General features: G+C 65.1%; 108 protein-coding genes, 4 tRNA genes and 1 pseudogene (2 of these 113 running past the window's edge). 34 read left to right on the forward strand and 79 right to left on the reverse strand.

Annotated elements, in window-relative coordinates:
- From rpsE to rpsL, 23 genes are all read right to left on the reverse strand, one after another.
- A protein-coding gene (gene rpsE / locus ACQR07_RS19100; RefSeq protein WP_006611855.1) for a 30S ribosomal protein S5 crosses the window boundary here: on the reverse strand, positions 1–334 show its 5' portion. Its footprint begins 239 nt before the window's first position; 334 of the gene's 573 nt are visible here — the first part of the coding sequence; it begins with the start codon at positions 332–334; the stop codon falls past the left edge of the window.
- 48 nt (positions 335–382) lie between these two features.
- A complete protein-coding gene (rplR, locus tag ACQR07_RS19105; protein WP_006611854.1) occupies positions 383–745 on the reverse strand; it encodes a 50S ribosomal protein L18 in 363 nt (120 codons plus the stop codon).
- 11 nt (positions 746–756) lie between these two features.
- The gene (rplF, locus tag ACQR07_RS19110) at positions 757–1,290 is read right to left on the reverse strand and encodes a 50S ribosomal protein L6 (protein WP_434864617.1); all 534 of its coding nucleotides are present in this window, start codon (positions 1,288–1,290) and stop codon (positions 757–759) included.
- Positions 1,291–1,303: 13 nt separating this feature from the next.
- Positions 1,304–1,702, reverse strand: coding sequence for a 30S ribosomal protein S8 (gene rpsH / locus ACQR07_RS19115; protein ID WP_015667608.1), 399 nt, complete (start codon positions 1,700–1,702; stop codon positions 1,304–1,306).
- Between the two features lie 12 nt (positions 1,703–1,714).
- Positions 1,715–2,020, reverse strand: coding sequence for a 30S ribosomal protein S14 (rpsN, locus tag ACQR07_RS19120; RefSeq protein ID WP_257166565.1), 306 nt, complete (start codon positions 2,018–2,020; stop codon positions 1,715–1,717).
- Between the two features lie 46 nt (positions 2,021–2,066).
- On the reverse strand, positions 2,067–2,624 hold the full coding sequence (gene rplE, locus ACQR07_RS19125; protein WP_434864618.1) for a 50S ribosomal protein L5: 558 nt from the start codon (positions 2,622–2,624) through the stop codon (positions 2,067–2,069).
- Positions 2,617–2,931 carry a 50S ribosomal protein L24 gene (gene rplX / locus ACQR07_RS19130; RefSeq protein WP_434903764.1) on the reverse strand — a complete coding sequence of 105 codons (315 nt, stop codon included), beginning with the start codon at positions 2,929–2,931 and terminating at the stop codon, positions 2,617–2,619. The genes rplE and rplX overlap by 8 nt, the downstream gene beginning before the upstream one ends.
- Positions 2,931–3,299 (reverse strand): 50S ribosomal protein L14, encoded by a 369-nt coding sequence (rplN, locus tag ACQR07_RS19135; RefSeq protein ID WP_006611848.1) that lies wholly within the window; start codon positions 3,297–3,299, stop codon positions 2,931–2,933. The genes rplX and rplN overlap by 1 nt, the downstream gene beginning before the upstream one ends.
- 100 nt (positions 3,300–3,399) lie before the next feature.
- Entirely contained in the window at positions 3,400–3,648 is a 249-nt protein-coding gene (rpsQ, locus tag ACQR07_RS19140) for a 30S ribosomal protein S17 (protein ID WP_008963469.1), read from the reverse strand.
- A 10-nt stretch (positions 3,649–3,658) separates the two neighbouring features.
- On the reverse strand, positions 3,659–3,865 hold the full coding sequence (gene rpmC, locus ACQR07_RS19145) for a 50S ribosomal protein L29 (protein WP_006611846.1): 207 nt from the start codon (positions 3,863–3,865) through the stop codon (positions 3,659–3,661).
- Between the two features lie 5 nt (positions 3,866–3,870).
- Entirely contained in the window at positions 3,871–4,284 is a 414-nt protein-coding gene (rplP, locus tag ACQR07_RS19150) for a 50S ribosomal protein L16 (RefSeq protein WP_434864619.1), read from the reverse strand.
- A gap of 40 nt (positions 4,285–4,324) precedes the next feature.
- Positions 4,325–5,035: a 30S ribosomal protein S3 gene (rpsC, locus tag ACQR07_RS19155; RefSeq protein ID WP_012045041.1), complete on the reverse strand. Its 711-nt coding sequence runs from the start codon at positions 5,033–5,035 to the stop codon at positions 4,325–4,327.
- A 21-nt stretch (positions 5,036–5,056) separates the two neighbouring features.
- Positions 5,057–5,437: a 50S ribosomal protein L22 gene (gene rplV / locus ACQR07_RS19160; protein WP_006611843.1), complete on the reverse strand. Its 381-nt coding sequence runs from the start codon at positions 5,435–5,437 to the stop codon at positions 5,057–5,059.
- Between the two features lie 10 nt (positions 5,438–5,447).
- Positions 5,448–5,726: a 30S ribosomal protein S19 gene (gene rpsS, locus ACQR07_RS19165; protein ID WP_006611842.1), complete on the reverse strand. Its 279-nt coding sequence runs from the start codon at positions 5,724–5,726 to the stop codon at positions 5,448–5,450.
- Between the two features lie 12 nt (positions 5,727–5,738).
- The gene (rplB, locus tag ACQR07_RS19170) at positions 5,739–6,572 is read right to left on the reverse strand and encodes a 50S ribosomal protein L2 (RefSeq protein WP_434864620.1); all 834 of its coding nucleotides are present in this window, start codon (positions 6,570–6,572) and stop codon (positions 5,739–5,741) included.
- Between the two features lie 12 nt (positions 6,573–6,584).
- Positions 6,585–6,884 carry a 50S ribosomal protein L23 gene (locus tag ACQR07_RS19175; RefSeq protein ID WP_006611840.1) on the reverse strand — a complete coding sequence of 100 codons (300 nt, stop codon included), beginning with the start codon at positions 6,882–6,884 and terminating at the stop codon, positions 6,585–6,587.
- Positions 6,881–7,501: a 50S ribosomal protein L4 gene (rplD, locus tag ACQR07_RS19180; protein WP_006611839.1), complete on the reverse strand. Its 621-nt coding sequence runs from the start codon at positions 7,499–7,501 to the stop codon at positions 6,881–6,883. Before rplD ends, ACQR07_RS19175 begins: the two co-directional genes overlap by 4 nt.
- The gene (gene rplC, locus ACQR07_RS19185; protein WP_434864621.1) at positions 7,502–8,221 is read right to left on the reverse strand and encodes a 50S ribosomal protein L3; all 720 of its coding nucleotides are present in this window, start codon (positions 8,219–8,221) and stop codon (positions 7,502–7,504) included.
- A 57-nt stretch (positions 8,222–8,278) separates the two neighbouring features.
- Entirely contained in the window at positions 8,279–8,587 is a 309-nt protein-coding gene (gene rpsJ / locus ACQR07_RS19190; RefSeq protein WP_002712302.1) for a 30S ribosomal protein S10, read from the reverse strand.
- 87 nt (positions 8,588–8,674) lie between these two features.
- The gene (gene tuf, locus ACQR07_RS19195; RefSeq protein WP_006611837.1) at positions 8,675–9,865 is read right to left on the reverse strand and encodes an elongation factor Tu; all 1,191 of its coding nucleotides are present in this window, start codon (positions 9,863–9,865) and stop codon (positions 8,675–8,677) included.
- Positions 9,866–9,904: 39 nt separating this feature from the next.
- On the reverse strand, positions 9,905–11,977 hold the full coding sequence (fusA, locus tag ACQR07_RS19200) for an elongation factor G (RefSeq protein ID WP_434864622.1): 2,073 nt from the start codon (positions 11,975–11,977) through the stop codon (positions 9,905–9,907).
- Positions 11,978–12,010: 33 nt separating this feature from the next.
- The gene (gene rpsG / locus ACQR07_RS19205; protein WP_434864623.1) at positions 12,011–12,481 is read right to left on the reverse strand and encodes a 30S ribosomal protein S7; all 471 of its coding nucleotides are present in this window, start codon (positions 12,479–12,481) and stop codon (positions 12,011–12,013) included.
- A gap of 29 nt (positions 12,482–12,510) precedes the next feature.
- Positions 12,511–12,882 carry a 30S ribosomal protein S12 gene (gene rpsL, locus ACQR07_RS19210; RefSeq protein ID WP_006611834.1) on the reverse strand — a complete coding sequence of 124 codons (372 nt, stop codon included), beginning with the start codon at positions 12,880–12,882 and terminating at the stop codon, positions 12,511–12,513.
- 831 nt (positions 12,883–13,713) lie between these two features.
- Between rpsL and ACQR07_RS19215 the strand changes: the two genes are divergently transcribed.
- The gene (locus ACQR07_RS19215) at positions 13,714–14,925 is read left to right on the forward strand and encodes an FAD-dependent oxidoreductase (protein WP_434903765.1); all 1,212 of its coding nucleotides are present in this window, start codon (positions 13,714–13,716) and stop codon (positions 14,923–14,925) included.
- A gap of 173 nt (positions 14,926–15,098) precedes the next feature.
- On the opposite strand, the gene ACQR07_RS19220 is transcribed toward ACQR07_RS19215, so the two are convergent.
- The 6 genes from ACQR07_RS19220 to rplJ form a co-directional block, all read right to left on the reverse strand.
- The gene (locus ACQR07_RS19220; protein ID WP_434903766.1) at positions 15,099–17,456 is read right to left on the reverse strand and encodes an ABC transporter transmembrane domain-containing protein; all 2,358 of its coding nucleotides are present in this window, start codon (positions 17,454–17,456) and stop codon (positions 15,099–15,101) included.
- A gap of 86 nt (positions 17,457–17,542) precedes the next feature.
- Positions 17,543–19,603: an FAD-dependent oxidoreductase gene (locus ACQR07_RS19225; RefSeq protein WP_434903767.1), complete on the reverse strand. Its 2,061-nt coding sequence runs from the start codon at positions 19,601–19,603 to the stop codon at positions 17,543–17,545.
- A gap of 338 nt (positions 19,604–19,941) precedes the next feature.
- Positions 19,942–24,141 (reverse strand): DNA-directed RNA polymerase subunit beta', encoded by a 4,200-nt coding sequence (rpoC, locus tag ACQR07_RS19230; protein ID WP_434864627.1) that lies wholly within the window; start codon positions 24,139–24,141, stop codon positions 19,942–19,944.
- A 132-nt stretch (positions 24,142–24,273) separates the two neighbouring features.
- A complete protein-coding gene (gene rpoB / locus ACQR07_RS19235) occupies positions 24,274–28,392 on the reverse strand; it encodes a DNA-directed RNA polymerase subunit beta (protein WP_434903768.1) in 4,119 nt (1,372 codons plus the stop codon).
- 542 nt (positions 28,393–28,934) lie between these two features.
- A complete protein-coding gene (gene rplL, locus ACQR07_RS19240) occupies positions 28,935–29,306 on the reverse strand; it encodes a 50S ribosomal protein L7/L12 (protein ID WP_434864629.1) in 372 nt (123 codons plus the stop codon).
- A gap of 60 nt (positions 29,307–29,366) precedes the next feature.
- On the reverse strand, positions 29,367–29,885 hold the full coding sequence (rplJ, locus tag ACQR07_RS19245) for a 50S ribosomal protein L10 (protein WP_434903769.1): 519 nt from the start codon (positions 29,883–29,885) through the stop codon (positions 29,367–29,369).
- Positions 29,886–30,754: 869 nt separating this feature from the next.
- Here rplJ and ACQR07_RS19250 point away from each other — a divergent pair.
- A complete protein-coding gene (locus ACQR07_RS19250) occupies positions 30,755–32,419 on the forward strand; it encodes a hypothetical protein (protein WP_434903770.1) in 1,665 nt (554 codons plus the stop codon).
- An 18-nt stretch (positions 32,420–32,437) separates the two neighbouring features.
- Here the strand turns inward: ACQR07_RS19250 and ACQR07_RS19255 are convergent, their stop codons facing one another.
- From ACQR07_RS19255 to secE, 5 genes are all read right to left on the reverse strand, one after another.
- Positions 32,438–33,388: a 2-hydroxyacid dehydrogenase gene (locus tag ACQR07_RS19255; RefSeq protein ID WP_434903771.1), complete on the reverse strand. Its 951-nt coding sequence runs from the start codon at positions 33,386–33,388 to the stop codon at positions 32,438–32,440.
- A gap of 78 nt (positions 33,389–33,466) precedes the next feature.
- A complete protein-coding gene (rplA, locus tag ACQR07_RS19260; RefSeq protein WP_434903772.1) occupies positions 33,467–34,159 on the reverse strand; it encodes a 50S ribosomal protein L1 in 693 nt (230 codons plus the stop codon).
- A 6-nt stretch (positions 34,160–34,165) separates the two neighbouring features.
- A complete protein-coding gene (gene rplK, locus ACQR07_RS19265; protein ID WP_007602986.1) occupies positions 34,166–34,594 on the reverse strand; it encodes a 50S ribosomal protein L11 in 429 nt (142 codons plus the stop codon).
- 393 nt (positions 34,595–34,987) lie between these two features.
- Positions 34,988–35,545, reverse strand: a complete 558-nt coding sequence (nusG, locus tag ACQR07_RS19270; RefSeq protein ID WP_434864632.1) for a transcription termination/antitermination protein NusG — start codon at positions 35,543–35,545, stop codon at positions 34,988–34,990.
- Positions 35,545–35,736 carry a preprotein translocase subunit SecE gene (gene secE / locus ACQR07_RS19275; RefSeq protein ID WP_434903773.1) on the reverse strand — a complete coding sequence of 64 codons (192 nt, stop codon included), beginning with the start codon at positions 35,734–35,736 and terminating at the stop codon, positions 35,545–35,547. Before secE ends, nusG begins: the two co-directional genes overlap by 1 nt.
- A gap of 423 nt (positions 35,737–36,159) precedes the next feature.
- Here secE and ACQR07_RS19280 point away from each other — a divergent pair, with 423 nt between their 5' ends.
- On the forward strand, positions 36,160–37,404 hold the full coding sequence (locus tag ACQR07_RS19280) for an ABC transporter substrate-binding protein (RefSeq protein WP_434903774.1): 1,245 nt from the start codon (positions 36,160–36,162) through the stop codon (positions 37,402–37,404).
- Positions 37,405–37,493: 89 nt separating this feature from the next.
- On the opposite strand, the gene ACQR07_RS19285 is transcribed toward ACQR07_RS19280, so the two are convergent.
- Positions 37,494–37,569: transfer RNA gene (locus tag ACQR07_RS19285), tRNA-Trp, on the reverse strand.
- Positions 37,570–37,719: 150 nt separating this feature from the next.
- On the opposite strand from ACQR07_RS19285, the gene ACQR07_RS19290 reads away from it, so the two are divergent.
- On the forward strand, positions 37,720–38,955 hold the full coding sequence (locus tag ACQR07_RS19290; protein WP_434903775.1) for a serine hydrolase domain-containing protein: 1,236 nt from the start codon (positions 37,720–37,722) through the stop codon (positions 38,953–38,955).
- A 197-nt stretch (positions 38,956–39,152) separates the two neighbouring features.
- Here ACQR07_RS19290 and ACQR07_RS19295 read toward each other — a convergent pair whose 3' ends face one another.
- Together ACQR07_RS19295 and ACQR07_RS19300 are read right to left on the reverse strand one after the other, a co-directional pair.
- The gene (locus ACQR07_RS19295; RefSeq protein ID WP_434864635.1) at positions 39,153–39,920 is read right to left on the reverse strand and encodes an SDR family NAD(P)-dependent oxidoreductase; all 768 of its coding nucleotides are present in this window, start codon (positions 39,918–39,920) and stop codon (positions 39,153–39,155) included.
- A 323-nt stretch (positions 39,921–40,243) separates the two neighbouring features.
- Positions 40,244–40,951 (reverse strand): histidine phosphatase family protein, encoded by a 708-nt coding sequence (locus ACQR07_RS19300; RefSeq protein WP_434903776.1) that lies wholly within the window; start codon positions 40,949–40,951, stop codon positions 40,244–40,246.
- A 145-nt stretch (positions 40,952–41,096) separates the two neighbouring features.
- Between ACQR07_RS19300 and ACQR07_RS19305 the strand changes: the two genes are divergently transcribed.
- From ACQR07_RS19305 to ACQR07_RS19315, 3 genes are all read left to right on the forward strand, one after another.
- The gene (locus ACQR07_RS19305) at positions 41,097–41,882 is read left to right on the forward strand and encodes an SDR family NAD(P)-dependent oxidoreductase (protein ID WP_434903777.1); all 786 of its coding nucleotides are present in this window, start codon (positions 41,097–41,099) and stop codon (positions 41,880–41,882) included.
- A 1,098-nt stretch (positions 41,883–42,980) separates the two neighbouring features.
- A complete protein-coding gene (locus tag ACQR07_RS19310) occupies positions 42,981–43,817 on the forward strand; it encodes a hypothetical protein (protein ID WP_434903778.1) in 837 nt (278 codons plus the stop codon).
- A 156-nt stretch (positions 43,818–43,973) separates the two neighbouring features.
- Positions 43,974–44,258 (forward strand): hypothetical protein, encoded by a 285-nt coding sequence (locus ACQR07_RS19315; RefSeq protein WP_434903779.1) that lies wholly within the window; start codon positions 43,974–43,976, stop codon positions 44,256–44,258.
- 134 nt (positions 44,259–44,392) lie between these two features.
- Here the strand turns inward: ACQR07_RS19315 and ACQR07_RS19320 are convergent, their stop codons facing one another.
- Both ACQR07_RS19320 and ACQR07_RS19325 read right to left on the reverse strand, forming a co-directional pair.
- Positions 44,393–45,451 carry a phosphotransferase family protein gene (locus ACQR07_RS19320; protein WP_434903780.1) on the reverse strand — a complete coding sequence of 353 codons (1,059 nt, stop codon included), beginning with the start codon at positions 45,449–45,451 and terminating at the stop codon, positions 44,393–44,395.
- A gap of 149 nt (positions 45,452–45,600) precedes the next feature.
- The gene (locus ACQR07_RS19325) at positions 45,601–46,836 is read right to left on the reverse strand and encodes an acyl-CoA dehydrogenase family protein (protein WP_434864641.1); all 1,236 of its coding nucleotides are present in this window, start codon (positions 46,834–46,836) and stop codon (positions 45,601–45,603) included.
- Between the two features lie 216 nt (positions 46,837–47,052).
- Between ACQR07_RS19325 and ACQR07_RS19330 the strand changes: the two genes are divergently transcribed.
- The gene (locus tag ACQR07_RS19330) at positions 47,053–47,724 is read left to right on the forward strand and encodes a TetR/AcrR family transcriptional regulator (RefSeq protein ID WP_434903781.1); all 672 of its coding nucleotides are present in this window, start codon (positions 47,053–47,055) and stop codon (positions 47,722–47,724) included.
- A 27-nt stretch (positions 47,725–47,751) separates the two neighbouring features.
- A complete protein-coding gene (locus ACQR07_RS19335; protein WP_434903782.1) occupies positions 47,752–47,982 on the forward strand; it encodes a hypothetical protein in 231 nt (76 codons plus the stop codon).
- A 163-nt stretch (positions 47,983–48,145) separates the two neighbouring features.
- Here the strand turns inward: ACQR07_RS19335 and ACQR07_RS19340 are convergent, their stop codons facing one another.
- Positions 48,146–49,372 (reverse strand): CaiB/BaiF CoA transferase family protein, encoded by a 1,227-nt coding sequence (locus tag ACQR07_RS19340; RefSeq protein WP_434903783.1) that lies wholly within the window; start codon positions 49,370–49,372, stop codon positions 48,146–48,148.
- Between the two features lie 449 nt (positions 49,373–49,821).
- Here ACQR07_RS19340 and ACQR07_RS19345 point away from each other — a divergent pair.
- A pseudogene (locus ACQR07_RS19345) lies at positions 49,822–50,397 on the forward strand (hypothetical protein).
- A 91-nt stretch (positions 50,398–50,488) separates the two neighbouring features.
- Here the strand turns inward: ACQR07_RS19345 and ACQR07_RS19350 are convergent.
- Complete coding sequence (locus tag ACQR07_RS19350) at positions 50,489–51,241, reverse strand: NUDIX hydrolase (RefSeq protein WP_434903784.1); 753 nt, start codon at positions 51,239–51,241, stop codon at positions 50,489–50,491.
- Positions 51,242–51,350: 109 nt separating this feature from the next.
- Between ACQR07_RS19350 and ACQR07_RS19355 the strand changes: the two genes are divergently transcribed.
- The gene (locus tag ACQR07_RS19355; protein WP_434903785.1) at positions 51,351–52,388 is read left to right on the forward strand and encodes an SPFH domain-containing protein; all 1,038 of its coding nucleotides are present in this window, start codon (positions 51,351–51,353) and stop codon (positions 52,386–52,388) included.
- Positions 52,375–53,304 carry a sugar kinase gene (locus tag ACQR07_RS19360; protein WP_434903786.1) on the forward strand — a complete coding sequence of 310 codons (930 nt, stop codon included), beginning with the start codon at positions 52,375–52,377 and terminating at the stop codon, positions 53,302–53,304. Before ACQR07_RS19355 ends, ACQR07_RS19360 begins: the two co-directional genes overlap by 14 nt.
- Before the next feature lie 712 nt (positions 53,305–54,016).
- Here the strand turns inward: ACQR07_RS19360 and ACQR07_RS19365 are convergent.
- The 10 genes from ACQR07_RS19365 to ACQR07_RS19410 all read right to left on the reverse strand — a co-directional run bounded on the left by ACQR07_RS19365 (position 54,017) and on the right by ACQR07_RS19410 (position 66,310).
- Positions 54,017–55,972: an alpha amylase C-terminal domain-containing protein gene (locus tag ACQR07_RS19365; RefSeq protein WP_434903969.1), complete on the reverse strand. Its 1,956-nt coding sequence runs from the start codon at positions 55,970–55,972 to the stop codon at positions 54,017–54,019.
- Positions 55,973–55,993: 21 nt separating this feature from the next.
- Positions 55,994–56,365 carry a tRNA-binding protein gene (locus tag ACQR07_RS19370; protein ID WP_434903787.1) on the reverse strand — a complete coding sequence of 124 codons (372 nt, stop codon included), beginning with the start codon at positions 56,363–56,365 and terminating at the stop codon, positions 55,994–55,996.
- 435 nt (positions 56,366–56,800) lie between these two features.
- Positions 56,801–57,778 carry an ABC transporter ATP-binding protein gene (locus tag ACQR07_RS19375; RefSeq protein ID WP_434903788.1) on the reverse strand — a complete coding sequence of 326 codons (978 nt, stop codon included), beginning with the start codon at positions 57,776–57,778 and terminating at the stop codon, positions 56,801–56,803.
- A complete protein-coding gene (locus ACQR07_RS19380; protein WP_434903789.1) occupies positions 57,775–58,764 on the reverse strand; it encodes an ABC transporter ATP-binding protein in 990 nt (329 codons plus the stop codon). The genes ACQR07_RS19375 and ACQR07_RS19380 overlap by 4 nt, the downstream gene beginning before the upstream one ends.
- Positions 58,765–59,083: 319 nt before the next feature.
- Positions 59,084–60,001, reverse strand: a complete 918-nt coding sequence (locus ACQR07_RS19385; RefSeq protein ID WP_434903790.1) for an ABC transporter permease — start codon at positions 59,999–60,001, stop codon at positions 59,084–59,086.
- Positions 59,998–60,939 carry an ABC transporter permease gene (locus ACQR07_RS19390; protein WP_434903791.1) on the reverse strand — a complete coding sequence of 314 codons (942 nt, stop codon included), beginning with the start codon at positions 60,937–60,939 and terminating at the stop codon, positions 59,998–60,000. The genes ACQR07_RS19385 and ACQR07_RS19390 overlap by 4 nt, the downstream gene beginning before the upstream one ends.
- 14 nt (positions 60,940–60,953) lie before the next feature.
- Positions 60,954–62,555 (reverse strand): ABC transporter substrate-binding protein, encoded by a 1,602-nt coding sequence (locus ACQR07_RS19395; protein WP_434903792.1) that lies wholly within the window; start codon positions 62,553–62,555, stop codon positions 60,954–60,956.
- A gap of 303 nt (positions 62,556–62,858) precedes the next feature.
- Positions 62,859–63,815 (reverse strand): N-carbamoyl-D-amino-acid hydrolase, encoded by a 957-nt coding sequence (locus ACQR07_RS19400; protein WP_434903793.1) that lies wholly within the window; start codon positions 63,813–63,815, stop codon positions 62,859–62,861.
- A gap of 73 nt (positions 63,816–63,888) precedes the next feature.
- Positions 63,889–65,418, reverse strand: coding sequence for an aldehyde dehydrogenase family protein (locus tag ACQR07_RS19405; RefSeq protein ID WP_434903794.1), 1,530 nt, complete (start codon positions 65,416–65,418; stop codon positions 63,889–63,891).
- Positions 65,419–65,428: 10 nt separating this feature from the next.
- Positions 65,429–66,310, reverse strand: a complete 882-nt coding sequence (locus ACQR07_RS19410) for an NAD(P)-dependent oxidoreductase (RefSeq protein ID WP_434903795.1) — start codon at positions 66,308–66,310, stop codon at positions 65,429–65,431.
- A 113-nt stretch (positions 66,311–66,423) separates the two neighbouring features.
- Between ACQR07_RS19410 and ACQR07_RS19415 the strand changes: the two genes are divergently transcribed.
- The 3 genes from ACQR07_RS19415 (at position 66,424) to ACQR07_RS19425 (ending at position 68,704) form a co-directional block, all read left to right on the forward strand.
- Positions 66,424–67,380 (forward strand): LysR family transcriptional regulator, encoded by a 957-nt coding sequence (locus ACQR07_RS19415; RefSeq protein ID WP_434903796.1) that lies wholly within the window; start codon positions 66,424–66,426, stop codon positions 67,378–67,380.
- A gap of 164 nt (positions 67,381–67,544) precedes the next feature.
- Positions 67,545–67,841, forward strand: a complete 297-nt coding sequence (locus ACQR07_RS19420; protein WP_434903797.1) for a hypothetical protein — start codon at positions 67,545–67,547, stop codon at positions 67,839–67,841.
- Between the two features lie 35 nt (positions 67,842–67,876).
- Positions 67,877–68,704 carry a hypothetical protein gene (locus tag ACQR07_RS19425; RefSeq protein WP_434903798.1) on the forward strand — a complete coding sequence of 276 codons (828 nt, stop codon included), beginning with the start codon at positions 67,877–67,879 and terminating at the stop codon, positions 68,702–68,704.
- A gap of 156 nt (positions 68,705–68,860) precedes the next feature.
- Here ACQR07_RS19425 and ACQR07_RS19430 read toward each other — a convergent pair.
- From ACQR07_RS19430 to ACQR07_RS19440, 3 genes are all read right to left on the reverse strand, one after another.
- Positions 68,861–68,934, reverse strand: a tRNA-Gly gene (locus ACQR07_RS19430).
- A 422-nt stretch (positions 68,935–69,356) separates the two neighbouring features.
- Entirely contained in the window at positions 69,357–69,959 is a 603-nt protein-coding gene (locus tag ACQR07_RS19435) for a TMEM175 family protein (protein WP_434903799.1), read from the reverse strand.
- A gap of 143 nt (positions 69,960–70,102) precedes the next feature.
- Complete coding sequence (locus ACQR07_RS19440; protein ID WP_434903800.1) at positions 70,103–70,984, reverse strand: hypothetical protein; 882 nt, start codon at positions 70,982–70,984, stop codon at positions 70,103–70,105.
- Between the two features lie 244 nt (positions 70,985–71,228).
- Between ACQR07_RS19440 and ACQR07_RS19445 the strand changes: the two genes are divergently transcribed.
- Positions 71,229–73,112, forward strand: a complete 1,884-nt coding sequence (locus ACQR07_RS19445; RefSeq protein ID WP_434903801.1) for an acyltransferase family protein — start codon at positions 71,229–71,231, stop codon at positions 73,110–73,112.
- A gap of 249 nt (positions 73,113–73,361) precedes the next feature.
- Here the strand turns inward: ACQR07_RS19445 and ACQR07_RS19450 are convergent, their stop codons facing one another.
- The 5 genes from ACQR07_RS19450 to ACQR07_RS19470 all read right to left on the reverse strand — a co-directional run bounded on the left by ACQR07_RS19450 (position 73,362) and on the right by ACQR07_RS19470 (position 78,261).
- Positions 73,362–75,257: an acyltransferase family protein gene (locus ACQR07_RS19450; protein WP_434903802.1), complete on the reverse strand. Its 1,896-nt coding sequence runs from the start codon at positions 75,255–75,257 to the stop codon at positions 73,362–73,364.
- A gap of 199 nt (positions 75,258–75,456) precedes the next feature.
- Positions 75,457–76,581 (reverse strand): NADH:flavin oxidoreductase/NADH oxidase, encoded by a 1,125-nt coding sequence (locus tag ACQR07_RS19455; protein WP_434903803.1) that lies wholly within the window; start codon positions 76,579–76,581, stop codon positions 75,457–75,459.
- 94 nt (positions 76,582–76,675) lie between these two features.
- A complete protein-coding gene (locus tag ACQR07_RS19460; RefSeq protein ID WP_434903804.1) occupies positions 76,676–76,945 on the reverse strand; it encodes a hypothetical protein in 270 nt (89 codons plus the stop codon).
- Positions 76,946–77,029: 84 nt separating this feature from the next.
- Positions 77,030–77,890 carry a class II aldolase/adducin family protein gene (locus tag ACQR07_RS19465; RefSeq protein WP_434903805.1) on the reverse strand — a complete coding sequence of 287 codons (861 nt, stop codon included), beginning with the start codon at positions 77,888–77,890 and terminating at the stop codon, positions 77,030–77,032.
- A 285-nt stretch (positions 77,891–78,175) separates the two neighbouring features.
- A tRNA-Tyr gene (locus ACQR07_RS19470) sits at positions 78,176–78,261 on the reverse strand.
- Positions 78,262–78,479: 218 nt separating this feature from the next.
- Here ACQR07_RS19470 and ACQR07_RS19475 point away from each other — a divergent pair.
- Positions 78,480–79,310 (forward strand): TrmH family RNA methyltransferase, encoded by an 831-nt coding sequence (locus ACQR07_RS19475; RefSeq protein WP_434903806.1) that lies wholly within the window; start codon positions 78,480–78,482, stop codon positions 79,308–79,310.
- Positions 79,311–79,368: 58 nt separating this feature from the next.
- Here the strand turns inward: ACQR07_RS19475 and ACQR07_RS19480 are convergent, their stop codons facing one another.
- Both ACQR07_RS19480 and ACQR07_RS19485 read right to left on the reverse strand, forming a co-directional pair.
- Positions 79,369–79,830: a hypothetical protein gene (locus tag ACQR07_RS19480; RefSeq protein WP_434903807.1), complete on the reverse strand. Its 462-nt coding sequence runs from the start codon at positions 79,828–79,830 to the stop codon at positions 79,369–79,371.
- Positions 79,831–79,883: 53 nt separating this feature from the next.
- Entirely contained in the window at positions 79,884–80,342 is a 459-nt protein-coding gene (locus tag ACQR07_RS19485; protein WP_434903808.1) for a hypothetical protein, read from the reverse strand.
- Between the two features lie 308 nt (positions 80,343–80,650).
- Between ACQR07_RS19485 and ACQR07_RS19490 the strand changes: the two genes are divergently transcribed.
- The 3 genes from ACQR07_RS19490 to ACQR07_RS19500 all read left to right on the forward strand — a co-directional run bounded on the left by ACQR07_RS19490 (position 80,651) and on the right by ACQR07_RS19500 (position 82,130).
- On the forward strand, positions 80,651–81,109 hold the full coding sequence (locus ACQR07_RS19490) for a hypothetical protein (protein ID WP_434903809.1): 459 nt from the start codon (positions 80,651–80,653) through the stop codon (positions 81,107–81,109).
- 194 nt (positions 81,110–81,303) lie between these two features.
- Positions 81,304–81,378, forward strand: a tRNA-Thr gene (locus tag ACQR07_RS19495).
- Between the two features lie 188 nt (positions 81,379–81,566).
- Positions 81,567–82,130, forward strand: coding sequence for a hypothetical protein (locus tag ACQR07_RS19500; RefSeq protein WP_434903810.1), 564 nt, complete (start codon positions 81,567–81,569; stop codon positions 82,128–82,130).
- Between the two features lie 93 nt (positions 82,131–82,223).
- On the opposite strand, the gene ACQR07_RS19505 is transcribed toward ACQR07_RS19500, so the two are convergent.
- Positions 82,224–82,331 carry a glucose transporter gene (locus ACQR07_RS19505; RefSeq protein ID WP_434864674.1) on the reverse strand — a complete coding sequence of 36 codons (108 nt, stop codon included), beginning with the start codon at positions 82,329–82,331 and terminating at the stop codon, positions 82,224–82,226.
- Positions 82,332–82,511: 180 nt separating this feature from the next.
- Between ACQR07_RS19505 and ACQR07_RS19510 the strand changes: the two genes are divergently transcribed.
- Positions 82,512–82,760, forward strand: coding sequence for a hypothetical protein (locus ACQR07_RS19510; RefSeq protein ID WP_434903811.1), 249 nt, complete (start codon positions 82,512–82,514; stop codon positions 82,758–82,760).
- A gap of 149 nt (positions 82,761–82,909) precedes the next feature.
- On the opposite strand, the gene ACQR07_RS19515 is transcribed toward ACQR07_RS19510, so the two are convergent.
- From ACQR07_RS19515 to ACQR07_RS19530, 4 genes are all read right to left on the reverse strand, one after another.
- On the reverse strand, positions 82,910–83,149 hold the full coding sequence (locus tag ACQR07_RS19515; protein WP_434864676.1) for a hypothetical protein: 240 nt from the start codon (positions 83,147–83,149) through the stop codon (positions 82,910–82,912).
- 197 nt (positions 83,150–83,346) lie between these two features.
- Complete coding sequence (locus ACQR07_RS19520) at positions 83,347–84,060, reverse strand: outer membrane protein (RefSeq protein ID WP_434903812.1); 714 nt, start codon at positions 84,058–84,060, stop codon at positions 83,347–83,349.
- A 280-nt stretch (positions 84,061–84,340) separates the two neighbouring features.
- Positions 84,341–84,772: a hypothetical protein gene (locus tag ACQR07_RS19525; protein ID WP_434903813.1), complete on the reverse strand. Its 432-nt coding sequence runs from the start codon at positions 84,770–84,772 to the stop codon at positions 84,341–84,343.
- A 172-nt stretch (positions 84,773–84,944) separates the two neighbouring features.
- Entirely contained in the window at positions 84,945–85,388 is a 444-nt protein-coding gene (locus tag ACQR07_RS19530; RefSeq protein WP_434903814.1) for a hypothetical protein, read from the reverse strand.
- Between the two features lie 294 nt (positions 85,389–85,682).
- On the opposite strand from ACQR07_RS19530, the gene ACQR07_RS19535 reads away from it, so the two are divergent.
- Both ACQR07_RS19535 and ACQR07_RS19540 read left to right on the forward strand, forming a co-directional pair.
- On the forward strand, positions 85,683–86,228 hold the full coding sequence (locus ACQR07_RS19535) for a tetratricopeptide repeat protein (RefSeq protein ID WP_434903815.1): 546 nt from the start codon (positions 85,683–85,685) through the stop codon (positions 86,226–86,228).
- 146 nt (positions 86,229–86,374) lie between these two features.
- Positions 86,375–87,763 carry a serine hydrolase domain-containing protein gene (locus ACQR07_RS19540; protein WP_434903816.1) on the forward strand — a complete coding sequence of 463 codons (1,389 nt, stop codon included), beginning with the start codon at positions 86,375–86,377 and terminating at the stop codon, positions 87,761–87,763.
- A 7-nt stretch (positions 87,764–87,770) separates the two neighbouring features.
- Here ACQR07_RS19540 and ACQR07_RS19545 read toward each other — a convergent pair whose 3' ends face one another.
- Positions 87,771–89,342, reverse strand: coding sequence for a S10 family peptidase (locus ACQR07_RS19545; RefSeq protein WP_434903817.1), 1,572 nt, complete (start codon positions 89,340–89,342; stop codon positions 87,771–87,773).
- Positions 89,343–89,575: 233 nt separating this feature from the next.
- Between ACQR07_RS19545 and ACQR07_RS19550 the strand changes: the two genes are divergently transcribed.
- The 5 genes from ACQR07_RS19550 (at position 89,576) to ACQR07_RS19570 (ending at position 94,859) form a co-directional block, all read left to right on the forward strand.
- Positions 89,576–90,259, forward strand: a complete 684-nt coding sequence (locus ACQR07_RS19550) for a hypothetical protein (protein ID WP_434864682.1) — start codon at positions 89,576–89,578, stop codon at positions 90,257–90,259.
- Between the two features lie 18 nt (positions 90,260–90,277).
- Positions 90,278–92,425, forward strand: a complete 2,148-nt coding sequence (locus ACQR07_RS19555) for a CHASE2 domain-containing protein (RefSeq protein WP_434903818.1) — start codon at positions 90,278–90,280, stop codon at positions 92,423–92,425.
- A 205-nt stretch (positions 92,426–92,630) separates the two neighbouring features.
- A complete protein-coding gene (locus ACQR07_RS19560; protein ID WP_434903819.1) occupies positions 92,631–93,410 on the forward strand; it encodes an NAD kinase in 780 nt (259 codons plus the stop codon).
- A 195-nt stretch (positions 93,411–93,605) separates the two neighbouring features.
- Positions 93,606–94,151, forward strand: coding sequence for a response regulator (locus tag ACQR07_RS19565; protein WP_172107934.1), 546 nt, complete (start codon positions 93,606–93,608; stop codon positions 94,149–94,151).
- Between the two features lie 123 nt (positions 94,152–94,274).
- Positions 94,275–94,859, forward strand: a complete 585-nt coding sequence (locus tag ACQR07_RS19570; protein WP_434903820.1) for an Hpt domain-containing protein — start codon at positions 94,275–94,277, stop codon at positions 94,857–94,859.
- A 283-nt stretch (positions 94,860–95,142) separates the two neighbouring features.
- Here the strand turns inward: ACQR07_RS19570 and ACQR07_RS19575 are convergent, their stop codons facing one another.
- Complete coding sequence (locus tag ACQR07_RS19575; RefSeq protein ID WP_434903821.1) at positions 95,143–96,318, reverse strand: DUF2336 domain-containing protein; 1,176 nt, start codon at positions 96,316–96,318, stop codon at positions 95,143–95,145.
- A 362-nt stretch (positions 96,319–96,680) separates the two neighbouring features.
- On the opposite strand from ACQR07_RS19575, the gene ACQR07_RS19580 reads away from it, so the two are divergent.
- On the forward strand, positions 96,681–97,367 hold the full coding sequence (locus ACQR07_RS19580) for a hypothetical protein (protein WP_434903822.1): 687 nt from the start codon (positions 96,681–96,683) through the stop codon (positions 97,365–97,367).
- A gap of 44 nt (positions 97,368–97,411) precedes the next feature.
- Here ACQR07_RS19580 and ACQR07_RS19585 read toward each other — a convergent pair whose 3' ends face one another.
- The 3 genes from ACQR07_RS19585 to folE form a co-directional block, all read right to left on the reverse strand.
- The gene (locus ACQR07_RS19585; protein WP_434903823.1) at positions 97,412–98,443 is read right to left on the reverse strand and encodes a lytic transglycosylase domain-containing protein; all 1,032 of its coding nucleotides are present in this window, start codon (positions 98,441–98,443) and stop codon (positions 97,412–97,414) included.
- A 150-nt stretch (positions 98,444–98,593) separates the two neighbouring features.
- Positions 98,594–99,019, reverse strand: a complete 426-nt coding sequence (hisI, locus tag ACQR07_RS19590; protein WP_434903824.1) for a phosphoribosyl-AMP cyclohydrolase — start codon at positions 99,017–99,019, stop codon at positions 98,594–98,596.
- Positions 99,020–99,039: 20 nt separating this feature from the next.
- Positions 99,040–99,747, reverse strand: a complete 708-nt coding sequence (gene folE / locus ACQR07_RS19595) for a GTP cyclohydrolase I FolE (RefSeq protein ID WP_434903825.1) — start codon at positions 99,745–99,747, stop codon at positions 99,040–99,042.
- Between the two features lie 229 nt (positions 99,748–99,976).
- On the opposite strand from folE, the gene ACQR07_RS19600 reads away from it, so the two are divergent.
- A complete protein-coding gene (locus ACQR07_RS19600; protein ID WP_434903826.1) occupies positions 99,977–100,465 on the forward strand; it encodes an iron-sulfur cluster assembly scaffold protein in 489 nt (162 codons plus the stop codon).
- Between the two features lie 68 nt (positions 100,466–100,533).
- Here ACQR07_RS19600 and ACQR07_RS19605 read toward each other — a convergent pair whose 3' ends face one another.
- Complete coding sequence (locus ACQR07_RS19605; protein WP_434903827.1) at positions 100,534–101,439, reverse strand: hypothetical protein; 906 nt, start codon at positions 101,437–101,439, stop codon at positions 100,534–100,536.
- Between the two features lie 263 nt (positions 101,440–101,702).
- Here ACQR07_RS19605 and yidD point away from each other — a divergent pair, with 263 nt between their 5' ends.
- Positions 101,703–102,053 carry a membrane protein insertion efficiency factor YidD gene (gene yidD, locus ACQR07_RS19610; RefSeq protein ID WP_434903828.1) on the forward strand — a complete coding sequence of 117 codons (351 nt, stop codon included), beginning with the start codon at positions 101,703–101,705 and terminating at the stop codon, positions 102,051–102,053.
- A gap of 158 nt (positions 102,054–102,211) precedes the next feature.
- Positions 102,212–102,421 carry a hypothetical protein gene (locus tag ACQR07_RS19615; RefSeq protein ID WP_434903829.1) on the forward strand — a complete coding sequence of 70 codons (210 nt, stop codon included), beginning with the start codon at positions 102,212–102,214 and terminating at the stop codon, positions 102,419–102,421.
- 13 nt (positions 102,422–102,434) lie between these two features.
- Here the strand turns inward: ACQR07_RS19615 and ACQR07_RS19620 are convergent, their stop codons facing one another.
- Together ACQR07_RS19620 and ACQR07_RS19625 are read right to left on the reverse strand one after the other, a co-directional pair.
- Positions 102,435–103,670 carry a hypothetical protein gene (locus ACQR07_RS19620; protein WP_434903830.1) on the reverse strand — a complete coding sequence of 412 codons (1,236 nt, stop codon included), beginning with the start codon at positions 103,668–103,670 and terminating at the stop codon, positions 102,435–102,437.
- A gap of 2 nt (positions 103,671–103,672) precedes the next feature.
- A complete protein-coding gene (locus ACQR07_RS19625; protein ID WP_434903970.1) occupies positions 103,673–105,043 on the reverse strand; it encodes an APC family permease in 1,371 nt (456 codons plus the stop codon).
- Positions 105,044–105,351: 308 nt separating this feature from the next.
- On the opposite strand from ACQR07_RS19625, the gene ACQR07_RS19630 reads away from it, so the two are divergent.
- Positions 105,352–106,620, forward strand: coding sequence for an alpha/beta hydrolase (locus ACQR07_RS19630; RefSeq protein ID WP_434903831.1), 1,269 nt, complete (start codon positions 105,352–105,354; stop codon positions 106,618–106,620).
- A gap of 12 nt (positions 106,621–106,632) precedes the next feature.
- On the opposite strand, the gene ACQR07_RS19635 is transcribed toward ACQR07_RS19630, so the two are convergent.
- From ACQR07_RS19635 to ACQR07_RS19645, 3 genes are all read right to left on the reverse strand, one after another.
- Positions 106,633–107,001, reverse strand: coding sequence for a hypothetical protein (locus ACQR07_RS19635; protein ID WP_434864697.1), 369 nt, complete (start codon positions 106,999–107,001; stop codon positions 106,633–106,635).
- A 158-nt stretch (positions 107,002–107,159) separates the two neighbouring features.
- Positions 107,160–108,335 carry an MFS transporter gene (locus tag ACQR07_RS19640; protein ID WP_434903832.1) on the reverse strand — a complete coding sequence of 392 codons (1,176 nt, stop codon included), beginning with the start codon at positions 108,333–108,335 and terminating at the stop codon, positions 107,160–107,162.
- A gap of 93 nt (positions 108,336–108,428) precedes the next feature.
- Positions 108,429–109,706 (reverse strand): hypothetical protein, encoded by a 1,278-nt coding sequence (locus tag ACQR07_RS19645; RefSeq protein ID WP_434903971.1) that lies wholly within the window; start codon positions 109,704–109,706, stop codon positions 108,429–108,431.
- A 382-nt stretch (positions 109,707–110,088) separates the two neighbouring features.
- Here ACQR07_RS19645 and thrS point away from each other — a divergent pair, with 382 nt between their 5' ends.
- Positions 110,089–112,161: a threonine--tRNA ligase gene (gene thrS / locus ACQR07_RS19650; RefSeq protein ID WP_434903833.1), complete on the forward strand. Its 2,073-nt coding sequence runs from the start codon at positions 110,089–110,091 to the stop codon at positions 112,159–112,161.
- A 68-nt stretch (positions 112,162–112,229) separates the two neighbouring features.
- Here the strand turns inward: thrS and ACQR07_RS19655 are convergent, their stop codons facing one another.
- Positions 112,230–112,631: an outer membrane protein assembly factor BamD gene (locus ACQR07_RS19655; RefSeq protein WP_434903834.1), complete on the reverse strand. Its 402-nt coding sequence runs from the start codon at positions 112,629–112,631 to the stop codon at positions 112,230–112,232.
- Between the two features lie 37 nt (positions 112,632–112,668).
- Positions 112,669–112,987: the end of a hypothetical protein gene (locus ACQR07_RS19660; protein ID WP_434903972.1), read on the reverse strand. It continues 593 nt past the right edge of the window; the window shows 319 of its 912 coding nt (coding positions 594–912); its start codon lies beyond the right edge, outside the window — the gene reads right to left on this strand; it ends in the stop codon at positions 112,669–112,671.

Below are 112,987 nucleotides of genomic sequence, written 5' to 3' on the forward strand. Positions count from 1 at the left end.
GAGCCGCACGCAGATAGACGCGGCCCGCACCGTGACGACCGAAGATGTCGTGGTGCAGAGTGCGGCCCTCGCGCAGCGCGACGCGGGTCAGATTGCGCTTGGCGGAATCGGTCGCCTTGCGGATCGCCTCCGGCACTTCGCGCGCCTTGCCGTGGCCGAAACCGACCCGGCCCTTCTGATCGCCGATCACGACGAGCGCCGCAAAGCCGAAGCGCTTACCGCCCTTCACGACCTTCGCGACTCGGTTGATGTGGACGAGCTTGTCGACGAACTCGCTGTCGCGCTCCTCGCGCTCCTTGCGATCGCGACCGCCTCGTTCCCGTTCACCTGCCATGGTGCTATCCAATCTTCTGAGGGGCTCTCGCGCCCATATCCATTGATGTTAGAAGCTCAGCCCGCTCTCGCGCGCCGCGTCGGCCAGCGCCTTGACGCGCCCGTGATAGAGATAGCCGCCGCGATCGAACACGACTTCCTTGATCCCGGCCTTCACCGCGCGCTCGGCGAGCAGCTTGCCCACCGCCTTGGCCGCGTCGATGTCGGCGCCGGTGTTGCCGGCCGAACGCATCTCCTTCTCCATCGACGACGCAGAGGCGAGCGTCTCGCCCTTCTGATCGTCGATGACCTGAGCGTAGATGTGCTTCGACGAACGGAACACCGACAGACGCGGCCGGCCGCCGGCGGAGCGGCGCAGCGACAGCCTCACGCGCTGCTTGCGCCGGGCATTCGTAACCTTTGCTCTCGACATGTCCGGCTCCGTTACTTCTTCTTGCCTTCCTTGCGGAAGATGAATTCACCCGCGTACTTCACACCCTTGCCCTTGTAGGGCTCCGGCGGCCGGTAGGCGCGGATTTCGGCGGCCACCTGGCCGACGCGCTGCGGGTCGATGCCCGTGACCGTGATCTCGGTCGGCTTCGGCACCGCGATCGTGATGCCTTCCGGGATCTGGTAGACGACGTCGTGGCTGTAGCCGAGCGCGAGCTGCAGGTTCTTGCCCTGCATCGCGGCGCGGTAGCCGACGCCGGTGATCTCGAGCTTCTTCTCGAAGCCCTTGGTGACGCCTTCGACCAGATTGGCGATCTGGGCGCGAGCGGTGCCGTAGAGCGAGCGGGCGCGCTTGGTCTCGCTGCGCGGGGCAACCTTGACCTGGCCGTTCTCGAACTTCACCTCGACGTCGTCATGGACGAGGAACTGAAGCTGGCCCTTCGGGCCCTTCATCTTGACGGTCTGACCGTCGACGGTGGCGGTCACACCGGACGGCACCGTCACAGGCTTCTTGCCAATACGTGACATGGCTCAATCCTTCTTAGAACACCGTGAAGAGAACTTCACCGCCGACATTCGCGTCACGCGCGCTATGGTCGGCCATGATTCCCTTCGGCGTCGACAAAACAGAAATTCCGAGCCCGTTGTTCACGCGCGGCAGGTTCTTCACCGAGGTGTAGACGCGCCGGCCGGGCTTGGAGACGCGCTCGATCTCGCGGATCACGGGCTCGCCGTCGAAATACTTCAGCTCGATCTCGAGCTCGCTGCGGCCGGAGGGATGCTCCACCGTGGCATAGCCGCGGATGTAGCCCTCGGACTTCAGCACCTCGAGCACGCTGGCGCGCATCTTCGAGCCGGGGGTCGAGACCTTCGACTTCGAGCGCATCTGCGCGTTGCGGATGCGGGTGATCAGATCGCTGATGGGATCGTGTGTTGACATGTTCGACCCTCCTTACCAGCTCGACTTCACCAGGCCCGGAACCAGGCCCTTGGACCCGAGCTCGCGCAGCGCGATGCGGCTCAGCTTGTTCTTGCGGTAGTTCGACCGCGGACGGCCCGTCAGCTCGCACCGGTTGCGGATGCGGGTGGTCGACGAGTTGCGCGGCATTTCGGCCAGCTTCAGGGTCGCGGCGAAGCGCTCCTCCATCGGCTTTTCCTTGTCGGCGATGATCGCCTTCAACCGGGCGCGCTTCGGGGCGGCGTTCTTCGCCATCCGCTTGCGCCGGTTGTTCTTCTCGACTGAACTCTTCTTTGCCATGCTTGGCTCCTGGGTATCCGCGTTTGAGAAGCTTGAACTCAGCTGCTCACTGCCGGAACGGGAAATTGAATGCGGTCAAAAGCGCACGGGCCTCATCGTCGGTCGTCGCGGTGGTGCACACCGTGATGTCCATGCCCCAGCTCTCCCCGGCCTTGTCGAAATCGATCTCCGGGAAAATGATGTGCTCCTTGATGCCGAGCGAGTAGTTGCCGCGGCCGTCAAAGCTCTTCGGGTTCAGGCCGCGGAAGTCGCGGACGCGCGGCAGCGCGACGTTGATCAGGCGGTCGATGAACTCGTACATCTTCGTCTTGCGCAGCGTGACCTTGCAGCCGATCGGCTGGTTTTCGCGCAGCTTGAAGGTCGCGATGGCGACGCGCGAGTACGTCACGACGGCCTTCTGACCGGCGATCAGCGACAGGTCGGCCGCAGCCGTCTCCGCCTTCTTGCGGTCGTTGACCGCCTCGCCGATGCCCATGTTCAGCACGACCTTGTCGAGCCGCGGCACCTGCATGACGTTGGCGTAGCCGAACTTCTCGGTCAGCGCGCTCTTGATCTTGCTGTCGTATTCCGTGCGGAGGCGCGGGGTGTAAGCGGTCTCAGCCATCGATCTCAACTCCCGAGCTCTTGGCAACGCGGACCTTCTTGCCGTCCGCCTGAATCTTGAATCCGATGCGCGTCGGCTTGCCGTCCTTGCCGACGTAAGCGACGTTCGACAGGTTGATGGGGGCTTCCTTGGAGATGATGCCGCCCTCCTGGTTCTGCGTCTGCTTCTGGTGACGCTTCACCAGGTTGATGCCGCGCACCAGCGCCGTGCCGGCGTCCGGACGCACCTCGAACACCTCGCCGGTGCGACCCTTGTCGCGACCGGTCAGGACGATCACCTTGTCGCCCTTGCGGATCTTGGCAGCCATCACAGCACCTCCGGCGCGAGCGAAATGATCTTCATGTGGTTCTTGGCGCGCAGCTCGCGCGGCACCGGCCCGAAGATACGGGTGCCGACCGGCTCCGACTGGTTGTTGATCAGGACGGCGGCGTTGCGGTCGAAGCGGATCACCGAACCGTCGGCGCGGCGGATGTCCTTGCGGACGCGCACAACGACGGCCTTCATGACGTCGCCCTTCTTCACCTTGCCACGCGGAATGGCTTCCTTGATCGACACCACGATGATGTCGCCGACGGTGGCATAGCGGCGCTTCGAGCCGCCCAGCACCTTGATACACATAACACGGCGTGCGCCGGAATTATCGGCCACGTCGAGGTTGGTCTGCATCTGAATCATTGATGCACCTCGTCCTCTTCATCTGCTGCGCAGGAAAGCTGCGCCTTGTTTGATCCCGAAAGCGAAACCGGCCCCTGGAGGGAGGGCCGCGTCACGCGCCTCAGGCGGTTTTCTTGTGCTCGCCCCGGACCACGGTCCAGCGCTTCAGCTTCGAGATCGGCTTGCTCTCCTCGATCCACACCATGTCGCCCGGCTTGAACTCGTTGTTCTCGTCGTGGGCGTGGTAGTTCTTCGAGCGGCGGATCGTCTTCTTGTAGATCGGGTGGGTGAAGCGCCGGTCGACGCGCACGACCACCGTCTTGGCCTGCTTGTCGCTGACGACAACGCCCTGGAGGGTCCGTTTCGGCATGTCGAGCCTCTTACTTCGTCTTGGCGCGCTGCTGCGCGGCGATGGTCTTGATACGGGCGATGTCGCGGCGCGCCTCACGCAGGCGGGCGGTGTTCTCCAGCTGCCCGGTGGCACGCTGGAAGCGCAGGTTGAAGCGCTCCTTCTTCAGATTGACGATCGCATCGTCCATCTGATCGGGGCTCATCGCGCGAATGTCGGCAATCTTCATCTCGGCCATGACCATTACTCCGCAATGCGTTCGACGAAGCGCGTCTTGATCGGCAGCTTGGCGGCCGCCAGCAGCAGCGCCTCGCGCGCGATCTGGTTGCTCACGCCGTCGATCTCGAACATCACCCGGCCCGGCTTGACGCGGGCCACCCACAATTCCGGCGAGCCCTTGCCGGAGCCCATGCGGACTTCGGCCGGCTTCTTCGACACCGGCAGGTCCGGGAACACGCGGATCCAGACGCGGCCGGCGCGCTTCATGTGACGGGTCAGCGCACGACGGGCGGCCTCGATCTGGCGTGCCGTGATACGATCCGGCTCCATCGCCTTCAGCCCGAACTGGCCGAAGGCCAGCGTCGCGCCCGAGGACGCAACGCCGTGGATACGGCCCTTATGCGCCTTTCGGAACTTGGTCTTCTTTGGTTGCATCATGGCTTTGAGCCCTCAAACCTGTCTTGTCGCGGCTGATCGATCAGGCCGCGTCGCGGCGCGAGCGCGGCTGCGAGCTCTCGCCGCCGCCTTCGTTCATCCGCTTGTCCTGTGCCATCGGATCGTGCTCGAGGATCTCGCCCTTGAAGATCCAGACCTTCACGCCGCAGGTGCCGAAGGTGGTGAACGCGGTGGCCACACCGTAGTCGATGTCGGCGCGCAGCGTGTGCAGCGGCACCCGGCCCTCACGATACCACTCCATGCGGGCGATTTCCGCACCGCCCAGGCGACCCGAGCAGTTGATGCGGATGCCCTCGGCGCCGAGACGCATCGCCGACTGAACGGCGCGCTTCATGGCGCGGCGGAAAGCAACGCGGCGCTCGAGCTGCTGCGCGATCGATTCGGCGACCAGCGTGGCATCGAGCTCCGGCTTGCGGATCTCGACGATGTTGATCACGACGTCCGACGAGGTGATGTCGGCGACGCGCTTGCGCAGCTTGTCGATGTCGGCGCCCTTCTTGCCGATCACGACGCCCGGACGGGCCGAGTGGATCGTGACACGGCACTTCTTGTGCGGACGCTCGATCACGATGCGGGCGACGGCCGCCTGCTTGAGCTCCTTGTGCAGGATCTCGCGGATCTTGACGTCTTCATGCAGCAGCTTGCCGTACTCGGCCTTGCCGGCGAACCAGCGCGAATCCCAGGTCCGGTTGATGCCGAGACGCAGACCGATCGGATTGATCTTTTGACCCATCGTATTCTCCCAGCGCCTGCTTTAAGCGCTCGCCTCGACCTGACGAACAATGATCGTCAGCTGCGAAAACGGTTTGAAAACTCGGCCCGAACGGCCACGGCCGCGCGGAGAGAAACGCTTCATCACGATTCCCTTGCCGACGAAAGCCTGCGAGACGACGAGATCGTCGACTTCGAGCTCGTGATTGTTCTCGGCATTGGCGATCGCCGATTCCAGGCACTTCTTGACGTCGACCGCAATCCGCTTGCGCGAGAACTGCAGGTCGGCGAGGGCTGCCGACGCCTTGCGGCCGCGGATCATCTGCGCCACCAGGTTCAGCTTCTGCGGGCTCACCCGAAGCATCCGGGCCACAGCCTTGGCCTCGTTGTCGGGGAGGCTCCGTTCGCGCTTTGGTTTGCTCATCGCTTAATCCTCAAGCCTTCTTGGCTTTCTTATCGCCCGAATGGCCGTGGAAGGTGCGGGTCGGCGAGAACTCGCCGAACTTGTGGCCGACCATCTCTTCGTTGATGGCCACCGGCACGTGCTTCTGGCCGTTGTAGACGCCGAACGTCAGGCCGACGAACTGCGGCAGGATGGTCGAGCGGCGGCTCCAGATCTTGATGACGTCGTGACGGCCGGACGCGCGCGCCGCATCTGCCTTCTTGAGCAGCGACGCCTCGACGAACGGGCCTTTCCAGACTGAACGAACCATGTCCGTCGTTCCTTACTTCTTCCGCTTGTGGCGGCTCAAGAGAATGAATTTGTCGGTCGACTTGTTGGTGCGGGTCTTCTTGCCCTTGGTGGGCTTGCCCCATGGAGTGACCGGGTGACGACCGCCCGAGGTACGGCCTTCGCCGCCGCCGTGCGGATGGTCGATCGGGTTCATCGCGACACCGCGGTTGTGCGGGCGGCGGCCCATCCAACGCTTGCGGCCGGCCTTGCCGATCGAGGTGTTCATGTGGTCCGGGTTCGACACCGCACCGATGGTGCCGCGGCAACGGCCGTGCACCAGGCGCTGCTCGCCCGAGTTCAGGCGGACGATCACGTAGTCCTGGTCGCGGCCGACGATCTGGGCGTAGGTGCCGGCCGAACGCGCGAGCTGGCCGCCCTTCCCGATCTTGACCTCGATGTTGTGCACGATCGTGCCGACCGGCATGTTGCCGAGCGGCATGACGTTGCCCGGCTTCACGTCGACATAGTTGCCGGCGACGATGGTGTCGCCAACCGCCAGGCGCTGCGGCGCCAGGATGTAGGCGAGCTCGCCGTCCTGATACTTGATCAGGGCGATGAAGGCCGTGCGGTTCGGATCGTACTCCAGGCGCTCGACGGTCGCGGGAACGTCGACCTTGTCACGCTTGAAGTCGACCGTGCGGTACGACTGCTTGTGGCCACCGCCGAGGAAGCGAACCGTGATGCGGCCGGTGTTGTTGCGGCCGCCGCTCGACTGCTTGCCCTCGGTCAGAGCCTTGACCGGCTTGCCCTTGTACAGGGCCGAACGATCGACCATCACCAGCTGGCGCTGGCCCGGCGTCGTGGGATTGAATGTCTTCAGTGCCATGGCAGCTCAGCCTTACAGTCCGGTGGTCACGTCGATGCGGTGGCCCTCTTCGAGGGTCACGATCGCGCGCTTGCTGTCCGATTGCGAACCGAAATTGCCGCGGAACACCTTGGTCTTGCCCTTGCGGACGAGCGTGTTCACGCTCTTGACCTTGACGTCGAACAGCTTCTCGATCGCTTCCTTGATCTGCGGCTTGGTCGCCTTGGCGGCCACCTTGAACAGAACCTTGTTCTGCTCGGAGGCAAACGTCGCCTTCTCGGTCACGACCGGCGCGATGATGATGTCGTAGTGGCGCGGATCGATGGTCTTCATTTGAAGCGCGCCTCCAGCGCATCGATCGCCGCCTTGGTCAGCACGAGCTTCTGACGGCGCAGGATGTCGTAGACGTTGATGCCCTGGATCGGCAGCACGTCCAGGTTCGGGATATTGCGGGCCGCAGCGGCGAAGCCGTTGTGCAGCTCGGCGCCGTCGATGATCAGCGCGTTGGTCAGGCCGAGACCCGAGAAGTGGCCGATCAGCGCCTTGGTCTTCGCTGCCTCGAGGGTGGCGTTCTCCAAGACGACCAGATCACCGTCCTTGGCCTTGGCCGACAGCGCATGCTTCAGCGCGAGCGCACGGACCTTCTTCGGCAGATCGGTCGCATGCGAGCGCACGACCGGACCGAAGGCGCGGCCACCGCCACGGAACTGCGGCACGCGGGCCGAGCCGTGACGAGCACCGCCGGTGCCCTTCTGCTTGTACATCTTCTTGCCGGTGCGCCAGATCTCGGCGCGGCCCTTGGCCTTGTGGGTGCCGGCCTGGCGCTTGTTCAGCTGCCACTGGACGCAGCGCTGAATGATGTCGGCGCGCGGCTCCAGGCCGAAGATGGCGTCGGACAGCTGGACGGAGCCGGCTTCCTTGCCCTCGAGCGTGGTGACTTTCAGTTCCATTTATGCGCCCTCCTGCACGGCCGGCGCTTCGGCAGCCTGCTCACCCGCGACCTTGAACTTGCCGGGCTTCGGCGCTTCCTTCGGCAGCGGCTTCTTGACGGCGTCGCGCACCGAGATCCAGCCACCCTTGGAGCCGGGCACCGCGCCTTCCACCAGGATCAGGCCGCGCTCAACATCCGTCTGCACCACACGCAGGTTCAGCGTGGTGATGCGATCGACACCCATGTGACCGGGCATCTTCTTGTTCTTCCAGGTCTTGCCGGGGTCCTGACGGCCACCGGTCGAACCGATCGAACGGTGCGACACCGACACACCGTGCGTGGCGCGCAGACCGCCGAAGTTCCAGCGCTTCATGCCGCCCGCGAAGCCCTTACCGACCGAGGTGCCGGTGACGTCGACGAACTGGCCGACGACGAAATGGTCGGCCTGGATCTCGGCGCCGACCGGGATCAGCGAGTCCTCGCTGACACGGAATTCGGCGAGCTTGCGCTTCGGCTCGACCTTGGCGACCGCGAACTGGCCGCGCTCCGCCTTCGGCATGTAGACCGTCTTGCGGCTGCCGCTGCCGAGCTGCAGCGCGACGTAGCCGTTCTTCTCGGTGGTGCGGTGACCGACCACCTGGCAATTGCCGAGCTTCAGCACGGTCACGGGGATATGTTCGCCGGTCTCCGTGAAGACCCGCGTCATCCCGACCTTTTGTGCGATCACTCCGGAGCGCATCGGCGTGCTTCCTGTTCTTCTCTATGTCCGCGATGGGGCGAACGTGAATCCAAAAACTTAGAGCTTGATCTCGACGTCGACGCCGGCAGCCAGGTCGAGCTTCATGAGAGCATCGACGGTCTGGGGGGTCGGATCGACGATGTCGAGGAGGCGCTTGTGGGTGCGCATCTCGAACTGCTCGCGGCTCTTCTTGTCGACGTGCGGCGAACGGTTGACGGTGAACTTCTCGATGCGGGTCGGCAGCGGAATGGGTCCGCGAACCTGCGCGCCGGTCCGTTTCGCCGTGTTGACGATCTCGCGCGTCGACGTATCGAGGATACGATGGTCAAACGCCTTGAGACGGATGCGGATATTTTGGCCGTTCATTGCCGTATCTTTCTTTGAGTAGTGAGTGGCGAGTAGCGAACGGCGAATGGATCTCCATTCGCCACCCGCCATTCCCTATTCGTGTTGTTACTCGATGATCGAGGCGACGACGCCGGCGCCGACGGTGCGGCCGCCTTCACGGATGGCGAAGCGCAGCTTCTCTTCCATCGCGATCGGCACGATCAGGTGCACTTCCATCGCGATGTTGTCGCCCGGCATCACCATCTCGGTGCCTTCCGGCAGGTGAACGACGCCGGTCACGTCGGTCGTGCGGAAGTAGAACTGCGGACGATAGTTGGTGAAGAACGGAGTGTGACGGCCGCCCTCTTCCTTGGTGAGGATGTACGCCTCAGCCTTGAACTTGGTGTGCGGCTTGACCGAACCCGGCTTGCAGAGAACCTGGCCGCGCTCGACGTCCTCACGCTTGGTGCCGCGGAGCAGCGCACCGATGTTGTCGCCGGCCTGGCCCTGATCGAGCAGCTTGCGGAACATTTCGACGCCGGTGACGGTGGTCTTCTGGGTCGGACGGATGCCGACGATCTCGATTTCCTCACCGACCTTGATGATGCCGCGCTCGACACGGCCGGTCACGACGGTGCCGCGGCCCGAGATCGAGAACACGTCTTCGACCGGCATCAGGAAGGGCTGGTCGATCGGACGCTCCGGCTGCGGAATGTACTCGTCGACATTGCGCATCAGCTCGAGGATGGCGTCGTGGCCGAGCTTCTTGTCCGAATCTTCGAGAGCGGCCAGCGCCGAGCCCTTGATGATCGGGATCTTGTCGCCCGGGAATTCGTACTTCGAGAGCAGCTCACGAACCTCGAGTTCGACCAGTTCGAGCAGCTCCGGATCGTCGACCATGTCGCACTTGTTGAGGAACACGACCAGCGCGGGAACGCCGACCTGGCGGGCGAGCAGGATGTGCTCGCGGGTCTGCGGCATCGGGCCGTCAGCAGCCGACACGACCAGGATCGCACCGTCCATCTGGGCGGCGCCGGTGATCATGTTCTTCACGTAGTCGGCGTGGCCGGGGCAGTCGACGTGCGCGTAGTGGCGGTTCTTGGTCTCGTACTCGACGTGCGCGGTCGAGATGGTGATGCCGCGGGCCTTCTCTTCCGGCGCCTTGTCGATCTGGTCGTAGGCAGTGAACGTCGCACCGCCCGTCTCGGCCAGGATCTTGGTGATTGCAGCGGTCAGCGAGGTCTTGCCGTGGTCGACGTGACCGATGGTGCCGATGTTGCAGTGGGGCTTGTTACGTTCAAACTTAGCTTTGGCCATTTGACTCTCCGTTCAGTCGCTAACTTGAGCTAACGACAATCAGGCAAACTTCTTCTGGACTTCAGCCGACACGTTGGCCGGCGCTTCAGCGTAGTGCGAGAACTGCATCGTGAAGGTCGCGCGCCCCTGGCTCATCGAGCGCAGGTTATTCACGTAACCGAACATGTTCATGAGCGGCACCATCGCGTTGATGACGTTGGCGTTGCCGCGCATGTCCTGGCCCTGGATCTGGCCACGACGGGAGTTCAGGTCGCCGATGACCGAACCGGTGTAGTCTTCCGGGGTCACGACCTCGACCTTCATGATCGGCTCGAGCAGAACGGACTTGCCCTTCTGCAGCGCCTCACGGAAGGCCGCGCGCGACGCGATTTCGAAGGCCAGGGCCGACGAGTCGACGTCGTGATACTTGCCGTCGACCAGCGACACCTTGACGTCGACCACCGGGAAGCCGGCGACCACGCCCGCGCCGAGCACACTCTCGATGCCCTTTTCGACGCCGGGGATGTATTCCTTCGGAACCGCACCACCGACGATCTTGGACTCGAACACGTAGCCGCCGCCCGGCTCGTTCGGCTCGACCACGATGCTCACGGCCGCGAACTGGCCGGTACCACCGGTCTGCTTCTTGTGGGTGTAGTCCACATTGGCCGGCTTGGTGATGCGCTCACGGAACGCCACCTGCGGCGCGCCAATATTCGCATCGACCTTGTAGGTACGCTTCAGGATGTCGACCTTGATGTCGAGATGGAGCTCGCCCATGCCCTTGAGGATGGTCTGGCCCGACTCGTGATCGGTCGACACGCGGAAGGACGGATCCTCGGCAGCGAGCTTCGCGAGCGCGATGCCCAGCTTCTCCTGGTCGGCCTTCGACTTCGGCTCGATCGCGATCTCGATGACCGGCTCCGGGAATTCCATCTTTTCCAGGATCACCTGGTTGTTCGAATCGCACAGCGTGTCACCGGTGCGCGCTTCCTTGAGGCCGGCGAGAGCGACGATGTCGCCCGCATAGGCTTCCTTGATGTCCTCGCGGTTGTTGGCGTGCATCAGCAGCATGCGGCCGATGCGCTCCTTCTTCTCGCGGGTCGAGTTCACGACGCCGGTGCCCGAGGTCAGGATGCCCGAATAGATGCGGCAGAACGTGATCGTGCCGACGAACGGGTCGTCCATGATCTTGAACGCCAGCAGCGACAGCGGCTCCTTGTCGTCCGCCTTGCGCAGAACCTCGTTGCCCTTGTCGTCGGTGCCCTTGATCGCGGGCACGTCGAGCGGCGATGGCAGATAGTCGACGACGGCGTCGAGCAAGGGCTGCACGCCCTTGTTCTTGAAGGCCGAGCCGCACAGCACCGGATAGAATGCACCGGTCAGCACCGCCTTGCGGATCAGGCGCTTCAGGGTCGCCTCGTCCGGCTCCTTGCCGTCCAGGAAGGCTGCGAGGGCGTCATCGTCGAGCTCGACGGCGGCTTCGACCAGCTTCTCACGATATTCGGCAGCCTGGTCGGCGAGATCGTCCGGGATCTCGACGTAGTCGAACTTCGCGCCGAGCGATTCATCGTTCCAGACGATCGCCTTCATGGTCACGAGGTCGATACAGCCCTTGAAGTTGTTCTCAGAGCCGATCGGCAGCTGAATCGCAACCGGCTTCGCGCCCAGGCGATCGACGATGTCGGCCAGGCACTTGAAGAAGTCGGCGCCGGTCTTGTCCATCTTGTTGGCGAAGACGATCCGCGGCACCTTGTACTTGTCGCCCTGGCGCCAGACGGTCTCGGTCTGCGGCTCGACGCCCTGGTTGGAGTCGAGAACGCACACGGCGCCGTCGAGCACGCGCAAGCTGCGCTCGACTTCGATGGTGAAGTCGACGTGGCCAGGAGTGTCGATGATGTTCAGGCGCTTGCCGTTCCAGAACGCGGTGGTGGCAGCCGAGGTGATCGTGATGCCACGCTCCTGCTCCTGCTCCATCCAGTCCATCGTCGCGGCACCTTCGTGCACTTCGCCGATCTTGTGGCTCTTGCCCGTGTAGTACAGGATGCGCTCGGTGGTCGTGGTCTTACCGGCGTCGATGTGCGCCATGATACCGAAGTTACGATAGTCTTCGATGGCGTGTTGGCGGGGCATGGGTGTGTTCCCTGATTTCCGTTCGGGTCGCCGTTACCAGCGATAGTGCGAGAAGGCGCGGTTGGCTTCCGCCATCCGGTGCACGTCTTCACGCTTCTTCACGGCGTTCCCCCGGTTGTTCGAGGCGTCGAGCAGCTCCGCCGAAAGCCGCTCGGTCATGGTCTTCTCGTTGCGGTCACGCGCAGCCGAGATCAGCCAGCGAATGCCCAGCGCCTGACGGCGGGTGGAGCGCACCTCGACCGGCACCTGGTACGTCGCACCACCGACGCGGCGCGAGCGCACTTCGATCGTCGGCATGACGTTCTCGAGCGCCTGCTCGAACACCGTCAGCGGGCTCTGCTTGGTCTTGGATTCGATGAGGCCGAACGCCCCATAGACGATCCCTTCGGCAACCGACTTCTTGCCGGCGTACATCACCGAATTCATGAACTTGGTGACGATGATGTTCCCGAACTTCGGATCCGGAAGCACTTCACGCTTTTCGGCTGAATGGCGACGCGACATCTGATCTGTTCCCGCTTTTCTCGAACGTCTTACTTCGGACGCTTCGCGCCGTACTTCGAACGGCGCTGCTTACGGTTCTTGACGCCCTGGGTATCCAGCACGCCGCGGAGGATGTGGTAGCGCACGCCCGGCAAGTCCTTGACGCGGCCGCCGCGGATCATGACCACCGAGTGCTCCTGCAGGTTATGGCCCTCACCCGGGATGTAGCCGATCACCTCGAAGCCGTTGGTCAGGCGCACCTTGGCGACCTTACGAAGCGCCGAGTTCGGCTTCTTCGGGGTCGTGGTGTAGACGCGCGTGCAAACGCCACGCTTCTGCGGCGACTGCTGCAGCGCCGGCACCTTCTTGCGCGACTTCTGCACTTCGCGCGGATTTGCGATCAGCTGGTTGATCGTCGGCATCTTGGCCTTCACCCTTCTCAACGTTCGCACGGAAACCACGATGGGTTTCCGCAAATTCTGTTTGAGGTTCCCCGCCTCACCCGGCCGCTTCGCGCGACGAAATCCGCGCAAAACGAAATCGCGCCAACCGTTCATCGCTGAACGGAAAGCGCTTGACGCCACAGAGGACCGCGATAACCACCTACCCGCTTGCGCTGGCGGCGGCCTACCGAGGTCATGCATCCGAAATTGGTCTCAAGAGAACGAGCTCGAGAGATCTAAAATCGTTCTGGCATTGCCTAGCTATGATCGACAGCGTTTGAGCGGCATTCGTCGAGGTTGGTGCCCATCGTGCCCTGTTAGGGGCGGTCCGGGTGATCCGTACCGACGCTGGCGAAGCTCACCGCCTGTCGTTGAGTGCCGGCCTTTTATAAGCGGTAAATACCCAAGTCAAGCAAAACGACGCCGCAGGATGCGCAAAGCAGTCGTTTCCATGTCGATGCTTGGCGCGCTGGGCCAGCGCCCGGCAACAGATACCGGCACAGCTTACCTATTCATTCAAGCAGGGCCGTCAAGTCCGTGATGCCGCTACGAAATTGGGTGCCGTAGGGTGGGCAAAGCGGCCGCCCGAAAGGGCGGCAGCGTGCCCACCGTCTCACCCCGGAGTACGCCGTCCGACGGTGGGCACGGCGCTACCGCCAGCTCACGCGCGGATGCACCGGGGCCGCGCCTTTGCCCACCCTACAGATCACCGACAGCGATTCCCTTCACCCTCCGCAACAATCTGAAACATCGCGGCTAAGGCTTTGTTCGGCTTTGGCGGGCAAGGATGGCGCTTCGACGAGGCGCCCGGTGACCCACTATACCGACATCGCGATCATTGGCGGCGGCCTGGCCGGCTCGACCGCGGCTGCCATGCTCGGACGCGCCGGCGTTGCGGCGATTCTGGTCGACCCCCACGCGGTCTACCCGCCGGACTTCCGAATCGAGAAGATTTCCGGCGCGGAGCAGATCGGGCGTTTCCGACGCACGGGGGTCGCGGACCTGGCGCTGCGCCGGGCGACCCTGGCCTCCGAGAACTGGATCGCCCGATTCGGTTACGTCCTCGATCACGCGCCGGTGCATCAATACGGCATCCTGTACGACGCGCTGGTGGCGGCGGTGCGGGAAGAGATTCCCGGCTCCGTGCCGCGGATCCTGGCCAAGGCGGTTGCGATCACCCCCAGCGAGGATCGCCAGTCCGTCGTGCTCTCCAATGGCGACACGATCTCGGCGCGGCTGGTCGTGCTCGCCAATGGGCTGAACGTCGGCTTGCGGCACATGCTGGGAATCACCCGGACGATCACCAGCCCTGCGCATTCGATCTCGGTCGGCTTCGATCTGGTGCCTGGCGGCGGTCCCAGCTTTCCGTTCCCGGCCATGACCTATTTCCAGGAGCGCGCCAGCAGCCGGGTTCCCTACATCACGCTGTTTCCGATCGGCGACCGCATGCGCGCCAACCTGTTCGCCTATCGCGCGGTCGACGATCCCTGGCTGCGGTCGGTCCGGCACCATCCGGCCGAGACCCTGGAGGCAGCCCTGCCCGGCCTCAAGCGGATCACCGGCGACTACACGGTCAGCGGCGAGGTCAAGGTCCGGCCGGCCGACCTCATCGTCAACAGCGGCACCCGCATACCCGGTGTCGTCCTGGTCGGCGACGCCTTCTGCACCACCTGCCCGGTCACCGGCACCGGCTCCGACAAGGTGTTCACCGACGTCGAGCGTCTCTGCAACGTCCACATCCCGCGCTGGCTTTCGACCGAGGGCATGAGCGACACCAAGATCGCGGCGTTCTACGACGATCCGGTCAAGAGAGCCTGCGATGCCTGGTCGCTGCAGAAGGCCTGGGAGTTCCGCGAAGTCTCGATCGGCCGCGGCCCCTATTGGCTCGCCCAGCGCTGGGCCCGATTCGCCGTCTCGCTCGGCCGCGGCGTACGGCACCGGCTGGCTGGCCCCCTGCTCGCGACGCGATCGCTCAGTCCGGATGAGCGCCGCGATATCCGGGGTCTGACCGAAAGCTCGTGAGCCCCCACGAGTCGCATTGCCATTCGGGCCCCGCCTCTCTCTGCGTCATTGCGAGCGCAGCGAATCAATCCAGAGTCGCATGCGCAGCCCTGGATTGCTTCGCTGCGCTCGCAATGACGGAGGAGAGATCCGTCGTACGTTCCGCATCTCACTGCGCTGAGGCGTGATGCGGACTAGTCCTCGTCGTCCTCGTCCTCATCATCCTCGAGGTCGTCGTCTTCATCCTCATCATCATCGTCGTCATCCGCCTGAGCGACCCGGCTCGGCTGATGGCCTTGGTCGTCCCAGAGCTTGCGATAGGTGCCGTTCTTGGCGAGCAGCTCGGCATGGCTGCCGCGCTCGATGGCGCGGCCGCCGGAGATGACGATGATCTCGTCCATCTCGACCACTGACGTGAGGCGGTGGGTCGACCAGATCATGGTGCGGCCCTTGGAAACCTTGAGCAGGGTGCGGTTGATCGCGGCCTCGGTGGTCTGGTCGAGCGCCGAGGTCGCCTCGTCGAGCAGCAGCACGGAGGGATTGCGGATGATGGCGCGGGCGATCGCGATGCGCTGGCGTTGGCCGCCGGACAGCGTGTCGCCGCGCTCGCCAACCAGGGTGTCGTACTTCTGCGGCAGGCTCATGATGTAGCGGTGGATCTCGGCCTTCTTGGCCGCCTCCTCCACCTCTTCGTCGGTCGCGCCCTCCTTGCCGAGGCGGATGTTCTCCCGCAGCGACATGTTGAACAGCATGTTCTCCTGGAACACCACCGCCATGCTGCCGCGCAGCGAGTCGCGCGTCACCTTGCGGATGTCGACGCCGTCGATGGTGACCCGGCCTTCATCGGGCACATAGAGCCGCAGGATGAGGTTGAGCAGCGTGCTCTTGCCGGAGCCGGACGGACCGACGATGGCGATGCGCTTGCCGACGTCGAGCTTCAGGCTGAGATTGTCCAGCACCGGCGTCTGGCTGCCCTCATACTGGAAGCCGACACGCTCGAAGGTGATGTCATGGCTGATGCGCGGCAGGTCCGGTGCGCCCGGCCGGTCGGCGCCGCGCGTGGGCTCGTCCAGCAGCTCCTGCATGTGGCGGATCGCGGCCGCCGAGGAGATCGACACCGGGATGAAGTGCATGACATGGGCGATGTTGTAGGACACCTCCCAGAACGCGCTCTCGAAGGTGACGAAGGTGCCGATCGTGATCTGGCCCTTGGTGGCGAGATAGGCGCCGATGGCGAGCACGAACAGGTGCAGCAGCAGCACCGCGATGGTCACCGTGCGCTCTACCATCGTCGACAGGAACATCGCGTCCGCGATCTTCCGCCGTGCGGCGTCGTTGCGGAAGGAAAACCAGCCGAACACCTTGCGATGCAGGCTGAAGGCCTTGATCACCGCCTGCGCCGCGATGTTTTCCTGAATGACGCCGAGCAGCGACGCCTCGTTGAGCTTCTGCTCGTAGTTGGCCTGCACCGCCTTGGGCGTCAGGATGCGCGGGCCGATCAGCGTGATCGGGAACACCAGGAGCGCGATCGCGGCGAGCTGCCAGTTGAGGAACAGCATCAGGACGATGCCGGCGATGAGCTCGAGCAGCGGCAGCGCGGCGCTGTTGACGAAGGTCTTGACCACCCCCTCGAACGCCGACATGTCGACCGAGAAACGCGACAGGATCTCGCCGCGTTTGGTACGCTGGAAATAGGCCGCCGGCAGGTTCTGCACGTGGTCGAACAGCCGGGTGCGGACATCGGAAATGATGCCTGCCGCGAGGCGCGCGTCCCAGCGCTCGTAGAGCACGGCCACGATCGAGGTGAAGATTCCGGCGGCGGCGAGCACGCCGAGGATCCGGTACAGCGCCTCGAAATCCTCTTCGCCGAGCGCGTCGTCGATCAGGAACTTCAGGCTGAGCGGCATGATGACGTTGAACAACGTCTCGACCAGGACGCCGATCGTGACGAAAGCCAGGATCTTCTTGTAATTTGCGAGCAGCGGCCTGACGAAGCCGTAGATCGTCGCGAGCGCGCCGGCGGCCTCGCGCGCGCTATAGACGACGAGATCCTCGTCATCATCATCGTCGTCGAGATCGTCGTCCTCGTCCTCGCTGTCCTCGTCGTCATCCCCGTCGGAGGGCGGCGGCGCAGGCTTGCTGGCCTGTGGCGGCTTTGCGGGCTGCCCTGGCTTCGTGGTGGGCTGCACCGGCTTGGGCTGGGCGGGCTTTGCAGCCTCCGGCGGCTTTGCTGCCTCCGGCGGTTTGGGGGCCGGTAACGGCTCGGGGGGCGGCGGCGCTTCGGTCGTCGTCGGCGAGGTGGCGGCTACAGGTGCTTGAGTTACCGGCGGCGATTCGGGTGTCGTTGGCGCTCCCGGCGCGGCGGCTCCAGAAAGCCGATTTGCGATCTCGGCAGCGGCACCGGCGGCCGCCGCAATTCTTTCCCCGGCGATCCGATCGTCTGCGGTCTGACCGGGCGCAGCCGCGGCCGAACCGGATTTCGAACCTCGCTTCGAGCCTGATTTGGAGGCCGGCTTCGACCCTGACGTGGACTCTGGTTTCTTGGGCGCCATGCAACCAACCGAAGCAGCGTGGCCGACGACGCGCCAGCCCTGCGCGTCAGGCCTTTAACATCTGCACGGCGCCGCGGCCAGCGTCGTCAATCTTCGTCCTCGACCTTGTCGAAGAACGAGTAGCGCAGGCTGTCCGCGTCCGCATACCACTGGCCCGGGCCCTTGTTGGCCGCCAGGGTCGCGGCCCAAACCTCGTCGGTGCAATCGCGGCGGTGCATGGCGAGATCGAAGCCATTGCCGAAGAACAGCTCCGACCACTCCCACCAAGTGCCGAGCTTCTTGACGCCGCGCAGCAGGTCGTAGCGGTCGACCAGCGCCGGCGCCATGTCCGAGGTGATCGAGCCGAACACGAGGCCGGTCTTGACGACGCGGTTGAGCTCCCGAATCGCGCGCGCGACCTGCTTGTCGCCGAGATGGCAGAGGCTGGTTTCGAACACGAAGTCGAACTCGCCGGACTTGAACGGCATGTCCGCGATCGAGCCGAGCTTGTTGTACTTCTTCAGCGCCTTCGGCGTCTTGCCGTGGATGTAGCGGTTGTTCTCGATGCCCCAGGCATCGATGCCGCGATCACGCAGCGCGCCGACAAGCTCGCCGCTGGCCGAGCCTGCAACCAGCAGCTTGTAGCCCTTGCCCTTGCTCTTGTTCCAGACGATCTTGATCAGGCTGAGCAGATAGTCCGGATCGGTGAAGTGCGACCAGGCTTCGCCATACGGCCCCTGCCCGCGGTAATTGTCGAAATAGTCGCGGTCGATCTTGTCCGACAGCGGCGTTTCCGCCTGCGACCTGGCGCGGCGCAGCCGCATCATCTCGGTCAGGATGATGTCGGTCGCCGCATCGGAGGAATCGAGCAGGCCGTTGAGGGTCGAATCGAACAGGTAGTCGCCGACCACCACGATCCCCGGATGCTCCTTCGGCTCGGGCCGGTGATTCGTCATCACGTCGCGCACCGGCAGGCCGCCGGGCAGCGCGTTCACCGACGACAGCCAGCGATGGATCTTGCCTTCCATGAAATGCGCCCTGGAATCGCCGAGCGCAGCCGGCAGCGACTTCAGCGCGGCGTCGATCAGCTCCTGGTCGGAGAGATTGGCAAAGGCCAGCGCATCGGAGCCGGCGATCAGCCAGTTGAGCACGCCATGCTTGCCGACGTCGTGGCGCGAGCCCTCATTGTAGATGCAGCAGCCGCCGAACGCCTCCGACATGAACCAGGAGCCCGGAATCCTGTCGCCCCAGAACGGCTCGTCGAACAGGATCGAGACGCGCAGATAATGCGCGGGGCGGTCGAAATAGGCGACGTGCTTGACCATCGACCGGCGCAGCTTCTCGCCCTCCCAGCCGACCGTCGACAGCCAGGAATGCGGCAGGCACACCAGCACGAGATCGAACTCGCGGCTCTCCGGCCCCTTGCCGTTCATCATGTTGAGGCGGTAGCGGCCCTGCTCGGTCTTGCCGATGCGCAGCACACGATGGTTGAGCTGGATGTCGGCATCGACCTCCGAGCGCAGGCACTCGATCAGCTGCTCATTGCCGTTCTGGATCGAGTACAGGCCGATGTAGTCGTCGATATCCATCACGAAGTTCTTTAGCGCGTTGAGGCCGTTGGTGTTGTGGGCCTCGGTCGCGAGGTCGGAGCGCGCCATCACCTTGAAGAAGCGCTTGGCGGTGGCGTCTTCGACCTCCTCGTCGAGCAGCTGCTCGCAGGTCTTGTAGGCCCAGGGGTGCTCGTTGTCGTGCGCGCCGACGCCTTCGTAGTACTCGACCGGCGAAATCACGTCGGAACAACGCTTGCGAAACGCCTCCACGGCGGCGGCGGTCTTCGGACCGTATTTGCGGCGCAGGCCAGGCACGTCGTCGAGCAGCTCACCGTCGAGCTGCACCTGCATCGCGTCCATCGGTATCGTCTGCAGGCCGAAATGCTGAATCAGCTCGCGCAGCGGGTCGGGGCCGGTCATCGAGTAATCGTAGATCTCGGCGACGCCCGCCTCGTACATCGCAGGCGCCGTGTCGAACTTGCGCGTGACGATCTTGCCGCCGAGCCGGTCGGACGCCTCGAAGATCGTCACCTTGCAGAGATCGCCGAGCTTACGCCTCAAGTACCAGGCGCTCATCAAGCCACCCGGACCGCCACCCACAATCGCAAGATCAAGCATCGAAGTTCCGCCATCTCCGGCTGTCGGTGACGTCGCCGGTCGTCCAGATCACCACGGGTCCTGCCACCCTCGGGGCCCGATCAGCCATAGCGTAACCGGTCCGCACAGGATTTGCGCCCGAGCAAATCGGCGCATCGCCATCGCGGTCGACGGAAATCACGTCAGCGGATCAGATACTCTCAGAAGCGCCTCTACGCCTGAAGGGAAGATGAACAACCCGCCCGCAGGATGGCAACCGGAGAAGATCATGTTAAAAAAAGGCCGGCAAACGCCGGCCTTTTCTACGGTTGATGAACGACGGAAGACCCTGACACCGCCAGGGCTTTCCAAGCCGTTCGTTACTCGGCCGGCGGCAGCGCCAGCGGCTGCGGCTCGGGCTGCGACGGCACGATCGCCGCCTGCTTTTCGCGCTCGTCGAGAATCAGCTTGTCGCGCTTCAGAGCGACTTCGCGGATGCGGGCCATGGAGGCGCCGGTGCCGGCCGGAATCAGGCGGCCGACGATGACGTTCTCCTTGAGACCCTCGAGCGGATCGATCTTGCCGTTGACCGCCGCCTCGGTGAGGACGCGGGTGGTCTCCTGGAACGAGGCCGCCGAGAAGAACGACCGGGTCTGCAGGCTCGCCTTGGTGATGCCGAGCAGAACCGGATTGCCGGTGGCGGGCTTCTTGCCCTCCTCCGCCGCCTTCGCGTTGAGCAGGTCGAACTCGATCTTGTCGACCTGTTCGCCCGAGATCATGTCGGTATCGCCCTGGTCGGTGACCTCGATCTTCTGCAGCATCTGACGGACAATCACCTCGATGTGCTTGTCGTTGATGAGCACGCCCTGCAGCCGGTAGACCTCCTGGATCTCGTTGACCAGATAGGCCGCGAGTTCCTCGATGCCCTTGATTGCCAGGATGTCGTGCGGCGCCGGGTTGCCTTCGACGATGAAGTCACCCTTCTCGACGATGTCGCCATCCTGCAGATGGATGTGCTTGCCCTTCGGGATCAGGTACTCGCGAGCTTCCTCGGTCTTGTCGACAGGCTCGATCGAGATGCGACGCTTGTTCTTGTAGTCGCGGCCGAACCGGATGGTGCCGGCGATCTCGGCAATGATCGCGGCATCCTTCGGCTTGCGCGCTTCGAACAGCTCCGCCACCCGCGGCAGACCGCCGGTGATGTCGCGCGTCTTGGCGCTCTCGGTCGAGATACGCGCCAGGATGTCGCCCGGCTTGACCGTCGCCCCGACGTCGACCGACAGAATGGCGTCGACCGACAGCATGTAGCGGGCATCACCGCCACGAGCGAGCTTGAGGACCTTGCCGTCCTTGCCCTTGATCACGATGGCCGGACGCAGATCCGCGCCACCGCGCGTTCCGCGCCAGTCGATGACCACGCGCTTGGCGATGCCGGTGGACTCGTCGAGCGTTTCCGAGATCGAGAGGCCTTCGGTGAGGTCCTCGAACCCGATCGTGCCCTCGGCTTCGGTGAGGATCGGGCGGGTGTAGGGATCCCACTCGGCGATGCGCTGGCCGCGCTTGATCGTATCGCCTTCGTCGATGTGCATGCGCGCACCGTACTGGATACGATGGGTCGCACGTTCCGAGCCGTCGGCATCGACGATCGCAACGACCATGTTGCGGACCATTGCGACCAGGTGACCCTCGCTGTTGCGGGCGATCGCCTTGTTGCGGATCACGACCTTGCCTTCGAAGTTCGATTCGACGAAGGACTGCTCGTTGAGCTGCGCGGCGCCGCCGATGTGGAACGTGCGCATCGTCAGCTGAGTGCCCGGCTCACCGATCGACTGCGCGGCGATGACGCCGACAGCTTCACCGTGGTTGACCGGCGTACCGCGCGCGAGGTCGCGGCCGTAGCACATCTTGCAGATGCCGTTGACGAGCTCGCAGGTGAGCGCCGAACGGATCTTCACCTCCTGCACGCCGGCCTGCTGGATGGCGTCGATATGGCTCTCCTCCATCAGCGTGCCGGCCTTGATCAGCACGTTGCCGGTGGCCGGATCACGCACGTCATCGCAGGGCACGCGGCCCAGGATGCGCGAGCCGAGCGAGGCCACGACCGTGCCGGCGTCGACGATGGCGCGCATCTTGATGCCGAGATGGGTGCCGCAATCGTCCTGCGTGATGATGCAGTCCTGCGCGACGTCGACCAGACGACGGGTCAGGTAACCCGAGTTCGCGGTCTTCAACGCGGTGTCCGCGAGACCCTTGCGGGCGCCGTGGGTCGAGTTGAAGTACTCGAGAACCGAGAGGCCTTCCTTGAAGTTCGAGATGATCGGCGTCTCGATGATCTCACCCGACGGCTTGGCCATCAGGCCGCGCATGCCGGCGAGCTGACGCATCTGGGCCGGCGAACCACGTGCACCGGAGTGCGACATCATGTAGATCGAGTTGATGTCGGCATCCGCGCCCGTCGCCGTCTTCTTGGTGACGGAGATCTCCTTCATCATCTCCTTGGCGATCTCTTCCGAGGCCTTCGACCAAGCGTCGACGACCTTGTTGTACTTCTCGCCATGGGTGATCAGGCCGTCATTGTACTGCTGCTCGAAATCCTTCGCCAGCGTACGCGTGGTGTCGACGATCTTCCACTTGCCCGCCGGCACGACCATGTCGTCCTTGCCGAACGAGATGCCCGCCTTGAAGGCGTTGTAGAAGCCGAGCGCCATGATGCGGTCGCAGAAGATCACCGTCTCCTTCTGGCCGCAGTGACGGTAGACCTGATCGATGACGCCCGAGATCTCGCGCTTGGTCATCAGCTTGTTGATGACCTCGAAGGTGACGCGCGGATGCTTCGGCAGCAGATTGCCGAGCATGACGCGGCCCGCGGTGGTCTCGATCCAGCGCTTCGAGATCTTGCCGTCCTCGTTCATCCCCTCCCAGCGATACTTGATCTTGGTATGGAGATGGATGGCCTTGGCGTGCAGTGCATGCTCGAGCTCGGCCATGTTGCCGAACGTCATGCCCTGGCCGTTCATGCCCTCGCGCATGATCGAGACGTAGTAGAGGCCGAGCACGATGTCCTGCGACGGCACGATGATCGGCTGACCATTGGCCGGATGCAGGATGTTGTTGGTCGACATCATCAGGACGCGCGCTTCCAGCTGCGCTTCGAGCGACAGCGGAACGTGCACGGCCATCTGGTCGCCGTCGAAGTCGGCGTTGAACGCCGAGCAGACCAGCGGATGCAGCTGGATCGCCTTGCCCTCGATCAGCACCGGCTCGAACGCCTGAATGCCGAGGCGATGCAGGGTCGGCGCGCGGTTCAGCAGCACCGGATGCTCGCGGATGACCTCGTCCAGGATGTCCCAGACCTCCGGACGCTCCTTCTCGACCAGCTTCTTGGCCTGCTTGACGGTCGTCGACAGGCCCTTGGCGTCGAGCCGCGAGTAGATGAACGGCTTGAACAGCTCGAGCGCCATCTTCTTCGGCAGGCCGCACTGATGCAGGCGCAGCTCCGGACCGACGACGATGACCGAACGGCCGGAGTAGTCGACACGCTTGCCGAGCAGGTTCTGACGGAAGCGGCCCTGCTTGCCCTTCAGCATGTCGGCGAGCGACTTCAGCGGACGCTTGTTGGCACCGGTGATGACGCGGCCGCGGCGGCCGTTGTCGAACAGCGCATCCACCGCTTCCTGAAGCATGCGCTTCTCGTTGCGGATGATGATGTCGGGCGCGCGCAGCTCCATCAGCCGCTTCAGGCGGTTGTTGCGGTTGATGACGCGGCGGTAGAGGTCGTTGAGGTCGGAGGTCGCGAAGCGGCCGCCGTCGAGCGGCACCAGCGGCCGCAGATCCGGCGGAATCACCGGCACCACGGTCATGATCATCCATTCCGGCTTGTTGCCGGAATGGCGGAACGCCTCGACGATCTTCAGGCGCTTGGCGAGCTTCTTGTGCTTGATGTCGGAGTCGGTCTCCTGCATCTCGGCACGCAGCGTCTGCTCGAGCTTCTCAAGCTCGAGGCCGCGCAAGAGCTCACGAATCGCCTCGGCGCCGATCATGGCGGTGAAGCTGTCCTGGCCGTACTCGTCCTGCGCCTTGAGGTACTCGTCCTCGGACAGCAGCTGACGGTCCTTGAGCGCGGTCAGACCCGGCTCGAGGACGACGTAGTATTCGAAATACAGGATCCGCTCGAGATCCTTCAGCGTCATGTCCAGCAGCAGGCCGATGCGCGACGGCAGCGACTTCAGGAACCAGATGTGCGCGACCGGAGCGGCGAGCTCGATGTGGCCCATGCGCTCGCGCCGGACGCGCGACAAGGTCACCTCGACCGAGCACTTTTCGCAGATGATGCCCTTGTACTTCATCCGCTTGTACTTGCCGCACAAGCACTCGTAGTCCTTGATCGGTCCGAAGATGCGGGCGCAGAACAGGCCGTCGCGCTCCGGCTTGAAGGTGCGGTAGTTGATCGTTTCCGGCTTCTTGATCTCGCCGTAGGACCAGGACAGAATCTTCTCTGGCGACGCAATCGAGATCCGGATCTGGTCGAAGACCTGAGCCGGCGTCGTCGGATTGAAGAGATTCATAATTTCTTGGTTCATCGTATTCTCCTCGCGGACCGATCGGGGGTCAGCCGCAAATTCGAAAATCTCTTGGCAGACGGCGCCCTGCCCCGACCCGCGGGAGGAAGGCGCCGGCACCCGGCCGCGAGCGGCCGGGCCGGATCTCTTGAACTACTCGGCCGCTTCCGACGTCGGCGCCGGTCCGAGCTTGGAGTTGTGCAGGTCGACGTTGAGGCCGAGCGAGCGCATTTCCTTGACCAGCACGTTGAACGATTCCGGAATACCGGCCTCGAACGTGTCGTCGCCGCGCACGATCGCCTCGTAGACCTTGGTGCGGCCGGCGACGTCGTCCGACTTCACCGTCAGCATCTCCTGCAGCGTGTAGGCCGCGCCATAGGCTTCGAGCGCCCACACCTCCATTTCGCCGAAGCGCTGGCCGCCGAACTGGGCCTTGCCGCCCAGCGGCTGCTGGGTGACCAGCGAGTACGGGCCGATGGAACGCGCATGGATCTTGTCGTCGACGAGATGGTGCAGCTTCAGCATGTAGATGTAGCCCACCGTCACCTTGCGATCGAACGGATCGCCGGTGCGGCCGTCATAGACGGTCGATTGGCCCGAAGCGTCCATGCCGGCGAGCTTCAGCATCTCCTCGATGTCGGTCTCCTTGGCACCGTCGAACACCGGAGTGGCGATCGGCACGCCGCGGCTCAGATTGTGACCAAGCTCCAGCAGCTCATTGTCGTTGAGCGACTTGATGGTCTCGTCCTCGCCGTAGATCCGCTTCAAGGTCTCCTTCAGCGGCTTGACGTCCTGCTTCGACAGATAGGCATCGACCGTCTGGGCGATGCGCCTGCCGAGGCCGGCGCAAGCCCAGCCGAGATGCGTCTCGAGGATCTGACCGACGTTCATGCGCGAGGGCACGCCCAGCGGGTTCAGCACGATGTCCGCATGCGTGCCGTCCTCGAGGAACGGCATGTCCTCGATCGGAACGATCTTGGAGACGACGCCCTTGTTGCCGTGACGGCCGGCCATCTTGTCGCCCGGCTGGATCTTGCGCTTCACCGCGACGAAGACCTTGACCATCTTCATCACGCCCGGCGGCAGTTCGTCGCCACGCTGCAGCTTCTCGACCTTGTCGAGGAAGCGCTGTTCCAGCCCCTTCTTCGACTCGTCGTACTGCTTCCGCATGGCCTCGATCTCGGCCATCAGCTTGTCGTTGGCCGAAGCGAACAGCCACCACTGCGACTTCGGGTACTCGTCGAGCACCGCGCGGCTGATCTTGGTGTCCTTCTTGAAGCCCTTCGGACCGGAGATGCCCTGACGGCCATCCAGCATGTCGGCGAGACGGCTGTAGACGTTGCGGTCCAGGATCGCCTGCTCGTCGTCGCGGTCCTTGGCCAGACGCTCGATCTCTTCCCGCTCGATCGCCAGCGCACGCTCGTCCTTGTCGACGCCGTGACGGTTGAACACGCGGACCTCGACGATCGTGCCCTGCACGCCCGGCGGCACCCGCAGCGAGGTGTCGCGCACGTCCGAGGCCTTCTCGCCGAAGATGGCGCGGAGCAGCTTCTCTTCCGGCGTCATCGGGCTCTCGCCCTTCGGCGTGATCTTGCCGACCAGAATGTCGCCGGCACGCACTTCCGCGCCGATGTAGACGATACCGGCTTCGTCGAGGTTCTTCAGCGCCTCTTCCGACACGTTCGGAATGTCGCGCGTGATTTCCTCCGGACCCAGCTTGGTATCGCGGGCCATCACCTCGAATTCCTCGATGTGGATCGAGGTGAAGACGTCCTCCTTCACGATCCGCTCGGAGAGCAGGATCGAGTCTTCGAAGTTGTAGCCGTTCCACGGCATGAACGCGACCAGCACGTTGCGGCCGAGCGCGAGCTCACCGAGATCGGTCGACGGACCGTCAGCGATGATGTCGCCCTTCTTGACGATGTCGCCGACCTTCACCAGCGGACGCTGGTTGATGCAGGTCGACTGGTTGGAGCGCTGGAACTTCATCAGCCGGTAGATGTCGACGCCCGACTTGGTCGGATCGAGATCTTCCGTGGCGCGGATGACGACGCGGGTGGCGTCGATCTGGTCGATCACGCCCGAGCGGCGCGCCGCGATCGCAGCGCCCGAGTCACGGGCCACCACGCCTTCCATGCCGGTGCCGACGAACGGCGCCTCGGCGCGAACCAGCGGCACCGCCTGGCGCTGCATGTTCGAGCCCATCAGCGCGCGGTTGGCGTCGTCGTTCTCGAGGAACGGGATCAGGGCTGCTGCGACCGAAACCAGCTGCTTCGGCGACACGTCCATGTAGTCGACCTTGTCCGGCGTCATCGGCACGACTTCGCCGGCATGACGGCAGACCACCAGGTCCTCGGTGAAGCGGCCCTTGGCATCGAGCGGCACGTTGGCCTGCGCGACGCGGTAGCGCCCTTCCTCCATGGCGGACAGATACACCACCTCGTCGGTGACACGGCCGTCCTTGACCTTGCGGTACGGCGTCTCGACGAAGCCATACTTGTTGACGCGCGCGAACGTCGCCAGCGAGTTGATCAGGCCGATGTTCGGACCTTCCGGCGTCTCGATCGGGCAGATGCGGCCATAGTGCGTCGGATGCACGTCGCGCACCTCGAAGCCGGCGCGCTCACGGGTCAGACCGCCCGGTCCAAGCGCCGACAAGCGGCGCTTGTGGGTGATCTCCGACAGCGGGTTGGTCTGGTCCATGAACTGCGACAGCTGCGACGAGCCGAAGAATTCACGCACGGCAGCCGCGGCAGGCTTGGCGTTGATCAGGTCCTGCGGCATCACGGTGTCGATGTCGACGCTCGACATGCGCTCCTTGATGGCGCGCTCCATGCGGAGCAGACCGATGCGATACTGGTTCTCCATCAACTCACCGACCGAGCGGACGCGGCGGTTGCCGAGATGGTCGATGTCGTCGATCTCGCCCTTGCCGTCGCGCAGGTCGACCAGGGTCTTGATGACCGCCAGGATGTCTTCCTTGCGCAAGGTGCGCTGGGTGTCCGGCGCATCGAGCTCGAGGCGCATGTTCATCTTGACGCGGCCGACCGCGGAGAGGTCGTAGCGCTCGGCATCGAAGAACAGCGACTGGAACATCGCCTGCGCGGAATCGAGCGTCGGCGGCTCACCCGGACGCATTACGCGGTAGATGTCGAACAGCGCGTCCTCACGCGTCATGTTCTTGTCGGCCGACAGCGTGTTGCGGATGTAGGGGCCGACATTGACGTGGTCGATGTCGAGCAGCGGCAGGTCCTTGTAGCCCTGCTCGTTCAGCACCTTGAACAGCTTGTCGGTGATCTCCTCGCCGGCCTCGGCGTAGATCTCGCCAGTCTTCGGGTTGACGAGATCCTCGGCGATGTAGTTGCCGAGCAGCTCCTCGTCCGACATGCGCAGCGCCTTCAGCCCCTTCTCCTGGAGCTGGCGGGCGGCACGGACGGTGAGCTTCTTGCCGGCCTCGAGCACGACCTTGCCGGTGTCGGCGTCGATCAGGTCGTTGACGGTCGAATAGCCTCGGAAGCGGTTGGCGTCGAACGGAACGCGCCAGCCTTCCTTGATGCGCTTGTAGATCAGCTTCTTGTAGAAGGTCGACAGGATGGTCTCGCCGTCGAGGCCGAGCGCGAACATCAGCGACGTCACCGGCAACTTGCGGCGGCGGTCGATGCGCGCGAACACGATGTCCTTGGCGTCGAACTCGATGTCGAGCCAGGAGCCGCGATACGGGATGACGCGAGCAGCGAACAACAGCTTGCCCGACGAATGGGTCTTGCCCTTGTCGTGATCGAAGAACACGCCCGGCGAGCGGTGCATCTGCGAGACGATGACGCGCTCGGTGCCGTTGACGATGAAGGTGCCGTTCATGGTCATGAGCGGAATGTCGCCCATGTACACGTCCTGCTCCTTGATGTCCTTGACCGACTTGGCGCCGGTTTCCTCGTCGATATCGAACACGATGAGGCGCAGCGTCACCTTGAGCGGCGCAGCGAAGGTCATGCCGCGCTGGCGGCACTCGTCGACGTCATACTTCGGCGGCTCGAACTCGTAGCGGACGAACTCGAGCATCGAGGTGCCCGAGAAGTCGGAGATCGGGAACACCGAGCGGAATACCGCCTGCAGGCCCTCGTCCGGCCGGCCGCCCGTGGGCTCGTCGACCATCAAAAACTGGTCGTAGGACGCCTTCTGAACCTCGATGAGGTTCGGCATCTCCGCGACTTCCTTGATGTGTCCAAAGAACTTGCGAACGCGTTTGCGACCGGTGAATGTCTGCTGCGCCATCGTGGCCTCTCATGTCGTCGCCGGAGGGGCGAACCTTCCGAAACAGCGGCTGCCACCGCCGTTCCGGGTTGAATTTCGATCCATTTCGAAGGTCTGAGGCACAGAACGCGGAACGGAAACGTCCCAGATCTGTTCTTCAGAACACCAAAACGCAAAACGACGCGCGAGGCGCGAGGGCGCACCCGCTCGTCAGAACCATCTCGTCACGGACTGCAAAAGCCCGAAATTGCCTGTCTCCCAACGGTCCACGACGGAGATGGTGCTCCACCGATAACCGGCTTTTCGTGCTACCGGCCCAATATGGGCCGACGATAACCGAGATTCGAGGGGCAAGCCCCACAATCTCCACACTTTTCCGTGTCCGGCCCGAAACAGGCGATCCTGTTGCACGCCTTTTGCAGCATTCGCGAGCCCGCCCGCTACCCCTGCAAAACTCCTTGTCGGCATGATGACCGGGCGATGTTACCGCCCGGTCACCGATATCTCTCGAAGCCCCCAGCCGGCCTGGTGGCCGACGGAAGCTCCGCGCGTAATCGAAACGATTACTTGAGGTCGATCTTGGCGCCAGCCTTCTCGAGCTGAGCCTTGATCTTCTCGGCCTCGTCCTTGTTGACGCCTTCCTTGACCGGCTTCGGAGCGCCCTCGACCAGGTCCTTGGCTTCCTTCAGGCCCAGGCCGGTGATGGCGCGGACTTCCTTGATGACCTCGATCTTCTTGTCGCCGGCCGAGGCCAGGACAACGGTGAACTCGGTCTTCTCTTCCGCCGGAGCGGCAGCGGCAGCGGCAGGGCCAGCAACCGCGACGGCGGCAGCGGCGGACACGCCCCACTTCTCTTCCAGGAGCTTGGCGAGCTCAGCGGCCTCGAGAACGGTGAGGGCCGAGAGGTCGTCGACGATCTTCTGCAGGTCAGCCATTGATGTAGTCCTTTAGTGTGGTTCGGTTCGAAACCAGTTTGTGAGTGTTTGCGAAGGGCGTCAGGCCGCTTCGCCCTTTGAGGCATGAGCCTGAATGACGCGCGCGACCTTGGCCGCGGGTGCGTTGGCGAGCTGGGCCAGCTTGGTCGCCGGAGCCTGGATCAGGCCGACGAGCTTGCCGCGCAGTTCGTCCAGCGACGGCAGCGAGGCGAGTGCCTTTACGCTGTCGACATTCAGGACGGTTTTACCCATGGAGCCGCCGAGGATGACGAACTTTTCGTTCGCCTTGGCGAATTCCATGGCAACCTTGGGCGCCGCGACAGGATCGTTCGAAGTTGCGATCACGGTCGGCCCCTTCAACAGGGGACCGATGCCGACGACGTCCGTGCCTTCAAGAGCAATTTTGGCGAGACGGTTCTTCGAGACCTTCACCGTTGCGCCAGCCTGCTTCATCTGCATGCGCAGCTTCTGCATCTGGGCCACGGTAAGGCCGGAATAGTGAGCGACGACCGCGACGCCCGTGGTCTTGAAGACCTCGTGCAGTTCCTCGACCGCCTCTTTTTTTGCCGCTCGTTCCACAGCAAGCTCTCTCCGGTTGGCGGCCTTCGCCCGAAAGCGGGACCGCCGGGTTAAACCCGCCGCCCCGCCAAACCCGACCTCTGGACGCTAGAACCCATGAGGACACGTCAGGCAGCACGACGATGAATAGCCTGCCCTTCCCAAGGCCTCTCGGCCCGGGGAGTGTCGAGGTTCGAACCAAACCTGCATGCCAGCGCGACCAGCGCGGTGGACATGCCGAAATCCGGTTTTCACCCGTCTATGCAGGCCATACGATTAAGCCATTGAGGAAATTGAGCTTCCGCGCCGGCGCCTGCAGTCTCGGACAGGATTCGAGGGATCGGCGGACCGACCTCCCCTGCGGCATTTTCGAGAGCAGAAGATCCTTGTTCCTTCCGAGAGATCCAAATGGATATCCTCAGAAAGAATGCTGGCTCCCTAGGCTTTCGGAATGCGCGCACGGACGCGCCAGCAACAGCCAGCCCGCCCGGAAGCCGGTTCTTTAAAGGGTCGATGACGACTTGCCAAGACCCCCGAGAGCAATTTTCGCACCAATTAGGTGGCCCGCCGGCCTCCGGACGAGCGCCGACGTGAAATCGGGCGCTCGGCCTCTCCGCCCGTCATTACGAGCCCCGCGAAACACTCGACCGTCGAGCCATCTCACCTGAAATGGCAGCATCAAGCCGCAAGGAAGGCCGTGGTGCCGCGCGGTGAGTTCATCCGGCACATGAGGTTCGGTCGCGAGCGAACGATTTGCCCGTGCCGGGGATCAAAACTCTTTGCCATGTTCCCAATGCGCAGGCACGCGCGCCGCTCCGATTCACCGAAAATGATCATGGCCCGTGCTAAGCCGCGGGGAGCACTGCGCAATCACCCGGGAACGCAAACGCGTGACGTCTCCTTCCCGCAAGACCTCCATCGTCCGGCACGCAATCACGCTGCTGATCGGCCTGATTTTTCTCGCCCTGGTATACGGGGCGCTGGCGATCGCGCCCTTCCGCGCGGCCTGGTTCATGTATCTCGCCCATCTGCTGTTCTTCGGCCTGAATGCGGTCTGGATCACCTCCTGCGTCGGGATGCTGATGCTCGGCATGGCGCGCATGTCGCCGGGCCTGATGGCGGCGCCCCCGGCGTTCTTTGCGTGCTGGTGCGCGGCCTCCGTCATCGATCGAGCTATGGTTGAATCGAGCGCTGATCCAGCCTTGTTTCGCCGCGAGGTCCCAGCGGGGCTTCGCGAGTTCCGTTCACTCACTGTGGTTGGAAACGGATCCAGCCGGGGGTATGCGCGCCTTCTCGTAGACGGCACCATCGACCAGTACGTCCAGGCGACCGACTCCGGGAAAGGACGCCCGGGGTTGATCCGCCTGACGCGGCTTGCCGCGATTCAGGAGTGCAGTGTGGACGACATGCAGGCTTCGCAATCTCTGCAGGCCGCAGGCCGGATCGACCATTGCCTGAGAACCACGACCATCGATGCGATTCCCGACGGGCTCGTCGTACGCATGATCTTGCAAGAGCCCTATGGGTGCTGCGCCGAGGGCACGATCAGCATCCGTCGAAACGGCGAGGAGGCGGTAGCCGCAACATGGCGCTCCGAAAGACGAAGGGTCCTTAGCTTCCTGCCGCTGTTCGGGCCGGTCGGCGACGGACCCTACCCCACCACGTCGCTGTGGAAAGGCGGCGCTGGAGGGCCATGGCAGATTGTATGGGTCGGAAAGCCAGGCTTTTCCGAGATCGACCTGGCGGCGGCCATCTATGGCATCGATTGGAATGCGCCCCTCGATATCGTCAAGGTCGACAACGCAGAGCTGGCCAGGCGCGCGGCCGAGATCTCCAAAGGCCCGAACCGCGGCGCCGCGCTCGATCTCGTCCTCGAGTTGCAGCGCAGGAACTATACTGCCGATGACATGCTCGGGGTCGTCGCCTCGATGATCCAGTGGGCCTTCCGGGGGTCGAACGTCGAGCGCAAGGCATCGGAATTCTTCCGTCATCTTCAATCGCCGGATAAGGCCAGATTTGTTGATCTCATCCTCGACAAGATCCAGGATCCATCGATCGGGGCTGACTTTCTGCGCGCCGAGTTCGGCTTCGACACTTCGTTCGAAACGGATCAATCCGAACGCGCCTTGCGCATCTTCGAGCAGCGCGACGATCTCAAGGTCTGGCAATACGAGCAGGCTTTGCGCATCGCGCGGGACGGCCGCATCCGCTATGCGTCGGACGAGTTTGAAGCCGAGCAGGAGCGCCGCTTCGCCTTTCTTCGGCAGGATCCGAGCCCTGCCTTCGTCCAACGGACCCTGGCGTTCGGGCGGGTCTACTTCTCTGGAAGCGATCCCCAGCGAGACTACTTCAGCCGCCAGTTGGATCGCGTGCCGGATGCCATGCTCGATGAGTTTTTGATGACGATCGGATGGCATCGCAAGCACGGCGAACTGAGGATCACCGAAGCGATCCGCCTGCTGCGCGACCGCGCCGCGATCCGCATCGCGGCCGTCGATGATGAAAAGCTCCGACGAAGCTTGCAGGAGCGTTTTCGGCTCGACCTCGATCGCTGAGAACGGTGCGAGGTCTAGCTAGCGGACCTGATAGGGCAACGGCTTGCCGGCGAAGAAGGCCGTGAGATTGGCCACCACGCAGGCCTGCATCGCGACATGCGATTCCCGCGTGTTACCCCCGATATGGGGCGTCACCACCACATTGGGTAGCGCGGTCAGTTCATCCGGAACATGAGGTTCGGTCTCGAACACGTCGAGCCCGGCGCCTGCGATGACGCCTTCCTTCAGCGCAGCCAGCAGCGCCTGTTCGTCGATCACGGAGCCGCGCGAGATGTTGACGACATGGCCGTCGGGACCGAGCTTCCTGAGCAGATCGGCATTGACGACGTGGGTGGTCTCGGCGCTGGCGCGGACGGCGATCATCAGCACGGTGCACCATTCGGCGAGCGCATCGAGGCTTGGGAAGTATTGATAAGGCAGTTCGTCGTAGCGGGTGCGGTTGAAATAGCCGACCTCGGTCTCGAACGCGGCGACGCGCGCGGCGATCTTGCGGCCGATCTCGCCCATGCCGTAGACGCCGACCTTGCAGCCGGCGAGGCTCGGCGGCGGTTTCATCAGCGGTGACGGCTTGGCCCCGGCCCAGCCGCCATCGCGGACGTAAGCGTCGGCCACCATCAGCCGCCGCGTGCTCGCCAGCATCAGCATGACGGCGACATCGGCGACCGCAGCCGCGTTCGCTCCCGGGCTGTTGCCGACCGCAATGTTGCGCGCCGCTGCCGCCTTCAGGTCGACGCCATCGTAGCCGGTGCCATAGCAGACGATCGCCCCCAGCGCCGGCAATCGATCCATCTCCGCCGCGCCGAGCGGCGTGCCGCCGGCCGTGATCAGCGCCCTCACCTGCGCCACCTCGTCCACCGGAAACACCTCGTGCGCGGGCTTGCCGGCGGTGTCGAGCAGGTCGAAGCGGTCGGCAAAACGCTGGGTCAGGGATTTTGGCAGGCGGGAGTAGATCAGGACCTTGTCGGGCATGTCGGCGGGGACTCCAAATGCGAAGGGCGGGATCGTTGAACGATCCCGCCCTTCCTAATCTAGCTCATGCCTGGCCGCTTAGGCGAGCACGGTGCCCGGCTCGACCTTGACGCCCGGGCCCATCGTCGACGACACGGCGACGCGCTGGACATAGGTGCCCTTGGCGCCTGCCGGCTTGGCCTTCACGACCGCATCCGCCAGCGCCTTGATGTTCTCGACCAGCTTGTCCTCGCCGAACGAGGCCTTGCCGACGCCGGCCTGGATGATGCCGGCCTTCTCGACGCGGAACTCGACCGAGCCGCCCTTGGCACCCTTGACGGCGCCAGCGACGTCCATGGTCACGGTGCCGATCTTCGGGTTCGGCATCATGCCGCGCGGACCGAGCACCTTACCGAGACGGCCGACCAGCGGCATCATGTCGGGGGTGGCGATACAACGGTCGAAGTCGATGTTGCCGTTCTGCACCTTCTCGACCAGATCCTCCGCGCCGACCACGTCAGCACCGGCGGCCCTGGCCTCGTCGGCCTTGGCACCGCGGGCGAACACGCCGACGCGCAGCGTACGGCCGGTGCCGTTCGGCAGCATGACGACGCCACGAACCATCTGGTCGGCGTGACGCGGATCGACGCCGAGGTTGATCGCGACCTCGATGGTCTCGTCGAACTTCGAGGTGGCACGTTCCTTGACCATCTTGATCGCATCAGCAAGCGGGTAGAGCTTGGTGCGGTCGACGCCCTCGCGGGCCTTCTTCAAACGCTTTCCGATAGCCATGGCCGCTTACCCCGCAACTTCCAGACCCATCGAGCGGGCGGAGCCCTCGACCATCTTCATGGCCGACTCGATCGAGTCGCAATTCAGGTCCTTCATCTTCTTCTCGGCGATCTCGCGCACCTGCGCCTTGGTCACCGCGCCGGCCTTGTCACGACCCGGGGCTTTGGAGCCCGACTGGATCTTGGCAGCCTGCTTGAGGAAGAAGGACATCGGCGGGGTCTTCATCTCGAAGGTGAAGGAGCGGTCCGCGTAAATGGTGATGACCACCGGGATCGGGGTGTTCTTCTCTTCCTTCTGGGTCTGCGCGTTGAACGCCTTACAGAACTCCATGATGTTGAGACCGCGCTGACCGAGCGCGGGGCCGATCGGCGGCGACGGGTTGGCCGCGCCGGCCGGGACCTGAAGCTTCAGGTAACCGGTTACTTTCTTTGCCATTCTGATTCTCCAACGCGTTCGCGCTTTTGCCTGATGCGAACGCACCGCCCTCGGGGCGACAAAACCCGTCGGGCGAGGTTTGGGACCGTGGTCCGGCGCGCTGGATCCGGCTGGCAAAGCCGGTCGCGCCTCCCACGAACGAAATCGCCCCCCGATTGGGGAGCGAAGGGCGCCCGATACACGAGATCGGACGAAAAGGAAAGAGTTGAGAGCCGAGCTCCCTCCTCCCCGTCATTCCGGGGCGCCCGCAAGGGCGAGCCCGGAATCCATAGCCACAGGGTGCCGTGTGGGGCACGCTGGAGCTGGCAGTTCGCCGTCCCATTCCCGCATGGGGTTATGGATTCCGGGCTCAGCCCTGCGGGCTGCCCCGGAATGACGGCGGAGAGAGCTGCCTCAGCCCACGACCTTCTCGACCTGGTTGAACTCCAGCTCGACCGGGGTGGCGCGGCCAAAGATCGAGACCGCGACCTTGAGGCGTGAGCGGCCCTCGTCGATTTCCTCGACCACGCCGGAGAACGAGGCGAACGGGCCGTCGGCGACGCGGACGTTCTCGCCGATCTCGAACGACACCGAGGATTTCGGCCGCTCCACGCCTTCCTGCATCTGGTTCAGGATGCGCATCGCCTCGCCTTCGGAGATCGGCATCGGCTTGTTCTCGGCGCCGAGAAAACCGGTCACCTTGGGCGTGTTCTTGATCAGGTGAAACGCCTCGTCGGTCAGCTTCATCTTCACCAGCACGTAGCCGGGGAAGAACTTGCGCTCGGCGTCGATCTTGCGGCCGCGGCGCACCTCGGTGACCTTCTCGATCGGCACCAGCACCTGCTCGAACAGGTCCTCGAGATTGCGCTGCTTGGCCTGCTCGCGGATCGACTCGGCGACCTTCTTCTCGAAGTTCGAGTAGGCGTGGACGATGTACCAGCGCTTGTCGGAGCTTTGCGTTGCGGTTGCCATCAGTGGATGCCCAGCACGAGGGTGATGAGATAACGGATGATCTGATCGGCGGCGAAGAAGAAGATCGAGGCCAGCGCCACCATCACGAACACCATGATCGTGGTGATAGTGACCTCGCGACGGGTCGGCCAGGTGACCTTCGCGGTCTCCGAGCGCACTTCCTGCAGGAATTTGAACGGGCTTGAGGCCATCGTCAGGGGTCCGCGTCCGTCATCAGACGGTTGAAGAGTTTACAGGGAAAACCGAACAGCCGGCCTTGGCCCACCCTCTTGTCGGAGAGATGAGCCGAATCCACGGGCTCGCTTGTTCGGGGAGTGAAAAGCCGCGCCGGATATCCGCTGTTTCAGCGGGCCGGCTGCAGGTGGCCGATATCTACTGTCCGAACGGCCAAAGGTCAAGATATGGGCAGACCGGGGTGTCCCGGTCATTCCCTCGGCAAGGCGCCGCCTGCCCTGCCCCAAGCCGGATTTTCGTGCCGCGGCAGGCCATTTCCGCACTACGGCAGGTTGAGCACGTGCCGCGACGAAATGCCCGTGACGGTGGAGTTCCTGCTCTTGCCGGGCCTGCGGCGGCCGCTCATTCTCGGCTTCACAAGAACAATCAGGAGGAAACCCATGACCTTTGCCCTGGGCAAGGGACTGACGCGCGCTGCCGCGGTCAGCCTTGCTGCTCTCAGCCTTGCTGCTCTCAGTCTTGCCGCCCTCACCGCCGCCCCTGCCCGCGCCCAGGCGCCGCTCAAGATCGGCGTGCTCAGCGACTTCTCGTCGGTCTATTCGGACATCGGCGGCCAGGGCAATCTCGAGGCGACCAAGCTGGCCATCGAGGAGTTCGGCGGCAGCATGTTCGGCAAGCCGATCGAGGTCATCAGCGCCGATCCGCAGAACAAGGCCGACATCGCCGCCTCGATCGTGCGCAAATGGTACGAGAACGAAGCCGTCGACATGGTCATCGACATGCCGACCTCGGCGACCGCGCTGGCCGGCATGGAGATGTCGAAGCAGTTCGAGAAGCTGATGATCGTGACGGATGCCGCGAGCTCCGACATCACCGGCAAGTCGTGCTCGCCCTACACCGTGCACTGGACCTACGACACCTACGGCAATGCGCACACCGTCGGCCAGGCGATCGTCAAGAACGGCGGCGACAGCTGGTTCTTCATCACCGCGGACTATTTGTTCGGCCATTCGATCGAACGCGACACCGGCGACGTCGTGCGCGCGGCCGGCGGCAAGGTGATCGGCAGCGCCAGGCATCCGCTCAACAACCAGGACTTCTCGTCCTTCCTGCTGCAGGCCCAGGCCAGCAAGGCCAAGATCATCGGCATGGCCAATGGCGGCGGCGACACCATCACCACCATCAAGCAGGCCGCCGAGTTCGGCATCGTCGCCGGCGGCCAGAACCTCGCCGGCATCGTGATGTTCATCTCCGACATCCACAGCCTCGGCCTCAAGCTCGCGCAGGGCCTCATCATCACCGAGGCCTACTACTGGGACCTCAACGACCGCACCCGCGCCTTCGGCAAGCGCTTCTTTGACAAGATGAAGCGAATGCCGACCATGAACCAGGCCGCGACCTACAGCGCCACCCTGCACTATCTCAACGCGGTGAAAGCCGCCGGCACCCGCGACACCAAGCCGGTGCTCGCCAAGATGCGCGAGACCCCGGTGCGCGACGCCTTCACCGACAACGGCGTGCTGCGCGAGGACGGCCGCATGGTGCACTCGATGTTCCTGTTCGAGGTCAAGAAGCCGGAGGAATCGAAGGCGGCGTGGGACTATTACAAGGTGCTGGCGGAGGTGCCCGGCGACCAGGTGTTCCGGCCGCTGAAGGATGGCGGGTGTCCGCTCGTGAAGCAGTAAGGGTCCGTCAAAACGCGTTCGGGGCTCGCATGTCGCGGGCCCCGGCTGAACAGTCTTCGTCGATGTGTGGCTTAAGTGCTTGATCTCGCTGGCAGGAGTGGAGAGGCTCGAACTCCCAACCCCCGGTTTTGGAGACCGGTGCTCTACCAATTGAGCTACACTCCTAGCGAGCCGGGACTGCGTCGCCGGTTCGGGCGCTTTCAAGCATAGACCTCCCCTCCATTGCAAGGGTGCAATGGGGCAAATCGACTGGTCAGGGCACAACTTCCGCGCCAGACTTGATGCAAACCGACAACAGGACTTCAGGGAGAGCCCATGACCCCGCCGACCGCCGCCTCCAGCATGCCCCTTTCCGCGCTCCGCTCCCTGAGCCCGCCGTTGCCGGACGACCGGCCGGAAGCGCTCGGCCTTTCCGCGTCGCGGCTGCAGCGGGCGTCGGATGCCTTCAAGCGCGAGGCCGACAAGGGAACGATCCCGGGCGCGACCCTGCTGGTTGGCCGGCGCGGCCGGATCGGCTGGTTCGACGCCATCGGCCGCCAGGCGCCCGATGCCGACACGCCGATGCGGCCCGATTCGATCTTCCGCATCTTCTCGATGACCAAGCCGATCGTCTCGCTGGGAATCATGATGCTGGTCGAGGACGGCGATCTGCTGCTGTCCGATCCGGTCGCCAAGTTCATCCCGGAATTCGCCGACCAGAAGGTCGGCGTCGACATCAGCGGCAAGCTCGAGCTCGTCCCGGTCGTCCAGCCGATGACGGTGCAGGACCTGCTGCGCCACACCTCGGGCCTTGCGTATGAGCACACCGGCACCGGGCCGGTGCACCAGTTGTACCAGCAGTCGCGGGTGCGCAGCCGCAAGATCACGAACGCAGAGCACGCGGCCATCGTGGCCGGCCTGCCGTTGATCTGCCAGCCCGGCGCCGAGTTCAACTACAGCCGCTCGACCGACATCCTCGGGCGAATCATCGAGGTCGTCGCGGGCCAGGCGCTCGGCGCCTTCCTCGCCGAGCGCATTCTGTCGCCGCTCGGCATGAACGAGACCGCCTTCTTCACCAGCGAGGCCAATGCCGGTCGGCTCGCCGAGCCGTTCGCCAGGGATCCCTGGACCGGCGAGGCGGTCAACCTGTTCAAGATGACCGAGCAGCCGGTGATGGAATCCGGCGGCGGCGGGCTGGTGGCGACCACCATGGATTACGCCCGGTTCTGCGCCATGCTGCTCAACAAGGGCAGCCTCGACGGCACCAGGCTGGTCGGCCGCAAGACGCTCGAGCTGATGGCCTCCGACCATCTCGGCCCTCACGTCAAAACGCAGGGCACGCTGCTGTCGCCCGGTCACGGCTTCGGCCTCGGCTTCGCCGTGCGCCGCGACGCCGGCATCGCCCCCTTCCCCGGCTCGCCCGGCACCTTCTTCTGGAGCGGCATCGCCGGCACCTTCTTCTGGATCGATCCCAAGGAGGAGCTGTTCTGCGTCTTCATGGCCCAGGCCCCGGGGCAACGCGACTATCTGCGCACGCTGGTCCGCGATGTGGTGTACGCGGCGGTGGAGTGAGGGCACTGTCGTAGCCCCGATGCTGCGACGCCCACCGCCGTCGTCCCGGCGAACGCCGGGACCCATACCGCGTGATCTGTCGAGGGAGGTCACTGCCAGTTGCCTGCCTCATGCCGGCCGGTGGTAATGGGTCCCGGCGTTCGCCGGGACGACGCTGTTGGTTGAGGCCACACCGCAGGCCACACGACGAGCGCGCCTCAACTGATCGTCGCGCCGCCGTCGATCACCATGGTCTGGCCGGTCATGAAGTTGCCGGCGGCGGACCCCAGGAACACCGCCGCACCCGCGATCTCGTCGGGGATGCCGATGCGCAGCAGCGGCGAGCGCGCGGTCGAGGCCTTCAGGTTGTCCGGATTGTCCCACAGCGCCTTGGCAAAGTCGGTCTTGATCAGGCCGGGCGCGATGCAGTTCACGCGGACATTGTGCGGGCCGTATTCGCAGGCGAGGTTGCGCGCCAGCTGCATGTCGGCGGCCTTGGAAATCGCGTAGGCGCCGAGGATGGTCGAACCCTTGAGGCCACCGATCGACGAGACGATGATCACAGAGCCGTCCTTGCGCGCGATCATCTGCGGCACGACCATGCTGATCAGCCAGTTGTTGGCAACGATGTTGTTGTCGAGGATCTTGCGGAACTGATCATCGGAGATGCCGGCCAGCGGCCCGTAATACGGGTTCGAGGCGGCGTTGCAGACGAGAACGTCGATCTGGCCGTAGATGCGGTTGGCCTCGTCGACGAGGTTCTGCAGGTTCTCCTTGCTGGAGATGTTGGCGGCAACAGCGGCCGCCGTGCCCTTGCCGAACCGCTCGTTGATCTCCTTGGCCACGGCCTCGCAGACATCGGCCTTGCGCGACGAGATCACCACCTTGGCGCCGTGCTCGGCCATGCGCTCGGCAATGGCCAGCCCGATGCCGCGGGTCGATCCGGTGATGACGGCCACCTTGCCGGTCATGTCGAACAGGGTCATGGGGAGTTCCTCCTAGCTATCAGTTGTTGTTAGTTAAAAACCTACCGCAACGTCGATGCACTTTTCCGCGGTGCCGGTGACTGCGCCCTCTCCCCTTGCGGGAGAGGGCATGTAGGACAGCGCCGCAAGCTCGGTTGGGTGAGGGGTATGTCTCTACGAGTCGAGCTCGCGGAGAGATACCCCTCACCCGGCATGATCGCGCGAAGCGCGATCATGCCACCCTCTCCCGCAAGGGGAGAGGGTGCACTGCCCGTGTGGCGACGCAAGTTGATGCACCAAGCATGAACGAGCGCGAATGATGCATGGAGAAAACCTAACATCCCTCACGCCAGCTTGCTCGTCGTGACCTCCGGCCCAGCCGGCTGATGCATCGCCTGGTGGGCGGCGTCGGCGATCCAGGGCTGCTGATTGACCATCGGCAGGCGCCATGAGCTGACATCGCCGCTCACGATGTGATCGAGCCGGGTCACCGAGCAGTTGTCGATGTCGAAGGCCAGGCCCTTCTCGACAAGGCCGCCGAGCGCCAGTCCGACCGCCGCCTTGATGGTGCCGCCATGGCCGACCGCGATCACGTCGCGGCCGGCTTCCGCCACATTGATGCGCGCGATCGCCGCGGTGACGCGGGTGTACAGATCCATGTAGCTCTCGCCGCCCGGCGCCGGCACGTCGATGTCCGCGAACCAGTTGCTGCCGGCGGGACGGCTCGCCAGGAACGCGGCGCGGTTCATGCCCTGCCATTGTCCGAGATGCTGCTCGGCAAAGGCGGCCTCCTTGATCATCCCGGGGGGCTGCGGGAAACCGGCCGCCCAGATCGCCTCCGCGGTCTGGTGCGTGCGCATCAGGCTGCTCGCATACCACACCGCGCTGCGCGGCAGGATCTTCGCCACCGCCTCGAACACCTCGCGATCCCCGGTGTCGCAGGCAATGTCGGACTGGCCGTAAATGTTGCCGCCGTCGCTGCGGACCGGCGCATGGCGTACCCACCACCAGCGCGTGGTGACGACCGGAGGCTTCGTTGCATCAGCTGACATCGCGTAACCCTTCCCTCCGCAGCTGTCTCGCTGTACGTGAGGAGCCAGCCCGTCTCAAGCCGCTCCGCACGTTCAGCACGTTTGAAACGACGTTTGAATTCCGTTCCGCGGCACGCAGCTGATCACAAATCGAACAGGAGGAAACATGGGCCGCCTCGAAGGCAAATCCGTCATCATCACCGGCGCCGGCAGCGGCATCGGCCGCGCCGCTTCCTTGATGTTCACGAAAGAAGGCGCGCGACTGATTGCAGTCGATCGCAGCGACGCCGTCAAGGAGACGGTCGAGCTCGTGAAGCAGCAGGGCGGCATTGCCGAAGCGGTCATCGCCGATGCCGGGTCCGAGGCCGACGTCTCCAGCTTCATCGATCGCGCGGTCGCCACCTACGGCAAGCTCGACGTGATCTGGGCCAATGCCGGCATCTCCGGCGGGCTGAAGCCGATCGCCGAGCAGACTGTCGAGCACTGGCAGGAGATCCTGCGCATCAATCTGATCGGCCCGTTCCTCGCGGTGAAGCACGCGATGCCGCACATGGTGCGGCAGCAGCGCGGCGCCATCGTCTGCACGGCGTCGGTCGCCGGCCTGAAGTCCGGCGCCTCGGGCCATCCCTACGCGGCCAGCAAGGCCGGCGTGATCAGCCTGGTGCAGACGACGGCCTACTCGCTGTCCGGCACCGGCGTGCGCATCAACGCCGTCTGTCCCGGCCTGATCGAGACCGGCATGACCAAGCCGATCTTCGACGGCGCCAAGGAGCGCGGCACCGAAGGCAAGATCGGCCAGCTCAACCCGCTCAAGCGCGCCGGCCAGCCGCACGAAATCGCCGCCATGGCCCTGTTCCTCGCCAGCGACGAAGCCTCCTACGTCAACGGCCAGGCCTTCCCGGTCGACGGCGGCCTCACGGCGTCGATGCCGTATGCGGGGAAGCCGATTTAGGCGGACCGCCGCACCAAACACCGGTGTCGTCCCGGCGAACGCCGGGACCCATACCCCCAGGGAGCGGTTTGAGGCAGGCTGACAATTGGCTTTTTGCCCAACACATCTGCTGCGGCGTATGGATACCGGCTCTGCGCACCGCCAGCGCGTTCGCGCTGTCGATGCTTGGCCGGGATGACAGTGTTTGTTGTGACCGTCATCGCGAGCACAGCGGCGCGATCCAGAGTCGTCGCCTTCGTCCTGGATTGCCTCCACCGTCGCCCTTCGGGCCATGGTGGACAAGCTGCATCGCTCGAAATGACGGAGTCCAAACATGCACATTCACTCCCGCGGCGCCTTCGCGCCCGAGTGCTGCTGAATTCACCGCCCTCTTTCATCAGAGAGCGCAGGGAAGGCCAGGCGTCGGCTGACGCCTGCGGCCCGCCTGCGAAAAAAATGCAGGCGGCAGGAACCACAGGTGCAGCCGGAAACGCCCGGCCTTCCCTGCGCGATGGTCTTAACGCTTACTTCGCGCTCTCCCCGGGGACCGGCTTGATTGCCCCCGTCATCGACACAGCGCACGAGCGCTCGCGTCAACTTGACCTCGGCACCGGGAGGTCAGGACCACACGACTTCGCGTCCACGCATCGCCGTTCGTCCGCACACCCGAAGGGCATGCTGCGGCAATCCGCGGCCACCGCCTCCCCGCCTCGCGTGTCGTGACGATCGCGCGCAACGCCTCTCTTCGGTGAGACGGGATGGCGCAAGCAAATCATGAATTCCGGAAAAACGAAAGACAAATCTTCCGTCCGCATGGGGTGGATCGGATGATCCCATTGATCACGCTGGCGAAGATTTTTCCTGGCGACCACGGTTTTCAGGCATCGCGGTCCCTCGACGCGACAACGACGACGCATTCACCATGACATACCGATTTGCCCGACGGGCGCCATCGACTTCGCGAAGCGGCCATCGCGAAGCGCCAACCTGGCCAGCGTCGGGCAACATCGCGAGACATAGCCAAGTCGTCGACGCCCATCCAGAGCCACGTCTCGCGGTTGCTGGCGCTGGTGCCAGCGCCGTCGTATCGTGACGGGATGCCCCGCCCGAACTCACACGATGACATCGGATCAGACTTCCCCCCGCCTGCCGCCGTGGCCCACCATCCGCCGCAGCTATGCGCGCTACGCGGTCGGCTTCGGTGCCATCCTGCGCATCGCCTGGCCGTGGCTCGTGCTGGGCGCGCTGCTGCCGGCACCGGCCATGGCGCTGCGCATGGCCGGGCTGCTCGGCCCGGTGGGCACGACTGCCATCACCGTCATGGCGCAACTCGTGGTGGTTCTTGCGGGGTTCAGCATCGCCGTCGCCTGGCATCGCTATCTGATCCTGGACCAGGCACCGGCCGCGAGCCTCGGCAATTTTCTCACCAGCCATTTCTGGCGCTTCACGGCGGTCGCCGTGCTCATCGGCCTGATGGTGTGGCTGCCGATGTGGCTGCCGCTGCTGCTGAGCGATCTCCTCCCCGACCCCAGCTTCGCGGGTCCGATGACCCAAGCAGGTTTGATCGCGCTCGCGCTGCCTGCCCTGCTGGTCAGGCTCGCCATCTTCGCGCTGCTCTGCCGTCTCTGTCTGGCGATGCCGGCGAGCGCCATCGGCGCCGACGGCCTCGGCCTGTCCGCATCATGGCACGCGACGCGCGGCAACCTCCTGCGGCTGATGCTCTGCGTCGCAGCCTGCGTGCTGCTGCCATGCGCGGTGTTCGGCCGCGTCCAGACCATGATCTATCGCGCCATCCTCATCCAGGACTCCGCCCCCGTATTGCCGTCGACGCAAACGCTGCTGCTGCTGCAGGGCACGATCAACGTCGTTCAGCTGCTGATCGTGCCGCTCGCGGCAGGCTTCCTGTCGATCGCTTATCTGCAGCTCGGTCCAGCCCGCGGCAACGTCGGCGGCTGATCGACAGCACGTCGCAGCGGGCGACGATCGGGTTCAAGCGTGCGGTCCGTGCGGAGCGGGATTTTTCGGCTGCCATTCTTCGAACCAGCTGCTCCGAGGCCTCGTCGAACCTCGCAAGCGGACCATTCCGGCTTCGCCAAACGAAGGATGGAAGACATGTCAGGACTATCGAAACTGGCCCTGCTCGCCTTGGTCGGAGCCGCCGCCACCGCCGCGGCCGCGACCAGCGCCGGCGCACGCGAGATCCAATTGTGGCGCTGTGAGGTCGTGTCGTGGGGAGGGTGCGGAACGATCGAAACGCCGCAACAGGTTGCGCGTCGCCATCGGGATACCTCGCCCACCTACATGAAGCAGAGCGATCCGCGCTATAGCAGCGCGATGACCATGGCGGGTGGAGGCGGCGGCGGTGGTGGAGGCGGTGGCGGTGGCGGCGGCCGCTGAGCCCCGACTGTGGCGGAATGCCTTAAGACCAGCCCGGATGGCAAACGACATCCGGGCTTCTTCACTGGCGGGACGGCTGCCCCCGCAACTCGTTTCCGCCGGCGCACAAGTCGCGCATGCCGGCGACGGCGCGACTACACCGCGCCCGCCTTCTGCGCGTAGGCCCAGGCCTGCTTGGTCATCGGCACCATGCGCTTGACCGACTCGATCGCCTTGTCGTTGGCGGCGGTGCCGTCGCGGATGCGGCCGATGATGCCCTGGAGAATGCCGGCGAGGCGGAACAGGTTGTAGGCGAAGTACCAGTTGAGGTCGGGCATTGCCGTGCCGGTGACGCCACCGTAGATCGCCGCGGCCTCGTCGAGGGTCGGAATGTTCAACGCCTTGAGGTCGACACCGTCGAGGCCGGGCATGATCCACTGCATCAAGAGATAGGTGAAATCGGCCATGGGATCGCCGAGCGTCGACAGCTCCCAGTCGAGCACCGCGATGACGCGCGGCTCTGATGCATGGAAGATCATGTTGTCGAGCCGGTAGTCGCCATGCACGATCGAGACGCGCTGCTGCGTCGGCAAGGTGCGCGGCAGCCATTCGATCAGCTTTTCCATCTCCGGCAGGTGCTCGGTTTCCGAGGCGCGGTACTGCTTGGTCCAGCGGTCGACCTGGCGGGCAAAGTAGTTGCCGGGCTTGCCGAAATCGGCGAGGCCAATGGCGGCGGGATCGTAGGCGTGCAGCTTCGCCAGCGTCTCGATCTTGCTGGTGAAGATCGCGCGCCGCTCGGGTGCCGCGACCTGCGGCAGGGTCGGATCCCAGAACACCCGGCCCTCCTCCATCGACATGATGTAGAAGGCGGATCCGATGACGCCGTCGTCGGTGCACAGCGCGTAGGCCTTGGCGACCGGAAAGCCCTGCTTGCCGAGCGCGGCGATGACGCGGAATTCGCGATCGACCGCATGCGCCGAGGGCAGCAGCTTGCCGAACGGTTTTCGTCTGAGCACATAGGAGCGCGACGGCGTGTTCAGCCGGTAGGTCGGGTTGGACTGGCCGCCCTTGAACTGCAGCACGGTCAGCGGGCCGGCATAGCCCTCGACATGCTCGGCCATCCAGGCGGCAAGCTTGGCCTCGTCCAGGCGATGCCGCTCCTCGACCGGCTTGGTGCCGGAAAAGTCTTCGTCTTTTCTCACGCCGTCGGCCACGACGAGGCTCCTTTGGTCGTATTGAATACGTAGGGTGGGCAAAGCGCAGAGTGCCCACCGTCTTGCTGCGAGATCAAGAATGGTGGGCACGCAACCGACTGCGCGCTTCGCGCACAGCCGGATGCTTTGCCCACCCTACGAACCTACGCTCAGTGGCGCGGCTCGTTGGCGTATTTCTTCATCTCGAGCCGGGCGATGGCACGGTTGTGCACCTCGTCCGGGCCGTCGGCAAGCCTGAGCGTGCGGATGCCGGCGTAGTCCTTGGCAAGACCCGCATCGTCCGACACGCCGGCGCCGCCGTAGGCCTGGATGGCGTCGTCGATGATCTTCAGCGCCATGTTCGGCGCTGCGACCTTGATCATGGCGATCTCGCCCTGCGCGGTCTTGTTGCCCACCTTGTCCATCATGTCGGCGGCCTTGAGGCACAGCAGCCGGCACATCTCGATGTTGGTGCGGGCCTCGCCGATGCGCTGCTCCCAGACCGAATGCTCGATGATCTTCTTGCCGAAGGCGGAGCGCGTCATCAGCCGGCGCACCATCTTCTCCAAGGACTCCTCGGCCTTGCCGATGGTGCGCATGCAGTGATGGATGCGGCCCGGGCCGAGCCGGCCCTGCGCGATCTCGAAGCCGCGGCCCTCGCCGAGCAGGATGTTCTCCTTCGGCACGCGGACGTTCTCGAGCAGCACCTGGGCGTGGCCGTGCGGCGCGTCGTCGAAGCCGAACACCGGCAGCATCTTCTCGACCTTGATGCCGGGGGTGTCGAGCGGCACCAGGATCTGCGACTGCTGCTGATGCTTGGCGGCTGCGAAATCGGTCTTGCCCATCAGGATCGCGATCTTGCAGCGGGGGTCACCGACGCCCGACGACCACCATTTGCGGCCATTGATGACGTAGTGATCACCGTCGCGATCGATGCGGGTCTCGATGTTGGTGGCGTCGGACGAGGCCACGGCCGGCTCAGTCATCAGGAAGGCCGAGCGGATCTCGCCGTCCATCAAGGGACGCAGCCATTTGCGCTTCTGCTCCTTGGTGCCGTAGCGGATGAACACCTCCATGTTGCCGGTATCCGGCGCCGAGCAGTTGAACACTTCGGAGGCCCAGGAGATGCGGCCCATCTCCTCCGACAGCAGCGCGTATTCGAGATTGCTCAGGCCGGCGCCGCGGAACTCGTCGTCCTCGTGCGGTGACGGCGGCATGAACATGTTCCAAAGGCCTTCCGCCTTCGCCTTCGCCTTCAGGTCCTCGAGAATCGGGATCACCTTCCAGCGATCGCCCTCGGCGTCCTGCTGCTTGTAGATCGGCACCGCCGGGCGGACATGCTTGGTCATGAAGCTGCGCACGCGCTCCAGCCATTCCTGCTGCTTCGCCGACATCGTGAAGTCCATGGGACTCTCCTTGAGCGTTTCCTCGAACGTGTTTTGGCCGCAGTGTCGATCCACCCGCCGCGTCAGCGCAAGAGCGATCTTGCGCGGCACGATTTCGCGGGCCCCGTCGCTGCAGCGCCGAAATGTCGCCCCGCGGAAGCACCACGATTGACATTCCGGCCGTCTCAAACAATAGTTTCATACAATTGTTTGAAACGCAACTCCCCTGGGGACGGCATGGCCACCGATCAGACCCGGACTGCGATCCTCGTCGCCGCCGAGCGGCTCTACGCCGAGCGCGGCTTTTCCGACGTCACGCTGCGCGACATCGTGGCCGAGGCCAACGTCAACCTCGCCGCGGTCAACTACCATTTCGGCTCCAAGGACGAGCTGATCGCCGAATTGTTCGTGACGCGCTCGATCGCGCTGAACCGCGAGCGGCTGCACGCGCTGCGCACCGCGGAGGATGAAGGCGGCGGCCGCGCCGAGATCGGCGCCATCCTGCGCGCCCTCGTCGCACCGATCCTGCGCGGCTGCCTCGGGCCGGAGAACCAGCGCTCGCCGGTGGCGCAGTTCATGATCCGCGCCTCGATCGAATCGGTGCCGCCGATCCGCCGCATCAAGAACAAGGAGATCGACCATCTGCGCAAATTCGCCGCGGCGATGGCGCGCGCACTGCCGGACAGCTCGGAGGTCGACCTGTTCTGGGGGCTGCATTTTGCGCTGGCGATGGCGCACCACACGATCCGCGAGAGCGAGCGGCTGACCAAGCTTTCGGATGGCCAATGCGATCTCGACGATGTCGAGGATGTGATCGACCGCGTGGTGCGCGGCGCCGTGCTCGGCTTGACCACGCGCGATCAGGCGGCAAAGTCACCGGCCAGGGTCGGCGCGCGCGCGGCGCGCTAGCCTTCGCATCGGAGACGGAGCCGGCAGATGACGCAGCGTCCGCAATTCGCCCTCGCACTCGCCGTCGCAGCGCTCGCGCTGCTGACGGCCAGCGAGTCGGCGCTGGCGCGCGGCGCCGCCGCCAACATCATGAACTCACCCGGCTATCAGCGCCGCCTGCAGGAATCGCGGCAGCAATTGGGGGCGCCGGCGCCGTTGGTGGCAGAGCCTCGCCATCACCGACCCAAAGCGAAGCGGCACCATCGCCGCCACAACTAGAGGCACACTCTTCCCACGAGTCGTCCCGGCGAACGCCGGGACCCATACCGCGTGATCCGTCTTGAGGCACGCGGGGAGAGATCGAGGCTCAATAGAGCGGCCGGTGGTTATGGGTCCCGGCGTTCGCCGGGACGACACCGGAGGGTGTCGTGATCGTCGCGCCCTACACCACGCCCTGCTGCTTCAGCGACGCGATCTTCGCTTCGTCGTAGCCGATCGACGACAGCACGTCCTGCGTATGCTCGCCGAGCAGCGGCGGGGCGCGGTAGTCGGTGATCGGGGTGCCCGAGAAGGTCAGCGCGTTGCGGATCACCGACAGCTGCGGCTCGAACGGGTGCTCGACCTTGACCTCCATGCCGCGCGAGCGGACATGCGGATCGGCGAACACGTGGGCGAAATCGTTGACCGGGCCGCACGGCACACCCGCCTTCTCCAGCTCCTCCAGCCAATGCGCGACCGAGCTCTTCAGGAACAGGCCGGCGAAGATCGCCATGATCTCCTTGCCGTTGACGACGCGGTCGTTGTTCTTGAGGAACTTGGGGTCCGTGGCGAGCTCGGGCGAGCCGAGCACGGCGCAGGTGCGCGCGAACTGCGCGTCATTGCCGACCACCAGCATCAATTCGCCGTCGGTGCAGCGGAACACGCCGGCCGGCATGCCGCCATTGCCCCAGGTGCCGCGGCGCGGCGGCGACTTGCCGTTGACCAGGAAGATCTGGGCGTAGTGCGACAGCGAGGCGATCACCGTGTCGAACAGGCAGACGTCGACATGCTGGCCGCCGCCGCCATTGACGTCGCGGTGATACAGCGCCGAGAGGATGCCGATCGAGGTGTTCATGCCGGTCATGTAGTCGACGATCGACGGGCCGACCTTCATCGGCCCTGCCCCGGGCTCGCCGTCCATGTGGCCGGTGACGCTCATCAGGCCGCCCATGGCCTGGAAGATCGCATCATAGCCGGCGCGCGGTGCATACGGGCCGGTCTGGCCGAAGCCCGTCACCGAGCAATAGATCACATCCGGATTGACCGCCTTGATGGCCTCGTAATCCAGGCCGTAGCGCTTGAGGTCGCCGACCTTGTAGTTCTCCATGAAGACGTCGCAGTCTTTCGCCAGCGCGCGGATGATCTCCTGCCCTTCGGGGCTTGCGATATTGACCGTGACCGACTTCTTGTTGCGGTTGGCGCAGATGTAGAACGAGTTGTTGTTGTTGGCCTTGCCGTCGGGATCCCGGAGATAGGGTGGGCCGAAGGCGCGCGCATCGTCGCCGGTGCCCGGGCGCTCGATCTTGATCACCTCGGCGCCGAGATCGGCCAGCATCTGGGCGGACAACGGTCCGGCCAGCACGCGGGTGAGATCGAGAATCTTGATGCCAGACAGCGGCAGGGCCGACATGGAGTTCCTCCGGGAGCTTATTCCTTGTGGCGGATTGCCGCGCGATGGCGCGCCGCCTGTCACCCGCGGATACACCATTTCGCGGCTTCGAGCACTGCGCTGGCGGCATGCCGCCTTGCCGTAGCGGGCCGGGAGGCCGGAGCACGCGGCTGCCGCTCCAAATGACGGCGTCATTCCGGGGCGTGCGCAGCACGAGCCCGGAATCCATCGGGCGGCAGAACGCGCGGAGCAATGGATTCCGGGCTCGCGCTTACGCGCGCCCCGGAATGACAGCGGTGGTGGGGCGGGCGGCGATGGCCGCCAGTTCCGCCGGCATGAGCGCCGACTTTCTTGCTTCGTTTTGTGTGCGGCCGCAGTCCAGACACATCGGGAAACAGGGAACAAGCAGCCGTTAAGCATCACGATCACACCTGGAGGCAGGTTTGATGTCGCAACCTTCGGAGCATGCCATGACGTCGATCTCTGCCTCCTCGATGAGCGGCTTTTCGCCGCTCGACCTGCTCAAGCAGGAACTGACCAAGGAAGTCTAGGCCGGCAAGGTCAGCTCGACCGACCAGACCGCGCTGTCGTCGGCGCTCGACGACATCGATTCCGCCTTGAAGGGCGGCAGCAGCAGTTCGTCTTCGTCCACGAGCGCCAGCAAGCCGCCGTCGCCCGACGAGATGCAGTCGAAGATCGACGATCTGATCCAGAGCGAGGTCGACAGCGGCAAGCTCACCTCCGACCAGGCGAGCGAGCTGAAGAACGTATTCGCCAACGCCTTCTCCGGCGGCCCGGGTGGGGCCGGTGGCGCCGGCGGTCCGCCGCCCGGTCCTCCGCCGAGCGACGACTCGAGCAGCGACACCACCTCGAGCACCTCGTCGTCGTCGTCATCGTCGTCCTCCGCGTCGCAGGTCGAGGAGTTGCTGAAGAAGCTGCTCGAGGCGCTGCAGAGCTCGAACAGCACGACGTCGTCCTACAGCGCCAGCGGCAGCAGCTCGTCGAGCGCGACCAGCAAGTCGCTGGTGGTGGATTTCTCGGCCTGATCATGACGTCAGCGAATGGTGACGCGGCCCCCTGCCGCGGCACTGAAGCGTCCGGCCGGCATGCTTCCCAGCCCCCGGCCGGACGCTCATCTCACTCCGGCGCGTTGAACGTCCGGGCGAAATACACCGGCGCCGCCGCCGGCTTGAGGCGATAGAGCTGCGCCGGCCGGTTCGGGCCCTTGCGCATCCTGTCGATCGGCTCGATCAGGTCGGCCGACAGCATGCGGGTGCGGAAGGCGCTCTTCTCCAGCGGGCGATCCAGCACGATCTCATAGGTCCGCTGCAGCTCGGGCAAGGTGAACTCCGCGGGCATGAGATAGGCCGGCAGCGAGGTGTACTCGACCTTGTTGCGCAGCCGCTGCACGGCCGCCTGCAGGATCTCCTGATGGTCGAAGGCAAGCTTCGGCTTCACACCGGTGCCCTCGAGCGGAAACCATTGCGCATCGGCCGCGAGCGACGCGTCAGCGGCTGACGCTGACAGCAGCGCGAAATAGGCATGCGTCGCCGACCAGCCGCGCGGGTCGCGCGTGGCGCTGCCCCAGCTGCCGAGCTGTTCCAGATAGGGACTGACCACCCCGGTCTTCTCGGCGAGCTTGCGGCGGGCGCAGGCTGCGAGATCGGCATCCTTGTCGACATCGACGAAGCCGCCGGGGAGCGCGAAGGCGTCCGGGAACGGCTCGCCGTCGCCGTGACCGCGGCGCACCAGCAGCACGTGCAGCGCGTCCTGGCGGATCGTGAAGATGACGATGTCGACCGTGGTCAACGGCCGCGGGAAATCCAGCCCGCTCCGCGTCACGGCGGCCCTGTCCCCCGCTCCGACGCCCTGTCCCTGCCGTCCTGCCATACCGTCCGCCCCTGCCGTTTTGCCCCTTGACACTAGCACACTTAGTTGTACTGTCCAACTTACTTAGTTGGTGTGACACACTTATGTACCAGAACGACAGGAGGCCACCATGTTCGGCATGCGTTTCATCAAGGCCCAGCCCACCACCTACCTGCTGAAGTACCGCGCCGGCAGCGTGGTCGAGGAAGGCGCTGGTCTCTCCACTTTCTATTACGGGCCTGCCACGTCGCTGGTCGCGATCCCCATCGGCAGCCGCGACGCCAGCTTCATCTTCCAGCAGATCGCCCGCGACTTTCAGACGCTGACGATCCAGGGCCAGGTCACCTACCGCATCGGCGAGCCGAAGAAGGCGGCGGCGATGCTGAACTTCACGCTCAAGCGCGACGGCAAGACATACGAGTCGGATGACCCGGAGGAGCTGCCGCAGCGCGTGCTCGGCGCCGTCGAGGTGCTGGCGCAGCAGGCGGTCAAGGACATGACCCTGAAGGAAGCGCTGCGTGCCTCCGACCGCATCGCGGAAGCGATCGCGACGGGCTTGCAGCGCCGCGCCGACATCGATGCGCTCGGCCTGGACATCCTCGGCGTCGCCGTCCGCGCGGTGAAGCCGACGCCGGAGACGGCCAAGGCGCTGGAAGCCGAGGCACGCGAGGCGATCCTGAAGACGGCTGACGAGGCCATCTTCGCGCGGCGCAACTTCGCCGTCGAACGCGAGCGGGCGATCCGCGAGAGCGAGCTCGATACCGAGATCGCCGTCGAGCAGAAGAAGCGCTCCATCCGCGAGACGCAGATGGATGCTGAGGCCAGCGTCGCGGCGAAAAAGAATGAGCTGCGCGAGGCCGGCATGGTCGCCGACATCGGGCTGGAGGCCAGGCGCAAGGATTTCGTGTCGCTGAATGCGGCCAACACCCGCACGCTGGCCGATGCCGAAGCCTATCGCGTCGGCGCGCTGATGAAGATCTTCGAGGGCGTCGACACCCGCGTCATCCAGGCACTCGCCGCGACCGGCATGCAGCCGGGCCAGCTGATCGCGCAGGCGTTCTCCGGCCTCGCCGAAAAGGCCGAGAAGATCGGGCAGCTCAACGTCTCGCCGGAGCTGTTGAACAGCCTGATGCAGAAGCCCGCGGAGGCTGCTCGTGTCCGGCAATGACCGCAAGGTGGTGCTGGTCACCAGGAGAACGCGGCTGGAGGAGCTGATCGCAAAATTCCTCACCGCCGACCAGGCCCGCTTCTATGTCGAGCATCTCGGCGCCGACTTCTCCGACTACGAACGCGAGCACGCGGCCTACCAGGCCGCGCGCGCCACGGCGACGCAGACGCTGGAGCGCTGGGGCCGCTACCAGATCGTCGACCGCGGCTTCCTGCCGAACTTCATCTTCGGCCCGGCCGACATCGTAGCGGCGCTGGGCCCCGACGGCCTCGTCGCCAACACCATGAAATATCTCGACGGCCAGCCGCTGCTTGGCCTCAACCCGGATGCCGCCCGCCATGATGGCGTGCTGCTGCCGTTCGCGCCGGCCGATCTTGCTGCGCTGCTGCCGGAGGTCGCCGCCGACAAGCGCGCGGCGAAGGCGGTGACCATGGCGCGCGCCAGCCTCGCCGACGGCCAGGTGCTCCACGCCGTCAACGACCTCTTCATCGGCGCACGCACGCATGTGTCGGCGCGCTACGAGATCGCGACGCGCGAGGCCCATGAGCGGCAATCGTCGAGCGGACTGATCGTGGCAACGGGGCTCGGCTCGACCGCCTGGTTCAAGAGCATCGTCACCGGCGCGCTGGCCATCGCCGGCAGCTATGGCGGCCACGGCGACGGCGACTACACCGCCCTGCCCTGGGATGCCCGCAAGCTTCGCTTCGCGGTGCGCGAGCCGTTCCCGAGCAGGACGTCGCAGACCTCACTGGTCTGCGGCGGCCTGAATGGAAGCGAGACCTTGCGCCTGCGTTCGCTGATGCCGGAGAGTGGCGTGATCTTCTCGGATGGCATCGAGGCGGACAATCTCGATTTCAATGCGGGGACAGAAGCAGTGATCGGAATCGCGGAGCGCCGAGGGCGCCTCATTGTTTGAGATGGGGCCGCAATCGGGATTGCCGAACGCCAGGCACGATTGATCGTGTAGTTCGCATCCCACGGCTCAATCCGCCGAGCGCGCGATGCTCTCACCACGTCATTGCGAGCGCAGCGAAGCAATCCAGAGTCCCGCCCACCACCCTGGATTGTTTCGCTGCGCTCGCAATGACGGTGGAGAGACGGTCGCCCCCCCCGCAGCGCGGGACTTGTCGAGCCCGGTCTGCTAGGCTCGAAGAAAGCACGAGTATTTCAGTGCGGAGTCGCGGCCATGGCATCACTTTCTCGCAGAGGCCTTCTCTTGGTGGCAGGGCTCGCGCTGGCTTCGCTTTGGGGCGTCTTGATGTGGCCTGCGGTGGACAGGCCGACGAAAGCCTGGAAGCACGAAGGCGAGCAGGTGCCGACCATACGCCTCGTGACCGTCGTGCCCTCAAATTCTGGGGGTCGATCGGATGCTTCCGATTTGTCCTGGACGGCAGCCCATGGCTTGTTCGGTGACACCTCCGGCGATCGTAAGCTCGTCAAGACCCTCGCCATCGGACCGGGCGCCGTTCGCCCGTGAACGACGCTAGCGTAGGGTGGGCAAAGCGGCCGCCGAAGGCGGCAGCGTGCCCACCGTCGATCCGCGCTCATCAGCAAGAATGGTGGGCACGGCGCTTCTGCGATCTCGTTCGTGGAGAGAGCACGGCTACGCCTTTGCCCACCCTGCGCTCTCATTTCTTGGCAAACACCAGCACGCCATTCGCAGGAATTGTCACCATGGCCGAGCTGGGCTGGCCGTGCAGTGCCGGGCCGTTCGCATTCACCGCACCGTTATTCCCGACGACGCCCGGATTGACCCAATTGTCATAGACGTCGCTGTTGAACACCTCGTGCCAGGTGCCGCCGGCCGGAAAGCCGATCGCGTAGTCGCGCCAGGGCGTTTCGTTCAGGCTGACGATCACCATGACGTCGTCGCCCTGGCCGTCCCAGCGGTGGAAGGCGAGCACGCGGTTGGCGTCGTGGACGTGGACGATGGCGCAGCCTTCTGCCGTCAGCGCCGGATGGGTGCGGCGGATGGCGATCAGTTCCGACGTGAAGCGCATCGCGTCCGCGGTGATCTTGTCGTCGCCGTCGAGCAGCGCCCATTGGATCGTGGTGTCCAGACTCGGCGTGTCGCTCCATGGCCGGTCCTCGAACAGCTCCTGGCCCATGAACAGCATCGGGATGCCCGGCGCGGTCAGGAGCAGGCCGGTGGCGACGCGGCAGCGGCTGCGCGCGTACCAGCAGCGGCTGTCGATGGGATCGGCAAGACGCGAGATGCGCGGCTCGCGACCGGCATAGACGATATCGTGGTTCTCGATCGAGTTGACGGCGCACCAGCGCTTGTCGAGGCTGAGATCGGCGATCGCCGCGGCGATCGGCTGCATCGCGACCTGAGCGCCCGCACCGCCGGCGGCGCTGGCGACGGCGCCGCGCACGGCGAGCCGCAAGCCGTCGCTCCAGGTCGCATCGAAGCCGGCGCCGCCCTTGGCGATGTCCCGCACCACCCATGGATTGACCGGCCAGTATTCCGCGATCTGGATCGCGTCCGGCTTCTCGGCCCGCAGCGCCTCGGTGAGCTGCTGGCAGGTCGCCCAGCCGCCGAAGCGGTCCATCACGCTGACCTCGTCGAAGCGCAGGCCGTCGGCATGATACTCGCGATAGAGCATGATGGCGTTGTCGACGAGGTACTGCCGCACGTCGGCATTCCAATAGGCAAACACCTGCCCGCCGGCCCAGCCCTGATCGGTGAAATACAGGCTGCGGTTGGGATCGCCATAGGCCTGGCGGTCGAAGAACCAGATGCTGTTCTCGTCAAAGCCGCCGCCGGCATGGTTGTAGACGACGTCGAACAGCACGGCGATGCCGTGGACATGGCAGACATCGATCAGCGCGCGCAGCTGGTCGTCGCAATGCCTGACCATGCCGACATCAGGGTAAGGCATGGCGCCCGCGGCGGCGAGGATTGCATTGGTGCGCGCGAAGTAGGCCGCAAGATGCGCCGCTTCGGCCTCGCCGTAGTCGGTCTCCGGGCTGAACAGGTCGGTGCCGTTGTAGCCCATGCTGAACATGGACGGGAATTCCTGCACCGGCAGCAGCTCGATGGCGTTGATGCCGAGCTTTGCCAGATGCGGCACGCGTTCGATGACATCGAAGAAGCAGCCGTCGGGATTGCCGGCCTTCATGTCGAAGGTCCCGACGTGAAGCTGATAGATCACCAGCTCGTTGTTGGGCGGCGGCGTGTAGTCCGCATCATGCCAGGGAAACGCAGCGGGATTGCGCAGCACGGAATGTGACTGGGGAAACGGCGGATCGACCGTGAGCAGCCGCGCATGCGGATCGCGCTTGTAGCCCGAGGTGCCCTCGCCCTCGACGAAATACATGTAGGCATCGCCGTCCGTCAGGCCGGGGATGAACACCGCCCAATGCCCGTTGCCGATCGGCGCCAGACGGCAGCTCGCATCCTGCGCCCAGTCGTTGAACGGGCCGGAGACGTAGACCGCCTTGGCATGCGGAGCGAACACGCGGAACGTGGCGCCGCCGGTCACCAGGGTGCCGCCCATGGGAGCCTGGAGAAGATGCATCTGCCGCAGCGAAATCCTCAATCCGTCAGGGAATGGCGGCAGCGTAACAGGTTCCAGCAGCATATCCACGGTATCGCCCCCCGCTCAGAACAGCCGCGCGCCGTTCGGCACGCGCTTGTCGGGCTGGAACAGCACGACGTTGCCCTGTTCATCGGGAAAGCCGAGCGTCAGCACCTCCGACATGAACTTGCCGATCTGCCGCGGCGGGAAGTTGACGACACCCGCGACCTGGCGGCCGACCAGGGTGGCCGGGTCATAGAGCGAGGCGATCTGCGCGCTGGAACGCCGGGTGCCGATGCCCGGCCCGAAGTCGATCGTGAGCTTCAGCGACGGTTTCCGCGCCTCCGGATAGGGCTCGGCGGCGACGATGGTGCCGACGCGGATGTCGACGGCCAGGAACTGGTCGAAGCTGATCGGGGCTGCCGGGGGTGCCGTGGGATCATGGGCAAGATGCATGGCGGCCTCATCGAACGCGGGACAGGCCGGCCGGAGCACGGGTCCCAGCACGGCGAATTGGAGATTCCTCAACCAGATCAATTTCTAGTCGCCGGGTTGAGCGCTGACAATGCACCCCCCTGGGGACGGCGGGCCGCTGCCGACGATTGGCCGGGACGGTGTGGCGGATGGGTCGCAGGCGAAAAGGCACCTACCGCAGCTTTCTCCGAAGAAATCCGCTGCCTCCACACCCCCGCCGTCATCCCGGCGAACGCCGGGATCCATAACCACAGGACGATGTCGTGACACGAGATCGCCCGACTTGCGCAAGCCAACAACCGTCACGGATTATGGGTCCCGGGTCAGCGCCCCACCGCCGCTTCGCGCCGGCGTGGCTTGCCCGGGACGACGGCGGAGGATGATGCGAGGACGACGGGACCAGAGCCGCGACGCGAACTACGCTGGGTTCTCCAGGTGACACGCCACCCACTGCTCCTCGCCCTTCAAGCGCAGCTCCGGCACTTCGCTGCGACAGCGGTCGAAAGCGAGCGGGCATCGCGTGTGGAAGCGGCAGCCCTTCGGCGGGTTGACCGGGCTCGGCACGTCGCCTTTCAGAATGATCGGCGAGCGCTCGGCGCCGGGTTCGGGGATCGGGACGGCTGAGAGCAGCGCTTTGGTGTAGGGATGCCCGGGGGATGCGAAAATCTGCCGGCGTGGGGCGATCTCGACGATGCGGCCGAGATACATCACGGCGACGCGGTGGGTCATGTGCTCGACGATGGCGAGGTCGTGGCTGATAAACAGCAGCGCGAGGCCGAACTCGCGCTGCAGGTCTTGCAGCAGGTTGACGATCTGCGCCTTGACGGAAACGTCGAGTGCCGACACCGCCTCATCACAGACGATCAGCTCGGGCTTGGCCGCGAGCGCCCGCGCGATGCCGATGCGCTGGCGCTGGCCGCCGGAGAATTCGTGCGGGCGGCGATTGACCGCATCGCGCGGCAACCGGACGATGTCCATCAGCTCGGCGATGCGCGCATTGAGCTCGGCGGCATCATTGGCGAGGCCAAAATTGCGGATCGGCTCGGCGAGGATGTCGCGGATCCGCATCCGCGGGTTGAGGCTGGAGAACGGGTCCTGGAACACGACCTGGACGCGGCGGCGCATGTCGCGCAGTGAGCCCGGGGCGAGATCGTCGATGCGCTGGCCGTCGAGCACGATCTGGCCGGCGGTGACGTCGAACAGCCTGAGAATGGCGCGACCGACGGTGGACTTGCCGCAGCCGGATTCGCCGACCAGCGACAGCGTCTCGCCGCGCGCGATCTCGAACGACACGCCGTCGACGGCGTGGACGCGACTCTTGCTGCGCCCGAACAGGCCGCTGCGAATCGGGAAATGCTTCTTGAGGTCGTTGACCTGGAGCAGCGGCATGGTCATGCGGCGGCCTGCTCCTTGGCGGCGAAATGACAGGCGGCGATGTGATGCGCGGCCTTCTGCTCCAGGCCTGGTGCATATTGCCGACAGAGGTCGGTCGCCAGCGCGCAGCGGCCGGCAAAGACGCAACCGTCGATGCGCTGCTTGAGGTCAGGCACCTGGCCGGGAATTTCCGCGAGGCGCTTGGTCTCGCCCGACAGCGACGAGCCGAGCTTGGGCAGCGCGCCGAGCAGGCCTTGCGTATAGGGATGGCGCGGCGAGCGGAACAGCTCCCTCACCGGCGCTTCCTCGACCTTGCGTCCCGCATACATCACCATCACCCGCTCGGCGACTTCGGCGACGACGCCGAGATCATGCGTGATCAGGATGATCGCGGCGCCGACGCGCTGTTTCAATTCCAGCATCAGCTTGAGGATCTGCGCCTGGATGGTGACGTCAAGCGCGGTGGTCGGCTCGTCCGCGATCAGAAGCTTTGGATTGCAGGCCAGCGCCATGGCGATCATCACGCGCTGGCGCATGCCGCCGGACAGCTGATGCGGATATTCGCGGACGCGCCTGATAGGCTCGGGGATGCCGACGAGGGAGAGCATCTCGACGGCGCGTTTCTCGGCGGCGTCGCGGTCGAGGCCCTGATGCAGCCGCAGCGTCTCGCCGATCTGGCGGCCGACCGTCAGCACCGGATTGAGGCTCGTCATCGGCTCCTGGAAGATCATCGAGATGTCGTTGCCGCGGAGCGCGCGCATCTCGCGATCGGACAGCGACAGGATGTCCCGGCCCTCGAGCTTGATGGACCCTGCGATCTTGCCCGGCGGCTCCGGGATGAGACGCATCATCGACATCGAGGTGACCGACTTGCCGCAGCCGGACTCGCCGACGATGGCGAGCGTCTCGCCCGGATTGACGTGGAACGACACGCCGTCGACGGCCCGGTTGATGCCGGTCGGCGTGCGGAAATGAACCTGGAGATTCTCGACCTCGAGCAGCGGCATCAGGTGAGCTCCGGGACGTTGGACTCGTGGTCGCAGATGAGCTCGCTCAGTCTCGTTGAGTCAGTGGCATGCCCCGCTCTCTCCCCACGTCGTTCCGGGGCGCGCGTCAGCGCGAGCCCGGAACCCATACCCACAGGGAGGTGTGTGAGGCACACCCGTTGTGGGATCTCGCTCCACATCATCGTCCTGTGGTTATGGATTCCGGGCTCAGCCCTGCGGGCTGCCCCGGAATGACGGGCGGAGAGAATGGAGCGCATCATAGGAAGTTGCGACGCGGATTCTGCGATGGCGCGCACTGACATTCTTCCCACCATCCCGCTCATGGGCTCTTCGCCATGCGCGGGTCGAGGGCGTCGCGGAGGCCGTCGCCCACCAGATTCACGGCGAGCACGGTGACCGACAGGAACGCCGCCGGGAAGAACACGATGTAGGGCTTGACCTGCCACAGCGCGCGGCCCTCGGCCATGATGTTGCCCCAGGACGGAATGGTCGGCGGCGTGCCGGCGCCGATGAAGGACAGGATGGCCTCGGTGATCATGGCGCTGGCGCAGATGTAGGTCGCCTGCACCAGCATCGGCGCCATCGTATTTGGCAGGATATGGCGCAGGATCACCATCGGCGTGCGCGTGCCCGAAGCGACCGCGCCGTCGACGTAAGGCTGCTCGCGCAAGGACAGCACGACACCGCGGATGAGACGCGCGACGCGCGGGATCTCGGCGATGGTGATGGCGAGGATGACGTTGCCGACGCTGCCGCGCGTCAGCGCCATCAGCGCGACCGCCAGCAGGATCGGCGGGATCGACATCAGCCCGTCCATGCAGCGCATCAGCACGCCGTCGGCCCAGCGAATGAAGCCGGCGACGAGGCCGATCGTGAGCCCGATCAGTGACGCCGCCAACGCCACCGACAGGCCGACGGTCAGCGACACCCGGGTGCCGTAGAGCACACGCGAATAGATGTCGCGGCCAAGCGCATCGGTGCCGAACCAGAAATCCGCGGACGGCAGCCGCGTCCGCTTGGCCGGCGCGATCGCAGTGGGATCGACAGTGAAAAGGAACGGCGCGAACACGCCGATGATCACGAGCAGCAGCAGCAGCGCGCCGCCGAACGCGACCGTCGGATGGTTGCGCAGGAAGCCGATGGCGCCGCGCCGGATCTTTGGCGCGGCCATCAGGTCGGGCAGACGCGGCGCAACGACGAGCCCTGCGGGAGGCGACGTGGTGGTCGTGGCGGTCAATAGCGGATCCTCGGGTCGACCAGGGTGTAGGTGATGTCGATCAGGAGATTGACGAGCACGTAGACGAAGCTGAATAGCAGCACGATGCCCTGGATGACCGGATAGTCACGTCGCAGGATGGCATCGATGGTGAGCCGGCCGAGGCCGGGAATGGCGAACACGCTCTCGGTGACGACGGCGCCGCCGATCAGCAGCGCAATGCCGATGCCGACCACGGTGACGATCGGCACCGCGGCGTTCTTCAGCGCGTGGATGAACAGGATGCCGCCCTGCCCGAGCCCCTTGGCGCGCGCGGTGCGGATGTAGTCCTGCTGCAGCACTTCGAGCATCGCGGCGCGGGTGATGCGCGCGATCAGCGCGATGTAGACGCAGCCGAGCGCGACCGACGGGAGAATGAGGTTCTGCAGCCACGGCCACACGCCTTGCGACAGCGGCGTGTAGCCCTGCACCGGCAGCAGATCGAACTTCAGCGCGAACACGTAAGCGAGGATGTAGCCGACCACGAACACCGGCACCGAGAAGCCGAACACGGCGAAGGCCATGATCACGCGGTCGATCCAGGTGCCGGCCTTCCAGGCCGCGATGACGCCGAGCGGCACCGCGATGAGGATGGTGAGGAACAGCGTCACCATCATCAACGACAAGGTCGGCTCGATGCGCTGGGCGATCATCGCCGCCACCGGGAGATTGGTGAAGATCGAGGTGCCCAGGTCGAAGTGCAAGAGGCGCCACACCCAGCTGCCGAACTGGACCAGGAAGGGCTGGTCCAGTCCGAGATTGGCTCTGATGCGCTCGACGTCCGCCGGGCTCGCCTGGTCGCCGGCGATGATCACGGCGGGATCGCCCGGCGCGATGTACAGCAGGCTGAAGACAAACAGCGCGACGATCGCCATCACGGGCAAGGTCGACAGCACGCGTCGGAGCGCATAAGCGAGCATGAGATGTCAGCGCCTCATGCGGTCTTCGACACGCCCCAGAACAGCGGGATCGGCCCCTTGGTCACGCCGGAGACGTTCTTGCGCCAGGCGGTGTAGCCGAGGAAGAAGCCGGTCGGTGCGAACACCACGTCATCCAGCGCCGCCTTGTTGATGCGGGCCGCCACCGTCTTCTCCTCGTCGAGCGACTTGGCGTTGAACCAGTTGGTGATCTCGGTCTCGACCTTCTCGCTGGTCGGCCAGCCGAACCAGGCCTTGTCGCCATTGGCGCGCAGCGCGGTGTAGGCGGCCGGGTTGATGCAGTCGGCGCCCGCATGCCAGGTGTGGAACATGTGCCAGCCGCCCTGCGACGGCGGCGTTTTCTGCGCGCGTCGCGCGCCGACCGTGCCCCAATCGGTGGCGACGAAGTCGACATTCATGCCGATTTTCTTGAGGAGATCGGCGGTGACGTCGCCGAACGCCTTGGTGATCGGCTGGTCCTGGGCCACGACGCAGGTGATCGGCTCGCCCTTGTAGCCGGCTTCCTCGAGCAGCTTCTTGGCGGCCGCGAAGTCGCGCTTGCCCTTCAGGATCTCGCCGCCGGCCTCGGTGTAGAGCGGCGTGTCCGGCGTGAAGAAGCCGGGCAGCGGCTTCCACAGCGCGTTCTCGTCGCCGACCAGCGCGCGCATGTAGTCTTCCTGGCTCAGCGCCATCAGGATCGCCTGGCGCGCCTTCACGTTGTTGAACGGCGCGTGCAGGTGGTTCATGCGGAACGAGCCGACATTGCCGAGGGGATCGCCGATGTCGACGCCGATGTTCTTGTTGCCCTTAAGCACCGGCACCAGATCGGTGATCGGGTTCTCCCACCAGTCGACCTCACCGTTCTGCAGCGCCGCGGCGGCAGTTGCGGGATCCGGCATGATGACCCATTCAACGCGGTCGACTAGCACCTTCTTGCCGCCGGCGAGCCACACCGGCTTCTCCTCGCGCGGCACGTAGTCGGTGAACTTCTCGAACACCGCCTTGGCGCCCGGCACCCATTCGCCCTTGGCGAACTTGAACGGGCCAGAGCCGATGTATTCCGACATCTGCTTGAACGGATCGGTCTGCGCGATGCGCTCGGGCATGATGAAGGCGCAGGGCGCATTGCCCTTGCCGAGCGCGAACAGCATCTTCGGATAAGGCTGCTTCAGCACCCATTTGAAGGTCTTGTCGTCGACCGCGGTGAGCTCGTTCTGAATCGCCTTGAGCATCAGGCCCATCGGATCGCGCGCCGACCAGCGCGTCAGGCTGGCAACGACGTCCTTGGCGAGCACCGGCGTGCCATCGTGGAATTTCAGACCGGGACGCAGCTTGAAGGTCCAGGTCAGGCCGTCGGACGAGACTTCCTCTGATTCCACCATCTGACGTTGCGGCACGAACTGATCATCGATGCCGTACAGCGTGTCCCACACCATCGCCGCCGCGTTGCGCACGACGTATTGCGTGCCCCAGATCGGATCGAAATTGGCGAGATTGGCCTGCGGGACGAACCGCAAGGTGCGCGCAGCAGCGCCCTGCGCGATCGCCGGCGCCGCAAGACCCGTCAGCGCCAGACCACCCGCGCCCGCCAAACCCTTCAATACCGTTCTGCGATCCATGTTTGCTCCTGATGCAATCTGCCTGAGTTCATTTGCCGGTTTTGTAAGCAAGGCCCATGCCATGCACGTCGCGTGCATTCATTTGAACGCAAATGAGGCATGGGACGCAAGGGCCCGCCTCTCTCCTCTCGTCATTCCGGGGCGTACCGCGCAGCGGTACGAGCCCGGAATCCATAGCCACAGACGGGCCTCGGAAGAGCGAGATGTCACCACCAGCGTGCCTCGCACGTCCGCCTGTGGCTATGGATTCCGGGCTCATCGCTGCGCGATGCCCCGAATGACGAGAGGAGAGATGCGGGCCAATCATTGCTTCCGCACCGCCGACCCATCGGCCATCAGCCGCTCGCCCTTGCGTTCGACGATCATGCCGTAAGCCGCGGGCTGGCGATGGACGTCGAAATTGAAGATCGTCTGCTTGTAGGAGTTGCACAGATCGAGGTCGCAGCGCGCCAGCGCGATCTCGTCGCCCTTGGTGGCGCAGGCAGCGACGATCTCGCCGGATGGTGCGATGATGCAGCTACCGGCGATGGCGTCGACGCCCTCCTCGATGCCGCCCTTGGCGACGCCGATCACCCAGGTGCCGTTCTGATAGGCACCGGACTGCATCACGAGGCGGTTGTGGAACAGCGAGAGATCATCATGCTCCGGCGCGGGCGGATTGTGCACCGGCGTGTTGTAGCCGATCAGCACCATCTCGACGCCCTGCAGCCCCATCACACGATAGGTCTCGGGCCAGCGCCGGTCGTTGCAGATCGCCATGCCGATGACGCCGCCGAACGCGTGGGTGACGCCGAAGCTCCTGCCCGGTTCGAAGTAGCGTTTTTCCAGATGCTGGAATTTGCGCCACGGCTCGTGCTCGGCATGCCCCGGCAGATGCACCTTGCGGTATTTCGAAACGATGCTGCCCTGCTTGTCGACGAGAACAGCCGTGTTGTAGCGGTGCACGATGCCGTCCTCGACAGCAAGCTCGGCGTAGCCCAGGCAGAAGCCGATGCGCAGATCCTTCGCCAGCGCGAACAGCGGCTGCGTCTCCGGCCCCGGCATCTCGCGCTCGAAAAAGCTGTCGATCTCGGCCTGGTCCGCCATGTACCAGCGCGGGAAGAACGTCGTCAGCGCGAGCTCGGGATAGACGATGAGGTCGCAGCCATTGGCGTGCGCCTGGCGCATCAGCGCCATCAGCCGTGCGACCACCGCAGGGCGCTGCTCGCTCCTGGCGATGGGGCCGAGCTGGCCGATGGCGACGTTGACGAAGCGCGACATGATGCTGTTCCTTATTCCGGAACTGTTTCGTTCTCGGGGTGCGCAGCTCCTGCACTCATCATGCCATGCAGGTTCAATCGCGCAAGCCTGGCGCGTAGCCGAAGGCGACGGCCGGCTCGGCCGCGGTCTCGACCCACACGCTCTTCACCTGCGTGTATTCGTAGAGCGCCTCGACGCCGGAGGAGCGGCCGTGGCCACTGTTGTTGTAGCCCCCGAACGGCGAGGCGACGTTGATGGTCTTGTAGGCGTTGATCCAGAACGTTCCGGCCTTCACCTGCGCGGCAACGCGATGCGCGCGCGCGACGTCCATCGTCCACACCGCACCGGCGAGCCCGAACTCGCTGTCATTGGCGATCGCGATCGCCTCCTCCTCGGTGTCGAACCGGATCGCGGCGACGACCGGGCCGAACACCTCCTTGCGCGCAATGCCCATGTCGTTGGTGACGTTCTTGAGCACAGTGGGGCTGACGAAATAGCCGGCGGGCGCGCGCTCACCGTTGCTGCCGGCCACGATCTCGGCACCCTCCTCCGCGCCTGCGCGGATCAGCGACAGCACGTGATCATATTGCTTGGCGTTGTTGATCGGCCCGATCTCCGTCTCCGCCGACAGCGGATCGCCGCATCTGATCTTCGCCGCGCCCTGCGCGACCAGATCGACGAAGCGGTCGTAGACCGCGCTTTGCACCAGCAGGCGCGAGCCGGCGACGCAGCTCTGCCCCGCACCGCCGAAGATCGCGGCCTGCGCGCCGATCGCGGCACGTTCGAGATCGGCGTCGGCGAATACGATGTTGGCCGACTTGCCGCCGAGCTCGAGCACCAACGGTACAAGGCGGCGCGCCGCCGCCTCGCCGATCAGCCGCCCCGTCGGCACCGAACCGACGAACACGACCTTCTTCACGGCAGGCTGTTCGAGCGCCGCCTGACCGGTGCTGTGGCCGAAGCCGGCGAGCACGTTGACCACGCCCTTCGGCAATCCGGCGCGCTCGGCGATGACAGCGAGCGCCAATGACGTCAACGGCGTCAGCTCCGACGGCTTGAGCAGCACGGCATTGCCCATGCTGATCGCCGGCGCAATCTGCCAGCCGGCGGTGAAGATCGGCGCATTCCACGGTGTGATCTGCAGCACCACGCCCATCGGCTCGCGGCGCGTGTAGTTAAGATGGCTCGACGGCACCGGAATGACGTCGCCGTGGAATTTGTCGGCCCAGCCGGCATAGTACTCGAACATCTCCGCAACCTTGGCGACCTCGCCCCTGGTATCGCGGATCGGCTTGCCGGCGGATAGCGTTTCCAGCTGCGCCAGCGGCTCGGCGGCGGCGAGGATCGCGCGCGCCACGGCCTGCATCACGCGGCCGCGGGCCGCGGCGGTGGTGCGCGCCCATTCCGCCTGTCCGGCGACGGCGGCAGCGGCTGCTTTGGCTGCAACATCAGCGCCGGCATCGGAATAGCTGAACAGCAATCTGCCGGTCGCGGGATCGTTGACCGACACCGTCGCACCGTTGCCGACGATCTGCTCGCCGCCGACATGCGAGCCGATATTCTCGAACTCGGGCCAGAATGGCAGCGCGGCCGCGCGCAGACGCGGATCGATGAAATGAGTCATGGCTGCACTCTCATGCCTTCGCGATCGGGCCGAGCTGCAGCTCGACGATGCGGTTGAAATCATCAGTGTCGGCGATGCTGCCGGCGCTGTCGGCCCAGATGCGCGCGGTGTCCGCGGCCATCGGCAGCGCGAGGCCGAGCTCGCCGATGAACTGGGCGGCCAAGCGCACGTCCTTGCGCATCAATTGCATGGTGAAGCCGGAATCGAAGGCGCCGTTGAGGATCCAGTTGGGCACGTTGACCAGCGTGACGCCGGAGCGGCCCGAGCCGGCGTTGAGACCTTCGAGCAGCCGCTCGGCATCGACGCCGGCAGCACCGGCGATGCGCAGCGCCTCGGCTGCGGTGAGCAGATGCGCAGCGCAGAGCAGATTGTTGACGATCTTGGCGACGTTGCCGGCGCCGACGCCGCCGACATGCACACACTTGGCGCTCATGCGCTCCAGCACCGGCAGCACGCGAGCGAGATCGGCATCCTCGGCACCGATGACCATCGTCATGGTGCCCGTCGCGGCGCCCTTCGGCCCGCCGCTGACCGGCGCGTCCATAAAGCCCATGCCGTGCGACCGAACCAGTTCCGCCAGATGGCGCGAGGTCTCGGGATGCGACGTCGAGGTGTCGACGATGGCGACGCCGGGCCGCGCATGGGCGACGATGCCGCCCGGACCGGCCACGACCCGCTCGACGATCTCGGCGGTGGGCAGCGAGAGGATGACGACATCAGCGGCAGCGACGACGGCGCCGATGCCGTCGGCGATCGCGATGCCCTCGGCCACCAATGCCTCGCGCGTCGCCGCGAGCGCATCGTAGCCCGTCACGGCAAAGCCCGCGCCCTTGAGCGTCAGCGCCATGCCGCGTCCCATTTTGCCGAGTCCGATGATGCCGACGGCGGTCACGACGCCTCCCACGCAAATTGCCTCAGAAGCCTAGCGGCCTGATCAGAGGGCAGACATCAGCGGCAACCGCCGCTATTGTTGACCTGAGGTCAACAGTTGAAATTCCCCCCGCGATGGCCGCCTTGCTCGACCACCACCGTCTGCACTACCTGCATGAGACGATCCGCCTAGGCTCGGTCCGCGCCGCCGCGGAGGCGCTCGACATCAACGCCTCGGTGATCAGCCGGCAGATCGCGCTGCTGGAGAAGGAGCTCGGCCTCACGCTGGTCGAACGGCTGAGCCGCGGCATCCGCGCCACCGAAGCCGGCGCGCTGCTGGTGGAGCGCTTCCGGCACTGGCAGGCGGACCAGGCCGACACCGTGGCCAAGCTGCGCGAGCTCACCGGCCTCAAGCGCGGCCATGTCGACATCGTGCTAGGCGAGGGCTTCGTCAGCGACCTGATGACGGGCCCGCTCGGCCGATTCTGGCAGCGCCATCCCGACCTGACCATGTCGTTCGATCTCGCCGGCACCAACGACGTCGTCAACGCGGTGGCCGAGGATCGCTATCACATCGGCCTGGTGTTCAACCCGTCAGCCGACCCGCGCATCCGCGTCGCCACCGCGAGCCGCCAGCCGCTGTGCGCGATCGTGCCGCCGGATCATGCGCTCGCGCATCTCGGCCGCCCGGTGCGCCTGCGCGAGCTTGCCGACCATCCGCTCGGCCTGATGCATCCGAGCTACGGCACGCGCCAGATCGTGGCGATGGCCGAAGCGGCCGAGCGCGTGCCGCTGTCGCCGAAGCTGACGACGAGCTCGATCAACGTGCTCCGGCACTTCGTCAAGAGCGGCCTCGGCCTGACGCTGCTGCCGGCCTTCTCGATCACCGCCGATCTCGCCGACGGCTCGCTCGCCGCCATCGCGATCGACAACCGCCTGCTTGCCTCGAGCGAAGCCTGCGTCATCACCCGCCGCGGCCGCGAGCTGCCGCACGCGGCAGGCCACCTGCTGCGCTTCCTGAGCGGCCAGATGCGGGCGTTTCGGGGTAAAGTTCCCACGCGCGCGGCCAGAGCAAGTACTAGTGCACGCTGATCGGCAGGCGCCACGCCCACGACCCAACGCGCCGTCATTGTGTTGCCACAACGTAACAACCATGGATTTTTGACGCGCAACCTCACGTATACTCTTGCGCAATCTGCGCGTCGCGTGGCTGACTACACGGATTGCAAAGTAGGCGAATATTTCAGGAGACGAGTATGGTCCCGCATCCGCCGCCGTGTTCCGCCGACGAAAGACTTTGGGGAAGCTTGTGCTACCCAAAAATCGACGCGCTCCGGATCATGAAGTCCGGCGACAATTTCGATTTTGTGCTCAGCGATGTGCCCAGCGAACTGCTTCCTGAGCTCGCCAAGTCCGTTGGTGACCAGGGACACCTGGTCGTCAAGAAGTCACAGCCAGGCTTCGAGGTCACCATCAAAGCCTTGCAACGTGATGACGCCAACAAATTGTTGAAGCAGCTTCAGCCCGATGCCGGCGCCAAGCTACCCGATTGAGGCACAAAAACATGCCCACACTCATATCGAGGGCAATGGCGTTCGCCCTGACGATCGTGCTTGTCGGCTGCGGCTTTACACCACCTCGTCTTACAGAGGGCTGGGAGGCTCAGGACATCGCCACCGACATGGTCTTTAATATCAAACGCAATATCTTTTGCGAGACAATCAAGGCGATACGCGAAGTCAACAAAATCCCGACAAGTTTCGGGCCGGCGATACCCCCGGACTATGGAGTTCAACTACAGTTGACATTGACGATTGCGGAAAGCTCAGCCCTCACTCCCAACCTCGTCTACAATCGTACGCTTCCAGACGGGATGGAATCGGGCAATGCGATCGGCCGCAGTTGGGGTGTCGGCCTATCAGGCGAACTCTCATCAACTGCGACGCGCACGGATACCACTTATTCTTATTGGGGCGTGTCCAAGATCGCTGGCCCAGGCAAAAACCAGAAAATGTGCGATGTAGAGAATTGGCCGATCGATCAGAATGTTAGCTCTCTTTTCGTCAAGTCTGACCTCGGAATCGAGCGGTTCTTGCGAGATCATGTAATGGCAGCGGATCTTCTCTATTCGTCGAAACCGATGGGAGACAAAAAACCCGAAAAGGTGGATGTCTATAGCTACGACCTGAAATTCGTCGTCGTATCAAGTGGCGGAGTTAGTCCACAATTCAAGCTCATTCCTCTCTCGGGAGGCGGGACCCCTATACTTAATGTGAACCGAACCCGAACCCACGAACTCCTGCTCACCTTCGGACCGACAGGCCCCAACGGATTCACACCTTCCGACATTTCGTTCAGTCAGCACCTTACAAACCAACTCAATTCATCGCTCGGCAGAAGGAGGCTTGTTCCGTAGCACGTCGGCGCCGCAGGATCGCTAAGATCCAGACTTCAGTGGAAGTGCTCGGCGGCCTGGGCAACCTGGGCAAGTCAAGCTGGCAGACGGGTAACAGATCCGCCGCGACCGATCGGATTGGTGTCTTCCGACGGGATTGCTCGCGGTCAAACACGTTGGAGCGGGTGAAGGGAATCGAACCCTCGTATTCAGCTTGGAAGGCTGCTGCTCTACCATTGAGCTACACCCGCGTCTCGCGCGTTCCCTAACATGGTCCGGAGCCGGTCTCAACCTCTTCGGGCGAGATCCCGATACAGGTGGGGTGGAGGTCAGCAGGCCCCGAATCGGGCGCGGCGCGCGCCATGGCTGCAACGCAGCAGGCGGCGCGGCCGATCAGGTTCCGTATTCGGCCCCCCTACCCCTCGGGCTCGGACAGCCCTATATTGAGATCTCCATCAACAACGAAAGGAGGTGATCCAGTGTCTTTCACCAAGCGCTGTCACCTCGCTGGGATCGCCCGCTGAGCGGCTCTTCGTGAGCAACGTTCGATGAGCGCGTGATTCGTCAGCGGATCGTGCCCATCGCGGCTCGGCAACGGGGCGCTCTCAGCCCTGGACCAGCGAGTTCAAGATCGGAGGCGCGGCGGGTCGGACGGCCCGCCGCGTTTTTTGCGTCAGGCGAGATCGTCCGCGGCGCTTGCCGGCTTCGCGCGCACGAAACGCCGCACCACCATGCCGCCGAAGCCGAGCATCCAGAAATACTGCACATACTCCGGCGCCAATGCCGCCAGCGCGATTCCCGGCACGAACACGACGACCGGAAAGATCGCGCCGGCGATTTCGGCATGGCGCCCGCCGCCGAACGCCAGCCACCACAAAGCGGCGTTCAGCGCGGCGATGACCGCCAGATGCGCGCCATAGAGCACGGCGACGGCGCTGCTCAGACGGTAGCTGCTGTAGAGATTGTTGGTGACCGGCAGTAGCACGATCGACAGCAGGAAAAACAGGTTGAGCAGCACGACGGGACGGCTGCCGAGCGGCTGGCGCGCCAACCGGCGGTGATGGCTGATCCAGAACACGCCGGCGATGATGAAGCTCAGCACCAGCCCCGCCAGGTGGCCGGAATAGGTGTGGACCAGCTCCGGCCAGCCCGGCATGTGGGCAAAATTCGGTTTCGGCAGATCGTAGGCCAGCAGCGTCATCGCCACACCGAAGATGGTGTTGGATAGCGATTCCAGCCGGCGCATCTCGAACAGGTCGGTTTGTGGCTCGGTCATTTCAACGGACGGATCGGACAGACGGGACGATTGCGCGCGCTCTATAGCAGGTCCCGCGCGCCCGCGCCCCGACCATCTGCCGACGGCGCGCTGCGCGCCGTCGCCTCACACCCTCGCGGCTTTCATCGGCTCACGTCCACCGGTCAACGGCAGGCATAGATGTGGCCGTCATAGCCGCGATAGCTCCGCGTCGCCGGATTGTAGCTGCGAAACTGCACGCAGGCCGGCATGCTGGCGGTGCGCAGCAGCCGCGGCCTCTCCTCGACCTGCGACCGGGCGGGCACCGCCGTCGCGGCTCCGGAGGGCTTCGCCATCACGATCATCGATCTGATCGCCGCCATCGGGCTCGGCCTGCTGGCCTCCTTGGTGACCGCCTTCGGGTCGGGCTGCCCGGCATCCTTCGCCACAACCACCATGGTCTTGCTGCCCGACGGCTTGCCCGGCGCAGCGCTCGCGAGCGTCCTGCCAGGTGCGGCGCTGGTTGCCGCGGGGTTGGCCGCCACAGTCTTGCCGGACGCCGACTTGCTGGAGACCGACTTGCTGGAGACCGGCCTGCTCATGAGCTTGGTCGTGGGCGCGATGCCCGCAGACGGCTTGCCGGTGACAGCCGCGTGTTTCGGCGCGACGGCGACCGGGGGAGCTGCAGCGGTGTCGGCCGCAGGCGGCTTGGCCGCGGCGGCCGCCTTGTCGGCAGCAACAGCCTGGCCCTGGGCGGCTGGCTTTGCATCCGTCGAGGCGGTTGTCTCATCGGCCGGCGGCTTGTCCTCGGCGACCGGCGATTCGGCCGGCTTCTTGATCATCTTCTTGCATTCGAGCGGGAACACCAGTTCGCCCGACGCCGTGAGCCCGATCGGCTCGCAGCCGCCGAACGGCCCGCTGTCCTTGCCGACGTCCTTGGCCTGCTCTCCGGCCGGTGATGCGCCCGGCTCTGCGCTGTGCGCAAGGCCTACGCCCGCAACAACCTCAAATAGAACAAATCCACACAACAAACCGGCTTGGCCGGTCTTCCGCCCCAATGTACGCATGACATGCTCGCTTGACGCACAGACTGCCGGCAGGCCATCACGCCATTGAGGCAAGTCTGTGAAGGCAAGCCGCAAAGCCGCGGCGGGATGTCAATTCGATGGCGTTGTGTCATGTCTGCACGATCCCGATCTCCAGCGCGGCGCCTTGCGTTGCGGTTGCAATCGACGCGTGCCAGGGTCGCGCCGCGCGCGCTGACCGCCTCGCAGGTGGCGGCAACCGCAAGCGAGCCTTCGGACAGCCATCTTGAGTTCACCTGACTACCGTCCCGACATCGACTGCCTGCGTGCCTTCGCGGTCCTCTCGGTGATCGCGTTCCACTACGACATCCCGCCGTTCCGCAGCGGCTATGTCGGCGTCGACGTGTTCTTCGTCATCTCCGGCTTCCTGATCACGCGCATCATCCGCGACGAGGTCAGCGACGGCACATTCTCCTTTGCCGCCTTCTACCGGCGCCGCGCCAGGCGCATCCTGCCGGCGTCCTTTGCCATGTTGTGCGCGACCCTGCTCGGCGCGAGCATCATCCAGTTGCCGCCGGAGACGGTGTCCACGGCGCAGCAGGCGCTGGCGGTGCTGGCCTTCGCCTCCAACATCCTGTTCTGGCTGCAACAGGGCTATTTCGACGCGGCTGCGATCACCAAGCCGCTGCTGCACACCTGGTCGCTCGGCGTCGAGGAGCAATATTACCTGCTGTTTCCGGCGCTGGCGCTCGCCGTCTTCAGGCAGCGGCGTGCGCTGATGCTCGCGAGTCTCGGCGCGATCTGTGCGGTCTCGTTCCTGCTCTGCGTGATCCAGACGCGGACCCAGCCTGCGACCGCGTTCTATTTGCTGCCGGCACGCGCCTGGCAGCTCGCGCTCGGCGCGCTGCTTGCGGTTGAAGCGGTGCCGGCGCTGCGCAATCAGCGGTTGCGGATCGCGGCAACGACGCTCGGATGGATCGCGCTCGGCATTTCCGCCAACATCTACTCGCCGCGCACGCCCTACCCCGGCATCGCCGCCTTGCTGCCCTGCCTCGGCACGGCCGCGGTGATCTGGGGCAACCCGTCGCTGAACAGGACCGTGCTGACGCTGGCACGGCCGATGATCGCGGTCGGGCTGTGGTCCTACTCGCTCTATCTCTGGCATTGGCCGGTCGTGTCGCTGACCACGGCGGTGTGGGGGCCGCCGAGCTCGGCGATGGACAAGCTCGCGCTGCTCGGCGCCTGCACGAGTCTCGCGCTTGCAAGCTTCTATCTCATCGAGCAGCCCGCACGACGCGCCACATGGCCGGTGACGGCGCGGGCGCTGGCCGCGACCGGCGCCGTCGCGCTGGCGGTCAGTGCGGTCATGATCGTCTGGTCCGGCTTTCCGGCGCGCCTGTCGCCGCAGCAGCAGGCGATCGCGGACTACCTCAACTATGACCACAGCCGCGTCTATGAGGACGGCACCTGCTTCCTCTCCTCGCCCCAGACCTTCACGGCGTTGCAGCCGGCCTGCCTCGCCAAGGGTCCGGGCCGCAACATCCTGCTGTGGGGCGACAGCCATGCTGCGCACCTCGCACACGGGCTGGTGCGGGCGTTGCCGCCGCAATCGACGCTGCTGCGCGTGACGATGGCGGGATGCGTCCCCTATGTCGAACCGGGTCAGTCGACGGCGTGCGCCGACTTCAACGGCCGCCTCCCCGGCCTGGTGCGCGATCTCGCACCCGAAATCGTGATCCTCTCGGCCAATTGGTCACGCACGGTGATGGGACCGGCCGCGCGAGCAGGCCTGCTCGCCACGATCGGCGCGCTCACCGCGGCAGGCAGCCGTGTGGTGGTGGTCGGACCGAGCCCGCAATTCGATCGTCCGCTGCCAAGCCTGCTGATCGCGACCGCGCGATTCGGCGTTCGGACGGACGGACACATGGTGGAGCTGCCGCGCGAGACCGACGACTTCCTGCAGGCGCTGCTGAAAGATGTGCCGCAGACCGACTACGTCTCGCTGCTGACGCTGCTCTGCCCCGGCCATCATTGCGTGCTGCAGGCCGACGACGGCGCGCCGCTGGCCTGGGACGAGGGTCATTTCACCGCGCAGGGATCCGAGCTCGCAGCCGCGCGCATCGTCGCGGCCTCTCAGGTCTTGTCCGCCGCCGCGCGCAGGAGCGACTGAGCGGCCTCTCCAGCCATCCTGGACGACCCGTTTTTGAAGTCCTGACGCATTGATCATGTTGACCGGCTGTCATCGTCCGCCCCCGGGTCTCGCCTCCGGCGAGCCCGAGGACAGGCTCCGGCGGACGATCCAGTACGCCGTGACACCTCGGTTCAATATCTTCTGCTGCGGAGTACTGGATGCTCCGCCTTCGCGGAGCATGACAGTAGTGGGATTGGCTCAACCCGGAAACAATATGGAAACGCTCGTCTAGTCATCCGCCAGGAACGCCGCAAAGATCGGAGCGGCACGCTCGCCCATGCGCAGCGCCCCCGCCACGGTGAAATGGCCGGCATCCTGGAACAGCCAGACGCCATCCTGCACCACCGGACAGCGCTGGTCGCAATACACTTCCGAGGGCTTCAACAGCGCCACCTTGGGCAGCGGCGCGATCGCCTGCGCCAGGACGGCATCGATGGTGCGGTTCGCTGCGATCGCCTCGCCACGAGGCACCGCATCGCACGGCTTGGCCGGAGCGTGCCACAGCGGCCCGGGCAGCATGCGCAATTGATCGAAGCCGCAATTGACCGGCCGAACCTGGCCGCCAATGACCAGGAAGTGTCGGCCCGGACGGTCGAGCAGCCGGACGGTCTCGACGAGATGCGCGGCCACGTCGGCGTTGCGCGCTTCGGCCTCGGGGCCGCCGCTGAGATCGAGATACTTGTGCCACGCCTGTCCGATGATGACGAAATCGGCCTGCGACTGCTGGATCCGCGGCAATTCGCTGTCACGGTTGTCAGCGCAGACGCGCGCCCGCGGCCCTCGCGCGGTCAGGCCCGCCAGCGCCGGACAATCCATCAGGGTCGAGACGTGACCGATCATGCCACGCGTCTTCAAGGACGCATCGAGCACCGCGACATATTGCTGGACATAGGAATCGCCAAGCATCTCGACGCCGCGCGTGCCGTCGAGATCGCCGAACACACAGAGCCGGCCGAAGGTCCGTCCACATTTGTTGAGGCCGAATCCTTGAAGCTCCGATAGCGCGAGCTGGTCGTCCGCCAGCCGCGAGACGACTCCGTTGGCGCGGAAGGTCATGTGCGCGAGCCCGGCGCAGACCACCACGACGCTCGCGAAGCTCGCCGCCTGCGCCCAGCGCGGCCAGGCGAGCCGACGCATCGGCCGCTCGACGCCCGTGTAGAGCAGCGTCGTCAGCGCCGCGATCAGCGCGAGCTGCACGGCCAGTCCGGCCGCCGTCTCTGCCGCATCGCCAATGATGAAGCGGACGAAGAAGATCACCGGCCAGTGCACGAGATAGAGTGAATAGGACGCGGCGCCGACCGCCCGGACCGGGCGCGCCATCACCAGCGATGTCGGTGCATTGGCGGCGATGATGATCGCGGCGGCGACGCATGGCACGAGCGCGGCGACGCCGGCATAGGCCTGGGCGCGGCCGATCAGGAGGAGACTGCCGAGCAGGACGATGTCTCCCCACGTCGCCATGATCGTTCGCGCGCGCGGCGAAGACGACAGCCGCGCCTCGAGCGGAATAGCGAGCGCGCCGAGCCCGAATTCGAACGCCCGGAACGGCGTCAGGAAGAACACCGCGTCCGCATCCTGCGGCAGCCACAGCACCGCGGCGACGAAGGACAGCGCGCCGATGGCAGCGATGACGCGAAAAAAACGGCTGCGGCCGGCCCAGATCAGCAGCAAAGGCGCCAAGGCATAGAACTGGACCTCGAGCGACAGCGACCAGAGATGCAGCAGCGGCAGCTGATCGGCGCTCGGCGCGAAATAGGCGCTCGCCTCGCGCCAATACTGGACGTTGGAGATCGACAGCAGTCCGTGCGTCGCCTCCTTGGCGAGCTGCCGCAGCGCGTCGGGCGACAGAAACAGCCAGCCGACAGCGAAGCACGCAGCAATCGTCGCAATCAGCGCCGGCAGCAGCCGCCGCGCCCGGCGCAGATAGAAGTCCGACAGCGAGAAACGTCCCGCCGCGACGTCGCGCAGGATCTGGCCGATGATCAGATAGCCGGAGATGACGAAAAAGATGTCGACGCCGGCAAAGCCGGCCTCGAAACCAGCGATTTTCAGATGGAAGAGAACGACGATGACGACGGCGACCGCCCTGAGCGCGTCGATGTCTGCACGATGACTGCGTTCCAACGTGGTTCATACCGCCTGATGTCCGAGGCGAACGAGATGCGCAGACACCCGTGGCAACAGCGGGAAACATCGATGACGTCATCGGATCCATCCGATGACGGCGGGCTGGCGGCAGCGTGGCCGAATTGGATCAAACCGCGGGCGATGGCGGCGCCTTGCTCGGCAACTCCGAGCACGCTGAATTCCGACGGTCTGGTCATCATCGCCCCGTTCGCGAAGCGACGGGCGGCCAGCCGATCGAGCCCTCAGGCCCGGGCCTGTTTCGCAGCCACCAGCCCCAGTCCTCCGGCAGGAGTGAAACGGGATCGCTGTGAGCAAGCTCTTGGGCCGCCCAAAAAGGCCAATGCGGGTTGGACACGATATCCGCCAGTTCCTCGCGAATGACCCGATCGGCCGCAGCGGGAATGCCGAGATTCCAGCTGACGCCCACCGGGACTGCGGCTTCGCGGCGCACGCGCGCCGCGCGCTCCACCATGAAGCCAACCTGATCGAACGGGACATCCTTCATATCGTCGGTGTTCAGGCCGAGGCTGATATCTGCGAAATCAAGACCATGCTTCTTCAATTCCGCAATTGCCCAGATCGCGTCATCGAAGCGGATCCCATTCTCGTTGAAGTCATCGGATCCCAGGCGCACCGTCAGCGGGAGCTGCGAAGGCCAGACCTCGCGTACCGCGTCGAGCGCCTCCCGGTGGAAGCGCAAACGCTTGTCGCGCGAGCCGCCATATTGATCCGTGCGCTGATTACCGAGTGGCGAAAAGAAGCTCGAGCCGAGATAACCGTGGGCAAAGTGCATTTCGAGCCACTCGAAACCGCATTCCGCTGCGCGGCGCGCTGCGTCCGCATAGGCGCGCATGATGTCGCGAATGTCCCCGACGCTCAGCTCCTGAACCGGCAGTGTATATCGCCGCCCATGCGGTATCGGAGACGGACCGCGGACCTGCCAGCCGTCCGGATCGCTCGGCGGCAGCTGTGTCCTGCCTTGCCATGGCTTGTTCTCGCTGCCACGGCGACCCGTATGACCGAGCTGGATCGCCGGCACCGCTCCCATGTGCTTGACGAGGCGGACGATCCTCGACAAGCCGTCCATCTGTGCATCGTCCCAAAGGCCGGCGCAGCCCATGCTGGTGCGGCCATCTGGTTGAATTGCGATCTGCTCGGCAAAGACCAGGCCGAACCCGCCAGCGGCGCGCGACCCCAGGAGCATCAGATGAAAGTCTGACACCTGGCCATCGGTCGACCGATACATCGTCATGGGCGACATGGCGATGCGATTGCGCACGGTCACACTCTTGAGTGTGTACGGCGAGAACAAGTCTGGCATGGACTTCAGCCTGGAGCGAGACGAACAGCTATCCTTCGACTTGTGAAATGACCGGTCAGGCGCATGACGAGGGGGCGCAAGGTCGCCCGCCGTCTCAATACTTGCGGCCAACCAGAACACGCGCGCCGGCAGGACCGATCTCTTCGCAGTGGAGACAACCTTCGGGTACGGCAAAGACCTCCCCAGCCCGGTAGGACACCGCATCCGCGCCACGAATGATCGTGAAGACTCCGTCGAGCACGAGACCCCGAACGGAGAAATGATGGCCATGCTCGCCATTCGCAGGCGTGGGAGCATAGGTCTTCGTTTCTATCTCCGTATAGCCATCGGCCGCGAGTGACGCTTCGAACACACGTGTATCCATGATCTCGATGCCTCGTGCGAGGTTTCTCGTGTGACGTTGAAGATCGTGCCCAGGCGCGAAGAGCGCCCTTCGCGAACATATTCGTTAGTCAAACATGTCCGGCTGGGTCTCGGCAATCTGACCGTAGAGCGTCTGGAAGTGCAGCCAACCGATGTAGTCGCTGCCGACGTGCTCGCGGCTGTACTTTGCGGTCTTTTCCGACAGAAGCTTCGGCTTGATGCCGGTAGCCTCGATCAGCAATTGCTGCTTGCAGGCGCGTTCGAGGGCGATGAACCAGAATGCAGCGTCGTCGATGCTGTGGTGGCTGGTCGTCAAGAGCCCATGGTTCTGATGCAGGACACCGCGATTGCGGCCGATCTCCTTGGCGACCGACACACCGCTTTTCTGTTCGACCGCCACGGCTCCTGCAGATGCGCCGATGACGGCATGGCTCTTGTAGAACGCGGCGGCATCCTGACTGATCATGTCCAAGGGCCGGCCGGTCGCGCACCACGCGGTGCCATACACGGTGTGTGCGTGACACATCGCCATCACCTCCGGGTATTCCTCATGGACCGCACCATGCAGGACAAAGCCCGCGCGATTGATCGCGTGACGCCCCTCGATGACGTTGCCCTTGTGGTCTGCCAGGATCAGGTTGGACACCTTCACCTGTGAAAAGTGCACGCACATCGGGTTGGTCCAGTAGAGTTCCGGACGCTCGGGATCACGTACGGTCAAATGGCCGGCGAAACCGTAGTCGAAGCCGTGCATCGCAAACGCGCGGCATGCCGCGACGAGATGCTGTTTGCGATAGGCCCGCTCTTCCGCATGGTTCGCAAATTCCGGAATCTCCGGGAAAATCTGCCCCGCCGTCTCCGGCTGATAGATCGAGATTCGCTTCCGGCCAGCGCTGTCGGACGGAAGATCAATGGCGGCCGACCGATCGTGATGGTCTTCGAGCATGGCAAGCCTCGGTCATTTGATGTGGTTGGGGGCGGCGGCAAGAAATCGGCGGCAGGGGCGCACTGCGGTCTCCAACAGCCTAGCTGTGACCACGCAGATGGATTTTGACAAATGAGGTATTTTCACCAGTGGGTGAACCAGATTCACGGCCGGCGCGCCGCCGGACATCAGGTGAGCCGAAGAGTTCGCCGGACAAGTTCTGCCGAACTAGCCCCGGTTCGAGATCGTAGGATCGCACTCTCAACGCGACCAACAGAGATCAATTTCAGCGGAGTCAGTAGCCGATGGTGGGGGAGGCAGGACTCGAACCTGCGAAGCCATGAGGCGGCTGATTTACAGTCAGCTCCCTTTGCCACTCGGGACACTCCCCCGTATCGACGGCAGTTGACGGCGGACCGCGGAACAAGCGGTTGAGCGACCATCAGCGCCATGGAGACGGTAAGACCGCGGGGCCCGGATGAGGGGCGCTGCGCGGCCGGGGCCCTTATGATCGAAGCGGGGCCGTAAAGTCAACCAAGGGACGACGAATTTTCCCAAGCGGGCGGTGCCAAATTGCCAGAATCCGCGGGCCGTGACAGAAGCTCGTGGCATGAGCGAACGCGATCGAAAGCCCCCTTTCCGCCGTCAGGGCGGCAAATTCCCCGGCAAACCGCGCGGTTTCGAGCGGCCGCAAGCCTGGCGGGAGCGCGAATCCGGCCCGGACGGCCCGGTGATCCTGTACGGCTGGCACACCGTGACCCTGGCGCTGGGCAATCCGAAGCGGAAGATTCGCAAGCTGTACCTGACCGAGAACGCGGCGCGCCGGCTGGCCGACGAGCGGATCGAGACCCGGGTGGCGCCGGAGATCGTGCGGCCGAGCCAGATCGACCAGCGGCTCGGCCCGGATGCCGTGCATCAGGGGCTGCTCGCCGAAGCCGATCCCCTGCCCTCGCCCGACATCGACACGCTGTCCCCCGAAGGCATGATCCTGGTGCTCGACCAGATCACCGATCCGCACAATGTCGGCGCCATTCTCCGCTCGGCGGCGGCGTTCGACGTCAGGGCGATCGTCACCACCGCCCGACACAGCCCGGAGGCGACCGGCGTGCTGGCCAAGTCCGCATCCGGCGCGCTCGAGCTGGTGCCGATCATCACGGTGCAGAATCTCGCCCGCGCGCTGACCCGGCTCAACGAGCGCGGCTTCCAGACGGTCGGGCTCGACAGCGCCGGCGGCATCGACATTGCCGCGGTGGAATTGCGCCAGCCGCTGGCGCTCGTGCTCGGCGCCGAAGGCAAGGGCCTGCGCCAGCTGACGCGCGAGACCTGCAGCGTGGTGGCGCGGCTCGACATGCCCGGCGCCATCAAGAGCCTCAACGTCTCCAATGCCGCAGTGCTCGCGCTCTATGTCGGCGCGAGCCGGCTCGGCCTGATGCCCAAATGACGAAACGCCCGCGCGCGTGAGGCGCACGGGCGTTGCGTGATCGTGCCAATCGTGCTGGTCAGTAGTAGCGGCGCAGCACGCGCTGACCGTGATAATAAGACGAGGCACCCCAGCGATAGGCGCTGTGAGGCTGGCCGTAGACCATCGCCGGCGCAACGCGCGTGACCTCATAGGCATGGTGGCGATGGTGGTAGCGGTAGACCGGGATCGCATTCTCCTGGTAGGCCGGATACGGCGCGAACGCGCCCGGGCCGCTGTAGGTCGGGCCCTGGTTCACGTAGTAGTACTGCCGGGTCGGCTCCGCCAGGCGCTCGTACTGCCCACCGCAGTTGCCGCAAGCGGAAGAGCCGTAGCCGTGATCGTGATGATAGGTGTGGGTCGGCTGATAGCTGACGGTCGGCGCGCACGGGCTGGCATGGCCGCAGGGCGCGCATGACGAATAGCCGCAGGCCATGGCGGGCGCGCTGCCGGCGACAGCCAGGCCGGCAATGCCGACAAGTGCAGAAATCGTAGGACGCATGACTCTCTCCTCTTGATCTGTTTTCTTAATCTTCGAACTGTTTCGGACCCGGCTCAGCGGAGATAGGCCGGTGGTCGATTGCCGTCATCGCGCGGGCCCTCGCGCGGCGCCAGGATCACGGCCGGCGGATACATCGGCACCTCCGGCTCGGCCGGCTGCATCCTCGATTCGGCGCCCCATGAGCGGGAATAGCTCTCTGCAGGCTTCGGCAGCTTGCGATCGGCCGGCGGTTCGATCTCCATGCGGCCATAGCCCGGCTTCGAGCCGAGCGACGGATAGTAGTGACCGACATAGGGCTCCGGATCGTACGGCCGGCCACCATAGACCCGCGGCTGGATGTGATGACCCTTGCCGAGGCCGAACTGGCCTTCGACCACGGCATAGGACGCATCGACGCCGTTGATGACCACGGGCACGCCCGGCCGCTGCGGGATCACGATCTCAAAGCCTTCGCTGGCGAGCACGGGCGATGCCGTGCCGATCAGAATCGCAAGAGCCGGTGCAAAACGCATGAATTCACGCCCTGGTTGCCGCATTATCAATACCGCAACGCGCGCCGCCATGGGTTAAGCGCGCGGCTCGATCTGCAGGTAAGCCTAACGCGTCGGCCATTCGTCCGGGTTAATGAGCCCAGGATGCTTTGCTCGGCAGGGTTAAAGCGTGGTGGCGAAGAGCGCGGCACGCAGCCGCGAGCCTCCCGCTCTCTCATCGCGCGACACGGCAGAAGAAGCGCGTAGCTCATGCAAAAACATTGAGGGTTGCGGCGGAACACCGCCGCTGGATCGTACTTAGAGGATGGGGCTCAACGACGGAGTATTCCATGATCAGATCTGCAATTCTCGGGGCTGCTGTTCTCGCAACCGCGCTGGCCGGCCCGGCGATGGCGCGCGACATGCACCACCGCCACATGGCCCGCCATGACGCCGCAATGATGCAGCAGCGCGCGGATGGCGGCTGGAATAATGGCTGGAATAACGATTGGAATCGCCGCGGCACCGGCTTCTGGCCGGCGGATGTCGCCGCTGGCGCCGTGGGCGCGGCCGCCGGCGTGGCTGGCGCCGCCATCGGCACCGCGGGCGCGATCGCCACGGCGCCGTTCCGTACCGCCGATGCTTACGCCTACGATCCAGGCCCGTACCGCTATGGTCAGCCGAGCTTTGATCGCGGCCAGAACGGCTATTACGGCGACTGGAACAGCTACGCCGCCCGCAACGGCCTCGTCTGCCGCCCCGGCACGCTGTTCAAGGGCAGCGACGGCGCGATGCACATTTGCCAGTAACGCCGCAAGCGGCGCAGCGTCAGGGGGCGGCCGAACGGCCGCCCTTTCGCGTGCCAGGACGAGAGTGCGGGACTGCCCATGGCAGTAGCCTCGCTTCATCAACTCTGGTACGAACACCGCGCTTCGGAGCCCGTCGTCAGGCTTGGCCTACGAGACCTCCGCTGCACCCGATATCAACGTCTCCGGGTGCATCAGCCGGCTTAGCTCAGCGGTAGAGCAGCGGTTTTGTAAACCGAAGGTCGGGGGTTCAATCCCCTCAGCCGGCACCATCCGACGCAACCTCGCCGGCGATGGCCCTCTTTCTGGCGACCAATGCACGGCAAGCGCCGTCAGGAATACCGTTGTCTGCTCCGACCTGAGCCTGTCGGGCTGTGCGCGTGGGCATCGCGCGCCGCAACTGTGGCAACAATGTTGTCACAACTCATGCACGACTCTCAGTTGTCCCCAGAAGCTACTGGTGTTCCAGCTTGATTTACAACCGCTGCTTTGCTGCAATTGTGGCAGCGACGGGGGAACGGGCGTCATGAGCTGGAAGGAAGAGCGCGACGCTTTGATCGCACAGACGATGGCGTTCGTGCAGTCGGTGACCGGCAAGCCGGCCGATTTTGCGCAGTTCGAACTGCCGTCCGTGCCGGTCGGCACGCCCGTGACACCGCAACAGACCGCGCTGGCGCGCACGGCTCAGCCGGTAGCAGAGCGGGCTCCCGCTGGTGCAGCCTCCCCCCCGCGTTCCGACGTGTCGTCCGGGGCCACCCCATCTGAGCCCGTCAGGCCCATGGGCGGCGAGGCCGGCGCGCGACAAGCCAGCCCGATGCGCCCGGCCAAGCCGGCATCGGAGCACTTCACCAGCATCGCTTCGCAGCTCGACTTGCAGCGCGACATGCAAACGGAAATCCGCGCCCGCGTGGCCCGGTTTCGGGCCCACCAGGAGCGCCTCAATCGTGAGCGGCAGGAATATTTCAGCACAACTTTGGCGCGTCTGAAGGCCTCGGCCGCCGGGACCGTGATCCCCGAGGATTGAGACCCCCGGGGATTAAGATCCCCACGAGCCCTCACCGCTATCATCACCAAGCAAAAAACCCTTCGAATGAAGCCGGAAACCGACGCGCTGGCGCTACAGCCACGCACACAGCAGCGCCAAATTCGCGACGCAGGCAAGCAGCAGCCCAAAGGTGAGCGTGAGCTGGATCCGCCCGCAGAAGATGTGGAGATCGGTTCCCATGGCTTAACCATCCGGCGATTCTAGCCCCGGAGTCCCACGGATTCTTTTTCCAAAAATTTAGGACTCGTTTACGACTCGCCGGGACCGAAAAGGCCGTTTTCCGGCCCAAAACATGCCCGGGTGTCGCTACAACCCCTGTTCATCCTCGGTTCATTCTCCGCCGACCTGGAGTTGCTTGGAATGCCCTATGCCCTGTTCTGTAATGACGCCCAGATGAGCAAGGCGTACCCGACCGAGGCGGACGTGTGGAGGCTGGCGCGACAGAGCGGGCTTGTGGTGGACGTGATGATCAGCGCCGGCCGCTCGACGGCCCAGCTGCAACTCGACAATGATTACGAGATCAGGGCCTGCGCTGCCGAGCCGGAGGAAGATCCCTGGCAGAACCGCGCCGAGGCAGAGCAGGAATTCAACATCCCGTTCGCCTCCTGATCCGGGCGGCGTCTGCACGACCGTACGAGCGGACCGGCCGTTCGCTACGTGGCGGGAAGAGATTTGTCTTAGGGAAGCTCGCGGCAGACGGGGCCGCGATCAGCGGGCAGCCAGAGCTGCCCGCTGCGAGGTCGCCATGAAATCCGGCTCTACGGCGTCGCCGTAGCCAAAGATGCGGTTTCGGACGGAAGGGCGACGCAGGCGCGCTTGCGGCTGACGCCGCGGATTGCACCGGTCACCTTCAGCACCTTCCCCGACGGGCACGACGCGGCTTGCACCAGCGCCACCTCGTAAGGGGCCAGCATCAACGGTTCGGACTTCAGGACGGTTTGGGCGGAGCACGGCAAAGTAGCCGCCGACAGCAACAGCAGGGACACTAAGATACGCATGTGGGATGATCCATCAAACCGGCGTACTCATAATAGCAATTGGTGACGAAAGTTTCACGGAGGTGTGAAAATTTTTTTGCACTGCGTGAACGCCTTCCAGCACCCCGACCCTCCCGGCCCCCAGACAGCCAAACGCCCGCGTCGAAACGCGGGCGCAGCCCCATCTGGCCGTATTGGTCACCGTCCCGGCGATGCGATCAGTACTTGCTGGCGACCGGCCCGCCCCAACCGAAGCGGTAGTTCACCCCGACCTTGACCGTGTGCTCATCGTTGTTGAACCGGCTGCCCACGACCGGGGCCGGACCACTCGTGAAGGTGGTATTGCCGAAATTATAGTACTGATACTCGGCTTTGGCCGACCAGTTGGGCGCAAACATGTACTCCAGTCCGGCGCCGACGGTGTAGCCATCCTTGTTGTTACCGCTGGTGGTGAAGCCGGCCGGCACACCCGCCACGCTGACGCCGAGGCCGTTGCCGTCACGCCAAGCGTAACCGCCCTTGGCATAGAGCAGCGCCGGTCCCCAGGTGTAGCCGAGGCGGCCGGTCACGGAGCCGAGCTGGTTGGCGCCGGTGGCCGTTACGAGCGTCGCGCCGGGGAAGCCGAAATTGGTCGTATTCCGGTCCATCCAGCTGTATTGGGCTTCAATACCCAGCACCCAGTTCGGGGCAAACTGGTAGTCAAAACCGCCTTGGACACCACCGAGGAAGCGGCCGTTGTTACCATCGAGGCTGTTGGCGCCGGCGAAGGCGCCGCCGAGATGACCGCCGAGGTAGAAGCCGGTCCAGTTATAGATCGCCTGCGGCGGCGTATAGACCGGCGCCTTGGTGTAGGTCCGCGCGGGCATGTCGGCGGCGAAGGCCGGCGCGGCCAAAGCAGTCAAAGCCACTGCACTCAAAAAAAACCGTTTCATGGGACGTCCCCGTTATTCGTTTGCGACATCTATCGAACATCATGGCCGCATTTGGGTTGCGCGATGGCGGTGACGCAGCTGTGATTGCTCAGCGCGTGTCACCAGAGAGCAACAAAGGCCTTTTGTTCCATAGGCTTCCCGAAGATTCCGTGAAGCTGCACGCCTCGCCCGACATTTGGTCGCGGTGAGGCGGCAAAGCGTTTGAACCCGTCTCGTACTTGTGATGGCGCCGCGCTGCGACAAGCCCCTGCGACGACGTGCCAGACCTGCAAAAAGGCGGCTAGCGCGTCAGAGCCGCCAGCTCCGGGAACGACGCGTAGGTCGCGCCCCCGCAGAGCTCAGCGGCATCCTCGATCAGACGGTCGAACCGGCCGTCGACAAAGACCGCTGCGCGTTCTCGCGGCGCCGGATAGCTGCCATCGGAGTCGCGGGCGGCGAAACGCAGGCAGGTCACGTATCGTAGCCGACCACCGACCGTGCGCTGCACCGGCTCGGCCAGCGCCCCGTCCCGCACGCCAACCGGATTGTTGAGATAGGTCTTGAGGTACGCCAGCAGCTCGCTGCGGTAGCTGGCCGGAAACGGTTGGTTCGAGACGCCGCGATCATCGGTATAGGAGATGCCGCGATTGTCCTCGGCGACGAATGCCGCGGGACCCCCGCTGGCACACCCCGTCAGCAGCAGCGCCAGCATCGCCGCCGGCCAGCAGTTCATTTTCCCCATCGCCACGGCGCCCAACTCTCAACGATCCCGTCGTGCGAGCTTCTAGCCCAAGCCGGCGGCGAGTGAAATCGGCGCCGCGTCCCGGCTGGTCAAACGGCTGTCGCCGGAAACACCTTTCGGCGCTCCGGCGACAAACCGATTGACGTCACGGCATGCGCAGGGATCAGCCGCGGCGGGTCGCCGGAGTGACGCGCTTGAAGCTCACCTTCTTGTGGCTGGCCGTCTCGATGCCCGCCTTGGCGCTCGCCGAAGTCTTCACCGCAGCGTGCGAAACCTTCACGTTGTGGTGATGGCGGAGATGCGCGACGTGACGATGCTTGTGGCGGAGCAGCGATGCATGCGGCTTGCCCTTGGGCTTGTCGACCGCCGGCTTCATCTCGTTGGCCTTGTCGCCGGCCTGGGTGACGGAGCCGGTCTTGGCATCGGTCTTGGCATCAGTCTTGACATCAGTCTTGGCGCCCGTCTTTGGCGCTTCCGTCTTGATGGTGGCAGCTCCGGTGGTCTGCGTGGACTTCGCGGATGCATCGGTTTTTGCAGGACCAGCGGCGAACGCAGGCGCAGCCAGGATCGAAGTGGCGAGCAGCGCGACGGACATTGTCTTCAGCATGGTCGTCTCCGTGATGTGAAGATCTGGAGGTACCATCCAGTCTGGATGGGCTCGTGATCATGGAAACGACGATAGGGAACCGGCACTGAACCTGCCGTGAAGTAAAGCGACGAATTCAGTTCATGGACATGAAGGGATAGTCATCGAGATGACTAGCCTGTCATTATGTGGCCAGTATAATGAACCGATCGCGGCGCAAAATCCGCGCAAACGAACGGGAATATTTCGCAGCTGCGGAAGTTCTTCTCCGCATGCAGTCACCACCTGTTGGATCGACAACTCGGGAGATTACGAATGAAAAAGTCTGCGATCAGGATTGCCACGCTGGCGCTGTTCTCGATGGCCGTGGCCTCCGGGCCGCTGCTTCTGTCGAAGGCCTATGCCGCTGGCAGCGACACCCCGTCTCCGCCGCCGGCGTCGGATTCTTCCAAGAAGAAGAAGGACAAAAGCTCGAGCATCGAAGATCCGAAGTTCCTGGCGGCTTATCGCACGGCCTACACCTCGATCTATGATCGTGGCGACTACGCCACCGCGATCCAGCAGCTCAAGGCGATGAACCGTGAGGAGGTCGCCGATGTCGCCAACCTGATCGGCTACTCCTACCGCAAGCTCGGCAACTACCAGGCCTCGAAGCAGTATTACGAGCAGGCCCTGGCGGATGATCCGAACCACGTGCGCACTTGGCAGTATTACGGCCTGTGGCAGCTCGAACAGGGCAACCGCGAACAGGCCAAGTATCACCTCGACAAGGTGGCGCAGCTCGCCGGTACCAACAGCGCCGAATATCGGTCGCTGGCCGACGCGCTCGAGAAGCAGCCGGGCACCGGCCTCGTCTACTAAGACGCGATCGGTCCAGCCCCGGTCACAACAGTGGCGCAACCCGAAAGGGTTGCGCCATTTTCGTTTGTCCGCGGCCATTCGTCCGTTATGGATGAGAGCTTGCATCTTTGAATATTGATCATGCCTTTTGAACGGGAGATTGCCTCGTGGAGCCCTGGCTTGGCGCAGCACTCGGTTACATCAAGGACTGGCTGGCCTTTCAGGTCGAGGTCTCCGAACAGCCCGGCTGCATCATCGCGATCGCCCATCGCGGCGAGATCGTCATGGAAGCAGCCTATGGGTCCGCCAATCTCGACAGCGGCGAGAAGCTGACGCCGCGGCATCGTTTCCGCATCGCCTCGCACACCAAGGCGTTCACGTCAGCCGGGATCATGCGCCTGCGCGAGCAGAAGCGGCTGAAGCTGGACGATGCGGTCGGCGACCATGTCGGTGATCTGCATCCCGACGTCGCGACCGCCACGCTCAGCCAGCTGCTGTCGCACACGGCGGGACTGATCCGGGACGGCAAGGATTCCAGCCAATTCACCAACGGACGGCCTTATCTCGACAAGGACGAACTGCTCGCCGAGCTGCGACTCGCACCGGCGATCGAGCCGAACAGCCGCTTCAAATACTCCAACCACGGCTACGGCCTGCTCGGGCTGGTGATCGAGGCCATAACCGGCGAGCCCTACGCCGTCTGGCTGCAGCGCGAAATCATGACCCCACTGGGCTTGCGCGACAGCGCGCCGGACATGGCGCTGCTCGGCAAGTCCGTGCCATTCGCGCGGGGCCATTCACGCAACCAGCCGCTCGGGCGGCGCGCGGTGATTCCCGGCGACAATCCGACCAACGCGATCATGGCGGCCGCCGGGGTCGTCGCGACCGCAGCCGATACTGCCCGCTTCTTTGCCCAGCTCGCGCCCAACGCGAAGAAGAGCCTGCTCTCGGTCGCGAGCCGGCGCGAGATGGTCCGGCGGCAATGGCGCGTCCCGCAGGACATCGAGGAGGCCTATTACGGTCTCGCATTGATGAGCGGCACCACCGCAGGCTTCGACTGGTTCGGCCATGGCGGCGGCTTCCAGGGCTATATCTCGCGCACGTCGGTCATCCCCGCCCGCGAACTTGCGATCACCGTTCTGACCAATGCCATCGACGGCTGGGCGCCGGCATGGGCCAATGGCGCCAAGTTCATCCTGCAGGCCTTTGCCCAGCATGGCGCGCCCTCCCGCAAGACGCGGGACTGGACGGGGCGCTGGTGGACGCTGTGGGGCGCGGTCGACCTTGTCCCCTTCGGCACCCAGGTCATGGTCGCCAATCCGAACTTCATCAATCCGTTCATCGACGCCGCGCGAATCGAGCCGACTGGCCGCGACACCGGGCGAATCGTGCAGGCCGCCGGCTATGCGAGCCATGGCGAGCCAGTCCGGCGCGTGCGCACCAAGACCGGCGTCAGTGAGATCTGGCTGGCCGGCGCGCGGGTGCGGCCCGAGCGCGTGGTCAGGGCGGAGATGGAGCGGACATACCCGAAGGGTCGCCGGAAGAAGGATGCCTGATGCAGCGCTACTTCATCAGCGCTTCGGCTTCGCCGCGGAACGCCTTGCGCGCGTCGTCGCGGGAATAGAACATGTGGCCGCCTGGATAGACTACGAGCTTGAGCCGCGGCGGGCGGGCGAAGGCCGGCAACTGGTCGAGCAGGATCTTCGAGCCGTAATAGGGCGTGGCGAGGTCGAACAGGCCGTGGCCGATCAGGAGCTTCAGCTTCGAATCGAGCGCCATGATCTGCCGGATGTCGCCGGCCGATTCCGGCGGGCTGATGCCGCGGCCGAAATCCCACGAGCTGTTGACGGCGCCGTTCAGCAACTCATACGACCCGTCGGGCCGCCAGTTGAGCTTGCGCGTGGTCAGCTCGACCGCAGCGCTGGTGAGCGGTGCGGTGAGCACGTCACCTGAGGGATCGCCGCTACGCGAGCGGCTCGAATCCGGATTTGGGTCGATGCCGAGCACCGAGGCATCATATCGGCCGGTGATGCGCCCATTCTTGCGGTCGAACTCGCGGCGAAACTCCGAGATGTCGAAACGGCCGGCCAGGCGCCGGCTGACCGTCTGGTCGATTCCGGTCAGGCTCGCGACCCTGTCCGCAAGCCGGTTGGTCGCTTCGACATCAGCCTCGCCTTTGACGAGATCGAGCAGGAAGTCACCGCTGGCGTAGCGCTCGACATCGGCGAGATCGGCGCGGCTCACCGGCCCCTTGATCTGCCTGGCGACGGCCGCATAGCTCGGCAGGCTCGCGACATATTGCATCAGACTGGAGCCGGAATAGTCGCGGAAGTCCATCAGCGGCGAGAGCAGGATCAGACCGCTCACGCCGACGCCCTGATCGTGTTGCAGGTTATAGACGATCTTCGGACCGCGAATGCCGCCATAGCTCTCGGCCGCAATGAACTTCGGCGACGCCAGCCGGTCGTGCTTCTCCAGCCAGCGGCGCACCACCAGCGACAGCGAGCGGACGTCACCATCGACCGAGTAGAAGCGCCTGCGCACCTCTTCGCCAGATGCCACAAAGCGGCTGTAACCGGTACCGACGGGATCGACGAAAACGAGATCGGTGAAGTCGAGCCAGGTCTCGGCATTGGGCATGAGATCCGGCTTCGCGGACGGCGTCACGCTGGCCGCATCGATCCCGATCCGCCACGGGCCGGCATTGCCGAGCTGCAGATAGGCCGACGACGCCCCCGGTCCGCCATTGAAAAAGAAGGTGACGGGACGGCTGGCGCGGTCGGTGCCGTCGAGCTGATAGGAGGTGTAGGCGATGTCCGCCTGCGGCTCGCCCTTCTCGTTGAACAGGCGGATCGAGCCGGCGGTGGCAGCAAACGACAGCGTACGGCCGCGCAGTTCCAGAGTGTGCGTGGTCGTCGAATCGGCTGGCAGCTTGTGCTGCTCGGCGGCAGCTGACGACCCGGGCGCGTTGGCCGACCGATCCCCGGCCGAGCCGGTGCGCGGGGTGCTGGACTCGGCATGAGCCGGAGCCGCCGGCGGAGCGTCCTGGGCGCGCACGGCCTGGACGGCGACAAACGCAGTCATTGTCGCGGCCAGCAGGGCATTCCGCATCAAGCAAGCTTTCGAACCGCTCATCCAAACCACTCCTCTGGCCGCGTGCGACGCCGCGGTCGAAAGTTACCGCTCTTTTCCCGCCGCATGAACCGCGGCTGCGGATTAAGCTCAACCAACTCTTCCGTGATCCAGGTCACGTCGGGGCGAGTGCCTGTTCCCTGCAGTTGTGATATGCGCTCGAACCTCTCGGTCCCGTCCGACGTCCCAATCTTGGGACAACAGCCGCGCCGCCGGTTGCGATCACGGAGTTCATCATGAAGTACCCGACGTTCATCGTCGCGGCCCTCACCGGGCTAGCCGCACCGGCTCTCCTTGGGCCGACGGCGGCCTGGGCCGGGCCTCCGGCCGCGCTGGTCGAGGACGTCCAGGGCGAGGTCGCCGGCGCCGAGCTGATGGACTATGTCGCGCCCGGCCAGGTGATCAAGCTCGGGCCCGACGGCGCTGTGGTCATGAGCTACCTGAAATCATGCCGCCGCGAGACGGTCAGCGGCTCCGGCAACGTGACGGTGGGCCCGGCCGAGAGCAAGGTCGACGGCGCGACGCTCAAGAGCGACATCGTCAATTGCGACGCCAGCCATGCCCAGGCGACGACGCGCGAGACCAGCGAGGTGGCAGCGACCATCGTGCGTAGCCTCGGGTCGGACAACCCGCCGGTGGCGCAAGCCGTCATCTATGGCGCCTCGCCGATCGTCGAGGCCAAGGGGAGCGGCACGCTGGTCGTCGAGCGGCTCGATCAGCCTGGCGAGCGCCAGCAGATCGAATTGTCGGGCCGGCAGTACAAGGGCCGGTTCTATGACTTTGCCGGCACCAGCCATCCGCTGACGCCGGGCGGAATCTATGTGGCGAGCTTCGGCGCTGCGCGCCTGGTGTTCAAGGTCGACGCGCAGGCCAAGGCGGGGCCCGGCCCCGCGGTCGGTCGACTGATCCGGCTCAACTGAAACTGAGAGCCGAGAGAGGTGGCGATCGGACGCCGGACGCGCGACGCGCTTGCCGTGATCGCCATTGCGCTGGGCTGCGCCGGGCTGTTCGTCTCGCCGGCGTTCGAGCGCGGCCGCGGCCTGTCGCTGGATGCGCTGACCTGGCTGCGCTTCGAGCTGTTCGGCAATCGCCGGGACGCGGTGACGAGCCCGGCCGTCGTGATCGCGATCGATGAGGAGAGCTATCAGGCGCCGCCCTTCAAAGGAGCGCCGCTGTTGACCTGGACCGGCGAAATCGGCCGGGTGCTGTCGGCGGTGATCGACGGCGGCGCCAAGGTGGCCGGCTTCGACATGGTGTTCCAGACCTCGATCGAACAGTCCGAGATTCCGCTCGGCGACTCCACGCTCGGCGACAAGACGCGCGGCTTCGATCGCGAGTTTCTGCGCGCGCTCGCCTCAGCCGCCGCCGGTGGCAAGGTCGTGCTAGGCGAGATCTTCGGCGAGCCGCCGATCCTGCCCGCTCCCGGACAGCGCATCGCGGTACGCCAGCAGCAGAACCTGCGGCCGCTCAACACCTACACCGACAGCGACGACGTGGTTCGCCGCCATCCGCTGACGCTGAGCGCGGACGGCAAGGCCGTGCCGAGCATGGCGCTCGAACTGGCGGCGCGCGCCGTCGGCACGGCGCCGGTCATATCGGCCGATGGCGTGACGCTTGGCGACTACCGCATCCCCGGCAGCGTGCCCGGCACGATGACCTTGAACTTCGCCGGCGGCGCCCAGGACATCCCGACCTACTCCTTTGCTGATCTGCGCGCCTGCGCGCTCAAGGGCGACAAGGAGTATTTCCGCCGCGAGTTCGCCGGCAAGGTCGTCCTCATCGGCACGGTGGGGATCGAGGACCGGCGCGTCACGTCGAAGCGGTTCGCGACCCGCGCCGAGGGCGCACGGCGGCCGCGTTGCGTGCTGGACGAACGCAAGGTGGCCGAGACCTTTGCACGCAGCACCATTGCCGGCGTGTATATCCATGCCACCGCAGTGAACAATCTGGTGCGGCAGGACTCCGCGATCGAACTGAGCGGCCCCGCGATCTTCGCCATCGCCGCGGCACTGGCGCTGTCGGCCGCGCTGCTGGCGCGGCTGCTGCGGCCGGCCTCTGCGGCCGGGCTGCTCGCCGCGCTCTCCGTTCTCTACACAGCACTCGCCGCCACCCTCTTCAACCAAGCCTATGCGCTGCCCCTCGCAGAGCCGCTCTCTGCCGGTCTGCTCGCACTGACGGCAACGACCGCCTATCGCTTCATGGTCACCGACAAGGATCGCCGGCTGCTGCAGAAGAGCTTCGCCTACTATCTCGCGCCGCGCGAGATCGACCGCATGCTCGCCTCGCACCGGCTGCCGCAGCTCGGTGGCGAGACCCGTGAGGTCACTGTGTTCTTCTCCGACATCGAGGGCTTCTCGCGCATCGCCGAGCAGATGACGCCGGAGCAGCTGATGGCGCTGACCAATGAATATCTCTCGGCGATATCAGACGTCATCGAAAGCCATGACGGTTATATCGACAAATACATCGGCGACTCCGTGGTCGCGGTGTTCGGCGCCCCGCTCGATGATCCCCATCATGCCCGGAGCGCCGCGCGCGCGGCGCTCGACTGCAAGGCGCGGCTCGCCGAGCTCAACCGCACCTCAACCGCGTTCCAGGGCATCAAGGTGGCGCAGCGCATCGGCATCAACAGCGGGGCTGCGCTGGTCGGCAATTTCGGCTCGGAACGCCGCTTCAACTACTCCGTCATGAGCGATGCGGTGAACGTCGCCTCGCGGCTCGAAGGCGCCAACAAGTTCTACGGCACCACGATCATCGCGTCCGACAGCACGGTGTCGCTCGCCGGCGATGAATTCGCATGGCGCGAGCTCGACACGATCCGCGTCAAGGGCCGCGAGCAGTCGCTGAAGATCTACGAGCTGCACGGCCGCGCCGCCGAGCTGTCCTCCCCGGAACGCGCGCTGCTCGACGGCTATTCGGCCGGGCTGGCGCATTGGCGCGCCGGTGAGTTGCAACAGGCTTGCGATTGCTTCGCAGCACGGGCAGCGAACGACGCTCCGAGCGCGCTGTTTGCCCAGCGTGTCACCGCCGCTCTCCAGGACGGCTTGACCGGCTGGGATCCCGTTCGCAGCCTGCAGGAAAAATGACGTCGCGATGACAAGTCCCCTGCCCCGCCTGCACGCGACATGATCGGACACGATGGCGCGATGTTGCGCCCAATTCCGGGCGGCATCGGCCCTCAACCCGGCCCTATTGAACCATGATACCGGCGACGATGGACAAGCACGGCCAAGGTCGGCTAGACGACACGGCGCCCTCAACCGGCCCATGACCAGCGAGCCCGATCGACGCATGACCACGCCCAAGCGATATGAGCGGATCGCCTTCGTCGCGAGCCCGAGTGCCGAGGCCCAGGCCGCACTGACGCAGCTTTCGACGCTGTACGGCAATTCCGATCCGGACCTCGCCGACGTGGTGGTGGCGCTCGGCGGCGACGGCCTGATGCTGCAGACGCTGCACGACCACATGCGCTCGGGCAAGCCGATCTACGGCATGCATCGCGGCACGGTCGGCTTCCTGATGAACGAGTTCTCGGCCATCGACCTGCACGGCCGGCTCGAGGCGGCGCAGGAATCGGTGATCCATCCGCTGCTGATGCGCGCGACCGACGCCAAAGGCGTCGTTCACATCCATCACGCCATCAACGAAGTCTATCTGTTCCGCCAGACGGCGCAGACCGCGCGGCTGCGCATCCTGATCGACGAGCGCGAGCGCATGCCCGAGCTGATCGCCGACGGAGTGCTGGTGGCGACGCCGGCTGGCTCGACGGCCTATAATCTCTCGGTGCAGGGCCCGATCCTGCCGATCAACGCCGCGCTGCTGGCGCTGACGCCGATCAGCGCCTTCCGGCCGCGGCGGTGGCGCGGCGCGCTGCTGCCGAACACCGCGTATGTGATCGTCGAGGTGCTCGAAGGCGACAAGCGGCCGGTCGCGGCCGTCGCCGATCATGACGAGGTCCGCAACGTCCAGCGTGTCGAGGTGCTCTCCGACAAGACGATCTCGATGCGGATGCTGTTCGACGCCGGCCATAGCCTCGAAGAGCGGATCCTGAGCGAGCAGTTCGGCTACTAGCCCCAGGCGCTCACTCCGCGTCATTGCGAGCATGGCGAAGACGTCGGTGCTCAAGCGCCCGCGCTCCGGCCCGGGCGGCGGCCGTGCATCAACGGGGCGAACAACGGCGTCGCCGCAACGCTTTGTTAACCCGGCGCTCCGTATGGTTAATGCGCGTTGACCACCTTCATTGGTGATGCCTTCAGGCCGGCCAAAATGTACCGCATCGACTTCAACAAGCTGCGCTTTCTCGTCTGCGACGACAACCCGCACATGCGCCGCATCCTGCGGACGCTGCTGCACTCGTTTGGCGCGCGCGAAGTCAACGAGGCCGAGGACGGCGCCACCGCGCTCGAAATGTACACCCATTTCTCGCCGGACATCGTCATCACCGACTGGGCAATGCCGATCTTCGACGGTCTCGAGCTCGCGCAGATGATCCGCCAGCCGGAGGCCAAGGGAAACCCCTACGCTCCGATCATCATGCTGACCGGTCATTCGGAGAAGCGCCGCGTCACCGTCGCGCGCGACGCCGGGGTTACGGAGTTTCTGGCCAAGCCGATTTCGGCGAAGGGCCTCTACCAGCGTATTCTCAACGTGGTCGCCAATCCCCGGCCCTTCATCAAGACCAAGACCTATTTCGGCCCGGACCGCCGCCGCAACACCAACACGGCCTATATCGGTCCCGAGCGCCGGATCGGTGGCGAGGCTGAGATCTTCCAGCAGCCGTCACTTCTGGATAAAGCGCGCTCCGCAGTTTGACGGCGCAGCAGTGAGTCTCTGTTAACGCCGTCCGGGAATGGCCGCACAGCGGGTCCGGTTCCTCGGCTATGAATCTTCACGTCAACATGGTTGCGTTGGTCGGCATCACCTGAGGACATCGAGATGGCGAAAGACAAGGCCCCGGCAATCCAGGTCAAGAGCTACCCCTCACACCATGTGATCACCCAGCCCAATCCGCTGAAGAAGGTGCTGCACCGTACCAACGAAAAGGATCTCGACGATCCGATCGCGCGTGCCGAAGCGGCGCTCGCCGGGCTCTCTGGCGAGTTCAAGTCATGGATGGACACCGAGGCCGAGCGCCTGACGAAGGCCTATGCGGCCGTGGTCAAGACCGGCTTCGACGACGACGCCTGCGAGGAGTTGTTCCGAGCCACCCATGACATCAAGGGCGACGCTGCGACCTTCGGCTATCCCGCGGCCGCGGAGGTCGCCGACAGCCTGTGCCGGATCATCGAGCACGCTCCCGATCTCGACAAGGTGCCCGCTGAATTGTTCGAGCACCACGTCAACGCCATCCAGGCGATCGTGCACGATCACACCAAGTACCACAGCCCGACGGTCGCCGCCGAACTGAGCCGGCGCCTGCGCCGCGTCGCCGACGACTACCTTGTCCAGGTCAACCGCAATCGGCCGGAACATCTCGAAGCGATCCTGGCCCCGAGCCTGGTGCCGAGCGATCAGCCGTAAGTGCTGACGGTCGAGCTCGGCGGCAAGCCGCCTTCGAGCAATTCACGCGCAGGAAGCTGTACCCGTTCTCTCTCGCTCGTCATTCCGGGGCGCGCGTAGCGCGAGCCCGGAATCCATACCCACAGGGTGCAATGAGGCTCGAGATGGCGGCGGCTCTTGTCTTCGCCACACGACCGCTCGGGATTATGGATTCCGGGCTCATCGCTGCGCGATGCCCCGGAATGACGCGGAGAGAGATGGCCAAGCTTGCGCAGGGGAGTTGCTGATAGACCGTAAGGCCGACCTATGCCGCGATCAGTCCGAACTCCAAGCCCGCCACGAAATCCTCCGCCATCACCTCGTCGCAGAACTCGCGCGCTTCATCGCGGGCGGATTCGGTGGCGAAACGGCGCAGCAGGATCAGCAGCGGCTCGGCGGCATCGCGGTCCGTCGCGCAATGGGTGAGCACGCGCTCGACCATCTTGCGACGCAGGATCGCCGCCCCGCTCAGCGTATCGGCAAAGCCGTTCTCGCGGCAGACCTCGAGCGCGATCGCAAACGCATCGAAGGTGGTGTCCGGAATGCCGGCCTTGCGCAGCAATCCCTGCAGGCTGGCGCGACCGCGATCATTGAGCAGCGCTGACACCCGCGCCCGCGGCATCTCGGCGAGCTCGGAGAGCGCGATCTCGAACAGTTCGACATTGCCGGAGAGCAGCGCGCGCAGGATCAGGCCGGCGGTGAGTTGCGATGTCATTCGCAGATGCTGGACCAGGCCCCGCAGCTCCTCGCCGCGCGAGCGGGCCGCGATGGTGATGGTCGAGCGGTCGCGCGCCTCGCTGGTGATGCGCTCCGCCCGGTCGGCGCTGAGCCAGTTCCGGGAAACAACGAACTGCGTCAACGTCTCGGAGAGCTTGCCGACCAGGGCCGCGCGCGTCGCTGCGGGTAGATCATCGAGCACCAGCATGGCTTCGCGAATGGCGGCGAGATGGCCATGGCGTTCGACGATACGGTCCCAGGAGAATGGCGGGAGCTCAGCGTAAGCGTTCTCGATCAGTTCGAGCGCCGCCGCGGCGCTGCCGACCTCGGCGATCGCGGCGCAGACCGGCGCCGGCACACCGATCCGCCGCGCGATCGCGCATTGCGTTTCGGAGTTGCCGGTCGCGACGATGTCGACGAGATCGGCATCGATCAGCAGCGGTGAATGTTCGAGGATGATGGCGGCGACCGAGGCCTGGTCGGTGGCGAGCGCCTGGACGATGGCGGCGGGCGCCTCCTCCGACCTCGCGAACACCTCGGCCATCGCCTGCCGCACCAGCGGCGACGAATCGTCCAGCAGCATGAGGAGCGCGCCTTCGGCGGCGCCACGGTCCTCGTCGCTGAGATCCGACAACAACCAGGCCCGCGCGAGTGCCCTGGTGGCCTCTGCCCGCTCACCGGCGGGCGCGGTTCTGACCCAACTGAGAAACTGCCGAACGATCATGGTCTTTCCGGCTTACGCAACTTGCAAACAAGGCCACGAGGGCCTCAACAGCACCGAAAATAAACCACGACGCTTAACAAAGCGTTCACCATAAGTAACTGGTTTCGTTGATGTTTTGTTAAGGTCAATGGTTAATGCAATATTGAGGTACCGTCCAAGGCAACGTTTTGCCGTATTGCGACGGGGAAATTTCGGCTGATGCGGCAGGCTTCGAATACGAAAGTGAGACCGAAAACATTCGCTGGCTCTCGCCAACCACCCATCATGCTGACGAGAACGGCGCCGTCTTACCCGCAAAAGCTGCACTGACAGATCCCGCCCCGGCCCCTATCCTGGCTGGATCGCCTCATCGGGAATCTCGGATGCACCGTCGCACTGTCCTGCTCGTCAGCACGATCCTCCTGGTTGGTGCAGCTTGGCCATCTCGCGCCCAGCAAGCCTCTCCTCCTTCCGGCACCGCATCTGCGGCGGTGAGAGCCAAGACCTGCGAAGAGTCTTTCTCCCGGAGCCCGACGGAGGAGTTCAATAAAAAGTGTATCGCGCTGGCCGGTCCGCTCGCGGCCATGCGCGACAATACGCTCGTCATTCGGATGGATGACGGCAGCCGGAAGACCTACACCACCACCACCGATGCCATAGACGTCGGCGCCTTCGGCTACGGGCTCGCCGATTTCTATCCGTCACTGCATCTGTTCGTGGTCTGCAACCACCGCGTGGACGATGGCGTCTGCACGGCGGTCGATGGCAGGACCGGACGCGAATTGGAATTCGGATCGGCCTTTCCGCATTTCTCGCCGACCGGACGCTGGGCGCTGGCGGAGGAATATGGCGAGGAGGAGATCGACAACGTCGTTGTGCACGACACCAGCGGAAAACAGCCGGTCAAGGTCTGGAGTTCGAAGGAAAACAAGATTCAGCTGCCGGCCAAGACGAAATTCGCTGGCTGGGTGGATGACAAGACGGTCAAACTGACCAACGCCGACGGCAAGCCGATGTCTATCGTTCAGGCCGCCGACGGACGTTGGAGGATCAGCAAGACGCCGCGCTGAACGCCGAGTGACGGCGCACCGAATGGCACTGCCTCGCCGCCGCGTCAGCCCGAGAACGTTCCGTTGGGGTCGCTGAACAGGTCGAGTCGAGGCTGAGTGCGGCCACGGCCATTATCGTCTGCGCCTTGATCAGCGGACGCGGTGCTCGCGACCGAACGGCCCCACAGGGCGCGGACATCCGGCGACACCGCCTGGGTCGACTGGCCGTCCACCTGGAACAACGAACGGAACATCGGATCGGCCGGTCGGCTCGCGGCCGAGGCGTCCGCCGTTGTCGCAGCGGCGCGCTGAGTGCCCCTCGCATCCGGGAACATCGAGAGGAAGGTCGCGGTGTCCGTGGTCGGCAGCGCACCGCCGCCAGCTGCATTGGCGACCGCGACGGGCGGCGACGATCCACCGTAAAGAGCCAGGGCGCCGCGCGTCGCCGACGAGTTCGCCGCGCTGGCATAGCGCGTGTTCAGCACCGAATACACCTGCGAGACGCTGCGGGCCTGACCGTCACGATCGTAGAAGATGGGACGATTGGCGGCGGCCGCGCTGGGAAATATCCGGGCAGCCGACGCACTCGGCGTGTCCTGGGCGCTGGAGATCAGCTTGGCGGCCCCGCCGACACCCATGAAGTGCGCCATGTAGAGCTCGGCATCGGTCGGCCGGCGGCCGATCATGCCGGTCAGCTGGAAGCTGTTCGACTGCGTCAGCGCGGCAGCCATCGCCGACGACGCCCTTGGATCGTCGCGCAGCTTCATGATGGCTTGCCGCATCCCGGGGTCGCTGACCGTGTAGTCCCCCGATGAATTGCGGCTGATCGCATCGGCATATTGGCCGTAGCCGAGATCGGGGCCGGCCTGCTTCACGGTGCCGAGCCAGGTCTGGTCGATGAACTGATAGAGGCCGCGGGCCGACGAGGTCGACGCGCCGGCGGTCGGGTTGAAGTCCGACTCCATCTTGGCCGTCGACAGCAGATATTCGAAGCTTGTGCCGACGCTGTCGGCCGCCTGCTTGATGGCGCCGGCCACCTTCGCCCGAACGCCGTCGAGGATCCCCAGGGGCGAGGAGTTGGATGCGTCGACCGACATGAGAAGACCCGCTGTTTGCAGATGCACTGGCAGACGAACGCGCCGGAAACATCAGGCAAAATGCGGCTGGCATGGTTAATGGCAGGTTAATTCACTACCCCGGCCCGGCCAATGAACGACCCCGGATCGTTGCGGAGGCAGGTCTCTGACCTACTTGCGATAGACCGCGGCGGGGTCGAACAGCCGGTCGGCGTCGACGAACACCAGCCTCGCGGCGCCATCCTCCGCCGTCTCGACCTTGCGATAAAAGCAGGAATGCCGGCCGGTGTGACAGGCGGCTCCGGTCTGCTCGACACGCAGCCAGACGGCATCCTGGTCGCAATCGGTGCGCATCTCGATCACGCGCTGGGTCTGACCCGAGCTCTCACCCTTTCGCCACAACGCATTGCGCGAGCGGCTGAAATACCAGGCCTCGCCGGTCGCGACCGTCTTGCGCAGCGCCTCGTCGTTCATGTGCGCGACCATCAGCACGTCGCCGCTCGCGGCGTCCGTCGTCACGCAGGTGACGAGGCCGGCCGCATCGAATTTGGGCAGGAAGGCCAAGCCTTCCTCGCGTTCTACTGATGATGACGACACGGATCTCAAACCTGGAAGGCTTATCGAAGCGGCGAGCGGACCATCGACAGGAAGCGCGACTGCTCGGCCGGATTGTCCCTGAACATGCCGGTGAAGCGGCTGGTGAAGGTGATGGCGCCGTGCTTGGCGACGCCCCGCACCGACATGCAGGTGTGCTCGGCCTCGATCATCACGGCCACGCCGCGCGGCTTCAGCACCTCGTCGATCGCAGCGGCGATCTGGGCGGTGAGATGCTCCTGGGTCTGCAGCCGGCGGGCGAAGATGTCGGTCAGGCGTGCGAGCTTGGAGAGGCCCACGACCCGCTCGACCGGCGTGTAGGCGATATGCGCCTTGCCGTAGAACGGCATCATGTGATGCTCGCATTGCGACGTGAACTCGATGTCGCGGATCAGCACGAAATCGTCGTAGCCCGCGGTCTCGCCAAAGGTGCGGTCGAGCACCTCGGCCGGGCACTGGTGATAGCCCTGAAACAGCTCGTCATAGGCCTCGACCACCCGGCGCGGCGTATCGATCAGGCCCTCACGGGTCGGATCCTCGCCGATGTAATTCAGCAGCGTATAGACCGCAGCCTCGGCCTCGGCGCGCGACGGCCGGGGGCGGTCAGGGCGCACCGCGGCGGCGAGGAATTCGGCCGGGTCGAGCTCCGCCGAACGCTCGGCGGCCAGCTTGGTCTCGGACGGCTTGCCCTCGGGCTTGTTCGTGCGCAGCGTCTTGATCAAAGTGTCCATCTCAACTCCGTTCGACCAGTCGGCGAGCCGACTGGAGTGTCACCGGCAGAGCGTCACCTTGGACGGCGTCACCTGCAGAGGTGGGATCCGCAGGCTTGGCGCTCCCGGCGCCCGACGCCTGTGGATGTGGCTGGAATTCCTGCCAATCATTTCCATATAGTCTCGAATATAAGGCGATGAAACCCGGCCGCCAAGGCCGAGCCGCCGGTAATTCCGGAACGCAAGCCACATGCTGAACGACATCTACAACAAGCGCATCATCGAGCTCGCCGGCAACATTCCGCGCCTCGGAAGGCTGGATCACCCGGATGCGACCGCAACCGCCCATTCCAAGCTGTGCGGCTCGACGGTGAAGGTCGACCTCAAGATGGACGGCCCGGTCGTGACCGACTTCGCCCATGACGTGAAGGCCTGCGCGCTGGGCCAGGCCTCATCCTCGATCATGGCCCGCCACGTGGTCGGTTCCAGCGCTTCCGAGCTGCGGGAGCTGCGCGACACCGTCCGGCGGATGCTGAAGGAGAACGGCGCCCCGCCGGAGGGCAAATGGGCCGATATCGCCCTGCTCGAGCCGGTGCGGGATTACAAGGCCCGGCATGCCTCGACGCTGCTGACCTTCGACGCCGTCGTCGACGCGATCGGCCAGATCGAGAAGGCGCAAGGCCCAAATGCAGCCGATCAGACGGGAACAGACCAAGCCGCAGCGGCTGCGCAGGGATAATCGGGCCAGTCCGCGGTCGCATACCCACGGACCGCCGAATACGATCCGTGGAGGAGAGGATGCCGCGCTTACTGCTGCGGCGTTGCCGCGACCGTGTTCGGCGGCAGCGCCTCGGCCGTCCGGGTCGAGCGCGACGGCGAGCCCTTGTCGGGATCGGCCGATGCGGCCGAGAAGCGGTCCTGGCTCTTGTCCTGCCCTCGCGGCGCGATCGCCACCGCAACGGCCCCCTTTCCGGGCGGCAGGACATCGGCGACCATGTCCGTGGTCACGAGGTTGGTCAGCCGCAACTCCGTACGGGACAATTCGTGGAGGTCCTCCCACGGCGGCACGTTCAGCGCCAACGAGAGCAGATCCCCGGCCCCGCCCATGTCGAAGGTGTACTTGGCGAGACGACCGATATCGCGCTCCACGATCATCAGGTCCTGCGCGGTATAGCTCGCCGCCTTGGCGTCGTCGGCGCGGTCGCCCATCCAGATCTGGTGGACGCGCACGTGAGCTGCGTCCGGCACGTAGCGGGTCGAGCCGGCGAGCAGCAGGAACACGCACATCGACTCGCAATAGGCCTCCGAGGCGACCCGCGGCCGATCGCTGGCGCGGCTCGGGCGCAGCGTCGTGCCCACCGTGGTACGCAGCTTCAAGCCGCGGAACCGCCGGCCCAGCGTGATGGCGTCATTGACCGAGCCGCCGCTGGAATCGAGCACCATGGTGGCGCCGTTGAGATCCCGCCCCCGGGCGAACTCCTCGAAGTCCTTGGGACTATCGCCGGTGACGATGCCGACCGCGCTGACCCAGCCGCAATTCGGCTCGCAGGCCACCCACTCGAACCGCATCGGCAGCTTGCGTTCTTCGAGAGCGGCGCCCGCACGCGCCGTGTTGGACATGGTGGGGATGGCGCCACCGAGCACCGTTCCAAGCGCTGCAACACCGAGAAGCATCCAGCGCAATTCAAGCGACCGCAGCAATTTCACGCCCAATCTGTCCCCCTCGTTAAGCTCGGTAGGCAGTTTCCCGTTTCCATCGCGGCAAGGCCTGACAAACTGGCCTCAAATCCGTTATTAGTCTGTCACATCCTTGTCGGGAAACGTATCCGGGCAACCCCCTACCGTCCAGCCGCGCCGTACTGCGGCGCCGCTGAAAACCGGCCATTGTTGCATCACGTCACCACAAATGCCCGCGATCACTGGTTCCTTGCCCGGGAACCGGTCAAACGTTCGCTCACCGCTTCGGCATCGCGCTCATGAAGCACTCATGTTCTCATCACGACCATTCTGCGCACGATCGGTCAGCCACACTGTCGCGAATCCCGCGGCGCAGCGCACACGCTCTGATCTGGGTCTATCGCCACACATTATCGCCACTGGTCGGCTACAATTGCCGGCATCTGCCGACCTGCTCGGTCTACGCGGATGAGGCCATCGACCGCTACGGGCTCTGGGCCGGCGGTTGGATGACGCTGGCGCGCCTGCTTCGCTGCCAGCCTTTCGGCACCTCGGGGATCGACAACGTCCCAAGCGCAATCCCGCCACGCGCCCGCTGGTACCTGCCGTGGCGCTACGCGCGCTGGCGCGGCGTCAACGGGCCGAACTGATTGCGGTGCAACATCCGCTTCGCGGCTTGATCTGCCGCAACCGGATCTGGCACTCCCCTGAGCTATGATTAGCTGATAGAATGAGACGGCGGCGCGCACAGGAACTCCGCCGATCGAGCTTGCATTGATGTGACGCTTCCTTCTGGGAGGAAACAACGATGCGCTGGACAATCAGCCCCAGACCCGACCGGTCCCACAAGACGTCGGACCACGGCGATACAGGTCATGACCCGCGGCAGGTGGACCTGCTCTGCATCCTGGCGCTACTGATCATCATCGTCGGTGCCTGGCGCTATCTGGACGACAGCACCACCCTGCCCCCGATCACGACCTCCTACATCGTGCCCAGCCAGCACGTTCACTGGTGACGCTGAACCTCGCCTACCAGCGCGGCCAGAACAGGAAGTCATCACGGCGTGGCGGCGGATAAACAGGAACCGCTTCGGGCGGACGCGGTACGCGGCGGATGCGCTGTGGCTGGTAGCTCGTCTCGGCCGGTGCAGTCGCCTCGGCCGAGACCGTCGTGTCCGCCGAGGGGGCCCTGACCGACAGCAGCACGTTGGACTCTCGCGTACGCCAGCGATATCCGATCCCGAACTCCAGCGGCTGCGCGCGCTCGAACAGCCTCGCGTAACTCGGCTGATACATGTCGGGGAATTTGTCGATCGGCCCGGCATAGCGTCCGAACGGAAAGAACCGCCACGCGCGGGAATCGAAGCTCGCCAGCGGAATGCCGGAATCGTCCTGGACGATGGTCGCGCTGTTCTTCAACAGCCAGCTGCGCACCTGAGAGAAACCGTGTTGATGCATCAGGTAGGATGCGCTCTTCAACAGGCTGTTGCCCGGCGCAAGCGGCTCGCAGAATTTGAGGAAGCCGCTCGCCTTCACGCCCGAATCCGACAGGTCGGTCGAGAAATAATATAGCGTCTTTTCGACACCGTCGGCGCCGGCAAACACGATCCGGGCACCCTTGGTCGCGTTGCGCGTCGGCGGCTCGCTGGCGGCGTGCTGCGCGCCGCTCTCGTCGAGCCAGATCAGGCTGGTGCTGCGAATGGTCTTGCCGGTGCGCGCGAGGAACACGTACAGGATCGGCAATGTCCCTTCGATCTCGCCGTCGCGCAGATCGACCTTCATGTCCTTGGTGATGAAGAACGAGAAGCTCAGGATCGATTGCAGGGACCGCTCGACATAGGACAGAGCGGGGCCGATGCTTCCGCGCGGCAGTTTCGTGAGGTCAGGGATGGGCCCGGTCGGCTCGAGAGCGGCCATGACGTAGGTCGTGGCCTTCGGGTAGAAGGCGTCGGCGTAGAGAAAGTCCGGCCCTGAGAAGAAATAGAACATCGCAGGTCGCGGCGCGGAAAGGTTGGCGTCGGTCCATGTCCGGATTTTCAACAGCTGACGCTGCTCGAGCTGATTGAAGGCATTGTCGAAGAAGGCGGCGTGCCGCCGCCATGCCGGATCCTGCGCCAGCAGCGCCAACGGCGAACCGGCTGACGCCGTCAGCCCTGCCAGCACCCGCGCGGTGTCATCGGGCGTGACGGTCTGGGCCCGAGCACCCCAGCTCATCGCAACGATGAGACAGGCAAGGACCAGTGACAGTCTCGACAGGAGGCGCATTCTCACTCCGAACCAGGCACGCTCGCCGCGGCGGTCCGCGACCGCGCGTGGGCGAACCAATAGATCAGCAATCCCGACAGCATCGCCGTCGCGCCCAGCCCAGCCTGCCAGGGCCGCGCAGTCAGCAGATAGTACATCATGAAGCCGGTCACGCTGAGGAAGATCAAGGGCGTGACCGGGTAACCCCAGGCACGATACGGCCGCTTGATCTCGGGCTGCGTGATGCGCAGCTTGAACAGGCCGAGCACCGTCAGGAACGAGCAGCACAACAACGAGAACTGGACGAGATCGAGCACCGCCTCGAAGCTCTCCGTGAACAGCATCAACGTCGCCACCGTGAGCTGGAACAGAACCGCATGCGCCGGCGCCCCGTTGCGCAAGCGGCGCGCGAACAGTGACAAGGCCGGAATGTCCTCGCCCATCGTCATCAGCACGCGCGGCCCGATCCACATCATCGCCGCGATCGAGGGCACCAGCCCGACGCAGATCATGGCGGCGACGAAGCGTCCGCCGGCGTCACCAAAGATGTGGGCTCCGGCGATGCTCGCGACCTGCAACTGTCCTGCGAGTTCGGTCATCGGAGCGGACAGCAGGAATACTGCGTTCAGCGCCATGTAGAGCACCAGCACAATCAATGTTCCCACCAGCAACGCGCGCGGCAAGGTCCGCTCCGGCGCATGCAGCTCACCGATGATGTAGGTGGCGGCGTTCCAGCCGGAGAACGCGTACATCACGAAGACCAGACCGGTCGCAAATGCCGCGCTGGTGACGTAACCGAGATCGGCAGCGGCCGGCAGGAACGAGACCGGCTGCGTCACCTTCAAGGTGGCGCCGGCGATCAGGAACGCGACGATCAGGCCGAGCTTCAGCAGGGTCGACAGCAACTGGAAGCGGCTGGATTGCCGGATGCCGCCGAGTTGTACCAAAGTCACCAGCCACACCGCGCCGACGGCGAGCAGCAGCGGCGGAACGCCGGGCAGGACGAGGCGGCCGTATTCGCCGAACGCCATCGCCGCCAGCGCCACCGGCGCAGCGAAGCCGACGGTGGACGAGACCCAGCCGGCCATGAAGCCGATCGCCGGGTGAAACGCCCGTGTCAGGAAATTGTACTCGCCGCTGGAGCGGGGAAACATCGCGCCGAGCTCGGCATAGGAGAGCGCACCGCAGATCGAGACCAGGCCGCCCACGGCCCAGAGGGCCATGATGGAAAATCCAGACGGGAGGTCCTTGACCTGAAATCCGAGGCTGGTGAACACGCCGACGCCGATCATGTCGGCGATCACGATGGCAATCGCGACCGGCAAGGACACTGACGGCACGACGCCGCCCGGTCGGGCCGCCAATGGATCGCCATCTGCTTCGGACGCAGCCATCTCGTTCAGGGGCAATCGGCGCCCCTTCCCTGCTTCCGGCCCATGTTCCGGCCAAAGCATTCAATCATAGTTAACGCGGGATAAATATGGCCGGAATTTGCGGTAATATAGAACCGAAATATGCGCTTCCGGTGGCGGAGGCATTGCCGCGCGCGGCGGGGCGCCTCACACTCACGACACGATCGCGTGGTGTGACCGGCTGCTGCCGGCACCATCCTTAACGCGACCTCAAGATGGTCGGCGCAACTTGAGGTAAGACCGTTGGCCGTGGTGAGCCGCAGGGCGGCTCGGACCGGTGTTGGAGACCTATGATCGGGACCGGTCCGAGATCGTGGAGCTGTCGTCGTGGCCGGGTGCGGCTGCGGGCGCCGGCGCACGGACCATCCCGCAGACCGCGCCGCACGGCCTCCGCCCTCGCTGCGGCCGCTTTGTCATTGTCGCTCGCGCAATGCGATCAGGCCCCTGCCCCAGAAACCCTGGCAGCCAACGCGGCGCCGGCGCTCAATTTCGACGACCGCTTTCCCGCGCCGGAGTTTCGCGACCGGTTCCCGTCTGCGAGTGAAAGCCTGCAGCTTCACGCGCCCTCCGACTTCGCGCCGAAGCCGCCGTCTGTTCAACTCGCCTCACTGGAGCCGCAGAGCCCGGCCCTGCGCCAGCGCGAGGATCTCACGACGCTCGTCAGCATGAAGTCGTCGGCCTTCCCCTATTTCGGCAACAATCCGGCCTCCGACGCTCCCTTTCTCAACGTCTCCAGCGGCGAGCGCCGCGGCCATCGCAGCTTTTCGGGCCGGGTGTACTGGCAGGACCAGACCTACAATGACAGCCGGGTTCTGGTGCACGTTCCGCAGCAATTCGACTTGCGCAAGCCGGGTGTGATCGTGGTGTTCTTCCACGGCAACGGCGCCACGCTCGAACGCGACGTGCGCGACCGCCAATTGGTGCCGCAGCAGATCACGGGATCGGGCGTCAACGCGGTGCTGCTCGCGCCGCAGATGGCGGTCGATGCCGCCGATTCCAGTGCCGGCAAGTTCTGGCAGCCCGGCGGCTTCAAGCGCTTCATGGACGAGGCGGCGATCAATCTCGCCCGCATGACCGGCGATCCTGCGAGCGCCAGGACCTTCGCGGACATGCCGATCGTGATCGTCGGCTACAGCGGCGGCTTCCTGCCCGCCGCCTGGAGCCTCGACGTCGGCGGCATCGGCGAGCGCGTGCGCGGCGTGGTGCTGCTCGATGCTGTCTATGGCCAGCTCGACAAGTTTGCCGGCTGGATCGAGCGCAACCGCTCGAGCTTCTTCATCAGCTCCTACACCCGCTACACGGCACGGCATGACCAGGAGCTGATGACCATGCTGCGCAACCGCGGCATCGAGGTCTCGGAGGACATCGAGCGACCGCTGCGTCCCGGCAGCGTGGTGTTCGTCGAGACCGACGAGGGCATCCCCCACCGCGACTACGTCACCCAGGCGTGGACCCGCCATCCGATCCGCGACGTGCTTGCCAGGATGGCAGCGGCCCAGCCGCCGATCCGGGTCGCCGCCGGCGCCCAGGCCGCCTCGAGCGGCACGTCGACGCGCTGAGACAGGTTGGTCTCAGCTCTTCGGCAGCTTCGGCATGTTCTCAACAAAGCCGTTGAAGCAGGCGAGCCGCTCGTCCTGTTCCTTGGTGTACTTGCAGTCGGCGACGCCCTTCGCCTTCATGGCCTTCGGTTTGGCGGCCGGCGGGATGACCGCGTCATAGCAGTCCAGCCGCTCCTTGGTGCCGTCGTCGATGTCCAGGCAGGCCTGCAGCTTGACGGCCATCGACTGCGGCTTGGCCGGTGCCGCGGCTGCCGTCTTCATCCCCTTGCTTGCTTTCGGCTTGACCTGCACCAGCGGACGGTCGCCGACCATCGGTGCGCTCTGGGCGAGCGCGGAGGTGCAAAACAGCGCTGCGGCAAGGCTCAGTATCGTCTTTTTCATGCCATGTCTCTTTCATCCAGGCCGCAAGCGCGAGATCGCCCCCGCCGGGACGACGCGCCTCACATGGCGCGGTCTCCGCCCTGCAGCCTCCCACCACAGCGGCTTTAATCCGGTCTGACCGGTTTTGCCAAGCGCCAAGCCGCTGTTCGCGGTGGACCTCAGGCCATCGCCGCGACCGGCAGACGCGGCCGGCTGGCCAGGATCGCCAGCAGTGCCAGGGCGACGAAGACCATCGCGACGTAGCCGGTGGCGCCGACCAGCTCGCGCTCGAACAGGACGCCGCCGACCGCGGAACCGATCGCCTGGCCGACATAGAGCACGGAGGTGTTGAGCGACACCGAGGCCGACGCCAGCGGCGGCGCTGCCGCGACCAGGCGGACCTGCTGCATCGAGTTGGTCGATGCAAACCCCAATCCCCAGATCACCACGGCGACCGCCATCAGGGCATACACCCCGGCCCCGACCGTCCAGATCGAGATCCCGGCGAACAACAGGCAGGTGAACAGCAGCGAGGTGCGATAAGGACCCCAGCCGTCGACGATCCGGGTGGCGATGACGACGCCGAGGAAGCCGCACGCCCCGTAGAGCGCAAACACCAAGCCGATCTGGTTCGCATCCGCGCCGGTCAGCCTCCTCAGCAGCGGCCCCATGAAAGTGAAGATCACGAACTGCCCGGACATCTGCAGCGTGGTGACCAGGAGCAGCAGCACCACCATGCGGTTGCGGCCGAGTTCGATCCAGGTGCGCAGCTCGACCACCGCGCCCTTCAAGCCCGACGGCAGCCGCCAAGTCAGCAGAGCGCAGCTGACCGCCCCGGCGCCGCCGATCATGACATAGGCCGACTGCCAGCCGAAACGGCTGGCGACGAAGGTGATCAGCGGCAGTCCGACCGCGGCGGCGAGCGACCAGCCGAGGAAGACGTAGGCGATGGTGCTGCCGCGCTTCTCCGCCGAACTGATCAGGGCAGCGGTTCCGGCCGCCTGCGGCGTGTACAGCGCGCCGACCGCGAGCATGACGAGCCGGATCGCGAGCAGGCTCGCATAGTCCGGTGCCAGCGCGGAGACGAGGTTGCCGCCCGTGAGCACCAGCAAGGTGGCCGCCAGCAGCGCGCGGCGATCGAAGCGGCTGGTCAGCCACGCCGTCAGCGGCGAGCCGATGCAGAGCACCACTGCACCGAATGTGATCAGCAGCCCGGCAGTGCGAACGCCGACGCCAAGACCGGCAGCGAGCTCCGGCAGCATGCCGGCGGGGGCCATCACCGAGCAGCCTGTGACGATGTTGCCGAGCATCAGCGCGGTCGGGGCGAAGCGAGCGGGAGTCTGGTCCGATGTCATGCGGCCTGATTATCAGAGTTTTCCATGCATTTGCATGAAAATGTCTCATGCCGTCCATGACATTGTGTTCGTCGCGCTGTTCGTGTCGACGCGTCAGTTGGCCGGCTGGGCGGAGGCCTGTGGCGATGGAATCTGAATCCACGGAACCGGTGCCCCCGGTGGATGAACGACAACCCTCGACGGCGGGCACGTGTCGGTCAGCCGCTTGACGACATTCTGCAGACCTTCGCTGGCGACCGGAAACGCCGCGAGGCCGGGACGCGCGGCAGTAGCCAGCGCATCGCTCAGCTCGATGCCCGACGCCGCAGCGAGCGTCTTCATCTGGCCGGCATTCAACAGGACGCCCCAGCTTTCGCGCTCGCCCACGCGGCGCGGAGGCGACAGGAAATTGAGCCTGACGTCGCCGCCCGCAATCGACAGGGCGGCGGCCCCGATCGAAGGCATGGCCTTGCGCTCGACATCGAGCTCGAAGCGATCCTGATCGAAGCAGACGAGTTGCACCCGCGTGGTGCGGAACGTGGCCTCGCCGTCCTTGCGCGTCAGGATGGTCTTGTAGCCGATGCCGCGGCTGGCCGCCTCGAACATCCAGGGAGTCTCGACCCGCTCGCGGCGGTCGAGGGCGAAGCGCGCAATCTCCTCGCGCGTCAGCACGCGCATGCCCTCGAACGGCACCGACCGCGCCGCCGTCAGCAGTCCCGGATCGGCGCCAAGCTTGGTGATGTAGTCGAGCACCATCTTGTCGGAACGCTCCATCGCCCGCTGCATCGCCTGCGCGCGCATTTCGCGGGTCGGCACGCCGCCGGTGAAGTTCAGGATGACGCGCGGCGAATGCACCGCGAGCGTCACGTCCGGGGCAAGCTCGCGCGAGGGTGCACCGAGGATGATGTAGGGACAGGCCGAATTGCACATCGCGCCGCGGGTCCAGACCTCGCCGTGCAGCTCGCGGCCGGACGATTTCAGCTTGGTGCAGGCCTCGCCCTCCTGAGGCTCGAAGCCGCAATCGCGCAAGGTGGTGCGCCCGACGCGGGCCGCAGCCTTCTTCTCGCGCAGGAAGTTGCCCATCGCGAGCGCCTGTTCGAGATTGCCGCCCGGAGAATTGAAGTAGATCGGCAGCTTGCGGTCGCCGATCTGCTTCATGAACTTGCGCAGCCGCGCCGCGGCACCGCCGTCGATCTTGCCTTCGGCCGCGATCCAGCTGTCGCAGCCCGGACCACACGAATCGGGCGTGCCCTTGACGAGCGCGAACGAGATCGGGGCGATGCCGGCACCAGGAGTCGGTGATTTGGCCGGACGCCTCGCAGGCTTCAGCTCCGCTCCGGGTTTGACCGGTGTTGCGGGCCTCGCCTCCACGGCAGGCCTCTGTTGCAGCATCGGCCTCGGTTGCAGCAAAGGCCTCTGCTGCACGGCAGGCCTGGCCGCAGCCGGTTTGCCCGCGGCCGGAATGGCCGCACGCGACGGCGCGCCGGTCACGGCAAGCGCAATCAGTGCGGCCGCAAGCTGCGCGGCCCCACGCTTGAAAAAAACCGAGAACGGCGTGTCCCCTGCAGACACCATCGCCAACGCGTCCCCACGCCCCAAACACTTGAAGTTGTATCATACCGGCCCGCCCCGGCAATGTCCGCATGGCAACACGCCATCCGAAACGGCCGGTTTTCCCGTCCCTCTCCCGGTTGCAGCCTGGAAATCCCCTGCTATACCCCTTGCTCCCGCTTACCTGCGCTCGTTCGCAGGAGTGAGCTCCAGGAGAGAAACCATGCCTGACTCCAAATCGCCCGACTCCAAATCCGCCGCCGACCAGCAGAAATCCGGCTTCCAGTACAGCCTCAGCAATCTGAAGCCCGCCGCTCCGGTCGAGAAGATCACCATCAGCTTCCCCGACGGCGCCAAGCGCGAATATCCCAGAGGCACCACCGGCTTCGACATCGCCAAGGGCATCTCGCCCTCGCTCGCCAAGCGCACCGTCGCCATGGCGCTGAATGGCGACCTCGCCGACCTCAACGATCCCATCGATGACGACGCCAAGCTCGAGCTCGTCGATCGCGATGATCCGCGCGCGCTGGAACTGATCCGGCACGATTGCGCGCACGTGCTCGCCGAAGCCGTCCAGGCGCTGTGGCCGGGCACTCAGGTCACGATCGGCCCGGTGATCGAGAACGGCTTCTATTACGACTTCTTCCGCAACGAGCCGTTCACGCCCGAGGACTTCGCCGCGATCGAGAAGAAGATGCGCGAGATCATCGGCCGCGACAAACCCTTCACCAAGGAGGTTTGGGACCGCGAGAAGACCAAGCAGGTGTTCCGCGACAAGGGCGAGGCGTTCAAGGTCGAACTCGTCGACGCCATTCCGGGCAGCGAGCCGATCAAGATCTACTACCAGGGCGACTGGTTCGATTTGTGCCGCGGCCCGCACATGACCTCGACCGGCAAGATCGGCAGCGCCTTCAAGCTGATGAAGGTGGCGGGCGCGTATTGGCGCGGCGATTCCAACAACCCGATGCTGACCCGCATCTACGGCACCGCCTTCGCCAAGCAGGAGCAGCTCGACGCCTACCTGAAGCAGATCGAGGAGGCTGAAAAGCGCGACCACCGCAAGCTCGGCCGCGAGCTCGACCTGTTCCACTTCCAGGAGGAAGGCCCCGGCGTCGTGTTCTGGCATCCGAAAGGCTGGAGCATATTCCAGGCGCTGATCGCCTATATGCGCCGGCGCCTCACCGGCGACTATGACGAGGTCAATGCGCCACAGATCCTCGACAAGTCGCTGTGGGAGACCTCGGGCCACTGGAACTGGTACCGCGAGAACATGTTCGCGGCGCAGTCCGCCGGCGACGAGGCCGAGGACAAGCGCTGGTTCGCGCTGAAGCCGATGAACTGCCCCGGTCACGTGCAGATCTTCAAGCATGGCCTGAAGAGCTACCGCGACCTGCCGCTGCGGCTCGCCGAGTTCGGCGTCGTCCACCGCTACGAGCCGTCCGGCGCCATGCACGGCCTGATGCGCGTGCGCGGCTTCACCCAGGACGATGCGCATGTGTTCTGCACCGAGGACCAGCTCGCCGACGAGTGCCTGAAGATCAATGATCTCATCCTGTCGACCTACTCGGATTTCGGCTTCGAAGGCGAGCTGACGGTGAAGCTCTCGACCCGGCCGGAAAAGCGCGTCGGCACCGACGAGATGTGGGATCACGCCGAGCGCGTGATGGCCACCGTGCTGAACGAGATCAAGGCGCAGAGCAACCACATCCGCACCGAGATCAATCCGGGCGAAGGCGCGTTCTACGGGCCAAAGTTCGAATACGTCCTGCGCGACGCCATCGGCCGTGACTGGCAGTGCGGCACCACGCAGGTCGACTTCAACCTGCCGGAGCGCTTTGGCGCGTTCTACATCGACGCGGACGGTGCGAAGAAGGCGCCGGTGATGGTCCACCGCGCCATCTGCGGCTCGATGGAGCGCTTCATTGGCATCCTGATCGAGCACTATGCCGGCAGCTTCCCGCTGTGGCTGGCGCCGACCCAGGTCGTCGTGACCACCATCACCTCCGAAGGCGACGAATACGCCAAGCAGGTGCTGGCGGCGCTGCGCCGGGCCGGCTTGCGGGCCGAGATCGATCTTCGCAACGAGAAGATCAACTACAAGGTCCGCGAGCATTCGCTGCAGAAGATCCCGGCGCTGCTCGTGGTCGGCAAGAAGGAGGCCGAGACGCATTCGGTTTCCGTGCGCCGGCTCGGCCGCGACGGCCAGACCGTGCTGCCGACCGCGGAGGCGATCGCCGCTCTGGTGGACGAGGCGACGCCGCCGGACATGCGGCGCCGGCAGCGCGAGGCGGCGTGACCAAGCCGACCTGAGACGATCTCGACGAGGGCCTCGGCAGGCGTGCCGGGGCCCTTTCAGTTCGGCTGTTACTTGACCTTGCGTGACAGCCAAGAGTTGGGATCCTCGACAGGCTCCAGACCTGCGTCCTGCAAAAGATTGCGCGCGTCGCTCGACCAGTGCACGGCAGGATAGAGCCGGGCCAGAACGGCGGCGGCCGTCTGGGCCTGGGACTTGAGTCCGATGCTCAGATAGGAGTCGGTCAACCGGAACAGCGCTTCCGGAATGCTCGGCGCGTCCGGATATTGCGTGACCACCGTCCTGAACCGGTAGATCGCAGCCGCGTAGTCCCGCTTGCTCCAGTAGTAGCGGCCGACGTCCATCTCCTTTGTCGCCGCGTCCGGGGCGGCCACCGTCTGCCCCGTGCTGCTGCCCGCAGGGTCGGCCAGGCTGACGTCAGTCAGGCCGAGACTGCACAGCGGCAGCACCACCGCACCAACCAGTATCGAACTGACTCTTCGCACTCGGCTATGCCGACAAGCTTGCAACGGCATCCGTCCCTCTCCCCTCCCTGCCCGCCGCCTGCAGCGCCACCTCGGCGCATTCGGCCATGTAGAGAAACATCGTCGCGAGCATCCGCTCGATCGCTTCGCGCCCCGGCGGCAGAATGGTGATGGCGTCGTTGCCGGCGCCGCCGCGCGCCAGGAGATTCTTCTCCTCGGCATCGCGCAACAGCGTCAGCACATGCTTGCGCGACACCGAGAACCGCGTCGCGAGGCCGTTGATGGAGAGCGGCACCGGCCCTTCGGGCGGGAACGGCTGATCCGGCGCGCCGCCATGAGCCAGG

Origin of the sequence: Bradyrhizobium sp. HKCCYLS20291, from assembly GCF_051167715.1 — a bacterium.
GTDB lineage: Bacteria > Pseudomonadota > Alphaproteobacteria > Rhizobiales > Xanthobacteraceae > Bradyrhizobium.

Coding starts and splice junctions, on each gene's coding strand:
- rplF (WP_434864617.1), bottom strand. CDS start 1,290: ATGTCACGTATTGGCAAGAAGCCTGTGACGGTGCCGTCCGGTGTGACC.
- ACQR07_RS19405 (WP_434903794.1), bottom strand. CDS start 65,418: ATGACTCATTTCATCGATCCGCGTCTGCGCGCGGCCGCGCTGCCATTC.
- tuf (WP_006611837.1), bottom strand. CDS start 9,865: ATGGCCAAAGCTAAGTTTGAACGTAACAAGCCCCACTGCAACATCGGC.
- ACQR07_RS19305 (WP_434903777.1), top strand. CDS start 41,097: ATGGGCCGCCTCGAAGGCAAATCCGTCATCATCACCGGCGCCGGCAGC.
- ACQR07_RS19465 (WP_434903805.1), bottom strand. CDS start 77,890: ATGCTCGAAGACCATCACGATCGGTCGGCCGCCATTGATCTTCCGTCC.
- ACQR07_RS19510 (WP_434903811.1), top strand. CDS start 82,512: ATGCCCTATGCCCTGTTCTGTAATGACGCCCAGATGAGCAAGGCGTAC.
- yidD (WP_434903828.1), top strand. CDS start 101,703: ATGAAGCACTCATGTTCTCATCACGACCATTCTGCGCACGATCGGTCA.
- ACQR07_RS19525 (WP_434903813.1), bottom strand. CDS start 84,772: ATGAACTGCTGGCCGGCGGCGATGCTGGCGCTGCTGCTGACGGGGTGT.
- ACQR07_RS19490 (WP_434903809.1), top strand. CDS start 80,651: ATGATCAGATCTGCAATTCTCGGGGCTGCTGTTCTCGCAACCGCGCTG.
- ACQR07_RS19440 (WP_434903800.1), bottom strand. CDS start 70,984: ATGCGTACATTGGGGCGGAAGACCGGCCAAGCCGGTTTGTTGTGTGGA.
- ACQR07_RS19535 (WP_434903815.1), top strand. CDS start 85,683: ATGAAAAAGTCTGCGATCAGGATTGCCACGCTGGCGCTGTTCTCGATG.
- rplN (WP_006611848.1), bottom strand. CDS start 3,299: ATGATTCAGATGCAGACCAACCTCGACGTGGCCGATAATTCCGGCGCA.
- rpsS (WP_006611842.1), bottom strand. CDS start 5,726: ATGGTTCGTTCAGTCTGGAAAGGCCCGTTCGTCGAGGCGTCGCTGCTC.
- ACQR07_RS19530 (WP_434903814.1), bottom strand. CDS start 85,388: ATGCTGAAGACAATGTCCGTCGCGCTGCTCGCCACTTCGATCCTGGCT.
- rpsL (WP_006611834.1), bottom strand. CDS start 12,882: ATGCCGACGATCAACCAGCTGATCGCAAATCCGCGCGAAGTGCAGAAG.
- ACQR07_RS19475 (WP_434903806.1), top strand. CDS start 78,480: ATGAGCGAACGCGATCGAAAGCCCCCTTTCCGCCGTCAGGGCGGCAAA.
- fusA (WP_434864622.1), bottom strand. CDS start 11,977: ATGCCCCGCCAACACGCCATCGAAGACTATCGTAACTTCGGTATCATG.
- ACQR07_RS19460 (WP_434903804.1), bottom strand. CDS start 76,945: ATGGATACACGTGTGTTCGAAGCGTCACTCGCGGCCGATGGCTATACG.
- ACQR07_RS19370 (WP_434903787.1), bottom strand. CDS start 56,365: ATGCATCTTGCCCATGATCCCACGGCACCCCCGGCAGCCCCGATCAGC.
- secE (WP_434903773.1), bottom strand. CDS start 35,736: ATGGCCTCAAGCCCGTTCAAATTCCTGCAGGAAGTGCGCTCGGAGACC.
- ACQR07_RS19505 (WP_434864674.1), bottom strand. CDS start 82,331: ATGGGAACCGATCTCCACATCTTCTGCGGGCGGATCCAGCTCACGCTC.
- ACQR07_RS19480 (WP_434903807.1), bottom strand. CDS start 79,830: ATGCGTCCTACGATTTCTGCACTTGTCGGCATTGCCGGCCTGGCTGTC.
- ACQR07_RS19365 (WP_434903969.1), bottom strand. CDS start 55,972: ATGCTGCTGGAACCTGTTACGCTGCCGCCATTCCCTGACGGATTGAGG.
- rplX (WP_434903764.1), bottom strand. CDS start 2,931: ATGGCTGCCAAGATCCGCAAGGGCGACAAGGTGATCGTCCTGACCGGT.
- rplK (WP_007602986.1), bottom strand. CDS start 34,594: ATGGCAAAGAAAGTAACCGGTTACCTGAAGCTTCAGGTCCCGGCCGGC.
- rplL (WP_434864629.1), bottom strand. CDS start 29,306: ATGGCTGACCTGCAGAAGATCGTCGACGACCTCTCGGCCCTCACCGTT.
- rpsC (WP_012045041.1), bottom strand. CDS start 5,035: ATGGGTCAAAAGATCAATCCGATCGGTCTGCGTCTCGGCATCAACCGG.
- rplD (WP_006611839.1), bottom strand. CDS start 7,501: ATGGAACTGAAAGTCACCACGCTCGAGGGCAAGGAAGCCGGCTCCGTC.
- ACQR07_RS19310 (WP_434903778.1), top strand. CDS start 42,981: ATGACATCGGATCAGACTTCCCCCCGCCTGCCGCCGTGGCCCACCATC.
- ACQR07_RS19455 (WP_434903803.1), bottom strand. CDS start 76,581: ATGCCAGACTTGTTCTCGCCGTACACACTCAAGAGTGTGACCGTGCGC.
- ACQR07_RS19485 (WP_434903808.1), bottom strand. CDS start 80,342: ATGCGTTTTGCACCGGCTCTTGCGATTCTGATCGGCACGGCATCGCCC.
- rplA (WP_434903772.1), bottom strand. CDS start 34,159: ATGGCTATCGGAAAGCGTTTGAAGAAGGCCCGCGAGGGCGTCGACCGC.
- rplE (WP_434864618.1), bottom strand. CDS start 2,624: ATGGCTGAGACCGCTTACACCCCGCGCCTCCGCACGGAATACGACAGC.
- rpsJ (WP_002712302.1), bottom strand. CDS start 8,587: ATGAACGGCCAAAATATCCGCATCCGTCTCAAGGCGTTTGACCATCGT.
- ACQR07_RS19645 (WP_434903971.1), bottom strand. CDS start 109,706: ATGCTGCAACAGAGGCCTGCCGTGGAGGCGAGGCCCGCAACACCGGTC.
- ACQR07_RS19300 (WP_434903776.1), bottom strand. CDS start 40,951: ATGTCAGCTGATGCAACGAAGCCTCCGGTCGTCACCACGCGCTGGTGG.
- ACQR07_RS19515 (WP_434864676.1), bottom strand. CDS start 83,149: ATGCGTATCTTAGTGTCCCTGCTGTTGCTGTCGGCGGCTACTTTGCCG.
- ACQR07_RS19620 (WP_434903830.1), bottom strand. CDS start 103,670: ATGCGCCTCCTGTCGAGACTGTCACTGGTCCTTGCCTGTCTCATCGTT.
- ACQR07_RS19635 (WP_434864697.1), bottom strand. CDS start 107,001: ATGAAAAAGACGATACTGAGCCTTGCCGCAGCGCTGTTTTGCACCTCC.
- ACQR07_RS19580 (WP_434903822.1), top strand. CDS start 96,681: ATGCACCGTCGCACTGTCCTGCTCGTCAGCACGATCCTCCTGGTTGGT.
- nusG (WP_434864632.1), bottom strand. CDS start 35,545: ATGGCAACCGCAACGCAAAGCTCCGACAAGCGCTGGTACATCGTCCAC.
- rplP (WP_434864619.1), bottom strand. CDS start 4,284: ATGATGCAACCAAAGAAGACCAAGTTCCGAAAGGCGCATAAGGGCCGT.
- ACQR07_RS19175 (WP_006611840.1), bottom strand. CDS start 6,884: ATGAAGACCATCGATCCGCGCCACTACGACATCATCATCGCGCCGGTC.
- rpsN (WP_257166565.1), bottom strand. CDS start 2,020: ATGGCAAAGAAGAGTTCAGTCGAGAAGAACAACCGGCGCAAGCGGATG.
- ACQR07_RS19550 (WP_434864682.1), top strand. CDS start 89,576: ATGAAGTACCCGACGTTCATCGTCGCGGCCCTCACCGGGCTAGCCGCA.
- rplR (WP_006611854.1), bottom strand. CDS start 745: ATGTCGAGAGCAAAGGTTACGAATGCCCGGCGCAAGCAGCGCGTGAGG.
- ACQR07_RS19625 (WP_434903970.1), bottom strand. CDS start 105,043: ATGGCTGCGTCCGAAGCAGATGGCGATCCATTGGCGGCCCGACCGGGC.
- ACQR07_RS19395 (WP_434903792.1), bottom strand. CDS start 62,555: ATGGATCGCAGAACGGTATTGAAGGGTTTGGCGGGCGCGGGTGGTCTG.
- ACQR07_RS19225 (WP_434903767.1), bottom strand. CDS start 19,603: ATGCTTGATCTTGCGATTGTGGGTGGCGGTCCGGGTGGCTTGATGAGC.
- rpmC (WP_006611846.1), bottom strand. CDS start 3,865: ATGGCCGAGATGAAGATTGCCGACATTCGCGCGATGAGCCCCGATCAG.
- rplB (WP_434864620.1), bottom strand. CDS start 6,572: ATGGCACTGAAGACATTCAATCCCACGACGCCGGGCCAGCGCCAGCTG.
- thrS (WP_434903833.1), top strand. CDS start 110,089: ATGCCTGACTCCAAATCGCCCGACTCCAAATCCGCCGCCGACCAGCAG.
- ACQR07_RS19325 (WP_434864641.1), bottom strand. CDS start 46,836: ATGGACTTCACGATGTCGGCGAAGCAGCAGGAATGGCTGGAGCGCGTG.
- ACQR07_RS19615 (WP_434903829.1), top strand. CDS start 102,212: ATGCGCTGGACAATCAGCCCCAGACCCGACCGGTCCCACAAGACGTCG.
- ACQR07_RS19560 (WP_434903819.1), top strand. CDS start 92,631: ATGACCACGCCCAAGCGATATGAGCGGATCGCCTTCGTCGCGAGCCCG.
- ACQR07_RS19400 (WP_434903793.1), bottom strand. CDS start 63,815: ATGTCGCGCTTCGTCAACGTCGCCATCGGCCAGCTCGGCCCCATCGCC.
- ACQR07_RS19545 (WP_434903817.1), bottom strand. CDS start 89,342: ATGAGCGGTTCGAAAGCTTGCTTGATGCGGAATGCCCTGCTGGCCGCG.
- ACQR07_RS19630 (WP_434903831.1), top strand. CDS start 105,352: ATGATCGGGACCGGTCCGAGATCGTGGAGCTGTCGTCGTGGCCGGGTG.
- ACQR07_RS19425 (WP_434903798.1), top strand. CDS start 67,877: ATGGCGTTCGCCCTGACGATCGTGCTTGTCGGCTGCGGCTTTACACCA.
- rpsG (WP_434864623.1), bottom strand. CDS start 12,481: ATGTCGCGTCGCCATTCAGCCGAAAAGCGTGAAGTGCTTCCGGATCCG.
- ACQR07_RS19640 (WP_434903832.1), bottom strand. CDS start 108,335: ATGACATCGGACCAGACTCCCGCTCGCTTCGCCCCGACCGCGCTGATG.
- rplC (WP_434864621.1), bottom strand. CDS start 8,221: ATGCGCTCCGGAGTGATCGCACAAAAGGTCGGGATGACGCGGGTCTTC.
- ACQR07_RS19520 (WP_434903812.1), bottom strand. CDS start 84,060: ATGAAACGGTTTTTTTTGAGTGCAGTGGCTTTGACTGCTTTGGCCGCG.
- rpoC (WP_434864627.1), bottom strand. CDS start 24,141: ATGAACCAAGAAATTATGAATCTCTTCAATCCGACGACGCCGGCTCAG.
- rpsH (WP_015667608.1), bottom strand. CDS start 1,702: ATGTCAACACACGATCCCATCAGCGATCTGATCACCCGCATCCGCAAC.
- ACQR07_RS19295 (WP_434864635.1), bottom strand. CDS start 39,920: ATGACCCTGTTCGACATGACCGGCAAGGTGGCCGTCATCACCGGATCG.
- rpsQ (WP_008963469.1), bottom strand. CDS start 3,648: ATGCCGAAACGGACCCTCCAGGGCGTTGTCGTCAGCGACAAGCAGGCC.
- ACQR07_RS19335 (WP_434903782.1), top strand. CDS start 47,752: ATGACGCAGCGTCCGCAATTCGCCCTCGCACTCGCCGTCGCAGCGCTC.
- ACQR07_RS19330 (WP_434903781.1), top strand. CDS start 47,053: ATGGCCACCGATCAGACCCGGACTGCGATCCTCGTCGCCGCCGAGCGG.
- ACQR07_RS19350 (WP_434903784.1), bottom strand. CDS start 51,241: ATGGCAGGACGGCAGGGACAGGGCGTCGGAGCGGGGGACAGGGCCGCC.
- ACQR07_RS19415 (WP_434903796.1), top strand. CDS start 66,424: ATGGCCGCCTTGCTCGACCACCACCGTCTGCACTACCTGCATGAGACG.
- ACQR07_RS19255 (WP_434903771.1), bottom strand. CDS start 33,388: ATGCCCGACAAGGTCCTGATCTACTCCCGCCTGCCAAAATCCCTGACC.
- ACQR07_RS19340 (WP_434903783.1), bottom strand. CDS start 49,372: ATGTCGGCCCTGCCGCTGTCTGGCATCAAGATTCTCGATCTCACCCGC.
- ACQR07_RS19600 (WP_434903826.1), top strand. CDS start 99,977: ATGCTGAACGACATCTACAACAAGCGCATCATCGAGCTCGCCGGCAAC.
- ACQR07_RS19380 (WP_434903789.1), bottom strand. CDS start 58,764: ATGCCGCTGCTCGAGGTCGAGAATCTCCAGGTTCATTTCCGCACGCCG.
- ACQR07_RS19570 (WP_434903820.1), top strand. CDS start 94,275: ATGGCGAAAGACAAGGCCCCGGCAATCCAGGTCAAGAGCTACCCCTCA.
- ACQR07_RS19435 (WP_434903799.1), bottom strand. CDS start 69,959: ATGACCGAGCCACAAACCGACCTGTTCGAGATGCGCCGGCTGGAATCG.
- ACQR07_RS19420 (WP_434903797.1), top strand. CDS start 67,545: ATGGTCCCGCATCCGCCGCCGTGTTCCGCCGACGAAAGACTTTGGGGA.
- folE (WP_434903825.1), bottom strand. CDS start 99,747: ATGGACACTTTGATCAAGACGCTGCGCACGAACAAGCCCGAGGGCAAG.
- ACQR07_RS19355 (WP_434903785.1), top strand. CDS start 51,351: ATGTTCGGCATGCGTTTCATCAAGGCCCAGCCCACCACCTACCTGCTG.
- ACQR07_RS19280 (WP_434903774.1), top strand. CDS start 36,160: ATGACCTTTGCCCTGGGCAAGGGACTGACGCGCGCTGCCGCGGTCAGC.
- ACQR07_RS19390 (WP_434903791.1), bottom strand. CDS start 60,939: ATGCTCGCTTATGCGCTCCGACGCGTGCTGTCGACCTTGCCCGTGATG.
- rpoB (WP_434903768.1), bottom strand. CDS start 28,392: ATGGCGCAGCAGACATTCACCGGTCGCAAACGCGTTCGCAAGTTCTTT.
- ACQR07_RS19375 (WP_434903788.1), bottom strand. CDS start 57,778: ATGACCATGCCGCTGCTCCAGGTCAACGACCTCAAGAAGCATTTCCCG.
- ACQR07_RS19315 (WP_434903779.1), top strand. CDS start 43,974: ATGTCAGGACTATCGAAACTGGCCCTGCTCGCCTTGGTCGGAGCCGCC.
- ACQR07_RS19290 (WP_434903775.1), top strand. CDS start 37,720: ATGACCCCGCCGACCGCCGCCTCCAGCATGCCCCTTTCCGCGCTCCGC.
- ACQR07_RS19585 (WP_434903823.1), bottom strand. CDS start 98,443: ATGTCGGTCGACGCATCCAACTCCTCGCCCCTGGGGATCCTCGACGGC.
- ACQR07_RS19565 (WP_172107934.1), top strand. CDS start 93,606: ATGTACCGCATCGACTTCAACAAGCTGCGCTTTCTCGTCTGCGACGAC.
- rplV (WP_006611843.1), bottom strand. CDS start 5,437: ATGAGCAAACCAAAGCGCGAACGGAGCCTCCCCGACAACGAGGCCAAG.
- ACQR07_RS19220 (WP_434903766.1), bottom strand. CDS start 17,456: ATGGCGCCCAAGAAACCAGAGTCCACGTCAGGGTCGAAGCCGGCCTCC.
- ACQR07_RS19575 (WP_434903821.1), bottom strand. CDS start 96,318: ATGATCGTTCGGCAGTTTCTCAGTTGGGTCAGAACCGCGCCCGCCGGT.